This is a genomic window from Rhodovulum sp. P5 (assembly GCF_002079305.1).
GTDB lineage: Bacteria > Pseudomonadota > Alphaproteobacteria > Rhodobacterales > Rhodobacteraceae > Rhodovulum.
On record NZ_CP015039.1, the window covers coordinates 1,611,393 to 1,726,358 of the forward strand.

100 protein-coding genes, 1 tRNA gene, 3 pseudogenes and 1 riboswitch (2 of these 105 running past the window's edge) are annotated in these 114,966 nt (G+C 64.9%); of the genes and pseudogenes, 45 read left to right on the forward strand and 59 right to left on the reverse strand.

Translation table 11 applies throughout. The annotated features are described in order from the left end of the window. Positions 1-1,724, forward strand: the 3' portion of a protein-coding gene (locus RGUI_RS07925; RefSeq protein WP_172841110.1) for a bifunctional diguanylate cyclase/phosphodiesterase. It extends 1,159 nt beyond the left edge of the window; the window shows 1,724 of its 2,883 coding nt (coding positions 1,160-2,883); the start codon falls outside the window, past its left edge; its stop codon occupies positions 1,722-1,724. Between the two features lie 16 nt (positions 1,725-1,740). Here RGUI_RS07925 and RGUI_RS07930 read toward each other — a convergent pair whose 3' ends face one another. From RGUI_RS07930 to proS, 4 genes are all read right to left on the reverse strand, one after another. Continuing rightward, on the reverse strand, positions 1,741-2,418 hold the full coding sequence (locus RGUI_RS07930) for an ABC transporter ATP-binding protein (protein ID WP_081532557.1): 678 nt from the start codon (positions 2,416-2,418) through the stop codon (positions 1,741-1,743). Continuing rightward, positions 2,411-3,697, reverse strand: coding sequence for a lipoprotein-releasing ABC transporter permease subunit (locus RGUI_RS07935; RefSeq protein ID WP_081532558.1), 1,287 nt, complete (start codon positions 3,695-3,697; stop codon positions 2,411-2,413). Before RGUI_RS07935 ends, RGUI_RS07930 begins: the two co-directional genes overlap by 8 nt. A 147-nt stretch (positions 3,698-3,844) precedes the next feature. Then, positions 3,845-5,191, reverse strand: coding sequence for a cytochrome P450 (locus RGUI_RS07940; protein WP_156882904.1), 1,347 nt, complete (start codon positions 5,189-5,191; stop codon positions 3,845-3,847). Positions 5,192-5,429: 238 nt separating this feature from the next. Then, a complete protein-coding gene (gene proS, locus RGUI_RS07945; protein ID WP_081532560.1) occupies positions 5,430-6,821 on the reverse strand; it encodes a proline--tRNA ligase in 1,392 nt (463 codons plus the stop codon). Between the two features lie 132 nt (positions 6,822-6,953). Between proS and RGUI_RS07950 the strand changes: the two genes are divergently transcribed. The 4 genes from RGUI_RS07950 to RGUI_RS07965 are packed head-to-tail and all read left to right on the forward strand — an operon-like array spanning position 6,954 to position 12,561. Beyond that, complete coding sequence (locus tag RGUI_RS07950; protein WP_081532561.1) at positions 6,954-8,060, forward strand: AI-2E family transporter; 1,107 nt, start codon at positions 6,954-6,956, stop codon at positions 8,058-8,060. Position 8,061: 1 nt separating this feature from the next. Beyond that, on the forward strand, positions 8,062-8,748 hold the full coding sequence (locus RGUI_RS07955) for a DnaA ATPase domain-containing protein (protein WP_081532562.1): 687 nt from the start codon (positions 8,062-8,064) through the stop codon (positions 8,746-8,748). Between the two features lie 42 nt (positions 8,749-8,790). Further along, on the forward strand, positions 8,791-10,959 hold the full coding sequence (locus RGUI_RS07960; protein ID WP_081532563.1) for an RNA degradosome polyphosphate kinase: 2,169 nt from the start codon (positions 8,791-8,793) through the stop codon (positions 10,957-10,959). A 54-nt stretch (positions 10,960-11,013) separates the two neighbouring features. Then, positions 11,014-12,561 carry a Ppx/GppA family phosphatase gene (locus tag RGUI_RS07965; protein ID WP_081532564.1) on the forward strand — a complete coding sequence of 516 codons (1,548 nt, stop codon included), beginning with the start codon at positions 11,014-11,016 and terminating at the stop codon, positions 12,559-12,561. Positions 12,562-12,582: 21 nt separating this feature from the next. On the opposite strand, the gene RGUI_RS07970 is transcribed toward RGUI_RS07965, so the two are convergent. The 5 genes from RGUI_RS07970 to RGUI_RS07990 form a co-directional block, all read right to left on the reverse strand. Further along, complete coding sequence (locus tag RGUI_RS07970) at positions 12,583-14,106, reverse strand: glycosyltransferase family 39 protein (protein WP_081532565.1); 1,524 nt, start codon at positions 14,104-14,106, stop codon at positions 12,583-12,585. A gap of 100 nt (positions 14,107-14,206) precedes the next feature. Beyond that, positions 14,207-14,545, reverse strand: a complete 339-nt coding sequence (locus tag RGUI_RS07975) for a hypothetical protein (protein WP_081532566.1) — start codon at positions 14,543-14,545, stop codon at positions 14,207-14,209. Positions 14,546-14,582: 37 nt separating this feature from the next. Beyond that, the gene (locus tag RGUI_RS07980) at positions 14,583-15,614 is read right to left on the reverse strand and encodes an endonuclease/exonuclease/phosphatase family protein (RefSeq protein ID WP_081532567.1); all 1,032 of its coding nucleotides are present in this window, start codon (positions 15,612-15,614) and stop codon (positions 14,583-14,585) included. Beyond that, positions 15,611-16,294, reverse strand: a complete 684-nt coding sequence (locus tag RGUI_RS07985) for a molecular chaperone DjiA (RefSeq protein WP_081532568.1) — start codon at positions 16,292-16,294, stop codon at positions 15,611-15,613. Before RGUI_RS07985 ends, RGUI_RS07980 begins: the two co-directional genes overlap by 4 nt. Before the next feature lie 9 nt (positions 16,295-16,303). Continuing rightward, positions 16,304-16,825, reverse strand: coding sequence for a GNAT family N-acetyltransferase (locus RGUI_RS07990; RefSeq protein ID WP_081536015.1), 522 nt, complete (start codon positions 16,823-16,825; stop codon positions 16,304-16,306). Positions 16,826-17,001: 176 nt separating this feature from the next. Here RGUI_RS07990 and nhaA point away from each other — a divergent pair, with 176 nt between their 5' ends. Continuing rightward, a complete protein-coding gene (gene nhaA, locus RGUI_RS07995) occupies positions 17,002-18,189 on the forward strand; it encodes a Na+/H+ antiporter NhaA (protein WP_081532569.1) in 1,188 nt (395 codons plus the stop codon). A 49-nt stretch (positions 18,190-18,238) separates the two neighbouring features. Here the strand turns inward: nhaA and scpA are convergent, their stop codons facing one another. Further along, a complete protein-coding gene (gene scpA / locus RGUI_RS08000; protein ID WP_081532570.1) occupies positions 18,239-20,371 on the reverse strand; it encodes a methylmalonyl-CoA mutase in 2,133 nt (710 codons plus the stop codon). 95 nt (positions 20,372-20,466) lie between these two features. On the opposite strand from scpA, the gene RGUI_RS08005 reads away from it, so the two are divergent. Next, positions 20,467-20,928, forward strand: coding sequence for a DUF4174 domain-containing protein (locus tag RGUI_RS08005; protein WP_081532571.1), 462 nt, complete (start codon positions 20,467-20,469; stop codon positions 20,926-20,928). A 143-nt stretch (positions 20,929-21,071) separates the two neighbouring features. Here the strand turns inward: RGUI_RS08005 and RGUI_RS08010 are convergent, their stop codons facing one another. The 8 genes from RGUI_RS08010 to RGUI_RS08045 all read right to left on the reverse strand — a co-directional run bounded on the left by RGUI_RS08010 (position 21,072) and on the right by RGUI_RS08045 (position 28,189). After that, positions 21,072-21,707, reverse strand: coding sequence for a hypothetical protein (locus RGUI_RS08010; RefSeq protein ID WP_081532572.1), 636 nt, complete (start codon positions 21,705-21,707; stop codon positions 21,072-21,074). Further along, entirely contained in the window at positions 21,704-22,618 is a 915-nt protein-coding gene (locus tag RGUI_RS08015) for a restriction endonuclease (RefSeq protein ID WP_253799014.1), read from the reverse strand. The genes RGUI_RS08010 and RGUI_RS08015 overlap by 4 nt, the downstream gene beginning before the upstream one ends. Further along, positions 22,615-24,615, reverse strand: coding sequence for an acetyl/propionyl/methylcrotonyl-CoA carboxylase subunit alpha (locus tag RGUI_RS08020; protein ID WP_081532573.1), 2,001 nt, complete (start codon positions 24,613-24,615; stop codon positions 22,615-22,617). The genes RGUI_RS08015 and RGUI_RS08020 overlap by 4 nt, the downstream gene beginning before the upstream one ends. Before the next feature lie 487 nt (positions 24,616-25,102). Further along, complete coding sequence (locus tag RGUI_RS08025; RefSeq protein WP_081532574.1) at positions 25,103-25,462, reverse strand: hypothetical protein; 360 nt, start codon at positions 25,460-25,462, stop codon at positions 25,103-25,105. Positions 25,463-25,505: 43 nt separating this feature from the next. After that, positions 25,506-25,910: a DUF6497 family protein gene (locus tag RGUI_RS08030; protein ID WP_253799017.1), complete on the reverse strand. Its 405-nt coding sequence runs from the start codon at positions 25,908-25,910 to the stop codon at positions 25,506-25,508. Beyond that, complete coding sequence (locus RGUI_RS08035) at positions 25,907-26,305, reverse strand: RidA family protein (protein WP_081532575.1); 399 nt, start codon at positions 26,303-26,305, stop codon at positions 25,907-25,909. The genes RGUI_RS08030 and RGUI_RS08035 overlap by 4 nt, the downstream gene beginning before the upstream one ends. Then, positions 26,302-26,652, reverse strand: coding sequence for a hypothetical protein (locus tag RGUI_RS08040; protein ID WP_081532576.1), 351 nt, complete (start codon positions 26,650-26,652; stop codon positions 26,302-26,304). Before RGUI_RS08040 ends, RGUI_RS08035 begins: the two co-directional genes overlap by 4 nt. A 4-nt stretch (positions 26,653-26,656) precedes the next feature. Further along, positions 26,657-28,189, reverse strand: coding sequence for an acyl-CoA carboxylase subunit beta (locus RGUI_RS08045; RefSeq protein ID WP_081532577.1), 1,533 nt, complete (start codon positions 28,187-28,189; stop codon positions 26,657-26,659). A gap of 191 nt (positions 28,190-28,380) precedes the next feature. On the opposite strand from RGUI_RS08045, the gene RGUI_RS08050 reads away from it, so the two are divergent. Then, on the forward strand, positions 28,381-29,637 hold the full coding sequence (locus tag RGUI_RS08050) for a multidrug effflux MFS transporter (RefSeq protein WP_081532578.1): 1,257 nt from the start codon (positions 28,381-28,383) through the stop codon (positions 29,635-29,637). Between the two features lie 70 nt (positions 29,638-29,707). Beyond that, on the forward strand, positions 29,708-31,099 hold the full coding sequence (locus RGUI_RS08055) for a short-chain fatty acyl-CoA regulator family protein (protein ID WP_371587321.1): 1,392 nt from the start codon (positions 29,708-29,710) through the stop codon (positions 31,097-31,099). Between the two features lie 24 nt (positions 31,100-31,123). Here the strand turns inward: RGUI_RS08055 and RGUI_RS08060 are convergent, their stop codons facing one another. The 3 genes from RGUI_RS08060 to RGUI_RS08070 all read right to left on the reverse strand — a co-directional run bounded on the left by RGUI_RS08060 (position 31,124) and on the right by RGUI_RS08070 (position 33,180). Beyond that, positions 31,124-31,372 carry a YdcH family protein gene (locus tag RGUI_RS08060; protein ID WP_081536018.1) on the reverse strand — a complete coding sequence of 83 codons (249 nt, stop codon included), beginning with the start codon at positions 31,370-31,372 and terminating at the stop codon, positions 31,124-31,126. Positions 31,373-31,459: 87 nt separating this feature from the next. Then, positions 31,460-32,362 carry a DMT family transporter gene (locus tag RGUI_RS08065; RefSeq protein ID WP_081532579.1) on the reverse strand — a complete coding sequence of 301 codons (903 nt, stop codon included), beginning with the start codon at positions 32,360-32,362 and terminating at the stop codon, positions 31,460-31,462. Between the two features lie 77 nt (positions 32,363-32,439). Next, positions 32,440-33,180 (reverse strand): YebC/PmpR family DNA-binding transcriptional regulator, encoded by a 741-nt coding sequence (locus RGUI_RS08070; RefSeq protein WP_081532580.1) that lies wholly within the window; start codon positions 33,178-33,180, stop codon positions 32,440-32,442. A 205-nt stretch (positions 33,181-33,385) separates the two neighbouring features. Between RGUI_RS08070 and RGUI_RS08075 the strand changes: the two genes are divergently transcribed. Continuing rightward, positions 33,386-34,738: a diguanylate cyclase domain-containing protein gene (locus RGUI_RS08075; RefSeq protein ID WP_081532581.1), complete on the forward strand. Its 1,353-nt coding sequence runs from the start codon at positions 33,386-33,388 to the stop codon at positions 34,736-34,738. On the opposite strand, the gene RGUI_RS08080 is transcribed toward RGUI_RS08075, so the two are convergent. After that, complete coding sequence (locus RGUI_RS08080) at positions 34,735-35,943, reverse strand: alanine--glyoxylate aminotransferase family protein (RefSeq protein ID WP_081532582.1); 1,209 nt, start codon at positions 35,941-35,943, stop codon at positions 34,735-34,737. The genes RGUI_RS08075 and RGUI_RS08080 overlap by 4 nt on opposite strands. 123 nt (positions 35,944-36,066) lie before the next feature. On the opposite strand from RGUI_RS08080, the gene RGUI_RS08085 reads away from it, so the two are divergent. From RGUI_RS08085 to RGUI_RS08095, 3 genes are read left to right on the forward strand one after another with little or no spacing between them, the layout of a single operon-like run. Further along, the gene (locus RGUI_RS08085) at positions 36,067-36,753 is read left to right on the forward strand and encodes a tyrosine-protein phosphatase (protein ID WP_081532583.1); all 687 of its coding nucleotides are present in this window, start codon (positions 36,067-36,069) and stop codon (positions 36,751-36,753) included. A gap of 26 nt (positions 36,754-36,779) precedes the next feature. Beyond that, the gene (locus RGUI_RS08090) at positions 36,780-37,538 is read left to right on the forward strand and encodes a folate-binding protein YgfZ (RefSeq protein ID WP_081532584.1); all 759 of its coding nucleotides are present in this window, start codon (positions 36,780-36,782) and stop codon (positions 37,536-37,538) included. Then, positions 37,531-38,331: a fructosamine kinase family protein gene (locus tag RGUI_RS08095; protein WP_081532585.1), complete on the forward strand. Its 801-nt coding sequence runs from the start codon at positions 37,531-37,533 to the stop codon at positions 38,329-38,331. Before RGUI_RS08090 ends, RGUI_RS08095 begins: the two co-directional genes overlap by 8 nt. 18 nt (positions 38,332-38,349) lie before the next feature. Here the strand turns inward: RGUI_RS08095 and efp are convergent, their stop codons facing one another. After that, a complete protein-coding gene (gene efp / locus RGUI_RS08100) occupies positions 38,350-38,913 on the reverse strand; it encodes an elongation factor P (RefSeq protein ID WP_081532586.1) in 564 nt (187 codons plus the stop codon). Between the two features lie 214 nt (positions 38,914-39,127). Here efp and RGUI_RS08105 point away from each other — a divergent pair, with 214 nt between their 5' ends. After that, positions 39,128-39,448: a DUF6280 family protein gene (locus tag RGUI_RS08105; RefSeq protein ID WP_081532587.1), complete on the forward strand. Its 321-nt coding sequence runs from the start codon at positions 39,128-39,130 to the stop codon at positions 39,446-39,448. 85 nt (positions 39,449-39,533) lie between these two features. Here the strand turns inward: RGUI_RS08105 and RGUI_RS08110 are convergent, their stop codons facing one another. The 3 genes from RGUI_RS08110 to RGUI_RS08120 form a co-directional block, all read right to left on the reverse strand. Continuing rightward, entirely contained in the window at positions 39,534-40,169 is a 636-nt protein-coding gene (locus tag RGUI_RS08110) for a hypothetical protein (protein WP_156882905.1), read from the reverse strand. 70 nt (positions 40,170-40,239) lie between these two features. Beyond that, the gene (locus tag RGUI_RS08115; RefSeq protein ID WP_081532589.1) at positions 40,240-41,652 is read right to left on the reverse strand and encodes a TolC family outer membrane protein; all 1,413 of its coding nucleotides are present in this window, start codon (positions 41,650-41,652) and stop codon (positions 40,240-40,242) included. Between the two features lie 65 nt (positions 41,653-41,717). After that, complete coding sequence (locus RGUI_RS08120; protein ID WP_081532590.1) at positions 41,718-42,371, reverse strand: protein-L-isoaspartate O-methyltransferase; 654 nt, start codon at positions 42,369-42,371, stop codon at positions 41,718-41,720. Between the two features lie 300 nt (positions 42,372-42,671). Between RGUI_RS08120 and RGUI_RS08125 the strand changes: the two genes are divergently transcribed. After that, positions 42,672-43,733 carry a glycosyltransferase gene (locus tag RGUI_RS08125; protein ID WP_172841111.1) on the forward strand — a complete coding sequence of 354 codons (1,062 nt, stop codon included), beginning with the start codon at positions 42,672-42,674 and terminating at the stop codon, positions 43,731-43,733. Here RGUI_RS08125 and RGUI_RS08130 read toward each other — a convergent pair. From RGUI_RS08130 to RGUI_RS08140, 3 genes are all read right to left on the reverse strand, one after another. Beyond that, on the reverse strand, positions 43,730-44,767 hold the full coding sequence (locus RGUI_RS08130) for an AI-2E family transporter (RefSeq protein WP_081536019.1): 1,038 nt from the start codon (positions 44,765-44,767) through the stop codon (positions 43,730-43,732). The genes RGUI_RS08125 and RGUI_RS08130 overlap by 4 nt on opposite strands. Before the next feature lie 58 nt (positions 44,768-44,825). Continuing rightward, positions 44,826-47,693, reverse strand: coding sequence for an EAL domain-containing protein (locus tag RGUI_RS08135; RefSeq protein WP_216640114.1), 2,868 nt, complete (start codon positions 47,691-47,693; stop codon positions 44,826-44,828). Between the two features lie 223 nt (positions 47,694-47,916). Then, positions 47,917-49,308, reverse strand: a complete 1,392-nt coding sequence (locus RGUI_RS08140) for an MORN repeat-containing protein (protein WP_081532593.1) — start codon at positions 49,306-49,308, stop codon at positions 47,917-47,919. 186 nt (positions 49,309-49,494) lie between these two features. On the opposite strand from RGUI_RS08140, the gene RGUI_RS08145 reads away from it, so the two are divergent. After that, entirely contained in the window at positions 49,495-51,153 is a 1,659-nt protein-coding gene (locus tag RGUI_RS08145) for an NAD+ synthase (RefSeq protein WP_081532594.1), read from the forward strand. 303 nt (positions 51,154-51,456) lie between these two features. On the opposite strand, the gene RGUI_RS21860 is transcribed toward RGUI_RS08145, so the two are convergent. After that, positions 51,457-51,699: a cytochrome c family protein gene (locus tag RGUI_RS21860; protein ID WP_216640115.1), complete on the reverse strand. Its 243-nt coding sequence runs from the start codon at positions 51,697-51,699 to the stop codon at positions 51,457-51,459. Positions 51,700-51,771: 72 nt separating this feature from the next. Between RGUI_RS21860 and RGUI_RS21865 the strand changes: the two genes are divergently transcribed. Beyond that, positions 51,772-53,205 carry a hypothetical protein gene (locus RGUI_RS21865; protein ID WP_216640116.1) on the forward strand — a complete coding sequence of 478 codons (1,434 nt, stop codon included), beginning with the start codon at positions 51,772-51,774 and terminating at the stop codon, positions 53,203-53,205. 243 nt (positions 53,206-53,448) lie between these two features. Here the strand turns inward: RGUI_RS21865 and RGUI_RS08155 are convergent, their stop codons facing one another. Together RGUI_RS08155 and RGUI_RS08160 are read right to left on the reverse strand one after the other, a co-directional pair. After that, positions 53,449-56,079 carry an AMP-binding protein gene (locus RGUI_RS08155; protein ID WP_156882907.1) on the reverse strand — a complete coding sequence of 877 codons (2,631 nt, stop codon included), beginning with the start codon at positions 56,077-56,079 and terminating at the stop codon, positions 53,449-53,451. 345 nt (positions 56,080-56,424) lie between these two features. Next, positions 56,425-57,099, reverse strand: a complete 675-nt coding sequence (locus RGUI_RS08160; protein WP_081532596.1) for a VPLPA-CTERM sorting domain-containing protein — start codon at positions 57,097-57,099, stop codon at positions 56,425-56,427. Between the two features lie 236 nt (positions 57,100-57,335). Here RGUI_RS08160 and prpE point away from each other — a divergent pair. The 3 genes and pseudogenes from prpE (at position 57,336) to RGUI_RS08175 (ending at position 62,378) form a co-directional block, all read left to right on the forward strand. Then, a pseudogene (gene prpE / locus RGUI_RS08165) lies at positions 57,336-59,230 on the forward strand (propionate-CoA ligase PrpE). A gap of 194 nt (positions 59,231-59,424) precedes the next feature. Continuing rightward, positions 59,425-60,954 carry an ATP-binding protein gene (locus RGUI_RS08170; protein ID WP_172841112.1) on the forward strand — a complete coding sequence of 510 codons (1,530 nt, stop codon included), beginning with the start codon at positions 59,425-59,427 and terminating at the stop codon, positions 60,952-60,954. Next, positions 60,951-62,378, forward strand: coding sequence for a sigma-54 dependent transcriptional regulator (locus RGUI_RS08175; RefSeq protein ID WP_081532598.1), 1,428 nt, complete (start codon positions 60,951-60,953; stop codon positions 62,376-62,378). Before RGUI_RS08170 ends, RGUI_RS08175 begins: the two co-directional genes overlap by 4 nt. Positions 62,379-62,410: 32 nt before the next feature. Here RGUI_RS08175 and RGUI_RS08180 read toward each other — a convergent pair whose 3' ends face one another. Next, positions 62,411-64,600 carry a primosomal protein N' gene (locus RGUI_RS08180; protein ID WP_081532599.1) on the reverse strand — a complete coding sequence of 730 codons (2,190 nt, stop codon included), beginning with the start codon at positions 64,598-64,600 and terminating at the stop codon, positions 62,411-62,413. A gap of 90 nt (positions 64,601-64,690) precedes the next feature. Between RGUI_RS08180 and fsa the strand changes: the two genes are divergently transcribed. From fsa to RGUI_RS08195, 3 genes are read left to right on the forward strand one after another with little or no spacing between them, the layout of a single operon-like run. Further along, on the forward strand, positions 64,691-65,344 hold the full coding sequence (gene fsa, locus RGUI_RS08185) for a fructose-6-phosphate aldolase (RefSeq protein ID WP_081532600.1): 654 nt from the start codon (positions 64,691-64,693) through the stop codon (positions 65,342-65,344). A 43-nt stretch (positions 65,345-65,387) separates the two neighbouring features. Further along, positions 65,388-66,083 carry a DUF484 family protein gene (locus RGUI_RS08190; protein WP_081532601.1) on the forward strand — a complete coding sequence of 232 codons (696 nt, stop codon included), beginning with the start codon at positions 65,388-65,390 and terminating at the stop codon, positions 66,081-66,083. Next, complete coding sequence (locus tag RGUI_RS08195) at positions 66,080-67,003, forward strand: tyrosine recombinase XerC (RefSeq protein ID WP_081532602.1); 924 nt, start codon at positions 66,080-66,082, stop codon at positions 67,001-67,003. Before RGUI_RS08190 ends, RGUI_RS08195 begins: the two co-directional genes overlap by 4 nt. A 4-nt stretch (positions 67,004-67,007) precedes the next feature. Here RGUI_RS08195 and RGUI_RS08200 read toward each other — a convergent pair whose 3' ends face one another. Further along, positions 67,008-67,271: a DUF3253 domain-containing protein gene (locus RGUI_RS08200; protein WP_371587329.1), complete on the reverse strand. Its 264-nt coding sequence runs from the start codon at positions 67,269-67,271 to the stop codon at positions 67,008-67,010. Between the two features lie 133 nt (positions 67,272-67,404). On the opposite strand from RGUI_RS08200, the gene RGUI_RS08205 reads away from it, so the two are divergent. Beyond that, positions 67,405-67,836 carry a hypothetical protein gene (locus RGUI_RS08205; RefSeq protein WP_156882908.1) on the forward strand — a complete coding sequence of 144 codons (432 nt, stop codon included), beginning with the start codon at positions 67,405-67,407 and terminating at the stop codon, positions 67,834-67,836. Between the two features lie 79 nt (positions 67,837-67,915). On the opposite strand, the gene RGUI_RS08210 is transcribed toward RGUI_RS08205, so the two are convergent. The 4 genes from RGUI_RS08210 to RGUI_RS08225 all read right to left on the reverse strand — a co-directional run bounded on the left by RGUI_RS08210 (position 67,916) and on the right by RGUI_RS08225 (position 74,878). Continuing rightward, on the reverse strand, positions 67,916-68,518 hold the full coding sequence (locus RGUI_RS08210; RefSeq protein WP_081532604.1) for a VPLPA-CTERM sorting domain-containing protein: 603 nt from the start codon (positions 68,516-68,518) through the stop codon (positions 67,916-67,918). A 53-nt stretch (positions 68,519-68,571) separates the two neighbouring features. Beyond that, positions 68,572-71,478: an isoleucine--tRNA ligase gene (gene ileS, locus RGUI_RS08215; RefSeq protein ID WP_081532605.1), complete on the reverse strand. Its 2,907-nt coding sequence runs from the start codon at positions 71,476-71,478 to the stop codon at positions 68,572-68,574. A 179-nt stretch (positions 71,479-71,657) separates the two neighbouring features. After that, positions 71,658-73,451 (reverse strand): TIGR01620 family protein, encoded by a 1,794-nt coding sequence (locus RGUI_RS22485; protein ID WP_371587332.1) that lies wholly within the window; start codon positions 73,449-73,451, stop codon positions 71,658-71,660. After that, positions 73,448-74,878 (reverse strand): YcjX family protein, encoded by a 1,431-nt coding sequence (locus RGUI_RS08225; RefSeq protein ID WP_172841215.1) that lies wholly within the window; start codon positions 74,876-74,878, stop codon positions 73,448-73,450. The genes RGUI_RS22485 and RGUI_RS08225 overlap by 4 nt, the downstream gene beginning before the upstream one ends. 108 nt (positions 74,879-74,986) lie before the next feature. Between RGUI_RS08225 and truA the strand changes: the two genes are divergently transcribed. After that, entirely contained in the window at positions 74,987-75,778 is a 792-nt protein-coding gene (truA, locus tag RGUI_RS08230) for a tRNA pseudouridine(38-40) synthase TruA (protein WP_081532607.1), read from the forward strand. A gap of 198 nt (positions 75,779-75,976) precedes the next feature. Here the strand turns inward: truA and RGUI_RS08235 are convergent, their stop codons facing one another. Then, positions 75,977-77,608: an alpha-D-glucose phosphate-specific phosphoglucomutase gene (locus RGUI_RS08235; RefSeq protein WP_081532608.1), complete on the reverse strand. Its 1,632-nt coding sequence runs from the start codon at positions 77,606-77,608 to the stop codon at positions 75,977-75,979. Positions 77,609-77,778: 170 nt separating this feature from the next. Between RGUI_RS08235 and RGUI_RS08240 the strand changes: the two genes are divergently transcribed. From RGUI_RS08240 to RGUI_RS08260, 5 genes are all read left to right on the forward strand, one after another. Beyond that, positions 77,779-78,237, forward strand: coding sequence for a (2Fe-2S)-binding protein (locus RGUI_RS08240; RefSeq protein WP_081536022.1), 459 nt, complete (start codon positions 77,779-77,781; stop codon positions 78,235-78,237). Positions 78,238-78,241: 4 nt separating this feature from the next. Beyond that, positions 78,242-80,482, forward strand: a complete 2,241-nt coding sequence (locus RGUI_RS08245; protein WP_081532609.1) for a xanthine dehydrogenase family protein molybdopterin-binding subunit — start codon at positions 78,242-78,244, stop codon at positions 80,480-80,482. A 325-nt stretch (positions 80,483-80,807) separates the two neighbouring features. Next, positions 80,808-81,074, forward strand: a complete 267-nt coding sequence (locus RGUI_RS21155) for a cytochrome c (RefSeq protein WP_156882909.1) — start codon at positions 80,808-80,810, stop codon at positions 81,072-81,074. A gap of 103 nt (positions 81,075-81,177) precedes the next feature. After that, the gene (locus tag RGUI_RS08255; RefSeq protein ID WP_081532611.1) at positions 81,178-81,633 is read left to right on the forward strand and encodes a metallophosphoesterase; all 456 of its coding nucleotides are present in this window, start codon (positions 81,178-81,180) and stop codon (positions 81,631-81,633) included. Continuing rightward, positions 81,630-82,130: a hypothetical protein gene (locus RGUI_RS08260; protein ID WP_081532612.1), complete on the forward strand. Its 501-nt coding sequence runs from the start codon at positions 81,630-81,632 to the stop codon at positions 82,128-82,130. The genes RGUI_RS08255 and RGUI_RS08260 overlap by 4 nt, the downstream gene beginning before the upstream one ends. A gap of 42 nt (positions 82,131-82,172) precedes the next feature. On the opposite strand, the gene RGUI_RS08265 is transcribed toward RGUI_RS08260, so the two are convergent. Then, positions 82,173-82,742 (reverse strand): gamma-glutamylcyclotransferase family protein, encoded by a 570-nt coding sequence (locus tag RGUI_RS08265; protein ID WP_081536023.1) that lies wholly within the window; start codon positions 82,740-82,742, stop codon positions 82,173-82,175. A gap of 75 nt (positions 82,743-82,817) precedes the next feature. Further along, positions 82,818-82,905, forward strand: a riboswitch (glycine riboswitch). A gap of 149 nt (positions 82,906-83,054) precedes the next feature. Here RGUI_RS08265 and gcvT point away from each other — a divergent pair. The 5 genes from gcvT to draG all read left to right on the forward strand — a co-directional run bounded on the left by gcvT (position 83,055) and on the right by draG (position 89,224). Beyond that, a complete protein-coding gene (gcvT, locus tag RGUI_RS08270) occupies positions 83,055-84,185 on the forward strand; it encodes a glycine cleavage system aminomethyltransferase GcvT (RefSeq protein ID WP_081532613.1) in 1,131 nt (376 codons plus the stop codon). A gap of 11 nt (positions 84,186-84,196) precedes the next feature. Next, entirely contained in the window at positions 84,197-84,556 is a 360-nt protein-coding gene (gene gcvH / locus RGUI_RS08275) for a glycine cleavage system protein GcvH (RefSeq protein WP_081532614.1), read from the forward strand. 12 nt (positions 84,557-84,568) lie between these two features. After that, a complete protein-coding gene (gene gcvP, locus RGUI_RS08280) occupies positions 84,569-87,418 on the forward strand; it encodes an aminomethyl-transferring glycine dehydrogenase (protein ID WP_081532615.1) in 2,850 nt (949 codons plus the stop codon). Between the two features lie 72 nt (positions 87,419-87,490). Next, entirely contained in the window at positions 87,491-88,318 is an 828-nt protein-coding gene (locus RGUI_RS08285) for an NAD(+)--dinitrogen-reductase ADP-D-ribosyltransferase (RefSeq protein ID WP_253799023.1), read from the forward strand. 12 nt (positions 88,319-88,330) lie between these two features. Beyond that, a complete protein-coding gene (draG, locus tag RGUI_RS08290; RefSeq protein WP_081532617.1) occupies positions 88,331-89,224 on the forward strand; it encodes an ADP-ribosyl-[dinitrogen reductase] hydrolase in 894 nt (297 codons plus the stop codon). Positions 89,225-89,265: 41 nt separating this feature from the next. Here the strand turns inward: draG and RGUI_RS22095 are convergent, their stop codons facing one another. The 5 genes from RGUI_RS22095 to RGUI_RS08315 all read right to left on the reverse strand — a co-directional run bounded on the left by RGUI_RS22095 (position 89,266) and on the right by RGUI_RS08315 (position 94,340). Further along, a complete protein-coding gene (locus tag RGUI_RS22095) occupies positions 89,266-90,489 on the reverse strand; it encodes a cyclin-dependent kinase inhibitor 3 family protein (RefSeq protein ID WP_081532618.1) in 1,224 nt (407 codons plus the stop codon). A 76-nt stretch (positions 90,490-90,565) separates the two neighbouring features. Continuing rightward, on the reverse strand, positions 90,566-91,378 hold the full coding sequence (locus tag RGUI_RS08300) for a GH25 family lysozyme (RefSeq protein WP_081532619.1): 813 nt from the start codon (positions 91,376-91,378) through the stop codon (positions 90,566-90,568). A 109-nt stretch (positions 91,379-91,487) separates the two neighbouring features. Then, a complete protein-coding gene (locus RGUI_RS08305) occupies positions 91,488-92,720 on the reverse strand; it encodes a lytic murein transglycosylase (protein ID WP_081532620.1) in 1,233 nt (410 codons plus the stop codon). Between the two features lie 105 nt (positions 92,721-92,825). Continuing rightward, a complete protein-coding gene (locus RGUI_RS08310; protein WP_081532621.1) occupies positions 92,826-94,070 on the reverse strand; it encodes a DUF2254 domain-containing protein in 1,245 nt (414 codons plus the stop codon). 60 nt (positions 94,071-94,130) lie between these two features. After that, entirely contained in the window at positions 94,131-94,340 is a 210-nt protein-coding gene (locus RGUI_RS08315) for a hypothetical protein (RefSeq protein WP_081532622.1), read from the reverse strand. A gap of 80 nt (positions 94,341-94,420) precedes the next feature. Here RGUI_RS08315 and trxC point away from each other — a divergent pair, with 80 nt between their 5' ends. The 5 genes from trxC to RGUI_RS08340 all read left to right on the forward strand — a co-directional run bounded on the left by trxC (position 94,421) and on the right by RGUI_RS08340 (position 98,931). After that, positions 94,421-94,867: a thioredoxin TrxC gene (trxC, locus tag RGUI_RS08320; RefSeq protein ID WP_081532623.1), complete on the forward strand. Its 447-nt coding sequence runs from the start codon at positions 94,421-94,423 to the stop codon at positions 94,865-94,867. A gap of 35 nt (positions 94,868-94,902) precedes the next feature. Next, positions 94,903-94,978, forward strand: a tRNA-Ala gene (locus RGUI_RS08325). Between the two features lie 94 nt (positions 94,979-95,072). Next, on the forward strand, positions 95,073-96,827 hold the full coding sequence (locus RGUI_RS08330) for a DUF6538 domain-containing protein (protein ID WP_371587419.1): 1,755 nt from the start codon (positions 95,073-95,075) through the stop codon (positions 96,825-96,827). Between the two features lie 540 nt (positions 96,828-97,367). After that, a complete protein-coding gene (locus tag RGUI_RS08335; RefSeq protein WP_156882911.1) occupies positions 97,368-97,982 on the forward strand; it encodes a hypothetical protein in 615 nt (204 codons plus the stop codon). Next, positions 97,975-98,931 (forward strand): hypothetical protein, encoded by a 957-nt coding sequence (locus RGUI_RS08340; RefSeq protein WP_081532626.1) that lies wholly within the window; start codon positions 97,975-97,977, stop codon positions 98,929-98,931. The genes RGUI_RS08335 and RGUI_RS08340 overlap by 8 nt, the downstream gene beginning before the upstream one ends. 199 nt (positions 98,932-99,130) lie before the next feature. On the opposite strand, the pseudogene RGUI_RS08345 reads toward RGUI_RS08340, so the two are convergent. Further along, positions 99,131-99,451: pseudogene (locus tag RGUI_RS08345) on the reverse strand (helix-turn-helix domain-containing protein); the annotation flags it as partial. A gap of 124 nt (positions 99,452-99,575) precedes the next feature. Here RGUI_RS08345 and RGUI_RS08350 point away from each other — a divergent pair. Beyond that, complete coding sequence (locus RGUI_RS08350) at positions 99,576-101,222, forward strand: IS1634 family transposase (RefSeq protein WP_081532493.1); 1,647 nt, start codon at positions 99,576-99,578, stop codon at positions 101,220-101,222. Positions 101,223-101,305: 83 nt separating this feature from the next. On the opposite strand, the pseudogene RGUI_RS08355 reads toward RGUI_RS08350, so the two are convergent. From RGUI_RS08355 to RGUI_RS08360, 3 genes and pseudogenes are all read right to left on the reverse strand, one after another. Further along, a pseudogene (locus tag RGUI_RS08355) lies at positions 101,306-101,461 on the reverse strand (recombinase family protein); the annotation flags it as partial. Between the two features lie 1,244 nt (positions 101,462-102,705). Then, entirely contained in the window at positions 102,706-102,930 is a 225-nt protein-coding gene (locus RGUI_RS21160; RefSeq protein ID WP_156882912.1) for a hypothetical protein, read from the reverse strand. A gap of 547 nt (positions 102,931-103,477) precedes the next feature. Beyond that, complete coding sequence (locus tag RGUI_RS08360; RefSeq protein WP_081532628.1) at positions 103,478-104,791, reverse strand: VCBS repeat-containing protein; 1,314 nt, start codon at positions 104,789-104,791, stop codon at positions 103,478-103,480. Between the two features lie 300 nt (positions 104,792-105,091). Between RGUI_RS08360 and RGUI_RS08365 the strand changes: the two genes are divergently transcribed. After that, positions 105,092-105,490 carry a DUF2177 family protein gene (locus RGUI_RS08365; RefSeq protein WP_081532629.1) on the forward strand — a complete coding sequence of 133 codons (399 nt, stop codon included), beginning with the start codon at positions 105,092-105,094 and terminating at the stop codon, positions 105,488-105,490. A 215-nt stretch (positions 105,491-105,705) separates the two neighbouring features. On the opposite strand, the gene RGUI_RS08370 is transcribed toward RGUI_RS08365, so the two are convergent. Continuing rightward, entirely contained in the window at positions 105,706-105,912 is a 207-nt protein-coding gene (locus tag RGUI_RS08370; protein WP_081532630.1) for a cold-shock protein, read from the reverse strand. A 210-nt stretch (positions 105,913-106,122) separates the two neighbouring features. Between RGUI_RS08370 and RGUI_RS08375 the strand changes: the two genes are divergently transcribed. Continuing rightward, the gene (locus RGUI_RS08375; RefSeq protein WP_081536024.1) at positions 106,123-106,449 is read left to right on the forward strand and encodes an ArsC/Spx/MgsR family protein; all 327 of its coding nucleotides are present in this window, start codon (positions 106,123-106,125) and stop codon (positions 106,447-106,449) included. Between the two features lie 9 nt (positions 106,450-106,458). Here the strand turns inward: RGUI_RS08375 and RGUI_RS08380 are convergent, their stop codons facing one another. The 6 genes from RGUI_RS08380 to RGUI_RS08405 form a co-directional block, all read right to left on the reverse strand. After that, the gene (locus RGUI_RS08380) at positions 106,459-106,611 is read right to left on the reverse strand and encodes a Trm112 family protein (RefSeq protein ID WP_156883073.1); all 153 of its coding nucleotides are present in this window, start codon (positions 106,609-106,611) and stop codon (positions 106,459-106,461) included. 26 nt (positions 106,612-106,637) lie between these two features. Further along, positions 106,638-107,282 carry an LON peptidase substrate-binding domain-containing protein gene (locus RGUI_RS08385; RefSeq protein WP_081532632.1) on the reverse strand — a complete coding sequence of 215 codons (645 nt, stop codon included), beginning with the start codon at positions 107,280-107,282 and terminating at the stop codon, positions 106,638-106,640. A gap of 27 nt (positions 107,283-107,309) precedes the next feature. Beyond that, on the reverse strand, positions 107,310-108,218 hold the full coding sequence (gene trxA / locus RGUI_RS08390) for a thioredoxin (RefSeq protein ID WP_081532633.1): 909 nt from the start codon (positions 108,216-108,218) through the stop codon (positions 107,310-107,312). 69 nt (positions 108,219-108,287) lie between these two features. Further along, positions 108,288-109,076 (reverse strand): exodeoxyribonuclease III, encoded by a 789-nt coding sequence (locus RGUI_RS08395; RefSeq protein ID WP_081532634.1) that lies wholly within the window; start codon positions 109,074-109,076, stop codon positions 108,288-108,290. 150 nt (positions 109,077-109,226) lie between these two features. Beyond that, positions 109,227-109,988, reverse strand: a complete 762-nt coding sequence (locus RGUI_RS08400) for a VPLPA-CTERM sorting domain-containing protein (RefSeq protein WP_081532635.1) — start codon at positions 109,986-109,988, stop codon at positions 109,227-109,229. 220 nt (positions 109,989-110,208) lie between these two features. Further along, the gene (locus RGUI_RS08405) at positions 110,209-110,895 is read right to left on the reverse strand and encodes a response regulator transcription factor (RefSeq protein ID WP_081532636.1); all 687 of its coding nucleotides are present in this window, start codon (positions 110,893-110,895) and stop codon (positions 110,209-110,211) included. A gap of 157 nt (positions 110,896-111,052) precedes the next feature. Between RGUI_RS08405 and ribA the strand changes: the two genes are divergently transcribed. Next, complete coding sequence (ribA, locus tag RGUI_RS08410; protein ID WP_081532637.1) at positions 111,053-112,132, forward strand: GTP cyclohydrolase II; 1,080 nt, start codon at positions 111,053-111,055, stop codon at positions 112,130-112,132. Positions 112,133-112,136: 4 nt separating this feature from the next. Here ribA and RGUI_RS08415 read toward each other — a convergent pair whose 3' ends face one another. Beyond that, a complete protein-coding gene (locus RGUI_RS08415) occupies positions 112,137-112,319 on the reverse strand; it encodes a hypothetical protein (protein WP_081532638.1) in 183 nt (60 codons plus the stop codon). A 137-nt stretch (positions 112,320-112,456) separates the two neighbouring features. Between RGUI_RS08415 and RGUI_RS08420 the strand changes: the two genes are divergently transcribed. Then, positions 112,457-112,951, forward strand: a complete 495-nt coding sequence (locus tag RGUI_RS08420) for a L,D-transpeptidase (protein ID WP_081536025.1) — start codon at positions 112,457-112,459, stop codon at positions 112,949-112,951. A gap of 42 nt (positions 112,952-112,993) precedes the next feature. On the opposite strand, the gene RGUI_RS08425 is transcribed toward RGUI_RS08420, so the two are convergent. Further along, positions 112,994-113,782, reverse strand: coding sequence for a xanthine dehydrogenase family protein subunit M (locus tag RGUI_RS08425; protein WP_081532639.1), 789 nt, complete (start codon positions 113,780-113,782; stop codon positions 112,994-112,996). A gap of 12 nt (positions 113,783-113,794) precedes the next feature. Continuing rightward, on the reverse strand, positions 113,795-114,966 hold the 3' end of the coding sequence (locus RGUI_RS08430) for a xanthine dehydrogenase family protein molybdopterin-binding subunit (protein WP_081532640.1). 1,195 nt of this gene lie beyond the right edge of the window; the window shows 1,172 of its 2,367 coding nt (coding positions 1,196-2,367); its start codon lies off the right edge, out of view; its stop codon occupies positions 113,795-113,797.

Consider the following 114,966-nt stretch of genomic DNA (forward strand, 5'->3'; position numbering starts at 1 on the left):
ATGCCTTTGAACAGGTGTCGGAGGATTTGGCGCGGGAAGGCCGGAACGCCGAAACCATCTTCAACTCCGCAGCGGAAGGGATCCTGCTGACGGATGAGCACGGCACGATCCTGCGCGCCAACCCGGCAGCCCTCCGGATCTTCGAAACCGAAGAGGCCGCGATCCTCGGCAAGAACGTGACCGCGCTGATGCCCGAACGCTTCCGGTCCAACCATGGCCGCCACTTCGCCTCCCTTCCAGACCGGCAGGGCACACTGCGCCTTGGTGGCGAGCGCGGGGTGTTCGGCCTGAGGGCCAATGGCGAGGAGTTCCCGCTGGAAGCCTCGATCAACCAGGTCAAGATGGAAGACCGGACAACGATCATCGCCGTTGTGCGCGATGTCTCTGAACGGCGGGCGCGGGAAGAGCAACTGGCCCAGCAGGCGCGGGAACTCGAATGGCGGGCGACCCATGACCAATTGAGCGGCCTTCTGAACCGACGCGGCATCGACGAGGCGATCCGCACATACGCCGATGACGTGCAGGACGTCACGCTGATCCAGATCGACCTCGACCGGTTCAAGCATGTCAACGACACGCTGGGCCATGAGGCCGGCGACGCCGTCATCACCGCCGTCGGAGACCGCCTGCGGGAAATCGCCCGACCCGGCGACAACATTGCCCGCATGGGGGGGGACGAATTCCTTCTCATTCGCAACGGCAAGGACGAGGAGGCCACCAAGACCTTTGCCGAAGCGGCCATTCCGGTGCTGTCGGCCACGGTCGAGTTCAACGGCCGTCCGTGCCGCTTTGGCGTCAGCATGGGCGCGGCCGGCGGCACCGTGGATCACCTGCGCACGGGCGAGTTGTTCAAGCGCGCCGATCATGCGCTTTACCGTGCCAAGGGCGAGGGGCGCGGCCGGTTCCGCTATTTCTCCCCCGAGATGGAGCGCCGCCTGAAAGACCGGGCCAATCTTGCCGCCGAACTGGAAGACGCGATCGAGGCCGATGAACTCGGCATCGCCTACATGCCCAAAGTGTCGGCCGTGGACGGTACGATCATCGGGCTGGAGGCGCTGGTGCGCTGGAACCACCCCGAACGCGGAACGCTCTCTCCCGCGACCTTCCTGCCCATCGCCGACGAGCTGAAACTGACAGAGGTTCTGGACGCGCAGGTTCTGAAACACGTCATGCGCGACCGGGAGAAATGGCTGCGAGAGGGGTATGAGGTGCCCACCGTGTCGGTCAACGTATCCGCACGGCGCCTGCTGGAACCCAATCTGGTCAAGATCGTCGAAGACATGGGCATCCCGCGGGGCACGATCAATTTCGAATTGCTGGAATCCATCTTCCTGGACGACACGTCCGAAATGATCGCCTGGAACATCGACGGGCTGCGCGACATGGGGATCGGGATCGAGATCGACGATTTCGGCTCCGGCCATGCGTCGATCCTCGGCGTGATGAAGATCCGGCCCGACTGGGTGAAGATCGATCAGGCCATCGTGCGCCAACTCCCCCTGTCGGAAACGGGCGAGAGCTTCGTCAAGGCGATCATCGACATGGCCACGCCCTTCGACATCTCGGTGGTCGCCGAAGGGGTGGAATCGGCCCACCAGGCCTCCCTGCTCAAACGTCTGGGATGTACCGCGCTACAAGGCTATCACATCGGCCGGGCCGAGAACGCAGCCCGGACAACGCGGATTCTGAACCGCGCGGGACAGCGGGCCGCGAAACCCGCCTAAGCCTGACATCGCAGGGTCAGACAAGCCGCCCCTCGGACAGATGCAGAACCCTGTCCATCCGGTTGGCAAGCTCGATATTGTGGGTTGCGATCAGCGCGGACAGCCCCGTTTCCCGCACCAGACCCATCAGCGTGCCAAAGACCGTTTCCGCCGTCGCCGGGTCAAGGTTTCCGGTCGGCTCATCCGCCAGAAGCAGCCTTGGCCCATTGGCCAGCGCCCGGCAGAACGCCACCCGCTGCTGTTCCCCGCCCGACAGCGCCGCAGGCCGATGGCCGGCGCGCGGTGCCACCCCGACACGGTCCAGCAATTCCAACGCACGCGCATTGGCGGCCCCCCGCGATGTTCCCGCGGCCAGTTGCGGCAGCACGATGTTTTCGGCGGCGGTGAACTCCGGCAACAGGTGGTGGAACTGGTAGACGAAGCCGATATCGGCGCGCCGGGTCGCCGTGCGCCGGCCGTCGGGTTCGCGCGTCATGTCCTGCCCGGCGATCCGAACCGCCCCGGCATCGGGCGTGTCCAGAAGCCCGGCAATATGCAACAGGGTCGACTTGCCCGCGCCGGAAGGGGCAACCAGCGCCACGACCTCGCCCGCGGCCACGCTGAGCGATGCGCCAGTCAGCACGCGCACCTCGCCCGCCTGCCCCTTGTTATAGGCCTTCTCGATCCCGTCGAGCGCCAGCACCGGATCACTCATAGCGCAGCGCCTCCACCGGGTTCATGCGGGCGGCACGGCGGGCAGGAAAGATCGTCACGACGAAAGACAGCCCCAGCGACAGCGCGACCGCGGAAAAGACGTCGCCGGCCTGAAGCTTGGCCGGCAGTTCATAGATGCCGCGGATCGACGGATCCCATACCCCGCCGCCCGCGACGTAATTCACGAAGGAAAAGATCGGGTCGATGTAGATGGCGAACAAACACCCGAAAATCACGCCCGCAACCGTCCCGATCAGGCCGACCGACGCCCCGCAGATAAAGAACACCCGCAGGACGGAACCTTCGCTCAACCCCATCGTGCGCAGGATGCCGATATCGCGCCCCTTGTTCTTCACCAGCATGATCAGGCCAGAGACGATGTTCATCGTGGCGATCAGCACGAGGATCGAGAGGATGATGAACATCACGTTGTCCTCGATCGTCAGCGCCCGCAGAAACGCGCCCGAGGCATCGCGCCACGTCCAGACCAGCGCGTTGTCGTCCGATGCCGCCAGCAGGGCGGGGATCACCTCCTCCACCCGCTCGGGGTCCTTGACCATCACCTCCATCTCGTCGGCGACGCCTTCGCGGTTGAAATAGGCCTGCGCCTCGGCGAACGGCATGTAGATGCGGGTGCGGTCGATGTCATAGCGGCCCGCGCTGAAGATATAGACGACCTCATACGCCTTGACCCGCGGGCTGGTGCCGAAGGGCGTCTTGACCCCATCGGGCGAGATCAGCTTGATCCTGTCGCCCACGCCCACCAGCAATTCGCGCGCCACGCCCGATCCGATGGCTATGCCGTCGTCGAACCGGGCGATGTCGCCGCGCGCTTCCTCCGAATGTCCGATCCGGGGGATGGCGGCGAGGTCCGCCGCCGCGATGCCGTAGACCTCGACCCCCGCATTGCCGTTGTTTGACGCCGCCATCACCTGCCCCCGGACCAACGGCGCAGCACGGGTCACGCCCGGCACAGCCCGCAGCCGGTCGGCCATGTCGGCGTAATCCTCGATCACCCGGGTCGCGACACCCTCATCGGTGACGTAGGTCGAGGCATAGACCGTCACATGGGCATTCGCGCCAAGGATCGTGTCGACGAATTCGGCCCGGAAGCCTGCGCGCACAGCCAGCGTCGCGATCAGCGCAAAGACCGCCAGTGCAATGCCGATCAGGCTGATCCATGTCATCACGCTGACGCCGCCCTCGGCCCGGCGCGCGCGAAGATAGCGCCAGGCAATCATCCATTCGAACGGGGCAAAGGGTGGGGGGCTGTGGGCCAAGGGGACTGTCCTGTAATCGGTCGGCGCGGCGGACAGTGGGGGCCGCGGCGGACAAGGTCAAGCGGGCACGGGCAGACCTGCTTCGGCGCTTTCCCCGTGGCCCGCCACTTACGACAGCTGGCCCCGGGTCGGGATCCGGGGGACGTCTCAGGACGGCCTTTTGCTTATGCGGAGCTTCATCCCCGTGCCCGGCCGCAGGGTGAACCACATCTGCGGCTGCGGAGAAAAACCGGGCGGCAGGGCAAAGGAGAGCCGCGTCAGAAGCGTCGCGAGGATCAGCGTCGCCTCGGTCACGGCCATCGTGGCGCCGATACAGATGCGCGGCCCCCCGCCGAATGGCAGGAAGGCGGATTTCTCGCGCGGCGTCAGCCGGTCGGGCCCGAACCGGCCCGGGTCGAAGGCGTTGGGCGCGGTCCAAAGCCCCTCGTGACGGTGCATCGCATAGACCGGCAGAACCACATTGGCGCCTTTGGGGACGAAATGCGGCCCGATTTCCCCATCGCGGGCCGCGGTTCGCGTCAGAAAACCGGCGGGCGGGTAAAGGCGCAGCGCCTCTTCCACGACCTGACGAATGTATCCCAACCGCGGCAAGTCATCATGGCGTGCCACCCCGCCCGAGATCGCGGCGTCGGCCTCGCCCCGGGCTTGGGCCTGAACCTCTGGATCGAAAGCCAGAAGATAGAGCGCCCAGGTCAGCGACAGGGCGGTCGGCTCATGCCCCGCGAACAGGAACCCAAGCAGGTTGTTCCGAATCTCAAGGTCATCAAGACCGCAATCGGAATCGCGCGGCCCGATCATCAGGTCCAGCACGTCCGGCGGATCGGACGGGCCGCGCGATCTTCTGTCAGCGATCAATCGGTCGGCCAGCCGGTCCATCCGTGCGCGGCTCTGGTCAAAGACCTCGGCGGGGCGTGGAACCCGGTTGGGAATCTTGAAGAGGTCGAAAACCGACACCCGCGTAATCGCCCCGACCAGCCGGTCGACGGACTGTGTCAGCGCCCGCCGGTCGATCACATCGCGACCCGACAGCATGACCTCGCAGATCACATCGGTCGTGGCCTCAACCATATGCGGCAGTACATCGACGACCTCCCCCGAACGGGTGGCCAGCCGTTCGGCCGCATCGCGCGCCGCCGCCCCGGTCGCCGGGCCCATGGCGGCCAGTGCCTGCGGTGTGAAGGCCGGGGCCAGCGCCTTGCGCTGCCGCCGCCAGTCCGCGCCCGATGTCACGGCAAGGTTGCTGCCCCGTCGCGGCTGCATCAGGCGCAAGAGCATCGCCGATTTCGGATAAGCCTCATGTTCGGTCAGCACATGCTGGACCGCCGCCGGCTCTGTCACGTAAAGCCACGGGCTGGGTCCATCGTGAAACACGAAGGGGGCGCTATACGCCTCTGCCGGGATCAGTTCGAGGACATTGCGCCGCGCCGTCCGATAGGCGGCCAGCGGGCCGAGCGGCCCGTTGGCGGGGCGCACCCCCACCGGCACCCTGGTCATCGCCCCTGAATCCAGCGCCACCGCAGCCCCCCACTGTCCTGCACCGCCATGGATCACACAGCGGAGACCGGCGCGGACCGAACGCCCCGGCGCCGTGCAGGGCAGTTTCGCCGGGGCGCGGTCTGTTCGTCAATATCGGCGATGGATGCGGCAAGGGCGCACAGCCGGAATGTCCGCCAGATCGCGCGGCCAAGCCGCAGAGTGGCCCCGGATCAGTGTCCGGGGCGCAGAAGGGCGATCAAAGCCAGGTGTGGAAGCTCGACTTCGCCATCGGTTCCCAATGGGCGGCGGTGTGGTGGGGGGCGTAGATCTCGGCCACTTTCGCCACCGCGGCCTCGGGGCTCATTTCCTCGCTCTCGCCGGTGCGGCGCGAGGTCAACTCAACAACCCCGTTCTTCAGACCCCGCGGCCCGACGGTCATCCGCCACGGCAGGCCGATCAGGTCCATCGTCGCGAACTTGGCGCCCGCGCGTTCCTCCCGGTCGTCGTAAAGCGGCTCCAGCCCCTTTTCGACCAACGCCTTGTAAAGGCCCGCACAGGCGGCATCGGCAGCGTCGTCGCCCTGTTTCAGATTCACGATCCCGCAATGGAAGGGGGTCACGCCCTCGGGCCAGATGATGCCGTTGTCGTCATGGCTGGCCTCGATGATCGCGCCCACCAGACGCGACACGCCGATGCCGTGGCTGCCCATGTGGACCGGCACACGCTCCCCCTTGTCGTTGGTGACCACGGCGCCCATGGGTTCGGAATACTTGGTCCCGAAATAGAAGATCTGGCCGACCTCGATCCCGCGGGACGTCTTGCGCCGCGCCTCGGGCACCTGATTGAACACCGCCTCGTCATGGGTTTCATCGGTGCGGGCATAGGGCGTCGTCCATTCCTCGACGATCTGCGCGCATTCCTCGCGGTTGCCGAAATCGACTTGTCGATCACCGAAGGTCAGGTCGAGGATCGCGCTGTCATAGAACACCTCGGACTCCCCGGTATCGGCCAGCACGAGGAATTCATGGGTGTCGTCCCCGCCGATCGGGCCGCTGTCGGCGCGCATCGGGATCGCCTTCAGACCCATCCGTTCGTAGGTTCGCAGATAGCTGACCATGTGCCGGTTATAGGCATGGATCGCGCTGTCATAGTCGATGTCGAAGTTATAGCCGTCTTTCATGTAGAATTCGCGCCCCCGCATCACGCCGAAGCGCGGGCGGATCTCGTCGCGGAACTTCCACTGGATATGGTAGAGCGTCAGCGGCAGGTCCTTGTAGCTGCCCACATGGGCGCGGAAGATGTCGGTGATCAGTTCTTCGTTCGTGGGACCGTAAAGCATATCCCGCCCGTGCCGGTCGGTGATGCGCAGCATCTCTTCGCCGTAATCGTCATAGCGGCCGGATTCGCGCCATAGGTCCGCCGATTGCAGGGTCGGCATCAGCATCGGGATGTGGCCGGCGCGGATCTGCTCCTCATGCACGATGGCTTCGATCTTCTTGAGCACCTTGAAGCCCATCGGCAGCCAGGAATAGATCCCCGCGGCGGCCTGCTTGATCATGCCCGCACGCAGCATCAGGCGGTGGCTGGCGATCTGGGCTTCGGACGGCGTTTCCTTCAGAACCGGCAGAAAATAGCGGGACAGGCGCATTTTCGGATCTCTTGCCTCGTGATTTGACGTCCCCGCTGTCCTATGTCATCGCGGACAGCCGCACAAGCGCCGCCCTTGCGCCAAACGCGCCGCCGCGCGATGAGTTGTGCGACAGGCAAGACGAGGAACCCCATGGCCCTGCCGGTCAGGCAACAGATTACGTATTGGGGCATCGCGGCGGCGGTGCTGTTTGCGCTGCTTTGGTTTCTGGGCGATGTCATCACGCCCTTCCTTGTCGGCATGGCGGTGGCCTATTTTCTTGATCCCGTGGCCGACCGGTTGGAGCGCGCGGGGTTCAGCCGGGTCTGGGCGACGGTCACGATCACGCTGGGCTCGACCCTGTTCTTCACGATTGCCGCGCTGCTGATCCTGCCGGAACTGATCCGGCAGGCGGTGTCGCTTGTGAATGTCGCGCCAGAGATCGCGCGCGATTTCCAGGCTTTCCTCAGCCAGAAGTTCCCGGCGCTGGACCAGGACGGGTCGACCGTTCGGCAGACGCTGGTCGAAATCGGCGAGGCGATCAAGTCGAAGGGCGGCGAGCTTCTGAATGGGGCCATCGCGTCCCTTGCCAGTCTTGTGAACATCGCCTTCCTGATCTTCCTCGTGCCGGTTCTGATCTTCTACCTGCTGATGGACTGGGACCGTATGGTGGCCGAGGTCGACGCCCTGCTGCCGCTGGACCATGCGCCCCAGATCAGAGAGCTTGCACGCGAGATCGATACCTCCCTTGCCGGGTTCATCCGCGGGCAGGTCACGGTCTGCCTGATCCAGGGGACGTTCTACGCCGTGGCGCTGACCGCCATCGGGTTGAACTTCGGCCTGATCGTCGGCTTTGCCTCGGGGCTGTTATCCTTCATCCCGTTCGTGGGATCCGTCGTCGGCTTCGTTCTGGCGGTCGGGCTGGCCGTGTTTCAGTTCTGGGGGGAGTGGTGGATGATCGCGGCCGCCGGCGGCATCTTCGTCTTCGGCCAGATCGTGGAGGGCAACATCCTGACGCCAAAGCTTGTCGGGGGCTCGGTGGGCCTGCACCCGGTCTGGCTGATCTTCGCGCTGTCGGCCCTTGGGGCGGTGTTCGGCTTCGTCGGGCTATTGGCGGCCGTTCCGATTGCCGCGGTTCTGGGCGTGCTGATCCGGTTCGGCATATCGCAGTACAAGGACAGCCTCCTTTACAAGGGCCATACCGGCCTTCGGGCCGAAGAGGACGCCCGCGCCCAACAGGATGGCGAGGACAACGCCTGACATGGCGCGCCAGTTGATCTTCGACCTGCCGGTGCGCCCCGCCCGGGGAAGGGAGGACTTCTTCGTCGCCCCGGCCAATGAACGGGCCGTGGCGCAGATCGATGCGTGGCGCGACTGGCCGTCGGGCAAGCTCTTGCTGATCGGGGCCGTCGGGGCGGGCAAGACCCATCTTTCCCATGTCTGGGCCGAAATGACCGGGGCCCCGCTGGTTCAGGCCGGCGATCCGGCCCTGTCCGATCCGCCCGCCCTGCTGGACAAAGGCGGAACGATCGTCGAGAATGTCGACCGCATCGCCGGGGACCGGGAGGCGGAAACCGCGCTTTTTCATGTGCACAACCTGGCCGGGGCGCAAAGGGTGCCGCTCCTATTGACCGCGCGCACACCGCCGCGCGACTGGCCCCCGATCCTGCCCGATCTGGCCAGCCGCCTGACGGCCACGGCGACGGCCCGGCTGGACCCGCCCGACGATGCCCTTCTTGCCGCAATTCTGGTCAAGCTTTTCAATGACCGGCAGCTTGCCGTGACCCCCCATCTGATCCGGTACCTTGTGCCGCGCATGGAACGGTCTTTCGCAGCCGCCGCGCGGATCGTGACCGCCATCGACCGGGAGGCGCTGTCGACCGGGCGCAAACCGGGCGTGAAGCTGGCCGGTGAAGTGCTGGACAAGGTCGGCCCTCCCACCCGATAAGGGGGAGCCGCTCCAGAATCCCAGAACCAGACACGGACAGTGATGATCCAGGCCGATTTCCTGAACGCCCCCTACCCCGATCCCGTCGAGTTGCCAGAGCCGCAGAAGCTTGGGCCCAAGCGGTTCTACAACCGCGAACTGAGCTGGCTGGGCTTCAACTGGCGCGTGCTGGAAGAGGCATCGAACCCGCGCGTGCCCCTTCTGGAACGGGTGAGGTTCGTCTCGATCTCGGCCACGAACCTCGACGAATTCTACACGGTGCGCGTGGCGGGCCTGAGGGAACTTGCGAAAAAGGGTAACACGACGCCCGCGGCCGACGGGCTGACCCCGGCCGAACAGCTTGTCCTGATCGACCGCGATGCCCGGAAACTGCTGCAAGCGCAGCAGACGGCGTGGAACAAGCTCAAGCGCGAGATGGAGGAGCAGGGCATCCATATCCTCACCCGCTCCAAGCTGACGAAATCCGACAAGGAGCATTTGCAGGACCACTTCCTGCACAAGGTCTTTCCGGTGCTGTCCCCGCTGGCCATCGACCCGGCGCATCCGTTCCCCTTCATCCCGAACACCGGTTTCTGCCTTGCGCTACAGCTAGAGCGGGTCCGCGACAGCCAGCCCTTGCAGGCGCTCTTGCCGATCCCCCACCAGATCGACCGGTTCGTGCGCCTGCCCGGGCGCGACGGGCAGGCCCGCTTCCTGCCGCTGGAAGAATTGCTGCTGATCCATCTGGGCTGGCTGTTCCCCGGGTATCGGTCCACCGGCAGTTGCACCTTCCGCGTGCTTCGCGACAGCGACCTGGAACTCGAGGAAGAGGCCGAAGACCTCGTGCGCGAGTTCGAGGTCGCCCTGAAGCGCCGCCGCCGGGGCGAGGTCGTCCGCATGAAGATGTCTGCCGGCGCGCCCGAGGAACTGCGCCGCGTCATCATGGAAGAGCTGCACATCACCGAGGAAGAGGTGATCGAGGTGCGCGGCGTCATCGGTGTGGCCGACCTGTCCGAACTGGTGCTGGACGAACGCCCCGATCTGCTGTGGCCCGCCTTTACCCCACGGGTGCCGGAACGCGTGCAGGACCATGACGGTGACATGTTCGCGGCGATCCGGCACAAGGACATGCTGCTGCACCACCCGTATGAAACCTTCGACATGGTCGTTCGGTTTCTGGAACAGGCCGCGCGCGACCCCGACGTGGTGGCGATCAAGCAGACGCTCTACCGGACCTCGAAGAACTCCCCCATCGTGGATTCGCTCTGCGAAGCGGCCGAGGACGGCAAATCGGTGACGGCGCTGGTGGAACTGAAGGCCCGCTTCGACGAGGCCGCCAATATCCGGCAGTCGCGGCGTCTGGAACGCTCGGGCGCGCATGTGGTCTATGGCTTCATCAACTACAAGACCCACGCCAAGATCAGCACCGTCGTCCGGCGCGAGGGCGACCAGTTGGTGACCTATACCCATTACGGGACGGGCAACTACCACCCGATCACCGCGCGCATCTATACCGACCTGTCGTTTTTCACCTGCGATGCCGCCCTTGGCCGCGACGCGACCAAGGTGTTCAACTATATCGGCGGCTATGCGGAACCGGAGGGTCTGGAAAACCTCGCGATCTCGCCCCTGACGCTGAAATCGACCCTGATCGAGCGGCTGCAGCAGGAGGCAGAGCATGCCAGGGCCGGCCGCCCGGCGCAGGTCTGGGGCAAGATGAACTCCCTGATCGAATCCGACATCATCGACGCGCTTTACGCGGCCTCGGCGGCGGGCGTGAAGATCGACCTTGTGGTGCGCGGCATCTGCGGTGTCCGGCCCGGGATCAAGGGCCTGTCGGAAAACATCCGGGTCAAGTCGATCATCGGGCGGTTTCTGGAACATTCGCGCATCGTGTGCTTCGGCAATGGCCACGGGCTGCCCTCGCCGCAGGCACGGGTCTATATCTCGTCCGCCGACTGGATGGGCCGCAACCTCAACCGCCGCGTCGAAACGCTGGTCGAATGCACCAACCCCACGGTCAAGGCACAGATCGTCGACCAGATCATGGCAGCCAACCTCGCGGACGAGGCGCAAAGCTGGGTGATGCAGCCCGACGGCCATTTCATCCGGGCCCCTGCCCGCGAGGACGCGTTCAACTGTCACAGGTTCTTCATGGAAAACCCGTCGCTTTCGGGCCGCGGGTCCGCGGGTGCGGCAGATGTTCCGCATCTGGGCAAAGAGGACGATTGACGCGACCGACAGGCCTTTGGCAAGGTCGGCGCGCGAACATGGATGAGCAGGCAGATGGACGGCAGGTCGGACGACCAATCCGAAAGCTGGGATCCCTTCGGCAGACCGCTTTTCGGAGGTCCCGAGGCACGCGCCCTGGCCCGGGTCGGCGTGGTGGATATCGGGTCGAACTCCGTCCGGCTGGTGGTGTTCGACGGCGCGGCGCGCAGCCCGGCGTATTTCTTCAATGAAAAGGTGATGTGCGGCCTTGGCGCGGGTCTGGGCGAAACCGGGCACCTGTCGCCAGAGGGCCGCAAGCGCGCGCTTGGCGCATTGAAGCGCTTCGCCCTGCTGGGGGAGGCGATGGGCGCAGCCCCGCTGACGGTAGTGGCCACCGCCGCGATGCGCGATTCCAGCGACGGCGCCGAATTCCGTGCCCAGATCGAACGGGAGACGGGTCTGAAACCCTGGGTCATCGACGGAACGGAGGAGGCGCGCCTGTCGGCACAGGGCGTTCTTCTGGGCTGGCCGGGGGCGGAGGGCGTGGTCTGCGATATCGGCGGGTCGTCCATGGAACTGGCGGAATTGCGCGGCGGCATGGTCGGCCGGCGCGGGACGTCTCCCCTCGGCCCGCTGAAGCTGCGCGATGTCGAGGGCGGCAAGAAAGAGCTGGAGCGCTATATCGCCGAAGAGGTCGAGAAGCTGGTCGAATTGATGCCCCCCGCCCCGGCGCGGCTGTATCTGGTGGGGGGATCGTGGCGGGCCATTGCAAGGCTGGACATGGAGCGGCGCGGCTATCCGCTGACCGTTCTGCACGAATACCGGCTGGATCGCGCCTCGCTGGAAGAGACCATCGACTGGATCGCCGACAACGACCCTGACGCCCTGCGCGCGCGGACCGGCACCTCGTCCGACCGGATGGCGCTGGTTCCGCTGGCCGCACAGGTGCTGCGCAAGCTTGTGGCGCAACTCGCACCGCTTGAGATCGCAGTGTCCAGCTACGGTATTCGCGAAGGCCTGCTGTACGAGCAGATGCCGGGAGAGCTGCGCGCCCGCGACCCGCTGATCGAAGCCTGCCGCTTTGCCGAGGCCAGTGCCGCCCGCCTGCCGGGCTTCGGCAAGCAGCTCTACAACTTCGTCCTGCCGTTGTTCGGTGAGGCCGGGCCGGAAAAACGCCGTCTGATCCGTGCGGCCTGCCACCTGCACGACATCGCGTGGCGCGCCCATCCCGACTATCGCCACGAGGTCTGCTTTGACAGCGCGACGCGGGCCAATCTTGGCGGGCTGGAACACTGGGAACGGGTGTTTCTGGGCGTCTCGCTGCTGCACCGCTACAAGAACAACCGCTCCGGAAGCCGGTTCGAGCCGCTGTTCAAGTTGCTGACGTCCGAGCAACTGTCCGAGGCGGAAGTGCTTGGCAAGGCGATGCGCTTCGGGTCGATGTTTTCCACCGACGAACCGGATCGACTGGCCGAATTGCGGCTTTACACAAGCAAGAACCTGCTGGAACTGATCGTCTCGGCCCCCGCCGAACCGCTTTTCGGCGAGGTTGCGCAGGCTCGGCTTGCCTCGCTGGCCAAGTCGCTTGGGGTGGAAACCGAGGTGCAGATCCGCGCGGAGTGAGTGCTGCCGCCCGGATGGGCGTCAGTTCACGGCCTCCGCCGTCCAGACAACATAGTCCGCGAGCATCCGCTCCCGTTTCACGCCCTCCAGACGCGGCAAGATTTCGTCCAGTTCCTCAGCGGTGCAAACGCCACGCACCGGCCCGTCGAGCCGCCCCATCTCGTGATACCTGTCAAACTGGGTCGGCGTATTGAGACCGACAAACACCCGCCCGCCCGAGGCGAGGATGGACACCGCACCCGGCAGGAACCGGCTGTCCCGGTTCCAGTTGCAGGTGATCAGCCGTTCCTCCGGTCTCAGGCTTTGCCCGACCTCTGCCAGCACCTGCAACTGCGTCTGCAGCTTGTCGCTTTGGTACACTCCCAGTGTCTCGGGCGATTTGAAAGGGCTGCCGCTGACGGCTGACACGACGAGGACCAGCAACAAGGGCGCCCAGGGCCGCCGGAAGAAAGACAGGGAGACTGCGGCCAGTGCCACCGGCAACAGCGGCAGGAAGATCAGCGTATAGCGGGAATAGACGCTGCCGCCCGCCAGCAGCATGGCGACGACGTAGATCGCAAAGAGCGCCGGAAGCACGCGCAACTCCGGACGTTTCAGCCGCCACGGCAACCAGAGAAGCGCCGCGATCCCGGCCCAGCGCAGTACCGGTTCACCCACGATGACGAGTTGTTCGAACTGCTCCCACCCGCGCGGCTGTTTCAGCGGTGCAACTGGCGCGAACCGTTCGATCATCTGCCCGCCATAGAGGTCCTCGATCACTTCATAGCCGTACAGCACCGTCTGGAATGCCGGCCAGGCGAAGGTCAGCACCAGTGCAAGACGAAGCGCATAGCGGAAATGGACGTTTGTCTTGATGTCGGCATAACGGAAGCCCGACCCGACCTTTGCCAGCAAGAAAAGGAACAACCCGACCAGGACCAACGGCACGGGCGCCTTCTGCCACGCCCCCAGACCGACGGCCAGCGCACAGGCATACCACCAGCCCGGACGGCGCAGGGCGACAAGCGCCGCGGCCAGCGCAAGCACGGCAAACAGCGCGGCCCCACTGTCGAGCATTGCCGAGGCGGCATAAGCCCAGAACTGCGTGGAGCTTGCCAGAAGAAGCATCGCCGCGGGCACGGCCCACAGGTTCCACGGCATCACCAGGGCCGCCAGCAGCCCCGTCGCCACAAGCGTTGCCAGGGCAAAGACCATCGAGGGCAGCCGCACGGCCAAGGTCTGATCGACACCGGCCTGCATCAGCCCCGCACTCATCCAGTATTGCAGGGGCGGTTTGCGGAAGCTCGGCTCGTTCTTGTAATAAACCGTCAGCCAGTCGTCCTGCCGGGCAAAGCCCATCGTGCGGTCTAGGGTCGTAAACTCGTCATACTGGCTGATCCCGCCGGTCGGCAGCATCGGGATGTAGACAGCCGCGAATATCGCCAGCAGCGCGGCGGCCAGCAGCAAAGGGGCCCATGCCTGCCGGGCCGTGGGCAATGCCTGCCCGGCCGGACCCGGCTCACGCTCCAACACAAGGCGTGCAAGTTTCCGAAAACGGTCTGTCATGATGCGCCCATCCCGGCGGCCTGTGGTCACCCGGCCCTGTTAGGATGGATTGCAGGGGATTGCCACAGGCTCTGCCCGCTGTCCGCAGGCGCGCATGGCGTCAGATGTCGACTTCGCCGCCGTCGCCCGGCGGCGGCACCGGCGGGGTCTTGCGGCGGATGATGATGTCGCCGTTCGGCAGTTTCTCGGGCATCTCATAGGCGTCGATGTCGTCGATCAGCCGCATCAGTTCGCGCATCGCCGGTTCCATCGCCTCGGCAAGGTCGCGCATGGCCGGTTCCATCTTGTCGCCAAGGCCCTTGAAGAACAGGCGCATCCCTTCGCCCAGCAGGTCGATCCCTTCGGACATGCCATTGTCGGGCGTCGATCTGTCCTCCTGCGCGAAGACGGGGGACAACGGCAGCGCCAAGGCGAGCGTGAGGGCGGCAATCTTTTTCATGCGCCGCAATATAGGGCTGGCACACCCCCGTGTTAAGTCAAAGCGAGATATCGAGTGTAACCGGGAAGTGGTCCGACGCGGTCAACAGCGCCTGACGCAGCTCCGGCACGCCATAGATCGCCGGGTCGTCGAACGGATGCCAGATGCGCCATTCGGGCGAGCGGTCGCGCAGGTCGGAGGAGATCATCACATAGTCCAGCAAGGCCGACAGATACCGGTCTTCCTTGGCGATGAAAAAGCGCGCCGTGGTCGGCTTGGCCGCAAGCGGGGCCTGCAGGGCCTGCCGTGCATGGGGGTCGAACAGGCGTTCTTCAGGCGGGCCATCGATCCCCAGAACGATTTCCACGCCGGAGCTGCCAAACAGCTTTTCGTATTCATCAAGCCCGGGGCCATCGTTGAAATCCCCCAGAACCACCAGCGGCGCGCCCTCGGCCAGATGCGTCTCTACCCGCTGGCGCAGCCAGACGCATTGGGCAAGTTGCTTGCGACGGTTGGCGATGGATATCCGGATCACCTCATCCGGGGTCCTGGCGCCATGGGGCGCCTTCGACTTGGCGTGCACACCGATCATCCGAAAGGCGGCTCCGCTGGCCGTTTCGACCGCCAGTTCCAGGGGCGGCTTGGAAAAACGGATCAGTTCGGGGGCGGTGTCGACATCGACGTCGATCCGGAACACCCCGTCGAAACGCGGCGCATCGGGCGCCCCCTTCTTGCCTGTCGGATCGCCCCTGGGATCGTGGCGCACCGACAGGCGATCGGGATCGTAGAGAAAGGCGATCTCCTGCTGGGTATCGTTCACGAAGCCCACGATGGCCCGGCGGGCGCGCAGGCCCATGACGCGGGCAAAGGTCTCTAACGCCGGCACGGTGGCACGGCGGCCGTTGTGATCCGGGGCTTCGATCACCATTACCCCGTCGGCATCAAGCGCGGTGAAGACGATGCCCAGCGCCTCGATCTGCTCGTGCCGGCGCACGTTCTGTCGGCCCGACCAACCGTTATCATCCAGAAGCATACCGGCATCGTCAAAGAGGTTGTCGAACCACTCGACGTTATAGGTTGCCAGTCTCACCGCCCACGCTCTGCCGATATCGCCTCCCATGCGGCGTTGACGGCGATCAGACGCTTTTCGGCCAGTTTCACAGCCTCTTCCGGGACGCCGCGGGCCTGCATCCGGTCGGGATGGCTTTCGCGCACCTCCGCCCGCCACGCGGCGCGGATCGTGTCCAGGTCGTCGCTCGGATCGACGCCCAGAACCGTGTAGGGGTCGGGATGCGCATCGGGCACGAACCGCGCCCGCAAGGTGCGAAACTGCCGCCCGGTCAGGCCGAAGATTTCGGCCACGCGGGACAGAAAGGCGTCTTCCGCCGGGTGATAGGCCCCATCGGCCAGCGCGATGAAGAACAGCCCCTCCATCAGGTCGCAGATCGCGCCATCGGTTTCCTTGAACATGCGGCGGATGCGGTGGGCGTATTCCTCGAAACCGGCGACGTCCTGCCGGGCAAGGTCGAAAACGCGGGCGGCGTTGGCCTCTTCTGCGGGCGGGATGGTGAACACCTCGCGGAAGGCCGCAACCTCATCGCGCGTCACGCGCCCGTCGGCCTTGGCCATCTTTGCGCCCAGCGCAATCACGGCGATGGTAAAGGCGACGGTCCGTTCTGGCGGGGTGCGCAAATGGTCGAAGACCGTTGCCAGGCTTTCCCCCTTGGCAAGCGCAGAGATGGCATCGGCGATGCGGGACCACAGCGACATGGTGCCAGCTTACTCCCGCGTCGCGGGAAAGTCAGGCGCGGCGTCAAGCCGCTTTTGCATCAGCACCAGATCCAGCCATTGCCCCGCCTTGAACCCGACTTCCGGCAGGCGGGCGAGCTGCGCGTAACCGCGGGCGGCGTGAAAGGCCACGCCGTCCGGATTTGCGCCACTGACCCCGGCAATCATCGAATGCACGCCGCGCGCAGCGGCATGGGTTTCAAGTGCGGCCATCAGCGCATGGCCAAGCCCCCGCCCCCGCGCCGCCGGGGAAAGCAGGACCGTATGTTCCATCGTGCGGGCATAGCCGATGCCGGACCGGAACTGGCCGTAGGTGGCAAACCCCAGAACGCCCTCGCCCCCATCGGCGACCAGAAACCCCTGATCCGCCGCCGCGCGCCCCGCGATGATCCCGGCCACCTCCTCCGCCGTCTTTGTGGTGGCGTTGAAAGTCACCAGCGTGTCGCGGATATAGCCGTTCCAGATCGCCGCGATGCGGTCGGCCTCTGCTGGCGTTGCGTTTCGGATCGTCATGCACAGCCCCCGGGCCGGGCGGGCCGCGGCCCGGGCGTTTGCAGGGAACACAGGTCGTTTGCCATGTCGCGCACTCTTTCAAACCTCGTCGGCTGTGTCCGGGCACGCCAAAGATTGACATTTCCCGGCCAGGAACCATCTGCACCCCAAACATCCAGAAACAGCAAGACGGTTCAATGCTCCAGCGCGCAATCGACAGGTTTTTCAACCACGACGCCTCCGGCGGAATACTCCTGATGCTTTCGGCGGTGGCGGCGCTGGCAGTAGCAAACTCCTCGCTTCAGCCGGCCTATGACGGGTTTCTCAATGCGATCCTGACGGTCAAGCTGAATGGCGAAGGGTTGGAAAAGCCCCTGATCCTGTGGATCAATGACGGGCTGATGGCGGTCTTCTTCTTCCTGATCGGCCTGGAGCTGAAGCGGGAGATGCTGGAAGGCAAGCTGAAGAAGCCCGCCGATGTCATCCTTCCGGGCATGGCGGCGGTGGGCGGGATGGCCCTGCCCGCGATCGTCTATGCAACGCTGAACTGGGGCAATGCCGAGACGATCGGCGGATGGGCGATCCCGGCGGCCACCGATATCGCCTTTGCGCTTGGCGTGCTGGCGCTGCTGGGCGACCGGGTGCCTTCGGCGTTGAAGGTTTTCCTGCTGACCCTGGCGATCCTTGACGACCTTGGCGCCATCGTGATCATCGCCCTGTTCTATACCGCCGATCTGAAGGTGGACTATCTGCTGCTGGCGCTGCTGCCGCTGGCCGGGCTGATCGCGCTGAACCTCAAGGGCGCCCACAGGGTCGGTCCGTCGATCCTGCTGGGCATCGTGATGTGGTTCTTCGTTCTGAAATCGGGCGTTCATGCGACCCTTGCGGGGGTTATCACCGCCTTCTGCATCCCGCTGACGGACAAGTGGGGCAAGTCCCCCTTGCACGCGCTGGAACATTCACTGTCGCCCTATGTGCTCTATTTCATCGTGCCGGTCTTTGCCTTTGCGAATGCAGGTGTCGTGCTGGCGGGTCTGTCCCTGACAGACCTGCTGTCGCCCCTGCCGCTGGGCGTTGCGCTTGGTCTGATCCTCGGCAAGCAGATCGGCGTGTTCGGCGTGACGTTCCTGCTGGTCAAATCCGGACTTGCCCGCCTGCCCGAGGGGGTGAACTGGATGCACATCTACGGGCTGGCCTGCCTTGCAGGGATCGGCTTCACGATGTCGCTGTTCATCGGCTCGCTCAGCTTCGCGGACCAGTCGCTTATGAACAATGTCCGGCTGGGCGTTCTGGCGGGCTCGGCGATCTCGGCCGTCCTCGGCTATCTGGCGCTTCGGTTCCTCGCCGCGCCTGCACCCAAATCGCAAGCCGCGGTGGCCGAGTAACGCGATGGGCCTGCGGTCCGGGACGTGTATGCCCCGGACCGCGGCTTGATCAGGACCGCGCCTCGCGGATCAGGCGAAGAACGTCCTTGGCGGCAGACGGGATGTTGGTGCCCGGCCCAAAGATCGCCTTGACCCCGGCATTGTGCAGGAACTCGTAATCCTGATGCGGGATCACGCCGCCGCAGATCACGATGATGTCGTCCGCGCCCTGCGCCTTCAGCGCTTCGATCAGTTTGGGCGCCAGCGTCTTGTGACCGGCCGCCAGAGACGAGATGCCCACGACATGCACGTCGTTGTCGACGGCGTCCTGCGCGGCCTCTTCCGGCGTCTGGAATAGCGTACCCACATCGACGTCAAACCCGATATCGGCAAAGGCGGTGGCGATCACCTTGGCGCCGCGGTCGTGCCCGTCCTGCCCCATCTTGACGACAAGCATCCGCGGACGACGGCCTTCTTCCTCGGCGAAGGCATCGACGGATTTCTGGATCGCCTCGAAGTCGTTGTCGCCCTCATAGGCCGCACCGTAGACGCCCGAAAGCGTGCGCACATCGGCACTGTGCCGCCCGAATGCCTTTTCCATTGCCATGCTGATCTCCCCTACCGTGGCGCGGGCCCGCGCGGCCTCGACCGCGAGGCGCAAGAGGTTTCCTTCGCCGCTGCGTGCGGCGCCTTCCAGATCGGCCAGCGCCTGGTCGCAAGCGGACTGATCGCGGGCGGCCCGTATCTTCTCGATCCGCGCGATCTGCGACTGGCGCACCTTGACGTTGTCGATGTCGAGGATGTCGATCTCGTCCTCTTTCTCCAGCCGGAACTTGTTGACGCCGACGATGACCTCTTCGCCGCGGTCGACGCGGGCCTGCCATTTGGCGGCGGCCTCCTCGATCCGAAGCTTGGGCATGCCGCTGGCGACCGCCTTGGTCATCCCGCCCATTTCGTCGACTTCCTGAATGATCTTCCACGCCGCATCGGCCAGATCGGCGGTCAGCTTTTCGACATAATAGGAACCGGCAAGCGGGTCGACGACCTTGGTCACCTTGGTCTCGTTCTGCAGGATCAGCTGAGTGTTCCGCGCGATCCGGGCCGAGAATTCGGTAGGCAGCGCGATCGCCTCGTCAAAGGCGTTGGTGTGGAGCGACTGGGTGCCACCCAGAACCGCGCTCATCGCCTCGTACGCTGTGCGGACGATGTTGTTATAGGGGTCCTGCTCCTGCAGCGACACGCCAGAGGTCTGGCAGTGGGTCCGCAGCATCAGCGATTTCGGGTTCTTGGGATTGAACTCGCTCATGATGCGGTGCCACAGGAAACGGGCGGCGCGCAGCTTGGCGATTTCCATGAAGAAGTTCGTGCCGATGGCAAAGAAGAACGACAGCCGCCCGGCAAAGGCATCGACGTCCAGCCCGCGGGCCAGCGCCGCCTTCACATATTCCTTGCCGTCGGCCAGCGTGAAGGCCAGCTCCTGCACGAGGTTCGCGCCGGCCTCTTGCATGTGGTAGCCCGAGATCGAGATCGAGTTGAACTTGGGCATGTCGGACGAGGTGTATTCGATGATGTCCGAGATGATCCGCATCGACGGTTCGGGCGGATAGATATATGTGTTGCGCACCATGAACTCTTTCAGGATGTCGTTCTGGATGGTGCCCGACAGCAGCTGCCGGTCGACGCCCTGCTCCTCCCCCGCGACGATGAAATTGGCCATGATCGGGATCACCGCACCGTTCATGGTCATCGACACCGAGACCTTGTCCAGCGGGATGCCGTCAAAGAGGATCTTCATGTCCTCGACGCTGTCGATGGCCACACCGGCCTTGCCAACATCGCCCACGACGCGGGGGTGGTCGCTGTCATAGCCCCGGTGCGTGGCCAGGTCGAAGGCGACCGAGACCCCCTGTTGCCCCGCGGCCAGCGCCTTGCGGTAGAAGGCATTCGATTCCTCGGCCGTGGAAAAGCCCGCATATTGCCGGATCGTCCAGGGCCGGCCGGCATACATCGTCGCCTTGGGGCCGCGCGTATAGGGCGCAGAACCCGGGACGGAGCCCATGTGATCCAGCCCCTCGGTGTCATCCTCGGTGTAAAGCGGCTTGACCGCGATGCCTTCCGGCGTCTCCCAGGTCAAATCGTCCAGACTGCGCCCGCGCAGCTCTTTCGCGGCCATTTCGGCCCAGGCTTCGGTCTTGTCCGTCATCGGATCGTCCCTTCTCTCTTGAGACCCGCACAGAGTGCGGGTTCAGCCTTCGCTTTCCGCCCGCCGCGCTTATATGATGGCCGACAGGAGGGTTCATGAAAAATCGTTTCGCGGTTCTTTTGTTCGCGGGCCTCGTGCCCCTTGCCGGCGCAGCCTGGTCCGTCGAGGACCCCGCGCCCCTTGTCATGTGGCAGGCGGATCATTCGGTCGTCCTTCAGGCGAAGGATGTGGAGCTTGCCGACTTCCACTGGATCGCCCGGCCCGTCGTCGTCTTTGCCGACAGCCCGGCCGACCCGCGGTTCCGCCAGCAGATGGAATTCCTGATGGCGCGCATGGAGGAGTTGTCCGAGCGCGACGTGGTGGTGATCGCCGACACCGAACCCACGGCGCAAAGCGCGCTGCGCACCAAGTTGCGCCCGCGCGGCTTCATGCTGGTGCTGATCGGCAAGGATGGCGGCGTCAAGCTGCGCAAGCCCTTCCCGTGGGATGTGCGCGAAATCAGCCGATCCATCGACAAGATGCCAATGCGGCAACAGGAAATCCGCGACCGGCGCTAGGGTTTCAAGATGTCCCATCAGGCCCGCCCCCAAGCCGCCGCGAACCGCGCCGCACCGGGCAGGCGCTTGCGACAATGGCGCGAAACGCCTATATTCAAGCCACAGGCAATGGAGTGATGCGATGGCAAGTCCACGAAATACCCCTATTCCGGTGACCGGCCGGACGGGTCCGCGTCCGGGCTACTGATCCGTTTCGTTCCCAGCGCGCGGGCGATCCGCGCCTCTTCTGCAAGGGCGGCCGTTGGGCCGCCTTTTGCGTAGGCGGCGATCATTTTCAGCGCGTAGTCGCCATCGTTGAACGCCTGGATCTTCAGGTCGATATAGTCCGAATACATCGCGATGCGGCGTTCCGGTTCCAGCGTCTTGAACCGCTCCCCCCGCATGTCGTCGATCATCGCCTCGATCGCGAAAAGCTGGCTATAGTAGGACACGATGGGATCGATCGTCACCCGCGGCAGGATATGGATATCGGCCACCAGCGCCCGAAACACGGTGTCGTTCCGCTCCCGCGGGATCAGCGGCACATAGGTCTTGTCGAGTTGCATCCGCGTCACAAGATCATCGCGATAGGCCATCAGCGCCGCCACGCTGTCGAGGTTCGTCAGATAGGACGCGATCTCGGCATACAGCGCGCGATGCACGTCCCGCAAACGCTCCGCCCGAAGGGCGGCCGCCTCGCGCCGGTTCTGCCAGCCATTGACGATCCAGCCGATGGCCACGAAGGCCCCGGCCACAATCGCCTGCCAGATCCGGGCATCAAGGGCGGCCGTCTGGATCACTCGAAAAAACCCTCGTCAATCTCATGGACCTGAAACACCTGCTTGACCTGACACCCGACTTCGTAGGCGATCATCAGTTCCGCCAGCCGTGGCCCGTCAATAAGAACGATCCGGGCTCCCAACTTTTCCGCCGTGGCCTTTGCTGCCAGGGAAAAATGCGCAGTTGTTACAAAGATTCCTCGGGCGACATCCTTCATACCAAGGGCGCCGAAGAAATCACGGATCTCGCCCGACCCGACACTCGTCCCTTCCGCGTATCGCTTGGCTTGGACATAGACCTGATCGACCCCGAGCGGATCCTTGTCGATCACGCCGTCAACCCCATCGTCCCCGGCACCGCCCAAGACTGCCGATCTGCCCTTAGGCCCCCCATAGCCCATTGCCATAAGGAGACGCACGACGGTCTCCTCGAAGAACTTGGGTGAGCCTTCTCGCAACCTCGCGAGCAGTTCGGATGCCAAGCCGGAACGAATTTCCTCTTCGGCCTCAGCCATAATCTCATCAGGCGTGGCTTGCGTCACGCTTTCCGCGGACGAGGCCTCTACTGGGTCTTCTCCTGCACGGCTCGCTTTCTTCCGCGTCTTGAACTCAAGAAATGACGGGTAGCGTTCAAGATACTTGATCGTTATCCGCTCAGGTGCTTCGGCAAGTGCGCGGCGGCCTTCCTCAGTCGTCTCGAAAAATCCGCGGCGCGTCGCACGCACAAGACCTGCCTGCTTGAGGTACCCCCGCGCCCAGTGAACCCGGTTGGCCATACGGGTCTGCCGACCACTGGAGAGCAGTTCGGAACGCTCTGCCTCAGTCAAGCCGAACTGGTCGCACATGTCTTCGATGACGTCCGAGACACGCCGTTCTCCAGTCTCGGCCGACTGGAGAACGGGTCGCATCAAGGTTTGGAAATCCGGGATCACTCGAACTCCATGATCACTTCATCCACGGCAAGGCTGTCGCCGGGGCCGGCGTTGATCTTGGCAACGGTGCCCTTGCGCTCGGCCCGCAGGATATTTTCCATCTTCATCGCCTCGACAGTGCACAGCGCCTGGCCTTCCTGCACCTCCTGCCCCTCTTCGACGTCGATCTTCACGATCAGGCCCGGCATCGGACACAGAAGCAGCTTGGAGGTATCGGGCGGCAGTTTCTCGGGCATCAGCGCGGCCAGTTCGGCCTGCCGGGGCGTGTAGACCGCAACCTTGAAATCGGCCCCGCGATGGCGGATGCGGAACCCGTGGGGCGCCTTGCCGACCTTCAGAACCAGCGGCTCGCCGTCGATCTTGAGATGCGCCAGCGGTTGGCCCGGGGTCCAGTTCGACGTGACGCGGTGGTGATCGCCTTCGTCGAAATGCACGGTGGAGCCTTCATGGTCCGCGTCGATCCTGACGTCGAAGCGCGTACCGTCCGCCACCAGCACCCAGTCGCTGCCGACCGTGCGCTCGTGGTTGTCCATCCGGTCGGAAATCCGCGTGCGCCGGATCTCGGCCACGCGGAACATCGCGGCCGCCGCCGCGGCCACCTTGCGCAGCTCTTCCGATTGCAGTTTCACGCCGTCGAAGCCTTCGGGATATTCCTCGGCGATGAAGGCGGTGGTCATGTCGCCGGCGCAGAACTTGGGATGTTCCATCACCGCGGCAAGGAAGGGCAGGTTGTGGCCGATCCCTTCGACCTCGAACGCATCCAGCGCGGTGCGCATTTCTTCAATCGCCTGATCGCGGGTCGGGCCCCACGTGCACAGCTTGGCGATCATCGGGTCGTAATACATGCTGATCTCGCCGCCCTCGAAGACGCCGGTGTCGTTCCGGACGACAGCGGTTTCGTGGGCGGATTCCGCGGGCGGGCGATAGCGGGTCAGCCGCCCGATAGAGGGCAGGAAGTTGCGATAGGGATCCTCGGCATACAGCCGGCTTTCCATCGCCCAGCCATGCAGTTTGACGTCGGCCTGCGTGATCTTGAGTTTTTCGCCTGCCGCAACCTTGATCATCTGCTCGACCAGATCGATGCCGGTGATCAGTTCGGTAACGGGATGTTCCACCTGCAGGCGAGTGTTCATTTCGAGGAAGTAGAAGTTCTTCTCTCCATCGACGATGAACTCCACGGTGCCCGCGCTGGCATAGCCCACGGCCTTGGCCAATGCGACGGCCTGTTCGCCCATCGCCTTGCGGGTTGCGGCGTCAAGGAAGGGCGACGGCGCCTCCTCGATGACTTTCTGGTTCCGCCGCTGGATCGAACATTCGCGTTCGCCCAGATAGATGCAATTGCCATGCTTGTCGGCCAGCACCTGGATCTCGATATGGCGGGGTTGGGTGACGAATTTCTCGATGAAGATCCGGTCATCGCCGAAGGAGTTCGCCGCCTCGTTCTTGGACGACTGGAAACCCTCGCGCGCCTCTTCATCCGTCCAGGCGATGCGCATGCCCTTGCCGCCGCCGCCGGCGCTGGCCTTGATCATCACGGGATAACCGATCTCGCGGCTGATCTTCACCGCCTCGTCGGCATCCTCGATCAGGCCCATGTAACCGGGAACGGTAGAAACCCCGGCCTCCTGCGCGATCTTCTTGGAGGTGATCTTGTCGCCCATGGATTCGATCGCACCGGCCGGGGGGCCGATGAAGACGACGCCGGCCTTGTCCAGCGCCTCGGCAAACAGCTTGTTCTCGGACAGGAAGCCATAGCCTGGATGCACGGCCTCGGCGCCGCTTTCCTCGATCGCCTTCATGATCTTGTCGATCACGATGTAGGACTGGTTCGCGGGCGGCGGGCCGATATGGATCGCCTCGTCCGCCATCTCTACATGCAGGGCGTTGCGGTCGGCGTCCGAATAGACGGCAACCGTCTTGATACCCATCTTGCGGGCGGTCTTGATGACCCGGCAGGCGATCTCGCCCCGGTTCGCGATCAGGATCTTTTCGAACATGTCTGTCCCTTCCAGCGTTCGGCCGCGCCGTTTCCGGCCCGACCCTTACAAGATAAGGGAGCGCCGGGGCCGGATGCCCCGTCGGTCCCGATAGGAGTGATGGTGGAGAGGTGCGGCCGCCGCGCCCGCGTCATCGACGCCGTGCATGCCCGTGCGGACGGCCACGCAGCCCCCGCCCCATGCATGGGCCGAGGCTCGATGAAACGCGGGCCCGACAACGGGGCCCCGGTGTGAGATGAAAGCCCGCGGGCATGGCGGCCCGACCGGCCACCCACGCCCGAACGCCCAAATCGAGGCCTGACCCGTATGGGGCCAGACCTCGGGGTTGGGGAAGGGTAACGGTAGAAATAATCAACGAGACCGAGGGGAAAACGATCCCGCTGACATTTATTATTGTTCACGATTTCGAGACGAAAAGAAACCCCACAACCATCGGGCGAACGATAAATCGGGAAATTTCTTTTTAATTTGCCTAAATTTCGCGCAATCACAGGTCGTCCTCCCCTTCGAACAGTTCGGGGAAGGACGATCTTGCCGCAGCGAAGTCGATTCGCAACAGCGCCTCATAGCTTTCCGGATCGAACGGATCCTCGGCGGCAACGACCTCGCGTCCGAAGAACCATGACAGACGGCCGGCATCGAGATTTCCGCGTTCGAAAGGCTCCTCGCCGAAATACGCGATGAGCGCGGCAAGAAACCCTGCATCGGCCCGACAGTCCGCCGACCGGCGATCCCGGTAACGTTCCCGCGCCACAAGCGGCGTCGCCCCCGCCTTGTTCGCGCGCCGAATGGTGAACTGGAAATCGGTTCCTGGCAGGCGACTGGGAAAACCGCGATGTTTCAGCATGTCGCCGCCTCCCGTCCGATGCGCCTTTGGTCGTGTCCCATGTTCAAAACCCCGCCAACACGCAGCGATCGCCCTCGGGGCGGTAGGCTTCGAAGAATTGCGTGGCCTCGGGCATCACGGTGCCAAACGGTACCGGGCGGTCCATCAGCGTGATGACGATCTGGCCCGCCTGCGGCCCCATCTCGGGCAGACGCGGCAGGGCGTAGGTCTCGCACAGATATTCCATGTCCGCCTGTGCCGTCACGAAGGGCATGGCGTCCCCATCCCGTGCGATTTGCGGCGCAAGAAACCGGAAGCGGAGCGTCAGGCCCGCGGCCCCCGGTTCGCCCGAAACCGTATCGTGAAACGTGATCGGCTGGCCCGAGGGCACGTCGATCAGGTCTTGCGCCACAGCGCCTGCCGCCACCAACGCCGCCGAGATTGCAAACGGTGTCCCGACCCAGATCATCGCTCGGGCCTCCGGGCGAGGCAGTCGATCTCCACCAGCGCACCCACGGCCAGCGCCGTGACCCCGACGGTGGTGCGCGCCGGCAGACGGTCCGTGGGGAAATGGGCGGCATAAGTGTCGTTGAAGGTGGAGTAGTCGCGTTCGAATTCCGTCAGGTAGCAACGGCATTGCACGATGTGCGACAGATCGAGGCCCACGCCCTTCAACACGATTTCAAGGTTGCGCATCACCGCGCGGGTCTGCGCCACGATGCCCTCGGGCAGGGGCGCATCCGGGGCCGCGGGGTCGGTCGGCATCTGGCCGGTCAGGACGACCCAGCCATCGATCTCCACCGCATGGGAAAACGGGGCGACGGGGCGCGGGCCGTCCGCGATCATGTGGAACACCGGGGTCATGCGCCGTCTCTCCGCCGGGCATGGGCCAGCCACCGGGCGCGATGGCCCGCATCGGACAAAAGCGCGTTCAACTGCGCCTCGGCCTCCGCCTTCGGAAAGGGCCTGGCCGCGCGCCCGCCTGCGGTGACGCGCAGGTTCGCGCCGTCCTCTTCCACCCGCACCACGGGCGAAAAACCGCGAAGGGTTTGCAACAGCCGCCACATATCCTGCCGAATCTGGTGGGCAAGGCGCAGCTTGCGCGCGGGCGGAAAGACCGCCTGCACGCAAAGATCGAACCGGACGGGCATCTGCCGCGCAAGCGTCAGCGCGCCGTCCTCGGCCACGATATGCCACCCGCGCCGCGCCATCGCCTTACAACGGGATGTTGTCGTGCTTCTTCCACGGCCGCGCCATCTTCTTGTTGCGCAGCGCGGCGAAGGCACGGGCCACCCGGCGACGGGTCGAACGCGGCTGGATCACCTCGTCGATGAAGCCACGTTCGGCCGCGACGAAGGGGTTGGCGAAACGATCCTCGTAATCCTTGGTGCGCCGCGCGATCTTGTCGGTATCCCCCAGTTCGGAGCGATAGAGGATCTCGGTCGCGCCCTTGGCACCCATCACCGCGATCTCGGCGGTGGGCCAGGCATAGTTGAAATCGCCGCGCAGATGCTTGGACGACATCACGTCATAAGCCCCGCCATAGGCCTTGCGGGTGATGACCGTGACCTTCGGCACCGTTGCCTCGCCATAGGCGAACAGAAGCTTCGCACCGTGCTTGATGACGCCGCCATATTCCTGGCCGGTGCCGGGCAGGAAGCCGGGCACGTCGACCAGCGTCAGGATCGGGATCTCGAACGCATCGCAGAACCGCACGAAGCGCCCGGCCTTGCGCGAACTGTCAATATCCAGACAGCCCGCCAGCACCATCGGCTGGTTCGCGACCACACCCACCGTCCGACCTTCCAGCCGGATGAAGCCGGTGATGATGTTCTTCGCGAAATCGCCCTGAATCTCGTAGAAGTCGCCCTCGTCGGCGATCTTCGTGATCAGTTCCTTCATGTCGTAGGGCGTGTTGGGGTTGTCCGGGATCAGCGTGTCGAGGCTTTCATCGATCCGCTCGGGGTCGTCGAAGAAGGGCCGGACCGGCGATTTCGAGCGGTTGTTGAGCGGCAGGAAATCGACCAGCCGGCGCACCTCGTAAAGTGCCTCGACGTCGTTCTCGAACGCACCATCGGCGACGGAGCTTTTCTTGGTGTGGGTGGAGGCCCCGCCAAGTTCCTCGGCCGTGACGACCTCATTCGTGACGGTCTTCACCACGTCGGGGCCGGTGACGAACATGTAGGACGAATCACGCACCATGAAGATGAAGTCGGTCATCGCGGGGCTGTAGACCGCACCACCTGCGCACGGCCCCATGATCACGCTGATCTGCGGGATCACGCCGGAGGCCTCGATATTCCGCATGAAGACCTCGCCATAGCCGGCAAGGCTGTCCACGCCTTCCTGAATCCGGGCCCCGCCCGAGTCGTTCAGCCCGATCACCGGCGCGCCGTTCTGTACGGCCATATCCATGATCTTGCAGATCTTCTGGGCATGGGTGGCAGACACCGACCCGCCCAGAACGGTGAAGTCCTGGCTGAAGACATAGACCTGACGGCCGTTGATGGTGCCCCATCCGGTCACGACGCCGTCACCATAGGGGCGGTTTTCCTCCATCCCAAAATCGGTGCAACGATGGGCAACGAACATGTCGAACTCTTCAAAGCTGCCCTCGTCCAGCAGCAGCTCGACCCGCTCGCGCGCGGTCAGCTTGCCCTTCTTGTGCTGGCTGTCGATCCGCTTTTCACCCCCGCCCATGCGGGCGATGTCACGGCGGCGTTCGAGTTCGTTGAGGATGTCTTTCATCGGCGCAGGTCCCCTCCGCAAAATTTGCGGCAACCTAGCGGTCGCGCCCCGGCGGAAAAAGAGCAAAACGGCTAATTTGCAAATTATTGGCAGGCGCCGAACTGCGAATTGCAATTATGCAAATCCCGCCTCGGGCATCCTGCACGTCGACGGGAATGGACAAGACGCCCGTTCGCCCCTAGGTCGGTATCATGCCCGACACGCCCAAGGTGCGCTTTCTCGACCGCACCACGCCACCCCATATCGCGACGCTTGTCCTGCTTGCGGGGCTGTCTGCGCTGTCGATGAACATCTTCCTGCCGTCCCTGCCCAACATGACGGCACATTTCGACACCGAATACCGGCTGATGCAACTGTCGGTGGCGCTCTATCTTGCGGTGAACGCGGTGCTGCAACTGGTGATCGGTCCGATCTCCGACCGCTACGGGCGGCGCCCTGTTCTGCTTGTCTCGATCTTCCTTTTCCTGCTGACAACGGTGGGCTGCATCTTCGCCCCGACGGCCCAGGTCTTCCTTGCCTTCCGCATGGCGCAGGCGGTGATCGTCACGGGCATGGTGCTGAGCCGCGCGGTGGTGCGCGACATGGTGCCCGATGCACAGGCGGCCTCCATGATCGGTTACGTCACCATGGGCATGGCGCTGGTGCCGATGATCGGGCCGGCGATCGGCGGGGTTCTGGACCAGGCCTTTGGATGGCAGGCGAGTTTCGCGATGCTGCTCCTTGCCGGTATGGGCGTTCTTTATATCGTCTGGGCCGATCTTGGCGAAACGGCGAAACCTCAACCGATCAGCCTGCTGGCGCAGTTCCGTCTGTACCCGGAGCTTTTCAGCTCCCGCAGGTTCTGGGGCTATGCACTGGCGGCCAGCTTTGCCTCGGGCGCGTTCTTCGCCTATCTCGGCGGCGCGCCCTTCGTGGGCTCAGAGGTCCTTGGCCTGCCGCCGGCTGCCCTTGGGCTATACTTCGGGCTGGTCGCGCTTGGCTACATGGCCGGCAATTTCATCTCCGGCCGGTTCTCTGTGCGCGTCGGAATCAACGGGATGCTGTTTCGCGGCGCCGTGACGGCGGGGTTGGGGCCGGCCTTGTCCATGCTGCTCTTCGGGCTGGGCATCTTCCACCCGCTGTCGTTCTTTGGGCCGATGATGCTGGTGGGGCTTGGCAACGGAATGGTCTTGCCCAATGCCACCGCAGGCATGTTGTCGGTGCGCCCGCATCTGGCCGGCACCGCCAGCGGTCTGGGCGGCGCCATCATGATCGGCGGCGGCGCGGGGCTGTCGGCATTGGCCGGTGCTCTGCTGGTCCCCGGAACCGGGGCATGGCCGCTTTTGGCGATCATGGTCACGACCTCTGTCATGGCTGTATTTGCCACGGTCTATGTCGAACGGATCGACCGGCGCGAAGGTCCGCTATCGGGCCGCCTCCCCCCGAAAGCACGGCCGCCCCGGGCCTGACGACAGCTTGCGGGCGTGCTTTGCAAAGGCTAGAACGCAAGATGGCTAAACTGCAAACCGGACGGGCACGATGGCGACACCCAAACTCTATGCCGGGGTCAAGCTGCGCGAGACGCGGATGCGGCTGGGCCTGACGCAAAAGGACTTCGCGGCCAAGCTGGGGATCTCCCTGCCCTATCTGAACCAGATGGAAAACAACCATCGGCCGGTGTCCTCGGCGGTGTTGCTGGCGCTGGCCTCCGAATTCGGGTTCGACGTGACGGAGTTGTCGACGGGCGATGCCGAACGTCTTGTGTCGGATATGCGGGAGGCCCTGGCCGACCCGGTCTTCGGCGACCTCGCCCCACCCGTGGCCGACCTGCGCCTTGCCGCGTCGAACGCCCCGGCGCTGGCCCGCGCCTTTCTGGAACTGCACCGGGCCTATCGCCAAAGCCACGAGCGGCTCGCCTCGCTGGACGAGGCGCTGGGGCGGGAGGATGCCAGCCTCAGCCCCTCGCCATGGGAGGAGGTGCGGGACTTCTTCCACTATTGCGACAACTATATCGATGCCGTGGATCGGGCGGCAGAGTGGTTCATGCGCCAGGCGGGGGCCGAGGCCGATGCCGAACAAGCCGCCGCCGCGGCGCTGGCGGCATCCGGTATCACCCTGCGCCGGGCGGATATCGCGGGCCTGCGGCATTTCGACGGGGAATCCCGGACCCTGACGCTCTCCTCCCGCCTGCAGGGGCCGACGCGGCGGTTTCAGCTTCTGCATCAACTGGCACTCATCACCCAGTCGAAGCTGCTGGAGGCCACGCTCGACCTTGCCCGGTTCCAAAGCCCCGAGGCCCGCGCCATCGCCCGCATCGGAATGGCCAACTATTTTGCCGGTGCCGCGCTTTTGCCCTATGGCCGGTTTCTGGAGGCCGCGCAGGAAACCCGCCACGATCTGGAACTGTTGGCCGACCGGTTCGGGGCGTCCATCGAACAGGTGGCCCATCGGCTGTCCACCCTGCAACGGCCCGGCGCCAAGGGCGTGCCGTTCTTCTTCGTCCGGGTCGATCAGGCGGGCACGATCACCAAGCGGCACTCGGCCACGCGCCTGCAATTCGCACGCTTCGGGGGGGCCTGCCCGCTCTGGTGCGTACATCGCGCATTCGAAACACCGGGGCGGTTCCTGCGGCAACTGGCCGAGACGCCGGACGGGGTGCGTTATTTCTGCCTCGCCTGCGATGTGTCGAAACGCGGCGGCGCCTGGGGGGCACCGGTGCGCCGCTTTGCCATCGGGCTGGGCTGCGAGTTGCGCCATGCCGGGCAACTTGTCTACACCGACGATCTTGACCTAGCAAACTCCGCGGCGTTCGAACCGATCGGGATTTCCTGCCGCATTTGCGAACGCCGAAACTGCCCGCAACGCGCCGTCCCCCCCATTGGAACGGCGGCTGAGCGTCGATGCGAACCGCCGGGGCGTTCTGCCCTATGAAGTCGCGGAATAGCGCCAGCGCTGTCAGGCGTCTTCCTGATGGTTCAGGATATGCGCGATCTCGTCCTTCAGATGCATCCGCTGCTTGCGCATCTCTGTCAGGTGCAGGTCGTCCGTCGGCTCGATATCGGTTTCCGCCCGGTGCACGGCGCCGTTGATCTCGTGATACTCGTCGAAAAGCTTTGCGAAATGCGCGTCTTTCTCTTTCAACGTGTGGATCAGATCGACCTTGTCGGGGAAATCCTCGGCCAGTTCATGGGGTGTGTTGGACATCCCGTCCTCCTCGATGCGTTTTTCGGGTTTGACCACGTTAGGAGTCGCCCGCAAGCGCCGTCCTTGACCCCGATCAAACCGGGTCGTTCATCCGGCGATCTCTTCGCCCCGCCGTTTCAACACCGCCTCCCGCCATGTGATGAAGACCACGGCGCCCACGATCATCGCCCCGCCCAAGAGCACCCAGCCATCGACCCCTTCGCCGAACAGCAGCCAGCCGGCCAGCGTCGACCAGACCAGTTGCAGGAAGGTCACCGGCTGCGTGACCATCAAGGGGGCCGCCCGGAAGGCGCGGGTCATCGTGTAGTGACCCGCCGTCGCGAAGAAAGCCACAAGGAAAAGCCAGAACACCTGCACCGGCGTCGGTGTCACCCAGACCGCAAGGGCGAGGGGCGCCAGCAACAGCGTGACCGTCACCGACAGCATCGCCACCACCACCGCGGCGCTGTCCCGCTCGCTCAGCTTCTTCGCGGTGAGGTAGGACGCGCCGAAGAACAGGGCCGTGAAGAGCATGGCTATATGCCCGTCGGAGATTTCCCGAAAGCCGGGTCGCAGGATCACCAGAACACCGGCAAAGGCCAGCGCGATGGCAAGGATACGGCGGGCGGCCAAGCGTTCCCCGAATACAAGCGCCGCCCCGATGGTGACGTAAACCGGGTTGAGGTAGTTCATCGCCGTCACCTCGGCGATGGGAATGCGGGTCATGGCGTAAAACCAGCAGATCACGCCAAACGCATGCGCAAGCCCACGGCCCGAATAGAGCATGAGCGCCCGGCCGTTCAGCCCCGCACGCATCAGCGGCCCCAGAAACGGGATCAGAAAGACAAGCCCCAAGAGATAGCGCAGGAACGCCGCTTGCGGTGCGGGAACACCGTCTCCGACAAGCTTCACAAGAGAGATGACAGCGACGAAATTGGCCCCCGTCGCCAGCATCCAAAGGATGCCGGCAATCGGCCTGTCTTGCGTTGGAATGTCCCGCCCTTCCGCCATTGGCGGACTTCACCCCAAGACCGTTCGGAAGACAAGCGGTGGCGTGGCGTCACGCGCCGGCAAGCACCCCTCGTCGCCTAGAGCTGCGCCAGAACCTCGTCACTGGCTTCGAAATTGGTCGTCACGCGCTGCACGTCGTCGTCGTCTTCCAGCGCATCGACCAGTTTCATCAGCTTCTGCATGCCGTCCAGATCCAGTTCCGTCGTTGTCGTGGGTTTCCAGATCAGCTTGGTCGACTCGCTTTCACCAAGCTCTGCCTCAAGCGCCGTGGCGACCTCGTTCAGGTCGGTATCGGCGCAGATGATGCTGTGCCCGTCTTCAGAGCTTTCCACGTCTTCTGCGCCCGCCTCGATCGCGGCCATCATCACGGTGTCGGCGTCGCCAACCGTGGCCGGATAGGTGATTTCACCCTTGCGCTCGAACATGAAGGCGACCGATCCGGTCTCGCCCAGGTTGCCGCCGTTCTTGGTGAAGGTGGAGCGCACGTTCGACGCGGTACGGTTGCGGTTGTCGGTCATCGCCTCGACGATCACCGCCACGCCGCTGGGGCCATAGCCCTCGTACCGGATTTCCTCGTAATCCTCGCTGTCGCCGCCGGTGGCCTTCTTGATCGCCCGGTCGATCACGTCCTTGGGGACGGAGTTCGACTTGGCTTCCTTCACCGCCAGCCGCAGACGCGGATTCTTTTCAGGATCGGGGTCGCCCATCTTGGCCGCAACGGTGATTTCCTTGCTGAGCTTGGAAAACAGCTTTGACCGCGCCGCATCCTGCCGGCCCTTGCGGTGCTGGATGTTCGCCCATTTTGAATGGCCTGCCATGGAACCCTCTCCGACATCTGACTGCGACGGCGCTGTCTATATGTCAGCCGCGCGGGCGCGCGCAAGCCCGTGCGGGTCGCACGGGTCAAGCCGATGCAACGGGCCGTTGCGCGTGAAACGGAGCCAAAGGCCAGTTTTAACCATGCGATCCTAGCCTTTTCGCCGTCCGACCGGCAGCGGTCGTTTCGTTCGGAGAACCCCCAAGATGTCTGCCATTGCCGCCAGACCGGCGCGCCTCTCGCTCACCTCGACGCCGAATCTGGTCTTCGGCCTGCTGATCTTTGCGCTGGTCGCGGCCGGGATCGTCCACAGTTTCGTTATCGCGCCCAGAACCGGCGCGCCATCGCTCCACCCGCTTGCCGCCTTTGGCTTTGCCGTTCTGGCCGCGCATTTCATGTTGCGCGAACGCGTGCATGGCTGGGCCTCGATCTGGACGGTCCTGCACGCACTGGTGCTGGCCTACTCGGTCCTCGACCTGCTAGAGACGTTTGTACCCGGATGGCCCGCCCTGATCCGCCACCCCATTCTTCTGGATGCCAAGGCAGACATCGGGGTGCAGGGGTCTTTCTCTATCGAAACCGCGCTTGGGTTGAGCTTCCTTCACCTCGCCTTTCTCGTCAAACCGCTGGGGCGGACCGCTGCGGTCATCGCCTTTCTGGCCGCGGCCAGCGTTGCCATCCTCGCGCTGCTGAAGGCGGCGTTTCACATCACGCTTTGGGGGCAGAATTTCTCGATCTTTTCGCTGGGCTGCATTCTGACCGCCACGATGGCGCTGGCCTATCGCCTGCGCGACACCATACCGCTTCAGCCGTTCTTCACGAGTGGCCGGCAGGCGCTGGTGCTGCGCGCCCTGGTGATCCTGGCGCTCACCATCCCGTGGCTGGGCGGCTACCTGTTCTTCAGGGTCAGCAATCTGGATTTCTACACCCATGCCATCGCGGAGAACGTATTCCGCATGATGGGCTGGGTGATGGTCCTGATGGTGATGGCCGTCGGCTATTTCATGGAAAAGTCGCGCAAGCACCTTCGGCGGGCCTCTGAACTCGACCATCTGCGCGATCCCCGCACCGGCGCCCTGAACCGCGCCGGGCTGTTCGCGGCGACAGACGACATGACCGCGGCGCGCGGCGTGGTCCTGTTCGATCTCGACGAATTTCAGCGGCACAGCGAGTTGCTTGGCCGCCGAGACGCGAAGCGGGTGCTGAAAGAGGTGGTCGATGCGGTAACCGACGTGCTGGAACCGGGGGAAGCACTGGCGCGCTGGGGCGCCGACGAATTCCTTGTTGCGGTGGAAGCCCCGGAAGAGACCGCGCTGAGTGCGGCTGCCGAAAGGGTGCGGGCCGCGGTCGACGGGATCCCGCCGCGCGTCGTCTCCCGGCGCACGATCCCGGTCTCGGCCACCTTTGGGATCAGCATGGCCGGCCCCGGTCGCGACGGGATCGAAAAGGCCATCGGCCATGCCTATCTGGCGATCTTCGAGACACGCGAAGCGCAAAAACAGGCCAGTCGCCCGCCTGACGCCATGTTCTCGCTGCCCGCCGCCGAAAGCCGCGGCTAACGCCCGGAGGCCCCGGCCACAACCCGCGCCGCGGCCTCCAACGCACCGGCCCCATGCGGAATGTCGAGGGCGGCAAGCCCGGCCTCGATCGTGCCAAGGGCCCCCAGCACCATATGCGCGTTGACATGGCCCATATGGGCGATGCGGAAGAACCCGTGCCAGGCGGGGTCGTCCGGCTCTGCCATGCCCAGACCGATGCCAAGGGTCACGCCCGCGACGTCGCTTAACCACTCGCGCAGCGCCGTGCCCTGTGGCGCGCCCACCCGGACCGACGTCACCGCATGGCTGCGGCAGGCCGGATCGGCAACGTTCAGGTCCATCGGCCCGTCCTGCCCCCAGGCTTCGATGGCGGCCCAGACTGCACGGGCAAGGGTTTCGTGGCGCGCCCAGGCGGCCTCGATCCCCTCTTCATGGACCAGCATGTCAAGCGCGGTGCGCAGCCCGAACAGGTGATGGGTGGGCGCCGTGCCCCAGAAATACTGGTAGAACTGGTCGGGATCGGCCCGCATCCGCCAGTCCCAGTATTGGGTGACCAGATCGGCGCGGGCCCGTGCCTCTTCCGCCCGCGGGCCGAAATAGACAAAGCCCATGCCCGGCGGCACCATCAACCCCTTCTGACAAGCCGAGACCATCACATCGACGCCCCAGTCGTCCATCTCGAACCGGTCGCAGGCAAGCGAGGCAATGCAATCCACCATCAAGAGTGCGGGATGCCCGGCATCGTCCAGCGCCGCGCGCACGCCTGCCACATCGTTCCGGACGCTGGTCGCCGTATCGACATGGACAAGCGTCACCGCCTTGATCTGGTGCGCCTTGTCGTCGGCCAGCCGCTCGGCCACGCGGGCAAGATCGACCGGGGAGCGCTTGCCGAAGTCCATCACCTCGACATCGACGCCCATCGCCGCGGCTGTCTCGGCCCAACCATGCCCGAACCGTCCCGTGGCCAGCGACAGGATCCTGTCGCCCCGCGACAGGCAGTTGGCGACCGAGGCCTCCCAAGCGCCGTGACCGTTGGCGATATACATGGCCACCTTGTGCTTGGTCCGCGCCACCGCCCGCAGATCGGGCAGCAGGCTTTCCAGCAGCCCCACCATCGCGCCGCCGTGGATTTCGGGCGCCGGCTGGTGCATCGCCTGAAGCACACGGTCGGGGATCACCGACGGGCCGGGAATGGCAAGATACGGACGGCCATGACTAAGCGGCATCTGGAAACCTCCTGCAAACCACCAGCCTGTGTTAGGTCTGCCCCCGGGGGCCGTCAATCGCTTGTCAGACCGCGGGTTTCGGGCTATCCCGCCGCCCTGCATGCTGTGGGCCAAGGGGGCGCAATGTTCAGCCAGCTCAAATCCCGCTTCGACCAGTTCGAAAAGAAGATGCGCCGCAGCTATGGCAGCGATATTTCGACACCGGCGGCCCGGCGCGCGGCCTTCTGGCATTTCCAGTTGATGGATCATGCCTTCCTTCGGACGTTCTGGACCAATCTTGACGAGATCGCGCCGGGGGTCTGGCGCTCCAACCAGCCCGACCCGAAGCGGCTGGAACGCTATCGCGACATGGGGATCAAAACGGTGATTTCTCTGCGCGCCGACAACGGCGCCAGCCCCATCCTGTTCGAACAGGAGGCCTGCCGCGACCTTGGCCTGACCCTGATCACCGCCCCGCTTCAGGCCCGCAAGCTTGTGCCGGCCGACGACCTGCTGGCCGTACTCGACCTGTTCGAGACGGTAGAACGACCCTTCGTCATGCATTGCAAGTCGGGATCGGACCGGGCGGGCCTCGCCTCGGCGCTTTATCTTTTGCATGTCGAGGGAAAACCGCTGGCGGAGGCGAGAAAGATGCTGTCGTGGCGCTACATCCACTTGCGGAATTCGCCCACGGGGATTCTGGATCATATTCTGGATGCGTATGAGGCCGATACCGCGGTGCAGCCCATGCCGATCAAAGACTGGATCGCGACGAGATACGACAAAGACGCGCTGGAGGCCGAATTTCGCCAGTTGCGCGCCAAGAACTGATAACCGGAACGGGAAAGAGGGGCAGCATGCAAGCAGAGGCAGCAACGGACCGGACGGTCTTTCGGATCACCGGGGCGGACCGGGTGCATTTCCTGCAAGGGCTGGTCACCAATGACGTCTCCAAGCTCGACGGGGGTCTGATCTACGCCGCGCTGCTGAGCCCGCAGGGCAAGTACCTGTTCGATTTCTTCCTTGCCGGGCACGACGACTGCATCCTGCTGGATGTGAAGACGGATCTTGCCGACGCGCTTCTCAAACGTCTGACGATGTACAAGCTGCGGGCCGATGTCGCGATTGAGCCCAGCGGCCTGTCCGTGCAGCGCGGGCTTGGCCCGGCGCCCACGGACGCGTGGCCCGATCCGCGCGACCCGGCGCTTGGCTGGCGCGCCTACACCGACAGCTCTGTATCGGCGGACACCACGGATTGGGAAGCGCTTCGCGTGGCCCATTGCATCCCCGAGACCGGCATCGAACTGATCCCGGACGCGACCTTCATCCTGGAGGCCGGCTTCGAACGGCTGAACGGCGTCGATTTCCGCAAGGGCTGCTATGTCGGGCAAGAGGTAACGGCCCGGATGAAGCACAAGACCGAGTTGAAGAAGGGCCTTGTCACCGTCGCCATCGACGGCGCCGCCCCCGTAGGCAGCGAAATCATGGCCGACGGCAAATTCGCAGGCACGCTTTACACGCAAGCGAACGGGCAGGCACTGGCCCTGTTGCGTTTCGATCGTGCCGCCGGGCCGATGACAGCCGGGGATGCGACCGTCACCTGGGATAATGGCTGACCGCGCCACGATCGAATCCCTGCTCGGCGCCACGGTCCGGCAGATATCTCCGTTGCATGGTGGCGACCTGTCCGAAGTCACCCTTGTCATGCTGGACGATGGCACACGCGTCGTTGCAAAGACCGGCCCTTTGGTCGCCGCGGAGGCACGCATGCTGCGGGCCATCGACCGTGCGGGGGCCCCGGCGCCCAAGGTTCTGGCGGTCTCCGGCACGCTGCTGATCCTGGAATACTTGGCGGAGGCTGCCGCATCGCCATCGGGATGGGCGGCACTGGGGCACGCCTTGGCCACCCTTCACGCGGACGAGGGGCAAAGCTATGGCTGGGGGGAGGACTACGCCTTCGGCCAAGCGACCCTGCCCAACACATATTCTGACGACTGGTGCCAGTTCTGGGGTGCGCGCCGCCTGTTGGCATGGCCGGACAAGATACCAAGCGACATTGCACACCGGGTAGAACGGCTCGTGGCCCGGTTGCCTGATTTGCTGCCACCGCACCCGCGCCCGGCGCTGCTGCATGGCGATCTTTGGGCGGGCAATGTCCTGTTCACCGGCACGGGGGCGGCCTTTATCGACCCGGCCTGCTATTACGGACATGGCGAGGTCGATCTGGCGATGCTGACGCTTTTCGGCAGCCCCGGCCCAAGCTTCATGGACACCTATGGCCCGCCTGAAAGCGGCTGGCAGGACCGGCGGGCCATCTATCAGCTTTGGCCCGCGCTGGTGCATCTGCGCCTGTTCGGCGGCGGGTATCGCAGCATGGTCGACCGCTGCCTGACCGCGGTCGGGGCATGATCTCCGCGACGCGCCAAGTCAGGCGCGTTCGGCGTATTCCATCGTTTCGGTGTTCACCACGATGTCTTCGCCGGTTCCCACGAAGGGGGGCACCATGACGCGAACGCCGTTGTCAAGAAGCGCCGGCTTGAAGCTGTTGGCCGCGGTCTGCCCCTTCACCACCGGTTCGGTCTCTTCGATCTTGCAGACGACCTTTTGCGGCAGCGTGGCGTTCAGCGCCTCGCTTTCATAATACTCGATCACCACCTGCATCCCGTCCTGCAGGAACGGGCGACGGTCCCCCAGAAGATCGGCGGGAAGCTCGATCTGCTCGTAGGTTTCGGTGTCCATGAAGACCAGCATCCCGTCGGTTTCGTACAGGAACTGCTGGTCCTTCTGCTCCAGCCGGACGCGTTCCACCTTGTCGGCGCTGCGGAAGCGTTCGTTGAGCTTCGACCCGTTGCGCAGATTGCGCAATTCCACCTGGGCGAAGGCACCGCCCTTGCCCGGCTTGACGTGATCGACCTTCACGACGGACCACAGGCCGTCATTGTGTTCAAGCACGTTCCCGGGGCGGATCTCGTTTCCGTTGATCTTGGGCATGGCTGCGACCCTTAACGAGTGGTTGATCGTGATTTTCGCGCACCTATATATTGGCAGTGCTGGGCTGACAAGACGACTAGATCCGGTGGCCACACTCGGGAGGTATGCATTTCCTGCATGGAAGCCATTCCAAATGGGAAATACCGAATCGCAATAAAACCGTCATATTCACCGGCATGCCCGAAATGCAAGAGCAAGAATAAAGGACGACGAGATGGCCGATTTCGTTGATGGAACAGCTTTCAACCACGAACAGGGGCATCGTGCCCGAAAACTGTTCGCTGCCGTCGTGCTTGCCGCGTTGGATGATGCCATTGCTGACGACAAGAAATATGGCAACGGTCCGGAGCAGATCGCCCGCTGGGCGCGCTCACGCGACGGGCGCGAGGTTCTCTCCTGCGCCGGGATCGACCCGAACGAGCGCGTGGTCAGCGGCCTGATGGAATTCGTGGCCCGTGGCGTGCGGACATCGGTGGCCCTGTCGCGCGAAGAAAGCGAACGGCGCCAGTTGCAGGAACGCGCCGAAGCGGCCTGATCCGTTCTACCCTATCGAACAAAGCGCGCCGAACGGGCGCGCTTTTTCGTTGCGCCATGCGCCCGTCACACAGGAAACGTTGGTGTCAGTCGGTCTCGCCGTTCTTGACGGCCAGCGCGCGCCGGATCTCGGTCCGGATCAGCTTCCGCAGATTGCGGGTGATGCGCGCGCCGAGGTCCCCCTGAAGCTCCTCCCGAACGATCCGGGTGATGAGGCTGCGCAACTCGTCTTCCGAAATCTCGTCGGGCCCTTCGGTGCCACGATGCGCATGACCGTTGGGCGCGCCCTTCCCCTCCGGTGCGGGCTGCACCGTCGCGGCCCTGCCCGCGGCCGGGGCGGCTTCGGCAGACAGCTTGCCCAGGGCGGCGGCCACCCGCGGGGTGACTTCGGCCTCCCATGAGGCATCCGCCCGGGCGATCACGGCCTCCAGTTCGGCAATCCGTTGTTCAAGGGCATCGCCCTCCGCACCCGCAGGTCGGGCGGTCTTTGGCACCGCCCCGGCCGGCCGGCCGTTCTGGGCCGGACGATCCGCACCCACAGGCGTACCGTTTTCGGGGGCAGCAGCGTTCCCGTGACCGCGGCTTTCGGGGGACGCAGGCGGAACCCGCAGGGCGGGGGTCAGGATCAGACGCTGACGCCGCGCAGGCGCACCCTCACCAACGATCCTTCGGATCGAGGTCAGAACCTGCTCCACATCCTGAGACGGCGACGAGTCAGCCATTCGACATGCCGATCTTACCTGCATCCACAAGTGTAGCGGCAGATTGCCGCTTGCTCAATATCCGCGACGGTCAGTTGCGACCGATCTTCTCAAGCACGCGGTCAAGCTTGCGGCCCTGAATGCTTTTGGCCGGGGCGTTGCTGACGGCGTTGTAGTAGTCCAGCGGATCATAGGTCGGAATGCCAAGGCCCAGATGCTTGACCGTCATCAGCCCGGCCGCGGCCAGCACCGAATAGACGGCCTTGTACTGCGAAGTCTGCGCCTCGATCCGGGCGATCCGGGCGTCCAGCAATTCCTGCTCGGCATCCAGAACATCCAGCGTCGTGCGCGCGCCAAGACGCGCCTCTTCCTCGGTCCCCTCAAAGGCCAGCTGCGCCGCCTCGACCTGCCGGGCCGTCGCCTCGATCTGCGCGCGGGCAACGGCAAGGCTGGCCCAGGCATTGCCGGCCTCCTGATCGATCAGCCGCACGTTTTGCAGCAGTCCGGCGCGGGCCTGCTGAACCCCGGCACGGGCCTGACGTTCCGCCGCATAAAGCCCCCCGCCAGCATAGAGGCGTTGATTGAGCGTGATCCCCAAGCTGGCATCTTGCGAGTCGCGACGGATCAGGCCGCTTGACGATTCAGAGGCCGACACCGACGCGGACCCCGTGATCGTCGGCCCGTAATTCGCCTTGGCACGGGCGAGGTTGAGCTCCGACGCCGTGACATTGTGCTGCGCCTGAAGAATGTCGGGATGGCTGCGGACCGCCAGATCGCGCAACGCGTCGCTGGTTTTCGGGATTTGCGGCAGGCGGGGCAGACCGCTCAACGCACCCGGATACCGCCCGACGGCCAGTTTGAACGCCTCCCGCGCCGTGGCAAGGCTGCCCTGCGCAGCCACGAGGTTGGAGCGACCTGCCGCCAGACGGGATTCCGCCAGCGACACATCGGTGCGCGTGACCTCGCCCACCTCGAACCGGTCGCGCGTCGCGCGCAAGGCGGTGGTCAGCACCCGCACGTTGTTCTCGGCCACGCGAACGCTTTCAAGGCTGGCGAAGACGTCCATATAGGCCTGAACGGTGTTCAGGAGGATATCCTGCTCAACGCCCATCAGACCGGCCCGGGTGGCAAGAACCACTTCCTTGGCGGCATCGATGGCAAGGCGCGTGCGCCCGTGATCGTAAAGCGTCAACTGCGCGGTCAGTTCGGCCGTCGCAGTGCGCGAATAGGTGTCGATGCTGCTGGTGGTTTCCGGGTTTACGTTTGTCTGGCCATAGCCCGCATTGATCGTGAAGTCGATCACCGGCCGCAACCCGGCAAGAGCCTGCGCCACGTCTTCGTCGGCAGAGCGCAACACGGCCCGGTTCTGCTCCAGCAGATGCGAGTTCTTGTAGGCGTCGATCAACGCGTCGCTCAGCGTCTCCGCAGAGGCCAGCATCGGCCCCATGGTCAAAGCCGCGGCAGCAAGGGCCGCGCGGCTCAGTCTTCCAACAATCCTGCTCATCGTTTCTTCTCGCCTCTTGCTGGCCGCGACCTGCCTGCGCGGCATTCGTCCTTATTGCGAACGTTCTAGAATTCGAAGGCCCGCTCCCGCGCAAAGCCCGGCAGCACCGGCGCGCTTGCATTGAACAGGAACCGCCATGTCACAGCCCCACCGACCTTGTAGCCGATCCGCACGATGCCAAGGCTGTCTTCCATGAAAAGCGCGACGATCCGGCCGTCTTCTTTCAGTTGGTCCAGAATGGCGTCGGGGATTTGCTCTACCGCGCCCTCGACCACGATCGCGTCATAGGGGCCATGCTTGGGCGCGCCCTCGGTCAGCGCCGCCTGCTCCACCGCGACATTGTCGACACCGTGTTCGGCAAGGATCGACTCGGCCTCGGCCGCCATGGCGGCATCTTCCTCGACCGCCACGACCGCATCGGCCATCCGCGCGATCACCGCAGCGGAGTAGCCAAGCCCGCTGCCGAGATCGAGCACCAGATCGCCGGGCCGGGGGTCCAGCGCCTCTAGCATCTTGGCGAAGGTCCGAGCCTCTAGCACCGTGCGCCCCGGGCCAAGCGGAAGGTTTTCCCCGACATAGGCGGCCTCGCGCAGGGCGGCCGGCACATAGGCCTCCCGCGGTACGGCCATAAGCGCCTCGATAATCGGCAAACGGGTCACGTCGGACGGACGGACCTGCGTATCCACCATAGCCTCGCGGCGCGCTACGTAATCGGGCATTCCGCCTCACCCTCCCACAGTTAATTCACTAATTTTGTGATGCCACAGAAGACCACAACCGGCAATGGCAAGAGGGGTGGATGCCCCTGAACTATGGCAGCTATGGTACAAGTGCCGCGCATTGCGGCCAGAGGGTCGGCAGCTAGACAGCCTCGATCCGGCGCCGACGGGATGCCCGAGAACCGGGGCGGCCATGCCCAGGCCAAGCCAAGGGCGCACTTCCACCACATTTTCGTGCCATCACAACCGCGGGGCGTACGCGACCCAACCCCAGTACGAACAACGCCCCGGACCGGCCCGATGACATACACCTATCGACAGTTCGAAAGTGACGGTCTGGCCTCCAGCCTGTCGCGGCCCTCATCCGGTTTGGCGCCTGCGAGTTCCCTAAAACTGGTCGTGCAGATTTCGTGCCACAACGACCAAAGCTCGCTTCCGGTCATTCTCGACAGCATCCCGCAGCAGATCGACGGGGTCGGCAAGGTCGAGATCCAGTTGATCGATGACAGTTCCACCGATGCGACCGTCGACATCGCCCTGTGCTACGGCGTCGAACACATTGTGCGGCACAAGGCGCACTCGGGTCTGTCCCACAGTTTCCAGACGGGCCTCGACAACGCGTTGGCCGCCGGGGCCGACATCATCGTGACCATCGACGGCGGCAACCGGTGCGGGGGACGTGGCGTTCCCGAACTCGTGCGCCCGATCGTCGAGGGCCGCGCCGATATCGTGATGGGCCACCGGGACGGCGGCGACGCCTCCGGCTGCACGACCACAGACGGGGCGCTTTCACCGAACGATTCCGGCCCGCTGCGCCGCTTCCCCTGGGTCAGACGGCGTGACGCTGCGGCAGGCCCCCGGGCGTATTCCCGCGACGCCGCGCTGGCCATGACGGTCATGCCGCGCACCAGCGACGCCGATACGCTGATACATGCGCGCCAGCATGGGTTAAGCGTCATCTCGGCCCCCTTGCAGACCATTTCAGCCCCGCGCCGTCGGCAACTGCTGCCGCTGCGCCCGTTTCGCGTTCTCGGTGCCGTCACCTCGCTGAAGGGCGCGCTGTACCATCGGCCGGCGGCCGCCTTGCTGGCCGCGGGACTCGTCTTGCTGATCCTCGGCGCCGCCGCATGTGTCGCGCCATTGCTTGTTTCGTCCTACAGCAGCAATCCTGTCGCCTTCGCGGTTCTGGGCGGCGCACTGGTACTGGCCGGATATCTGACGCTGGTGGCGGCCTATCTTGGGACTGCGCTGGCTGCGAACCGGCGGCTGACGGAAACGCTCCTGATCCGGTTGCGGCAGATGGAAACGGCACCGCGCCCGGCTGGACGCGCACACCAGAACCGGACCAAATCCGAAGCCTAAACCTTGCCGCTGGCCGACAGCATGATCGCGGCGGGCCGCGTGGCCGGGATTTCCGCCAGAACGATGACAAGGCTCGATGTCAGCGGCACCGCAAGGATTGCCCCCGGCACACCCCACAGCGTCCCCCAGAACGCCAGTGCAAGAAGCACGACCAGCGGGCTGAGGTTGAAGGCCCGTCCCATCAGCCGCGGTTCAAGATACGCGCCCACATAGACCTGCACCGTGGTCAGGGCGACAAGCGTCAGTGCCGCGGTCCAGAGCGTGCCGAACTGCGCCAGCGACAGCAGCACCGGAAACAGCACGCCGATCAGCGAACCGAAATAGGGGATGTAATTCAGCACGGCGATCAGGATCGCCCAGAACAGGGCGAACTCGATCCCGATGGCCCTGAGCAGAAGGTAGGACAGGACGCCAAGGATCACGTTGATCGTCGTCTTCACCAGAAGATAGTCGCCGATGCGTTCGTTGATCCGCTCCAACAAGCCCAGCGCATGTTCGGTGCGCCCGGTACTGCCCAGCGCCAGGTGGAACTTGGAGGCGAACTGCATCCGCTCTGCAAACAGGAACGAGGCGTAGAGCACGATGAAGAAAAGCGTTCCGCCGAAACCGCGCACCGAATTGAGCAAAAAGGAAATCCACCGGCGGGTATCGATCCGGCCGATGGTGGAATCCCGGATCGTCGCCCAGTTGGGTTCGTCCCTCAGCCCCATCAGTTCCGCGATGCGGACGACAAGGGCATCGATATTCGTCTCATACCGTGGCAGGGCCGCGGCGACGCGCGCGAAATTCGCCGTCAGCAGAAGGCCCAGCAACAGGATCGCGACCGTGAACCCCAACAGCACAACCATCCGCAGCATCCATTGCGGCGCCAGCCGCAGGACCGGAAGCCCCGACAGCGCATGCACCCCGGCCGACAGGATGTACACCGCGATCACCGCCGCCAGCACGGGCAGAAGCACCGGCTTGCCGATCCACAACAGCCATCCGATCATGATGGCAAGGGCCGTCCCGTGGGTGAGTGTCGTCAGGCGCATGCCGGTTGTCTGGCAGATCGGCCGCGCAAATGCGACGATTCCATCGGCGATCGCAACGTCAGGCGCGGCGGACGGACAGGCGCGGCGCAAAATCCAGAAGCTGTGCCTCACTCAGCGGCATCGCGAAATGATACCCCTGCAGCACCTGGCATCCCAGGGCGGCAAGAATGGCGACATGGTCCCGGGTTTCGACGCCTTCGGCGATGATGCCGATGCCAAGGGTTTCGGCGATTTCAACGATGGCGTTGACAAGATGGCGCGACCGCTCGTCATGAACCACGGGCAGGGCGATGCGTCGGTCGATCTTCAGGGCCGTTGGGGCAATTTCCATCAGGCCCACGATCGAGGCGTGACCAGACCCGAAATCGTCGATCTCGATATCGATCCCGGCACTCCGGATCATCTCCAGATGGGCCTTGAAGGCGTCGCTTTCCTCTTCCACCAGGATCGATTCAAGCAACTCGAACGTGACGCGCGTATCGCCCTTCGCGATCTCCTTGGCGGCGCGCACCACGTCGGGGTCGTGCATCCGCCCGGAACTGACGTTGAAGCTGATCTTGGGCACGATCACCCCCCGGTCGCGCCATCGCGCAAGGGCCCCGCGCGACTTTTCCATCACGATCCGGTCGATCTCGGGCACGATGCGCATCTGTTCGGCGACATGCATGAAACTGTCGGGTGTCTGTATCCCCCGCTCGGGATGATCCCAGCGCAACAGCGCCTCCACCCCGAACAGCGCGCCGTCGTCGGCCCGGATCTGGGGTTGGAAGAAGGGGACGAATTCGTCATTTTCCAACGCGTCCTGAAGTTCCGCGGCAAGCCGGCGGTCGTGCAGGATATCCCGGTGCAATTCCGCGGTGAACAACTCCACCCGGTTGCGGCCACCATCCTTGGCACGGTAGAGCGCGGCATCGGCGAACAGCTGCAATTCGCCGCCCACCTCGGTCATGTCCTCGGCATGGGCGATGCCGAAACTGGCCCCGAACCGGCAGGGGCGCCCCTTGTACAGCAACGGTTCCGCCAGCCGGTCCTTGATACGCTTCACCGTCTCCTGCGCATCGGACACCGAATGGCCCGCCCCGAGGATGATCGAGAACTCGTCGCCGCCGATCCGCGCGGCGAAGTCCACGCGCCGGATGCAGCGCCGAAGGACCTCTCCCACCCGGATCAGCACCTGATCGCCCGCCTCGTGCCCCAGCGTGTCATTGACACTCTTGAAATGGTCAAGGTCGATCCTGATCAGAACGCAGTCGCCCGGCATGGTGCCGTCTGCGGCATCCTGCATCCGCTGCGCGATCATCTGGTCGTAATACCGCCGGTTCGGCAGGCCGGTCAGACCGTCATGCAGCGCCTGATGTTCATTGCGGATGCGCATGTCTTCGGCCAGCCGGTGGGCCCGCGCCAGCGAGGTCTCACGTTCCACATCCTTTGTCACATCGGTCAGCGCACCGGTGAAGACGACCGTGCCATCCTCCTTGCGCCGCGGGATCGCCGAACCGGAGATCCAGTGAATCTTGCGCGCACGCCCGACGATGCGAAAGCGGCAGGTCCAGGGCTTCAGCGTGTGGGCGGAGTCCTTGATGCTTGCCATGAAGCTTGGAAAGTCCTGCGGCAGAACCTTTGAAAACGCCGCCGGGCGCGGCACGGTCGCGGCCGGTCCGGAATTGCCGACCAGTTCCTCGAACCGGGCGCTGGTATATCGCAGCTCGCCATGACCGTCGGGCAAAAGCCAGTATTCGAAGATGCCTGCCGGCGCATTGTCGGCAATGGACGTCAGCCGTTCATGCGCGGCCTGCAGGGCCTGCGTCGCCTCGGCGACCTGCGCTTCCGTCTGCACCCGGTCGGTGATGTCCTGAAGATAGCCGAACCAGACCGTCGCCCCATCCGGTTTCCGGAAGGGCAGAGCCGATACCGACAGCCAACGCGCCCCGATGTCGGGATGGTCGAGCCGGAACCGGCAATTCAGGGGCGCAAGCGTCTGTTTGGAGACGCGTATCCCGGCCTCAACCCGTTCGCGATCCTCCGGATGGACGTGGGAGAGTATCGTGCCCGCGTCATCGGCCATACCGGAAGGGTCGAGACCAAGAAGTTCGGGCATCTTCGCGCTGGAATAGGGCAGCGAGACCGAGCCGCTGACGCTTTCCTGACGTTCGAACAATGCGCCGGGCAGATTGTCGGCAAGGGTATTCAGCCGTTCGCTGACAGCCCTGCGCGCGGAAATGTCGATCAGGCTGCCGCAGATGACATTGGTTCCGGGCGACCCGGGCAGGAATGCCCGCTGGACGCAGTTCTGAAACCACCGCCACGTCCCGTCCTTGCAGCGCATGCGGTAGTCGTCACGGCGCACGCCGACGCTTTCGGCGATCAGGCCGTCGATCGCGGCTTCGGCGACGTGCCGGTCGTCGGGGTGTATCCGGGACAGGAACCACGGCAGATCCAGATCGATCTTTTCCGGCTGATAGCCCAGCATGCGGAACAGGGTATCGGTCGCCTTGATCCGCTGCGTGCCGGTGTCGAGATACCACTGCCCGAACCCGGCGGTTTCGGCCGCCATCTGAAGCAGTTCGTATTGCTGCAGCTTCAGGCAGGTGCCCGTCCGTATATCGGGGATCGGGGGCAAACGCGGCACACACACCGCGCGCGGTTCGCCGAAGACCAGAACGGCCGCGATCCTGCCTTCCTCTTCAACCGGGCTGAAATCGAGATCGAAGGCCGGTTGCGCCGCCGGACCGCGTAGCCGGATATCGGGCAGGGCGAGCGCCTGTCCGGAGGCCACCCGATCACAGCAGGTGGCGATGCGGGCAGCGTCCTCTGGATGGAAAAGGGCCGGGGCGGACTTGCCCTCAAGGGCCTCCCCCTCACGGGCGAAAATCCGCCGCGCGGCGTCATTGGCGCACAGCACCGTGCCATTAAGGCCCAACAACATGGCCGGTCGGGCAGACTGCCCGAGAAACTGGTGAAAACGGTTTGTGGAACGGTCCATTCAGGTCAAACCCCAGCCGGCGGATTCGTGACGTCGCCGGGACCCTTGGTGGCACCAATGCCCTAACACTTGCCTGATAATTCGGCTTTGCCTTGCATTCTAAGGGTTTTGGGCGGCCCCGTCCGCAGGCTGGACGCCTGCGCAATAGGACACAAGCAGTCGGTCGTCAGTCCGCCCGAACCTCGGCCGGGGTGGCCGTGTCTTCCACCGGCTCGCCGTTGCGCCACATGCCCTCGCGCACCGCACCAGAGGCATATTGCATCCTGCCCTGACCGTCGATGACACCCTTCGCGAACATACCTTCGTACCGGTCGCCGTTGGAATAGGTCGCAACGCCCGGCCCGTCGAACTTGCCGTCCTTCCAGCCACCGGTATAGGTGAAGCCGTCGGGCATGGTGATGGTCCCCTGCCCCTCACGCTCCCCGTTGACGAAGTGGCCCGAATAGACCGACCCGTCGGGATAGGTCGCGGTCCCCTCCCCGTCGCGCAGCCCGTTCTTCCACTCGCCGGTGTAAAGATAGCCGCTTTCGTGGGTCATCGTGCCAAGGCCGTCATAGGTGGCGTTCTTGAACGCGCCCTCATAGACAAGGCCGTTGAGGAACGTGGCCTTGCCCTCCCCTTCGATCACGCCGGCGGCCCAGTTGCCCTCATAGGTGGACCCGTCGGCATAGGTGACCTTGCCCTTGCCCTCTGGCAGGTCGTCGCGGAATTCGCCGACATAGACCGCGCCATCGGGGTAGGTCAGACGCCCTTCGCCCTCGATCCGGCCAGCGACCCAGTCGCCTTCATAACGATAGCCGTCGATCCCCAGAAAGACCCCTTTGCCGTGCCGCTTGTCGTTGCGATAATCGCCCTCGTAGACATCGCCGTTGGCATAGGTGACCTTGCCGGTCCCGTGCCGTTCGCCATTGACGAATGTCCCTTCATAGGTGTCGCCATTGGGCTGGGTCAGGATGCCGAGACCGTTCATCTCGCCATCTTCCCACGTCCCGGCATAGGTCAGACCCTCGGGCGTGGTCAGCGTCCCCTGTCCTGAACGCTTGTTATCCTTCATCTCGCCTTCATAGACCCGGCCGCCGGGATAGGTGATCTTGCCCTTGCCGTCCTTGGCGCCGTCCACCCATGTTCCTTCGTAGACGTACCCGTTGGGGCTGGTCACCACGCCGACGCCGTGATGCATGGCGTTGCGAAATTCGCCCTCGTACCGCATGCCGTTGGCATAGACCGCCACACCCTCACCGGTGATCTTGCCGTCCTGCCAGGCGCCCTCATACGTACCACCATCGGCGAATGTGATCTTGCCGCGACCGTCGGGCTTTCCGTTCGTGAACTCGCCCTCGTAGACCGACCCGTTGACCAGCCGGGCCACGCCCGTGCCCTCGATCCGGCCCTCGACCCACTGCCCGGAATACTCATATCCGTTGGGCAGGCGATAGGTGCCCTGCCCGTGCTGCTGACCGTCCTTGAAGGTGCCCTCGTAAATCGCGCCGTCGTCATACTGGCGGGTGACGATCTCGCCATTGTCCTGCGCGGATGCCGTACCCGCCGCAATCAGCATGGCACAAGATAATACGATCCCTGCTCTGAGCACCTGAGCCCCCGTCGGCCGACCTGAATGCGGTTCTTGTGAAGACGTGCCAAACCCTAGTTGACGCCTGCGGGGCTTACAACGCTTTTCACAGGTCCCGGCTTTCACTTGCCTGTCAGTCTGCTAAGACGCGGCAGAATTCAGACGGGGGCACCGATGGCCGAAAGGTTTCGCCTGACACTGGCCCAGCTCAACCCCACCACGGGGGCGCTGGACGACAACGCCGACACGGCGCGCAAGGCGTGGGAGGAGGCGCGCCGCGCGGGCGCCGACATGATCGCCTTCCCCGAGATGTTCCTGACCGGCTATCAGGTGCAGGACCTCGTGATGAAACCGGCTTTCACCGCCGACGCGATGGCCCATGTCGAACGCCTTGCCCGCGATTGCGCGCAAGGGCCCGCCCTTGGCATCGGGGCGCCCTATGCCGCGCACGGGCATCTTTATAACGCCTACTACATCTGTCAGGGCGGGCAGGTCACCGCCCGGGTGTTCAAGCACCACCTGCCCAATGACGGCGTCTTCGATGAAAAGCGCGTCTATGACAGCGGGGCGATCAACGGGCCCTACGCGGTCGGCCCGATCCGGATCGGCACCCCGATCTGCGAAGACGCATGGTTCGACGACGTGACCGAGGCGCTGGCCGAGACCGGGGCCGAAATCCTTCTGGTTCCCAACGGCTCCCCCTATCACCGGGGCAAGTTCGAACAACGCCTGTCGCTGATGGTGGCCCGCGTTGTCGAAACCGGGCTGCCGCTGGTGTATCTCAACCTCACCGGCGGGCAGGACGATCAGGTGTTCGACGGCGGCTCTTTCGTGCTGAACACCGGGGGCAAGCTGGCGCTGCAGATGCCGGTGTTCGACGAAGGGCTTGCCCATGTTGATTTCGTCCGCACGGCCGAGGGCTGGCAGGCGGAGGACGGCACGAAAGACACCCTGCCCGACGCTTGGGAGCAAGACTACCGCGTCATGGTCACCGCCCTGCAGGACTATCTGCGGAAAAGCGGGTTTTCGAAGGTACTGCTGGGCCTGTCCGGCGGGATCGACTCCGCGCTTGTGGCAACCATTGCCGCCGACGCCATCGGGCCTGAGAATGTACGCTGCGTGATGCTGCCGTCGGAATACACCTCGGCCCATTCGCTGGAGGATGCCGCCGCCGTCGCCCGCGCACTTGGCTGTCAACTGGACGAGGTGCCGATCGACGGCCCCCGCGCGGCAGTCACCCAGGCACTGGCCCCCCTCTTCGAAGGCCACGCCGCGGATATCACCGAGGAGAACATCCAGTCGCGGCTGCGCGGGCTGATCCTGATGGCGCTGTCCAACAAGTTCGGGGAAATGCTGCTGACCACCGGCAACAAGTCGGAGGTCGCAGTGGGCTATGCCACGATCTATGGCGACATGGCCGGGGGCTACAACCCGATCAAGGACCTTTACAAGACGCGCGTGTTCCAGACCTGCCGCTGGCGCAACGACACCCATCGCGACTGGATGATGGGTCCGGCGGGCGTGGTGATCCCGCCCCGAGTGATCGACAAGCCGCCCAGCGCGGAATTGCGCGCCGATCAGAAGGACGAGGACAGCCTGCCCCCCTATGACGTGCTGGACGCGATCCTTGAAGGACTGATCGACGACGAGAAATCGGTGGCCGACCTGGTGGCCGCCGGGTTCGACCGCGACACCGTCAAGCGTGTCGAGCACCTGATCTATATCAGCGAATACAAGCGCTTTCAGTCCGCGCCCGGCGCAAGGCTGACGAAACGCGCCTTCTGGCTCGACCGGCGTTATCCCATCGTCAACCGCTGGCGCGATCCGTCCTAGCAGGCTGCTGAAAAACCAGAAACCCCAGCTTCGCAAGAGAAAACCGTTCCTTGTCAGCAACGATGCCGCAAGGCAAGCAGTGCCGCGCCCGACCCTGGGTGGGCGCGGCCCGGGCTGATCGCCCGGACCAGCTTCGGGACGATGGTCCGAAAGGTTGCGACCGTCGGCGCATGTCATGTGCTTTTTCAGCAGCCTGCCAGGCTTTCGCGGGCAACGGCCTGCACAAGAAAAAACCGCCCCGGAGATTGTCCGGGGCGGGGAATGCGTCAGGCATGGGGCGCGCTGACCGCGCGCCCGTCAGCCTCAGTTCTCTTCCGAGATCGTGTGGAGGAAGGCGGCGATGTCGCGCACTTCTTCCGGATCGCGGGCGTTGTAGGTCATGTTGCCGCGCGCCTTGGGATCGTCGAGGAATTTGCGCAGGAACTCGGTCGGGTTCTGGGCGTATTCGACGACGTTCTCTTCCGTCCAGACAAGGCCCTTCTCGCCGGCTTCCTTCATCGACTTGGAGTAGCGGAAACCTTCGATCCGACCGGCAACGGCGCCCATCGTGCCGTACTGGTTCGGGCCAACGCGGGCCGCCTTGCCGGCCAGCGTTTCACCAGCAGGGCTGACGACGACGTGGCAGGTGGCACACTGGTTGTAGGCCTTTTCACCGGCAGCCGGATCGCCGGTGAACGCGGCGGCTACGACAGCGGCTTCTTCAGCCGGGGCTTCTTCCGCAGCAGCTTCTTCAGCCGGGGCTTCTTCCGCAGCGGCTTCTTCAGCCGGGGCTTCCTCGGCAACGGCTTCCTCAGCCGGGGCTTCTTCAGCAACGGCTTCCTCAGCCGGAGCTTCCTCGGCAGCAGCTTCTTCAGCCGGGGCTTCCTCGGCAGCGGCTTCCTCAGCCGGGGCTTCTTCAGCGGCGGCTTCCTCAGCCGGGGCTTCTTCAGCGGCAGCTTCCTCAGCCGGGGCTTCTTCCGCAGCAGCTTCTTCAGCCGGGGCTTCTTCGGCAACAGCTTCTTCAGCCGGGGCTTCTTCGGCAACAGCTTCTTCAGCCGGGGCTTCTTCAGCGGCAGCTTCCTCAGCCGGGGCTTCCTCGGCGGCAGCTTCTTCAGCCGGGGCTTCTTCCGCAGCGGCTTCCTCAGCCGGGGCTTCTTCCGCAGCAGCTTCTTCGGCCGGGGCTTCTTCGGCAACGGCTTCTTCAGCCGGGGCTTCTTCAGCGGCAGCTTCCTCAGCCGGGGCTTCTTCGGCAACGGCTTCTTCAGCGGCGGCGGCGATTTCGCCGAACGCTTCTTCGGCGGTCGGCGCTTCGGCTTCTTCTTCGCCGGCCAGAGCGGCGGACTTGCCGGCCAGTTCGGCGGCCTTTTCAGCCAGCGCGGTGTATTCGGCGGCAAGGGCAGCGGCCTGCTCGGCCAGCGTCAGCGCGTTGGAAACGTCTTCCGGCGTGTCGACCGCGGGTGCCTCGACAGCTTCTTCGACCGGGGCTTCTTCCGCAGCGGCTTCCTCAGCCGGGGCTTCTTCAGCAGCGGCTTCTTCGGCCGGGGCTTCCTCGGCTACAGCTTCTTCAGCCGGGGCTTCTTCAGCAGCAGCTTCCTCGGCCGGGGCCTCTTCGGCGGCGGCTTCCTCGGCCGGAGCTTCTTCCGCAGCAGCTTCCTCAGCCGGGGCTTCCTCGGCGGGGGCTTCCTCGGCAACGACTTCCTCGGCCGGGGCTTCTTCGGCCGCGGCTTCTTCGGTCACCGCTTCCTCGGTGGTTGCCGCCTCGGCGACTTCCTCGGCGGGCGCCTCGATTGCCGGGGCCGGCGCGGGCTCCTCTTTGCCGCTATAGGCAACGGCGTACAACGCAATCCCGATTGCCGGCGCGGCGACGATGAGTCGAACCAGGTTGGTGGAATTATTCTCGGCCATCTTTCATCCTTTTCGTTCCGCTGCCACCGGACGGGACCACCCCCTCCGCGGCAGGACGTCCTCCTGCGGGTTCCCGCGGGAGCCCCTGAATGCCTCCCGCATCTGGCGGCACGGCACACCCGTTCGTGCGGGCAGACCTGTGCCGCTGACCACCACCGCGGACAATAACGTGCCTGTGATCCCTGACCAGCCCCCGATCGGCTGCCTGCGACGCTGATACGCGGGCCAGAGCCTTGCCACCCCGCCGGAAATCGATCTGCGGCGCGGTTTCGGCAAGCTCTTGCCAAACAAAGCCGCCCTAGCGCCCACCAGCAAGGCGAATCGCCGCTCCGAATCAGCCCTCGCCCAGGCCGGTGAGCGCGGATCGGTGGCTGCATTTCGGCGTACAATCCGGGCGCAGGACCACCCCGATCACACAAGCGGCTCCTTCCGCTCCAGGTCCAGCCCGTACGCCGCCGCAAGGGACAGAAGCTCCCGCTCGATCCGGGCGGCGATATGCTGCGCCCGGTCATCCGCCGACCCGGCCCCCTTGATCAGGTCGTCAGCGGCCAGAGGCGGACCGAAGATCACCCGCACCCGCCGCGGACGCGCCAGACGGGCATCCCTTGGCATCGCGGCAAAGGTGCCGTCGATCACCACGGGGATGACGGGCGCTCGGGATTGCAGGACCACATGCCCGACGCCCACCTGAAAGGGCAGCAGCTTGCCATCGGGTGTCAGCCACCCCTCGGGATACCAGACCTGCGCCATCCCGTGGTTCAGCGACGCGACCCCCAGACCGATGGCGGCCATCGGATCGGCCTCATCGACCGGCAACATGCCAGCGGGGCGCGCAATGGCACGCCGCAACCATGTATCGAAGGTGCGCGCGCGCGACCCGCTCCACCGCAGGCGCCGCCGCAGGCGCGGGAGACAGGCCGCGGCCACGGCCAGCGAGTCAAGAATACTGGAATGGTTGGGACACAGGATCACCGGGCAGTCGCGCACCGCACCAAGGTTTTCGCGCCCCTCGACCCGAAGCCGGAAATAGGTGCGCATCAGGACAGCATCGGAGCGATAGAGAAGCGCCCCGAGGATCCGTTCGCGCAAACTGTGCGGGGCCAGCCATTTTGCGGCATCCATGGCAAGCCCGGCGTCGGATGCCTGTTCGCGGGCACCGGCCCCGTGTCGCTCGCTCACCAGCCGCATCAGATCGCGCAATGTCATGATGCCGGCGATATCCGAGCCCGACAGGCGCACACCGGTTGCGTTTTCGATGGCGAGGGCAAGGTTCATCCAGCCGAACGAGTCGAGCCCCAGATCGTAGCCGACAAAGCCGTCCAGCGTGTAGGGACGGCCCGGGTATTCCTGTTCAAGAACACGCCAGACCGCATCCCGCGGCGGCTGGGCGATCCAGGCCGCGTCCTGTTCGCTCAATTCCGATGAGGTCGAGGACGTCCCGCGCGCGCGCAACCGGTCATAAAGATCGGGCAACAGGAACCGCCGCAATTTCATCAGGCGCGTGCGCTCCATCGGTTCGTTCGACAGAACGAAGGCGCTGATCCGCCATGTGCTGGGCAGATCGCGCGCAATCGTGGCCACCGCGATGGAAACCGCATGCGCGGGGTTGGCGACCTGAATGCGCGCGATCTCGAACATGTCGGGCACGATGACCGCGACAAGGGTCCCCTCCCGCTCCAACACGCCGATCTCGGCGATCACAGGGCTGGCGAGATAGCGGTCCTCTATATCCTCGGGGTTGAGGTTGTCGCCGCCGGACAGCACGATCACCTCTTTCGCCCGGCCGGTCACATACAGAAACCCGTCCTTGTCCAGCCAGCCCAGATCGCCGGAGCGGAAGAATCCGTCGCGCGTAAAGGCCGTGGCGTTGGCGGTCGGATCGTCCAGATAGCCGGAGAAGACCACCGGCCCCTTGAGCAGGATCTCCCCGATGCCGTCTTCGTTCGGCCGGTCGATGCGGATCTCACATCCCGGGATCGCCTGCCCGTTGGAGCCTGCACGCCTCCGCCTCAAGGGTGCGGCGACCGAGGCGGCGGTTTCCGCCATGCCATAGCCCCCCCGCGCATCCCAGCCGAGGGCGGTCAATTCATCCTCCACCCTGCGGGAAAGATGGGCCCCGCCGGACACCATGATCCGAAGCCCCGGCGCGATGCGGCGGCGGAAGGGCACCATGAGAACGCGGCCGGCCAAACCGCCGGTAACCGGCGCAAGGCGCAAGGACAGCCACAGCAGGCTCTCGAACCCCAAAGCCAGCGCCGCGCCCTCCGCCCGAAGGCGGGTCCGGATACCGGCCAGCATCGCCTCGAAAAGCCGCGGCACGCCGATCAGGATGCTCGGCCGCGTCAGGTGCATGGCCTCGGCGACATGGCGACCGGTGGGGCCTTGCGGCAAGATCAGAACGGCCCCGACCGTTAGCGCGCTGAGCGCTGCCGTGATCCACGGAAACACGTGATGCAAGGGCAGAGGCAGCAAAACCCGAGAGGTCGGACGCACAAAACCGCTGTCGCTGATCGCGCGCACATTCCATCCGACATTGCCAAGGTTGAGATGGAACTTCTTGGGCGCGCCCGTCGTTCCGGAAGTATGGAACAGGGCAATCGGCACGTCCGGCGCAAGATCGATCTCGGGCATGGGGCGGGTGGAGGGTTGCAGCGCCTCCAGCGCCAGAACCCCGACACCGGGCGGCACCTTGGCCGCGCCCTCGCGCGCCAGGAATATCGCGCGCGCACCGGATCCTTCGACCTGTGCCATGGCCTCCTGCTCCGGCAAGGCGGCGTCGATCGGCGCAAGGACAACGCCCAGAAGGTGGCAGGCCAGACCCGCAGCGATCCATTGGGGCGAGTTCGGCGCCCAGATCGCCACCGGATCACCCGCGCCGATCCCCAACCTGTCCAGCAGCGCCGCGACACCGCGGATCAGCCCGACCAGATCGTCGCCTGTGACGGTGGAAACCACCCCATCCCTGACGGTCAGGACAACAGGCCTGTCGCCGGCGGCGGTCGCCTTGGCCAAGACTTCGAGCGGCGACCAAACCAAACCCATCTCGTCTTCAGATTCCAACCGCCCGGCGCCTTTTTAATGAACCTTAAGGAATAGATAGGGGCAATAACAACCCGCGGTAGTGAAGCAAACCAGACTTGCGAAGTTCGAACCGATCAGTACCATTCGTCGGGCCGTTTCGGCTGGGCTCCGCAGCTTTACAGACGCGAAATATCCCACCCCCACAACAGGGCCGCCCAGTGAATGTGCACGCGCATGGTGCAGCGCGATCATTGATCGCAGGTTCAGATCCGTTCCGGCAGCCCGTGACGCTGGCCCACGTCGCATCAGCCCACAAAAAACGGCGGCCCGAAGGCCGCCGCGGAAAACCCAGCGCCGATTGCCTGATCAGGTGCGCGGACGACGCAGAAGGCCGAACGCTGCGATGCCACCGGCCAGAAGCGGCAGCCCGGCGGGCAGCGGAACCGCCGGTGTTGCGTCTGTCGTCACGACCAGATTGTCGATGGCCCAGAATTCATCCGCACCGCCCTGCCAGCCGGCGCCATCGGCAAAGAAATCAAGCGTCAGCGAAGAGCCGGAATGCGCGAAGCTGAGCGAAACGGTGTAGACGCTCTCGCGATAGCCGCCACCATAGTATTCACCCAAGCTTTCGTCGGTGGCCGTCGACGGGACGTCGGGCAAGCCGCCGGTGTTGTCGGCGGAAATCTGGAACTGCTCGACGCCGTCGGCCTCCATGTTGAAGTAGTCGGGCGAGTAGCCGCCATCCGGTCCATCCCACGAATTGATCGCCGCAAAGCCAAAGCTGACAGAGACCGTGCCATGCGCCGCTAGCCCCGACAGCGACAGGATCGCATCGGTGCTGCTGACCAGCATGTCCCCGTCAAAGCCGTTGATGCCGGACAGCCCCAGAACGGCAGTCGTCGACCCCGCCCCTGAAAAGCCCGCCGGCAAACCGCTATCGAAGTCGAAGCTGAAGGTTTCCGCCGCCGCGGATGTTGCAAAGACCGCAGCGATGGCAAGAACCGATGCGCCAACATTCTGTCTGATGTCAAAGGTGTTCATAGTCTCTCCCCCACATAAACCACGGCCAAAAGGTACCGCGGACACCGGCGTGCGGCAACATCGTTCGTCCGCCTGCCCGCTAAAGGCATGTCATTTTCGCATGAATCGGCCTGTACCCCACGATTCCAGCCGGACATTAGCGCTAACAGTGACATACCGTCCGGGTTTCGATCTTGCGAAATCCATGCGCGCTGCGTAACAGAATTTCCCAACGCAGTGCAGAGGGACCGAAGACCATGAGCTACGCCGAGGTATATGACGCCTGGAAATCCGACCCGGACGGGTTCTGGATGAAAGCCGCAGAAGCCATCGACTGGGACAAGAAGCCCTCCAAGGCGCTGTTCGACGAGAACGCCCCCGAATACGAATGGTTCGCGGACGGGATGGTGAACACCTGCTGGAACGCCGTCGACCGCCATGTCGAAAACGGCCGGGGCGACCAGACCGCGATCATCTATGACAGCCCGATCACCGGCACACGGAAATCCATTTCCTATGTCATGCTGCGCAACCGCGTGGCGCAACTTGCCGGCGCCCTGCGCGCCAAGGGCGTGGAGAAGGGCGACCGGGTCATCATCTACATGCCGATGATCCCCGAGGCGCTGGAGGCGATGCTGGCCTGCGCCCGCCTTGGCGCGATCCACTCGGTGGTGTTCGGCGGGTTTGCCGCGCACGAACTGGCCGTCCGGGTCGATGACGCCAAGCCCAAATGCATCATCGCCGCCTCCTGCGGGATCGAGCCGGGCCGCATCGTCCACTACAAGCCGCTTCTCGACGGCGCGCTGGCACAATCCGAGCATCAGCCCGATTTCTGCGTGATCCTTCAGCGCGAGCAGGAGGTGGCCCATCTGGAAGAAGGCCGCGACGTGAACTGGCACGGCTTCCAGTACGGTGTGGAACCCGCCGACTGCGTGCCGGTCGAGGGCAACCACCCGGCCTATATCCTGTATACGTCCGGCACGACCGGCCAACCCAAGGGCGTGGTGCGCCCACCGGCGGCCACCTGGTCGCGCTGAACTGGACGATGAAGAACATCTATAACGTCGATCCGGGCGACGTGTTCTGGGCGGCCTCTGACGTGGGCTGGGTCGTCGGCCACAGCTATATCTGCTATGCGCCGCTGATCGCCGGCAACACCACCATCGTGTTCGAGGGCAAGCCGGTGGGCACGCCCGATGCGGGCACATTCTGGCGCGTGATCTCGGAACACAAGGTGAAGAGTTTCTTCACCGCGCCCACCGCCTTCCGTGCGATCAAGCGCGAGGATCCCAATGGCGAGTTCCTCAACAAATACGACCTGACGGGGCTGAAGGCGCTGTACCTTGCCGGTGAACGCGCAGACCCCGACACGATCAAATGGGCGCAGCGCATGCTGGGCGTGCCGGTGATCGACCACTGGTGGCAGACCGAAACCGGCTGGGCCATCGCCGCCAACCCGCTGGGGATCGAAAAGCTGCCGGTCAAGATCGGCTCGCCCTCTGTCGCGATGCCGGGATACGACATCCACATTCTCGACGAAGGCGGACACGAAGTCGAGGCCGGAACGCTTGGCGCCATCGCGATCAAGTTGCCGCTGCCGCCGGGCACCCTGCCGACCCTGTGGAACGCACCGGAGCGGTTCCAGAAGTCTTACCTGAACCACTTCCCCGGCTACTATGAAACCGGCGATGCGGGCTACAAGGACGAAGACGGCTATGTCTATATCATGGCCCGCACCGACGACGTCATCAACGTGGCCGGGCACCGCCTGTCCACCGGCGCGATGGAGGAAGTGCTGGCCAGCCACCCCGACGTCGCCGAATGTGCCGTGATCGGTATTTCGGACGATCTGAAGGGCCAGTTGCCGATGGGCTTTCTGTGCCTGAACACCGGGACGGACCGGCCCCATGGCGAGATCGTGAAGGAATGCGTCGCCTTGGTGCGCGACCAGATCGGCCCGGTCGCCGCGTTCAAACTGGCCTGCGTCGTGGATCGCCTGCCGAAGACGCGTTCGGGCAAGATCCTGCGCGGCACCATGGTCAAGATCGCCGACGGGGAAGAGTTCAAGATGCCCGCCACCATCGACGACCCCGCCATCCTTGACGAGATTGCCGGCGCGCTGAAGAGCCTGGGCTTCCCCAAAGCGGCCTGACACAGGCACCGCCCCTGACATTTGAATGCGGCGCGAGTCATCGCGCCGCATTTTTTTCTCGGAATTGCGCCCATGCTGACTTTTTGACAGGTTTGAGTTGTGCGCGAACACGCGTAGAAGTGTGTCTACGCAACTCTTGCGGGTACAAATGGACTGTCCGACACGTAAGGACGACGGTTAGCGAGGCAAGGCACGTGCCTTTCCCAGACGACGCGACAGGCTCTGCTTCCCACAAATCGCGGCGCAAGCGCGCGGCGATGCTGGGCCATGACATGCGCGCGGCGATCTCCGACATCCTGGGCGGTCTGGCGCTATCGGACCTGTCGTCCCTCGACCCCGATTCCCGGCGGCAGCTGCAGCGGGTGGAAAGCGCGGCCGAACAACTGGCCCGCCTGACCGACGAAACGCTGGCGCTTGTGACCGGAGAGACCGAGAAGCGCGGCGCGCCCGCCCATCACTCCCGGCTCGGCCCGTTCCTGTCGCGCATATCGGCGCGGTGGCAGGCCCATGCAGAGGAACGGGGCCTCGGCTTCCGGCTGGAACTGGGGGAGGATCTGCCGGGCACGATCGGAACAGACGCGGCGGCGCTTGAGCGAATCCTGTCGAACCTGATCAGCAACGCGGTGAAATACAGCGGCGCGGGCACGGTCACCCTGCGGGTTCACATGGGCCCGAAAGAGGCACTTTGCCTGCATGTGATCGACACCGGCCCCGGCTTCTCGGACGCGGCGATTTCCCAGCTCTTTGAATTCGCAGGGCGGCCCGCCGACAACAGCATCCCCGGTACAGGGCTGGGGCTGCATATCGTGCGGGAGTTGTCACAGCGGATTCGCGGGCAGTTGCAGGTTGAAAACGTGCGGGGCGGAGGGGCCAAGGTCTCTCTCGTACTGCCGCGAACGGCCTGGGCTCCGGGCGTGGAAGCCCCCGGCCGGTTCGACGACCTGCCCGATCTGTCCGGTTGCCCGGTGCTGCTGGCCGAGGACAACGAAACCAACCAGCTTCTGATTCGGCAGATGCTGGAGACGCTGGGCGCGGACTGCACGCTGGTATCGGACGGGCAGGCCGCGGCAGAAGCGCTTGAGACAGGCCAATACGGGCTTGCGCTGATCGACATCGAAATGCCGCGCCTGTCGGGCATCGATGTGATCCGACGCCTGCGCACCGGGCAAGGGCCCTGCAACTCGATCCCCGTGCTGGCGGTCACCGCCTTCGTGCTGTCGGCGAACCGTGACCAGATCTATGCCGCCGGTGCGGACGGGATCCTTGCGAAACCGATCATGAGCCTTGAGGCCTTCGGCGAAGCGATCAGCCGTGTTCTGAGCAAGCGGGTCTGCCGTGGCTGCGGCCCCCGCGTGCGGGAGGATGCCCCGTTCGACCGGGTTCACCTTGACCGGTTGCTGGCGCTTGCGGGGCCAGATCGCGGGCTGGAACTTCTGACCCGGATGCGGGAAGATTTCCACACGGTTCGCAAGGGGCTGGAAGAGGGATGCACCAAGGGCGATACGGCCATGATCCGCGCCCGGACCCATGTTCTGATTTCCCTTGCCGGTGCCATCGGGAATGAATCGCTCCTGGCCCGGGCCGAACAACTGAACGGGGCGGCACGCCGGCAGATGCCGGTGGACTATATCAGCCTCTGCCCACCGGTCATGCGCCAGATCGGCGTCCTGTGCGACGCGCTGAGCGCCGAGGCCGCCAGCCGTTATGGCGAGCTTGCCTCATGACGACCCCGCTCCTGCTGATCGAGGATACGCCGTCGCTTCAGATGGTCTACGAGTCGGTTCTGCGGGGGGCAGGACATGAGGTTGTCTCTACCGGCACCGCGGAAGAGGGACTGGCCGCTTTCCACGAGCTTGACCCCGAGGTTGTGCTGCTGGACCTGATGCTGCCGGACCGTCCCGGTCAGGTCCTGCTACAGGAAATGCTGGAAGAACGGCCCGACACGCGGATCATCGTGATTACCGCCAACGGCTCGATCAACCGCGCGGTCGAGGCGATGCGGGCCGGGGCCTACGAATTCCTGCTCAAGCCGTTCAACGAACAACGTTTCCTGCACGCGGTGGAAACCGCGTTGGCAGAGGGGACGACGTCGCCGGCAACGACCCCGGAACCGCAGGGCACCGTCGCCCGTGCGATCGGCCACGGCGATTTCGTCGGCAGTTCCACACAGATGAGCGAGGTCTACGACCGCATCACCTCCGTTGCGCGCTCCATGGCCACGGTGTTCATCACCGGGGAAAGCGGCACGGGGAAGGAGCTTTGCGCGCAGGCCGTCCACGATGCCTCGACCCGCGCGGAAGGGCCGTTCGTTCCCCTCAACTGCGCCGCGATCCCGCGGGATCTGCTGGAATCGGAAGTCTTCGGCCATCTGAAGGGGTCGTTCACGGGCGCCCTGTCCGACAAGCCCGGCGCCGCCGCTGTCGCCGATGGCGGGACGCTGTTTCTGGATGAGGTCTGCGAGATGGACCTTGGCCTGCAGACCAAATTGCTGCGCTTCCTGCAGACCTCCAGCATCCAGCCCATCGGCGCCTCCCACCCGCGCAAGGTGAACGTGCGCATCGTCTGCGCGACCAATCGTGACCCGCTGGAGGAAGTCCGCGCCAACCGGTTTCGGCAGGACCTCTACTACCGCCTTCATGTGGTCCCGATTCACCTGCCCCCGCTGCGCGAACGCGGCGGCGACGTGATCGAGATCACGAATGCGGCGCTTGAACGCCTGTCCGCCGAGGAAGGCCGGTCTTTCATCGGGCTCACCCCCGAGGTGGAGGAATTGTTCCGCCGGTTGCCCTGGCCCGGCAATGTGCGCCAGCTTCTGAACGTGTTGCGTCAGGCCGTGGTGCTGAACGAAGGCCCACAGGTAACGCTGGACATGTTGCCCCCGGCCCTGCGCGAAGAAACCTCGGTCGCGCGCCCCGAAGCCCCTGTCATCCCGCCGCCTGAGACGCTTCCCCCCGTCAGGGAAGACGCGGCCGAGGCACTCTTCGTCGACGATCTTCTGGGGCGGTCGCTTGCCGAGATCGAGCAGATCGTGATCGAGAAGACCATCGACAGCGTCGGTGGATCGCTGCCCCGGGCAGCCAAGATCCTCAACGTCTCTCCCTCGACGCTTTATCGCAAGCGGGAGGCCTGGGGCCGCAAGGATATCTGAGGCTTGCGTCAGGCGGTGGTGGAAGAACGCCGTCAGAAGAAACTTTGCGGGTCGATATCCACCGTCAGCCGAAGGTTCGAGGGCAGTTTGACCGGGGCCAGCCACGCCCGGATCGCTGCCTGCAGCGGCGTCCCCTTGCCCGCCTTGATCAACAGGCGCACCCGATGGCGGCCGCGAATGCGGGCGATGGGCGCCGGGGCGGGCCCGAAAACCTGTGCCCCGATACTGCGCAAGGGGCCGTCATTCCGGGCCAGACGGTTGCCCAGATCGAAAGCGGCCTTTGCCTCTGGCGCTGAGATGATGATGCCGGCCATCCGGCCATAGGGCGGCACACCGGCGGCGCGGCGCTCGGCCGCCTCGGCCCGCCAGAATCCTTCCTCGTCACCGGTCAGAATGGCGCGGATCACCGGGTGCTCGGGCTGGTAGGTCTGCATGAGCGCCAGCCCCTTTTCCTCGCCCCGACCTGCGCGGCCCGCAACCTGCCGCATCAACTGGAACGTCCGTTCCGCCGCCCGCAGGTCGGACCCTTGCAGGCCCAGATCGGCATCGATCACGCCGACCAGCGTCAGCAGCGGGAAGTTGTGTCCCTTGGCCACCAGTTGGGTACCGATGACGATGTCGGCCGCGCCGCCTGCGATGGCCTCGATCTGCGCCTTCAACTCCCGAGCCGACGCGAAAAGATCCGAGGACAAAACCGCGATCCGGGCCTCCGGAAACAGCTCCGCCGCCTCTTCGGCCAGCCGTTCCACCCCGGGCCCCACGGGCGCCAGTTTGCCCTCCACCTTGCAGGAGGGGCAGGCCTCGGGGATGGGTTTGCTTTCCCCGCATTGATGGCAGACCAGCCGTTTCTGGAACCGGTGCTCGACCATCCGCGCATCGCAATGGTCGCAACCGATCATCTGCCCGCAGGCCCGGCAGACGGTGACGGGCGCATAGCCCCGGCGGTTGAGAAACAACAGCGACTGCCGCCCGGCGCCCAGCCTGTCAGCCACCGCCGCGCGCAGGCTGGGTGAGATCCAGCGCCCCGCGGGCACATCCTCTGCCCGCATGTCGATGGTGTCCATTCGCGGCAATTCGGCCGCCCCGAAGCGTGCGGAGAGATCAAGGCGCGCATATTTCCCCGCCTCGGCATTGGCCCAGCTTTCAAGGCTTGGCGTGGCCGAGGCCAACACCACCTGCGCGGAGCATAAAGAGGCCCGCAAGACGGCCATGTCACGCGCGTTGTAAAGCACCCCGTCTTCCTGCTTGTAGGAACTGTCATGTTCCTCATCCACCACGATCAGCCCCAGATCGCGGAACGGCAGGAACAGGGCGGACCGCGCGCCCACCACCAGTTGCGCCGCCCCCTGCCCGACCATGCGCCACAAGCGGCGGCGTTCGGCCATGGTCACACCGGAATGCCATTCGGCCGGGCGGGCGCCGAAACGCCCCTCGACGCGCGACAGGAACTCCGCCGTCAGGGCGATTTCGGGCAACAGCACCAGCGCCTGCCGTCCTTTGGACAGACAGGCCGCGACCGCCTCCAGATAGACCTCGGTCTTGCCCGACCCGGTGACGCCTTTCAGCAGCGTGGTGCCGTAGTCGCCCGCCGTCACCGCGGCACGCAGACGGTCGGCCGCGGCGGCCTGATCTGGCGACAGGGCCTTACCCGGTCGTGCGGGGTCCAGCCGGGGATAGGGCCGGTCGCGCGGCATGTCCTCTTCCAGCACGGCGCCCGAGGGCAAGAGCCCCTTGATCACCGAGGTCGACACCCCCGCCTGTGCAGACACCTCGCCCAGCGTGAAGGCCAATCCACCGTAGCTTTCCAGCACGTCCAGAACGCGGGCGCGGGCGGGCGTCATCCGGTCCGGCGCCCCCGTCCCCCGGCGATAGATCTTCTGCATCGACGGGGGATCGCCCAGCCCTGGCGCGCGCGTGGCCAGCCGCAGCATCGCCGGCAGCGGCGTCAGGGTATAGTCCGCCGCGCGGGTCAGGAACTGGCGCATCTCCTCCCGCATCGGGGCGGCATCCAGCACCCGCGCCACCGCCCGCAGTTTCGCTGCGTCAAAGTCGCCCTCCCCCGGCCCCCAGACCACGCCGACCACGCGCCGCGGGCCCAACGGCACCTCGACGAAATCGCCGATGCCGCAGCCGCCCGCGGGCGCGAGATAGTCAAGCGGCTTGCCCAGGGGTTGCGTTGTCAGCACGCCCACCCGGTCGCCTTCGGCAAACGGCCCGCTCACCCCGTCGCCCCCGCAAACCGGGCTTTCGCCGCAGCGCAGCTTCGGCTATCACCGGCGCGACATGTCGCAGCCAAGCAAAGGACCCGTGCAATGAAGTTCTTCGTCGATACCGCCGATGTGGAGGCCATCCGTGAACTGGCAGAGCTGGGCATGGCCGACGGGGTCACCACCAACCCCTCGCTGATCCTGAAATCGGGGCGCGACATCCTTGAGGTGACCAGGGAAATCTGCGGCATCGTGGATGGCCCCGTCTCGGCCGAGGTCGTGGCGACAAAGGCCCCGGCGATGATCGATGAGGGCCGGAAGCTGGCCGAGATCGCACCGAACATCGCGATCAAGGTGCCCTTGACCTGGGACGGGCTGAAGGCCTGCAAGGTGCTGTCGGGCGAAGGCCGCATGGTCAATGTCACGCTGTGTTTCTCCGCCGCGCAGGCGCTTCTGGCCGCCAAGGCCGGGGCAAGCTTCATCTCGCCCTTCATCGGGCGGCTCGACGACATCAACCTCGACGGGATGGACCTTATCGCCGACATCCGCACGATCTATGACAATTACGGGTTCGAGACCGAGATACTGGCCGCCTCGATCCGCTCGGTCAACCATATCACCGAGGCCGCGAAGATCGGCGCCGATGTCGCCACCGCCCCGCCCGCAGTGCTGAAAAAGATGGCCGAACACCCGCTGACCGACAAGGGTCTTGCCACATTCATGGCCGATTGGGAAAAAACGGGGCAGAAAATCCTGTAGGTCTGGTGTAAGCTCGTGAAAACGGCCGAAAAACGAGGCAGACATGAGCAGCACCCCCGCAATCGCGGATGATCTTCGCGCGAAGATCATCGCGGAACCCACCGTCATTCTGGATGACCCCGACCTGATGCGCGCCCTGGTCGCAGCCAATGAGCGCAAGATGGGCGGCAACATCGTCGACATGCGCGGCATCGCGATGGAACGGCTGGAAACCCGGCTGGACCGGCTGGAGGAAACCCACCGGTCCGTCATCGCCGCGGCCTATGAAAACATCGCCGGCACCGGCCAGATCCAGCGCGCGGTGCTGCGGCTTCTGGAACCTGTGGATCTTCCATCGTTCCTGACCTGCCTTGCCGACGAGGTCGCGCCGATCCTGCGGGTGGAGGCACTGCGCATCGTGCTTGAGGCCGGAGAGGATGCGGCGAACGCCCGCGCGCTTGGCCCGGTGCTGGAGCTTGCCCCGGCGGGCTTTTGCGATGCCTATATCGGCCCCGAACGCCCCGGCCGCACGGTGATCCTGCGGGAAACGACGCCCGGGCCCGGTACACTGTACGACACCGCCGCGCGCGCCGTCCGGTCAGAGGCGCTGATCCGGATGTCGGTGGGCCGCGATGGCACGGCGGGCCTTCTCGCGCTCGGCTCTGCCGATCCGATGCAGTTCGCGCCCAATCAGGGCACCGATCTGCTGACCTTCTTCGGCGGTGTGGTCGAACGCGTGCTGCACCGTTTCGTGGCGTGAGCCTGGCGCTCAGCCCCGCGGCCCGCGATGCGCTGGAACAATGGCTGGCCGAGGAACGGGCGCTAAACGCCGCGTCGGAAAACACGATCAAGGCCTACGCCGCGGACGTGACCGGCTTTCTGGCCTTCCTGGCCGAATATGACGGGGCCGCGGCAGGCCCAACCCGGCTGGCGGGTATAGAGTTGCGCGACCTGCGCGCATGGATGGCGCATGAGCGCGGTCGGGGGCTGAGCGCCCGGTCGCTGGCGCGCGCCCTGTCGGCGGTGAAGGGATTTTTCCGCTGGCTCGGCCGGCGGGAGGGGTTCGAACCCACCGCCGTCCTGTCCGCCCGCGCGCCAAAATTCCAGCGCAAGCTGCCCCGCCCCCTGCCGGAGGATGCGGCGCGCGCCGTCCTGACCGATGTGGGCGAAGGCGCGCGCGAGGCCTGGGTGGCCACCCGCGACACCGCGGTGGTCACGCTGCTTTATGGCTGCGGGCTACGGATTTCCGAGGCGCTTGGCCTGACGGGCCGCGATGCCCCCCTGCCCGAGACCCTGCGCATTCGCGGCAAGGGCGGAAAGGAGCGGATCGTGCCCGTTCTGCCCGCAGCGCGGGCCGCGGTCGACGCCTATGTCCGGGCCTGTCCCCATGATCTTGGCCCCGACGGACCGCTGTTTCGCGGCGTCCGCGGCGGGGCACTGAACGGGCGGCAGGTCGCCCGCGCGATGGAGTTGACCCGCGCCCGGCTGGGCCTGCCGGCCTCGGCCACGCCCCATGCGCTGCGCCACAGTTTCGCAACGCATCTGCTGAGTGCAGGTGGCGACCTGCGCGCGATTCAGGAACTCTTGGGCCACGCCTCGCTGTCGACGACACAGGCCTATACGAGTGTCGACACCGCCCGGTTGATGGAGGTCTACGCCGCCGCCCATCCCAAGGCGTGAGAGGTCACGGCCCAAGGCCAAGCCGGATCGGTCCCCTGGCCGCCAAGGGATCCACAGGGGTCCCGCGCTGGTAGGCCCGAAGCCTGCCCTCCGCCTTTAGTTTCGCCGCCACCTGGCGGAGTCGCGGCAACAGGGGGCGCCAGTCGGGCGACAGCGCACGGGCGACCTCTGATGGGCAGACGGTCGCGGACGGACCGCGGCGGTGGGCAAGCGCCATCATCTCGCCCCGGATCACGTCATCGCTGGGCTGTCGGGCCTCCGTTTCCACTCAATCGTCTTCAAACGCCACGTCGTGGCCATATTCACATCCGGTTTGCATGTTTCGCTGAACCTCGCGATTTGCAGGATCGTGCCGGTCCTGCAAGCTGATCAGTCCAGAAGGAACCCCTATGAATATCTCGATGAGCACGCAAACCACCGCGAGCCCCCTCGGCACCGCCCGGTCGGCCCCGCCGCCACCCCCTCCGCCGCCGCCAGAAAAGGCCAATGGCGCCGAGGAAACCGAAGACAGGCTCCTTTCCCTATTCGAAACCGAAGAGACCGAAGAAAGCGAAGAGACAGAGAGTTCTCTTGAACTCGGCACCACGGAAAGCGACTCCAGCAGTTCCGAAGGCGTGCTGCTGAGCCTGTTCGAAGCCGTCCCCGACAGCACGGAAACCGACGACGAAACGCCACCGCCGCCCCCTCCGCCGCCGTCGCAGGCGGAATCCATCGTGCAGGGGATGATGGCCGATGCCAGCGGACAGGTCGGCAGCACGACGCAGCAGGCCTCCGACTATGCCGAAGCGCTCTACACCGCGATGCAGCAGGCCCTGACGGAAAACGCAGCCTGATCGACGACGGGCCGGGATGACCGGCCCGTTTCGCCATTCACCATCGCCGCTGCGCCGCAGTCTCGCCCTCAGACGAGGGTTAGCGGCGGCGCAGCGCGCCCAACGCCCCGAAACCGCCCAACAGCAGCAACGCGGCAGAGGGCAGCGGCACCGCCGGCGCGGCAGTCGCCCAGCCGATATTGTCGATCGCAAGCAGATCGCCCGCCTGCGGTGTGACCACCAAGCGGGCAATGTCGCCCTCGGCGCGCATCACCCCGGTATAGGTCGAGAACACACCGCCCGTCGGCCCTTTGTCGGGATAGACCGTCTCAATCAGCGTTCCGCTTCGATCATAGGCCATCACGCGCGTGTTCGCGTAGTTCGGGTCGAACAGCCCCAGACCGACCGCCGCCATGTCGACGGCGAAATCCAGATAGAACGTCACCACGCCGAACCCGTAGGACTTACCTTCGTAAATTCCGGCATACTGGGTGTATCCGCGTGTGCCAACCGTCTGGTTTGGCGAGGACGACACGGTCAGCGGCCCGAAGGTCAGCGGGCCGGTGGTTCCGTCGGCCACATCCTCGAACGTGACAACGGGTGCTGTTGGCGTGAAGTCACCAAGGGCGGTGACAGGCGTGGCACCTGCTTGCGCGCCAAACCACGCCGTGGCGATAGCCGCCATGAAGATATGTTTGGACAAAGTAACCCCCTTCGAAATCAAAGTAATGCCGAAGGAGGTTAACAGAGTCGGGCCTATTTTCCCAGCGCGTCGTTGCACCGTCCGCAGGTTGCCGGATGGGCATGGCGGCCGACATCGGGCAGGATCTTCCAGCAGCGCTGGCATTTCTCGCCCTCGGCCCGTTCGAAGACCACGCCGACGCCGTCGATTTCCGGAAGGCGGAAGGCCTCTTGCGGGCGGGGGTCGGTGGTCAACTGGATGTCGGAGGTGATGCAGATATCCTCGAAGTCGACCGATTTCAGAGCTTTCAGCACGTCCTCGTCCCGTAAATGAACAACCGGCGCGGCCTCCAAACTCGCCCCGATCACCTTGTCCCGGCGCTGGATCTCCAGCGCGGCGGTCACCACGCGGCGCACCTGACGGACATCGGCCCATTTCGCCGCCAGCGCATCATCGCGCCATGCCGCCGGGGTTTCGGGAATGTCGGTCAGATGGACAGAGCTTGCCTCGCCTGGGAAGCGTTCCAGCCAGACCTCCTCCATCGTGAAGACGAGGATCGGCGCCAGCCATGTCGTCAGCCGGTGGAACAGGATATCCAGCACCGTGCGCGCGGACCGGCGGCGCAGGCTGTCATCCGCGTCGCAGTAAAGCGCGTCCTTGCGGATGTCGAAGTAGAACGACGACAGGTCCACGGTGCAGAAGTTGAAGAGCGCCTGGAACACACCTTGGAAGTCGTAGTCGTTGAACCCCGTGCGCACGGTTTCGTCCAGTTCGGCCAGCCGATGCAGGACCCAGCGTTCCAGTTCTGGCATGTCCGCGGGGTCGACCTTTTCGGCGTCGGAGAACCCGGTCAGGTTGCCCAGCATGAACCGCATCGTGTTGCGCAACCGGCGATAGCTGTCGGCCACCCCTTTCAGGATCTCCGGGCCAATGCGCAGGTCTGCGGTATAGTCCGACTGCGCCACCCAAAGCCGCAGGATATCGGCGCCGTATTGTTTCGTCACATCCTCGGGCGCCACGGTATTGCCAAGCGATTTGGACATCTTGTTGCCCTTCTCGTCCAGCGTGAAACCATGGGTCAGCACGCCGCGATAGGGGGCCCGGCCGATGGTGCCGCAGGCCTGCAGCATCGAGGAATGGAACCAGCCGCGGTGCTGGTCGGTGCCCTCCAGATACAGATCGGCAATGCCGTCCTCTGACCCGTCCGGGCGGTCGCGCAGCACGAAGGCGTGGGTGGAACCGGAATCGAACCACACATCCAGCACGTCGAAGATCTGCTCATACGCGTCAGCGTTGTGATCGTTGCCGAGGAAGCGCTCCTTGGCGCCGGGGTTGTACCAGGCATCCGCCCCCTCTTCCTCGAAAGCCGCGGCGATGCGGGCATTGACGGCGGGATCGCGCAACAGAAAGTCCGCGTCGTCAGGCTTCGCGCCCTTCTTGACGAAGCAGGTCAGCGGCACGCCCCAGGCGCGTTGACGGGACAGAACCCAGTCCGGCCGCGCCTCGATCATCGAGTAAAGGCGGTTGCGCCCGGTCTGCGGCGTCCATTTCACCAACTGGTCGATGCTGGTCAGGGCCCGTTGGCGGATCGTCGCGCCGTAGGTGTCCATGCCATCGTCCAGTTCCTTGTCGATGGCGGCGAACCATTGCGGCGTGTTGCGATAGATCAGCGGTGCCTTGGACCGCCAGCTATGGGGATAGCTGTGTTTCAGCCGCCCGCGGGCGATCAGCGCGCCCACCTCGATCAGCTTGTCGATGACGCGGCGGTTGGCGTCGCCTTCCTTGCCGTTCGGCTTGGTGATGACCGCCCCGCCGAAAAGCGGCAGGTCAGGGCGGTAGGAGCCGTCCTCCAGCACGTTATAGGTCATCGGCAGACCGAATTTCAGACCGATCTGGTAGTCGTCATCGCCGTGGCTGGGCGCGGTATGCACGAACCCGGTACCCGCGTCGTCGGTGACATGGTCGCCCGGCAGCATCGGCACGTCGAAGTCCCATTCGCCTTCACCGCCCTCGGCGCCACGGAACGGGTGCGCACAGGTCAGCGCGGCCAGTTCGTCGGCCGACACATCGCCCAGACGGCGATACATGCTGTCCTCCAACCGCGCACTGCCCAGCACATCGGCCGCCAAGGCGTCGGCCAGGATATAGCGATCGCCGATCCGCGCCCAGCATTCCTCTGGCCGGCCGGTGACCTCATAGAGGCCATAGGCGATGTCGGGCCCGAAGCAGACCGCGCGGTTCTGCGGGATGGTCCAGGGGGTGGTGGTCCAGATCACCACCTTGGCACCCTCAAGCTGTTTGCTCGCCCCCTCCACGATGGGAAACTTCACCCAGATCGTGTGGCTTTGATGGTCGTGATATTCGACCTCGGCCTCGGCCAGCGCGGTCTTTTCCACCGGCGACCACATCACGGGTTTCGACCCCTGATAGAGCGTGCCGTTCATCAGGAACTTCATGAATTCCTCGGCGATCACCGCCTCGGCATGGTAGTCCATCGTGAGATACGGATCGGCCCAGTTGCCGGTGATGCCCAGCCGCTTGAACTCACTGCGCTGGATGTCGATCCAGCCCTCGGCAAACCGGCGGCATTCCTGCCGGAAATCGACGACATCGACCTTGTCCTTGTCCAGCCCCTTGGCGCGGTACTGTTCCTCGATCTTCCACTCGATCGGCAGGCCGTGACAGTCCCAGCCGGGGACATAGCGCGCATCCTTGCCCATCATCTGCTGGCTGCGCACGATGAAGTCCTTCAGGATCTTGTTCAGCGCGTGCCCGATATGCAGGTGCCCGTTCGCATAGGGCGGGCCGTCATGCAGGGTGAAGGGCGCCCGGCCCTCTTTTTCGCGCAGGCGGTCATAGACGCCGATCTCTTCCCACCGCGCCAGCCAGGCGGGTTCGCGCTTGGGCAGGCCCGCGCGCATCGGGAAATCGGTTTCGGGCAGGTTCAGCGTGTCTTTGTAGTCGGGCATGTCGGCGCACATGGGACGGGGTCCTTGGGCAAACGGAATTGGACGATGTCTTGAAAGCGGCGGCGCGAAGGGTCAAGCGCCTTTTCCCGGCGGCTCAGGCTTGGAGCGCCGGGCCGGTAATTCGGGCGATGAAGGCACGAAGATACGGCATGGTCGGGCTTATAGGGCGCGCAGCCGGCTTGGTAAAGGCGTCAGTCCTCGGCCTTGCGGAAGACGCCCGCAAGCGCACGTTTCAGCACCGCGCTGACCGAGGGGCGCTTGAGCTCGCGGAAGGGCAGCGGGCGACAGACCTCCATCGCGGCGATACCGACGCGGGTTGTCAGCGCGCCGTTGACCACGCCCTCACCAAAGCGGCGGGAAACACGGGCCACCACGCCGCCCCCGGCGATCGAGCCGATCATGTCGTCACCCACGGCCACCACGCCGGTGGCGACCAGATGGGTCAGCACGGATCGGGCAAGACGGATGCTGCCCAGCACCCCGCCGCGCCCGCCATAGATTTCCGCGATCCGGCGGATCATCCGCAGGTTCGCGGTCAGCGCGACCAGAAGGTCGGCCAGCGTGATCGGGACCAGCGCGGTGATGGTGGCAACGGAGCGGGCCGCGCTCTCGATCTCGCGGGTGGCGGCGGTGTCCAGCGGGGTCAGCAATTCGCGTTCGGTCAGGGCCAGCAGGGCATCGGCGTCCAGCACCTCATCCCGACGGTCGGTCAGGTTCTGCCGACCCCAACGGGTATCGTCGCGCTTGCCGTAGAAAGCCAGCAGGTGATCCAGCACCGTGCGCGCCTTGGCCAGATCGTGGGAGGCGATGGCCGCGTCCGCCTCCTTGTGCAGCGTATCCAGCCGGCGCAGGCGCCCGAACGCGGCCAGTTCTTTCAAAACGACCAGAAGAAGCGCCGCCCCGACCATCGCCACAAGCGCCAGCGCGACCGTGCCGATGATCGAACTTCGGTCCAGCAGCGAGGTCACGAAATCCCAGATCGCGACGGACAGGATGAACCCCAAAAGCGCGCTGAGGGACGACCAGAAGAACTTCGCAAGCCGCGACGGGCGGCGGGCGGCAAGGGCCATCACGGTCTGCATCGCGCGCCCCTCGGGCCGGGGGATTTCCCCGGTTTCAAGGTCGGGCACAGGCGGGGCCGTGGCCGGGGTCAGGGGTTTTTCAGGCGCCGCTTCGGTGTCGAACAGCACCGGCGCGCGGGCCGTCCGGCGCACGGGATCTGCCTGCGGCGGCGATGACATCGCCGGGCCACGCGCCATCCGCTCCCGTTCCTCTTTCTCGCGATTCATCCGCTCTCGCTCTGCATTCTCACGCTCTGCGCGCTCCCGCTCAGCCGTTTCGCGCGCCAAGCGTTCCTGTTCGGCCTTCTCACGCGCCACCCGTTCCCGGTCGGCTCTCTCGCGTTCCAACCGCGCGCGCTCGGCCTTCTCACGCGCCGCACGCTCCTGTTCCGCACGCTCACGTTCCAGACGCTCTCGTTCGGCCTTCTCGCGCGCCAGACTTTCCTGTTCGGCGCGCTCGCGTTCCACCCGTTCGCGCTCCGCCCTTTCGCGCGCCAACCGATCCTGCTCGGCTTTCTCACGGGCCGCGCGCTCCTGTTCCGCACGCTCGCGCTCCAGACGCGCCCGTTCGGCCTTCTCGCGCGCCAAGCGGTCCTGTTCGTCCTTCTCACGGGCCGCCCGTTCCCGCTCGGCCCTCTCTCGCGCGAGGCGTTCCTGTTCAGCTCTCTCGCGCTCTACCCGCTCGCGTTCGGCTTGCTCTCGCGCCAAACGCTCCTGTTCGGCGCGCTCCCGTTCCGCCCGGTCCCGATCGGCTTTTTCACGCGCCGCGCGGTCCCGTTCGGCCTGAACGCGTTCCGCCTCGTCCCGTTCCGCCTGCTCGCGCTCTGACGGTGTCCTCTCTTCCGCCGCCGGGCCTGCCTCGGCCGGCTGATCCCCGGTCTCGTCCTCTCCCCCAAGGTCGAACAGAACCGGACGGCGGATCATGTCAGGCGATCCCCGATCAGGAAGTCGGCGGCCTTGTCCAGCCGGATATGCGGCGGCCCATCGCCGGGCTTCAGCGTCAGCCGGGCCGGGGCGAAGTTCATGATGTTGTAATCGGCCTCCAGCCAGTGGTCTGCGCCCCCCCGCGCCGGTTCCAGCAAGACCGCCGGATCCTCGGGAAGTTCCCCGGGATAGAGCGCCGCCTGCCGCCCGGTCGACAACAGCCGCCCGCGCACGCAATGCAGCGTCTCTCCCTGATGCTGGCGCTCTTCCTCCACCGTGGCGCGGAGCGAGGCGATAGCCATCGCCGCGGTCTCTGCCCCGGCGAAATCCGCCCGGCGGCGCGCATCGCGCATCAACGCCTGCATGATCGCGGTCAGCCGCGCGTGCTGGGTGTGGTGCAGGTGATCGGCCTTGGTCGCGGCGAACAGGATCCGCTCCACCCGCTTGCCGACCAGAAGCGAAGACAGCCAGGCATTGCGACCCGGCCGAAACGCCCCAAGGATTTCCGTCATCGCCCGGCGCAGATCCTCCACCGCCCGCGGCCCGGCATGGATCGCGCCCAGCGCATCCACCAGAACCACCTGCCGGTCGATCTTGGAGAAATGATCGCGGAAGAACGGTTTGACCACCTCGGATTTATAGGCCTCATACCGCCGCTCCATCTCCCGGTACAGGCTGCTACGCGGCGGCACCCGATCGGGCTTGGGCAGGGGCGCAAAGGTCAGGACGGGCGATCCCGCCAGATCGCCGGGCAAAAGGAACCGCCCCGGCGAGCAATCGGAGAACCCGGCCTCCCGCGCGCCGTTCAGATATTCGGTGAACGACCCTGCCAGCGCCTGTGCCACGGGTTCGGACAGCTCCGCCGTGATGTCGGTTTCCGACAGCACCGCGCGGAATCCTTCCGACCCGCTGCGCTCCTCCATCCGGGCAAAGGCATCGGCGGCCCATTCGTCATAACTCTTGTCCAGCAGGGCAAGGTCCAGCAGCCATTCGCCGGGATAGTCGACGATGTCCACATGCAGGGTCCGCGGCCCCGTCACCGCGCCAAGGATGCCACCCAGACCGCCCTGCCGCACCTTCAGCGACAACCGCAACTCCGACACCGACCGGGTCGACTCCGGCCAATGCGGATCGGTGCCCGTCAGCGCGGACAGGTGCGTTTCATAGTCGAAGCGCGGGATCGTGTTATCGGGCTGCGGCTTCAGATAGGCCGCGGCGATGGCACCGTAGGCCGCGCCCCGCAATTGCGGCATCCGCCCCCGGTCAAGGATATTCGCGACCAGCGAAGTGATGAACACCGTCTTGCCCGCGCGGGACAGGCCGGTCACGCCCAGCCGGATCACGGGTTCGAAAAATGCCTCGGACACAGAGGCCGAAATCCCCTCGACCCCGCGTGTCATGCTGTCGGCTATGTCGCCTATGCGCAATTGCATACCTCTCGCAGACTCAGGGGCCAGTTAAGCACGCGTTGAGGGTTCTGCCAGCCCCTGCCATGCAGATTGCCAAGGAAGGATTGTCGCGGTAACGGGGGCGCCATGCCCAGATATGCACTGAAGATCGAATATGACGGCGGGCCGTTTTCCGGCTGGCAACGGCAGGCCGACCAGCCCTCCGTGCAGGGCGCGGTAGAGGCGGCACTGACCCGGCTGGAACCCGACGTGCCCTCCATCGCGGCGGCGGGGCGCACCGATGCGGGCGTCCATGCGCTGGGGCAAGTCGCCCATTGCGATCTGGCGAAGGACTGGGATCCGTTCCGCCTGTCGGAGGCGTTGAACTATCATCTCAAACCCGCCCCCGTGGCCGTGGTCGCCTGCGACCGGGTTGGCGATGACTTTCACGCGCGGTTTTCAGCGCTCGAACGGCGCTATCTCTTTCGCCTTGTCAGCCGCCGTGCGCCCCTGACGCATGACCGCGGCAAGGTCTGGCGGGTACCGCATGAGCTGGCCCTTCCCCCGATGCAAGAGGCCGCGCGCCACCTGCTGGGCAAGCATGACTTCACAACCTTCCGCGCCTCGATCTGCCAGGCGGCGTCGCCGGTGAAGACGCTGGATGCCCTCGACATCGAGGAGGTCGACTATCCTTCCGGGCGTGAGTTCCGCTTCCATGTCCGCGCCCGCAGCTTCCTGCACAACCAGGTGCGCAGTTTCGTCGGCACGCTGGAACGGGTCGGCGCAGGCGCGTGGGCGCCCCAGGATGTGAAAACCGCGCTGGACGCCTGCGACCGCGCCGCCTGCGGGCCGGTCTGCCCGCCCGATGGCCTTTATCTGGCCGGGGTCGGCTACGAAACCGCCCCCTTCGCGGCCGCCCAAGACGGCACCTTGGCATAGCCATCCGCAAACCGCGTGCGCCACGTCACTTCAACGACGATGTCCACCCAGCCAAACAGGCCCCCCGTACGCCGACGACCTGCCGCGTCCTTCTTCTTGGTTCCAATACCCCCGCCGGAGGCCCGCGGCCCTCAGGCCGCGCCCGGCCCAACGCCGGACAAGCGGGCAAGGCCCGCGCCGGCCCGGGGGCGGGAGGGTTCAGGTCTTCACATCGGGCGCATCGCGCCCGGTCCGGTTCCGGATCCCGGCGATCTCGTCTGCCGCGGCGATGATATCGGCCAGAACCTCCTCGACCGGGGCTTCCAGCCGCGCGGGGTCGTCGACGAAGTCTTCCAGGTAAACCCGCAGCGTGGCGCCCACCGTCCCGGTCCCCGACAGGCGGAACACCACCCGCGCGCCGCCCTGAAAATGCACGCGCAGGCCCTGCCCCGCGCTGTGAGACCCGTCAACAGGATCGTCATAGGCGAACTCGTCGGCGCTTTCGACGGTACGGCCCGCGATCACCTGCCCCGGCAGGCCGGGCAGGCGGCCGCGCAGATCGTCCAGCATCGCCTCGGCCATCGCCTTGTCGAGGGCTTCGTAGTCGTGGCGGGTGTAGTAGTTCCGCCCGAAGGTCTGCCAATGATCGCTCAGCGTCCCGGCGACGGACTTGCCCGACCGTGCAAGGATGTTCAGCCAGAGCAGCACCGCCCACAGCCCGTCTTTCTCGCGCACATGGTCCGACCCCGTCCCGGCGCTTTCCTCGCCACAAAGGGTCGCGCGCCCCGCATCCAGCAAATTGCCGAAGAACTTCCAGCCCGTCGGCGTCTCATAGCAATCGATGCCCTTGGCTTCCGCCACCCGGTCCACCGCGCGGGAGGTTGGCATCGACCGCGCCACGCCCTTCAGCCCGTCCGCATAGCCCGGCGCCAGATGCGCATTGGCGGCCAGCACGGCCAGGCTGTCGGACGGCGTGACCACGATACCCCGGCCAAGGATCATGTTGCGGTCGCCATCGCCATCGGAGGCCGCGGCGAAATCGGGCGCGTCGGGCCCCATCACCAGATCGACCAGCGGTTTCGCCCAGATCGGGTTCGGGTCGGGGTGGCCGCCGCCGAAATCGGGGCTGGGCACCGCGTTGACCACGCTGCCCGCGGGCGCGCCCAAGATATCTTCCAGAATGGCCTTGGCATAGGGACCGGTCACCGCATGCATGGCGTCGAACCGCAGGGTGAAACCGCCCGCGATCAGCGCGCGGATCGCGTCGAAGTCGAACAACGCCTCCATCAGCGCGGCATAGTCGGCGACCGGGTCCACGACCTCGACCACCATGTCGCCCAGCGTCGTCTCGCCCAAGGTGGACAGATCGACATCCTGCGCTTCGAGAATGTCGTAAGAGGTGATGGTCGTCGTCGCCTCGAAAATGCGGTTGGTGACCTCTTCGGGTGCCGGGCCGCCATTGGGGGTGTTGAACTTGACCCCGAAATCCTCGTCCGGGCCGCCGGGATTGTGGCTGGCCGACATGATCACGCCGCCATCGGTCTTGCGCTTGCGGATCAGGTTGGAGGCCGCCGGCGTCGACAGAAGCGCATTCTGCCCCACGATGACCCGCGCCGCGCCGCCCGCCGCGGCCATTCGCAGGATCACCTGTGCCGCGCGGTCGTTGAAATATCGTCCGTCGCCGCCAAGGACCAGCGTCTTGCCCGCGACACCGCCGATGGCTGTCCAGATCGCCTGCACGAAGTTTTCAAGGTAGTGCGGCCCCATGAAGACCGGTGTCTTCTTACGCAGGCCGGATGTGCCGGGTTTCTGCCCCTCGATGGGCCGGGTCTCGACGGTGATCTTCTGCATCGCGCAGGCTCCCCACTGACGTGTCGCGCGCAGCATAGCGGGGCGACGCGATGCCACAACCCGAATACCGGCGTGGGGACGCATTGCCACGCGCCGTACACTTGCAGCGACGGAATCGCCGGCGCCTCCACGTAAAAGGGTCAGCCGCGCGATGCTGGGAGGACAGGATGATCAAGCTGACGGTAAACGGCACCGAACACGAGGTCGACATCGCCCCGGCGACGCCGCTGTTGTGGGTGCTGCGCGATGTTCTTGGCCTGACGGGGGCGAAATACGGCTGCGGCATCGGGCAATGCGGCGCCTGCACCGTGCATGTCGACGGTGTGGCCGAGAGATCCTGCCAGATCCCCGTGGGCGATCTGTGGGGGGCGGTCACCACGATCGAGGGCTTGGGCACCCCCGACGCCCCGCACCCGGTACAGGCGGCCTGGATCGAACATCAGGTGGCGCAATGCGGCTATTGCCAGTCGGGGCAGATCATGACCGCCGCGGCCCTTCTGGCTGAAGTGCCAGAGCCGGACGAGGCAGCCATCGCCGACGCGCTTTGGAACAATCTGTGCCGCTGCGGCACCTATCCGCGGATCAAGACCGCGGTCCGCAGCGCCGCGCAAAAGCTGAAGGAGGGCTAGGCCCATGTCCCGCATCGGCAAGATCGCCCGCCGCACCTTCCTGATCGGCAGTGCCACCGTCACGGGCGGGTTCGCTGTCGGCTATTACGCCTACCGGAAACCGCCGAAGAACCCGCTGCCGACCGACCCCGCGGGCGATGCGGTGGCGCTGACCCCTTATGTCCTGATCGACGGCAGCGGGGTCACCCTGATCACGCCGCGCGCCGAGATGGGACAGGGCGCGATGACGGTGCAGGCCGCGCTGCTGGCCGAGGAGATGGACATCGCCTGGGCGGATATCCGCACCGATCCCGGCCCGCCCGCGGCGGCCTATTACAATGCCTATGTGGTGGCCAACGGGGCAGCCGCCGCAACCGATGAGGTCTGGCAAGCCGATCTGAAACGGACCTTCGGCACCGGCATCAGCAAGGTCATGGGCCTTCAGATCACCGGCGGGTCCTCGACCGTGCCCGACAGCTATGATCGGCTGCGGCGGGCCGGGGCCACGGCGCGGGCGATGCTGGTCGCCGCGGCGGCCAAGCGGCTGGGGGTCGACACAGACAAGCTGCGCACGGAAGACGGGGCCGTGCTGGCGCCGGATGGCACGCGCCTGCCCTATCCCGACCTTGCGGCAGAGGCCGCCGGGATCACGCCCCCCCGCGCGGTGGCGCTGAAGGACCAGGCAGACTGGCGCTATCTGGGCCGACGGATCGACCGGCTCGACATCGTGGCGAAGTCCACCGGCACGGCGCAGTACGGGCTGGACCAGACGGCGCCGGGCATGGTCTTTGCCTCCGTCCGCACCAATCCGCACCGCGGGGGCGGCATGACCGGGTTCGACGCCAGCGCGGCAGAGGGCACGCCGGGTGTTCTGAAGGTCGTTCCCATCACCGACGGGGCCGGCGTGATCGCCACCAACACCTGGGCCGCCATCGAGGGCGCGAAGGCCATCGCGTTCGATTGGGGGGCTGCGCCTGCCCCGGCGGACAGCGCGGGGCTGTGGGACGCCATCGCCGCCTCCTTCGCCGAGGAGACGCGGGACCACCGGCTGAAGGATGACGGCGATGTGGAGGCGGCCCTTGCCGCCGGAATCGATGTCGCGGCCGAATACCGCGTTCCTTTCCTCGCCCACGCGCCGCTTGAGCCGATGACCGCGTTCGCGTGGTTGAAGGATGGGCATCTGGACATCCGCGCCGGTACGCAGATCCCGCGCTTTTCGCTGAAGAAGGCCGCAAGGATCAGCGGCCTGCCCGAGGATGCCATCACGCTGACCGTACTGACCATGGGCGGCAGTTTCGGACGGCGGCTGGAGGATGACTTCATCGCACAAGTCGTGGAACTGGCCATGGCGATGGAGGGCACACCGGTCAAGCTGATCTGGGCGCGAGAGGAAGACATGACCCACGACTTCCCCCGCCCCGCCGCCATCGCCCGCGGGCGCGGTCGGGTCGCGGATGGACAGGTGCAGGCGTTCGACCTGTCCATCGCCGCACCCTCGGTCCGCGCGTCGCAGATGGGGCGGCTGGGGCTGTCGACCGGCGGCGCGGACAGCACCATCACCGAAGGGGCGTGGGACCAGCCCTTTGCCATCCCGCACTATCGTGTCACGGGCTATCGCACGCCGCCTGTCGTTCCAGTCAGTTCGTGGCGCTCGGTCGGCGCCTCGGGCAACGCGTTTCTCCACGAATGCATGCTGGACGAACTGATCCATGCCGCGGGCGCCGACCCGCTGGCGGAACGGCTGCGGCTGTGTACCCATCCGCTGTCCGCGCGGGTGCTGGAAACCGTGGGCGAGATGTCCGGTTGGGGAACACCGCTGGAACCAGGACGCGGCCGCGGGCTGGCCTATTGCCTGTCCTTCGGCGTGCCCTGCGCAGAGGTGGTGGAGGTCACGGCAACCGACCGGGGCATCCGCATCGACCGGGTCTTCGCCGTGGCAGAGGTCGGCCGCGTCCTCGACCCCGTCAATATCGAGAACCAGATGCAGGGCGGCGTGATCTGGGGGCTGAGCCATGCCATTCATGCGGAACTGACCTATGCAGATGGCCGCCCCGATCAGGAGAACTTCGACACCTACCCCGCACTGCGCATCACCGAATGCCCCGATATCACCGTGCGGGCGCTGGAAAACGGCGACCAGATCCGCGGGATCGGAGAACCGACCGTGCCCCCGGCCGCCCCGGCACTGGCCAACGCGATCTTTGCCGCGACCGGGCGGCGGATCAGGGCATTGCCGCTGAACAAGGCCGTCGATTTCGTGGGATGACGGGCGGCCCCGCCGCCCCCGCACGAAACGGCAGGATAGTGCAGGGCCATTCGGCGGTTCGCCATCTAGCAAGGTGCTGAAAAACCAGAAATCCCACTGTGGCAATCGAAAACCGTTCCTCGTGAGAAACGATGGTGAAGGCAAGTAGAGCCGCGCCCGGACCAGCGTCGGGACGATGTTCCGAAAGGTCTCGACCGTAGGCGCATGTCAAATGCCTTTTCATCAGCCTGCCGGGCGCCCCTTTTCACAATTCCTTCACCTGTCGTCCACGCGCGCGTCGCATCGACCGTTGACCAAGGGACGTCTGTCCTTGGAACCCCGATCGATGACCCGCGCCCTGGCTCTCTTGCTGCTCCTTCTGACCCTCACCCCACCTGCCGTCGCCGCAGACGACGCCGGCGCCACGCTGTACCGGCGGAATTGCTCGGCCTGTCATGGCCGGCCCGCGGACAACCCCAACGCGCCCGACGTGGCCTGGGCGACCCTTGCCGACATCCGCGCCGCCCGCCGGGAGATCGAGGAAATGCGCAAACTGCGCCTGTCGCACGAAGATGAAGCCGCAATCGCGGACTATTTCGCCAGCCTGCGCTGAGCCCGCGATGCGGATCGCCCATCACCGAAACTTCACGCAGACATCATGCACGCTTCACAGGGATCGGTGACGTCTCGGCATCGATCAACCGACGGAGCCTCCAATGCTTAAACGACTTCTTGCCGCCACTGCGATCTGCGCCGCGGGCACTGCCGCGATGTCCGAGCAGTTCAACTTCGTCCTTCTGGGCGACGTGCCCTACGGCAAGCCCGAAACGGTCTTCCCGCCCTTCGAGGCGCTGATCGACCAGATCAACGCGACCAACCCCGATCTCGTCGTGCATATCGGCGACACCAAGTCCGGCTCGACCCTGTGCGACAACGCCATGCTGGATGCGCAACTGGGCTATCTCAACAGCTTCACCGCGCCCACGCTCTACAGCCCCGGCGACAATGAATGGACCGATTGCCACCGCCCCAAGGCCGGCGGTTTCGACCCGCTGGAGCGTTTGGACTACATCCGCACGACCTATTACACCGAGCCGGGCAAGAGCTTCGGGCCGTCAAGGCGGATATCGAAAGCCAGGCTGACAAGGGCTATCCCGAAAACACCCGCATGATGCACAAGGGCGTCATGTTCGTGACGACCCATGTGATCGGGTCCAACAACAACCTTGAAGCGCGCGACATCAAGGCGGTGGAAGAGTTCTTTGCCCGCAACGCCGCCGATATCGACTGGCTGAAGGAAAGCTTTGCCGCCGCCGGCGATGCCGAGGCGCTGGTTCTGGCGATCCATGCCGACATGTTCGAGTTCGACTTCGCCCTGCCGTGGGATTCCGAAGGATACTTGCGCCATTCCGGCTTCAAGGCCTTCGCCGAGACGCTGATGGCCGAGGCCAACGCCTTTGGCAAGCCGGTGCTGCTGATGTTCGGCGACAGCCACAAGTTCCGCATGTTCCGGCCCTTCCCGTCGAAATCCCCCCATGTGATGGCCATTGAAACCTTCGGATCGGCCGACATGCATGCCGTCGAGGTGATGGTCGATACCGACGCGTCCTATCCGTTTGGCGCGCGCCCCTTGATCAACGCCGTTCAGCCGATCGAGTGGAAAGAGTAACCCGCGAACCGTCCGGGGCGCCCCTGATCGGGCGCCCCGCCCTTACTCCCGTTCGATCAGGTTCGCGTCGCGCCGGCGCAGCGCGTCATCGACAAAGGCACGCTCGTCCCCGCGCAGCACCTGATGGCGGCTGTAGATCGGGTGGGCCCGGTCGTTCAGGATCGGCGCGTCCCAACCATCGGTCGTGTCGAAAAACCGGCGCGCGCCCTCGGGCCCGAACTCCCGCAGATAGCCCTGCACCACCACGTCGATATAGCTCAGCAGGATCGGGTGGCGGATATCCGGTGCTTCGGCATGGGACGCCGGGATCGCATAGATCTGGATGTCGACCGGATGCCCGACAGTATGCTCGACCGCATGGCTGACCTCGTGCCGGTCATAGGCGTGTTCGCGTTCGTCCAGCGCCGCCCAGTCATGGCCCGGCACCGCGGCGATCAGCCCCTCGATCACCTCGCCTTCGGCGGGCACGGCCGACAGGAACGCCCGCTGGCGCAGCTTCGTGTGCATCCATGCCCGGCGCCATCCGGTGATCCGCGCCCGGGAAGCATGGGGGAAGCTGTGGGTGGCCCGGTTCACCAGCGAACCGTAGCCGAAAAAGAACGGGTCATGCATGGCATCAGACAATGCGTGCTGCACCTGCGAATGCAAGCCCTTGCCCGAAAGCGACGCATGATCTAGCTTCCGCGGCACCCGTCCCGGGAGAATCCGGCCCCCGCCGGTGCCGAAGGAGCAACCGCCCCGGTAAACTCTCAGGCCTCAGGACCGCGGACGGAACTGGAACTCTGGAGAGAGGCGCATGCGGGCGTCCGCCGAAGGGATAGCGATCTCAGGCAGAAGGACAGAGGGGGCATCGGAGTGGGCGGCCGTGTGTGCGCCCGTAATCGGTGCCGGCGGCGTGACGATCCGGCAAGTGGAAGGAACGACATGTCGGATTTGAACCGCACCGCGCTTTACGATCTGCATCTGGAACTGGGCGCAAAGATGGTGCCCTTCGCCGGCTACGAGATGCCGGTGCAGTACTCATTGGGCGTGATGAAGGAGCATCTGCATTGCCGCGCCGCGGCGGGCCTCTTCGATGTCAGCCACATGGGGCAGGTGATCCTGCGGCCGCTGTCGGGCGATGTGGCCGATGCCGCCGCCGCGCTGGAACGGCTGGTGCCCGTCGATGTGCTTGGGCTGCAAGAGGAGCGCCAGCGCTATGCGCTGTTCACCAATGACGAGGGCGGCATTCTGGACGACCTGATGGTCGCGAACCGCGGGGATCACCTGTTCCTCGTCGTCAATGCCGCCTGCAAGGGCGACGACATCGCCCATCTGCGCGCCCATCTGGCCGACGCCTGCATGGTCAAGGAAATCACCGACCGGTGTCTTCTGGCCCTGCAAGGTCCGGGGGCCGAGGCCGCCCTTGCAACCATCGCCCCCGGGGTGGACGCGATGCGCTTCATGGACGTGGCGACGTTCGAGGGGGCTTTCGGTCCGCTTTGGGTGTCGCGCTCCGGCTATACCGGCGAGGACGGGTTCGAAATCTCGGTGGCTGCCGATCAGGGGCCGGCCCTCGCGCGCGCCCTGCTCGACGACGAAACCGTGCAGCCCATCGGCCTTGGCGCGCGGGACAGCCTGCGGCTGGAGGCCGGGCTTTGCCTTTACGGCAACGATATCGACACCCAGATCACGCCGGTCGAGGCGGACCTGACGTGGGCGATCCAGAAGGTGCGCCGCACGGGCGGGGCGCGGGCGGGCGGATTTCCGGGGGCGGAGCGTATCCTTGCAGAACTGGAAAACGGCGCGGCGCGGCGCCGGGTCGGGCTGTTGCCACAGACCAAGGCGCCGATGCGCGCGGGCACCCCGCTTTTCGCGGATGAAAACGGCGGGGCGCCCATCGGCGCCGTCACCTCCGGCGCCTTCGGCCCGTCGGTCGAGGCGCCGGTCTCGATGGGCTATGTGCCTGTTGACCTGAGCGCCCCCGGCACGACGATATACGGGGAGGTCCGCGGCAAGCGCCTGCCCGCAAAGATCACCGCCCTGCCATTCCGGCCGGCCACCTACAAACGTTGAGGGATATCGAGATGAAATTCACCGAAGAACATGAATGGCTGCGGGCCGAGGGCGACCTTGTCGTCGTCGGCATCACCGAACACGCCGCCGAGCAACTGGGCGATATCGTCTTCGTGGAACTGCCCGAACCGGGCACGACCGTGTCCAAGGACGACGAGATCGTGGTGATCGAAAGCGTCAAAGCGGCCTCTGACATCCTCGCCCCCGTCGATGGCGAGATCGTGGAGGTCAACGAGACCCTGCCCGACAACCCCGGCCGCGTGAACGAGGACCCGCTGGGCGAGGCGTGGTTCTTCAAGATGAAGATCGAGGACATGTCCGTTCTCGACGATCTCATGGACGAGCCCGCCTACAAGAGCTTCATCGGGTAACCGGATATTTGCATGACCTACACACCCAGCACCTACCTGCCCTACGACTTTGCCAACCGCCGCCATATCGGCCCCTCGCCCGAGGAAATGGTCGAGATGCTGGAGGTGCTGGGGCTGACCACCCTTGAAGGGTTGATCGACGAAACCGTGCCGCAAAGCATCCGTCAGGCCGAGCCGCTGGATTACGGCAAGCCGAAGTCGGAGCGCGAGATGCTGTGGTACATGCGGCAGATCGCCAAGAAGAACAAAGCCTTCACCACGATGATCGGGCAAGGGTTCTATGGCACGGTCACGCCGCCGGCGATCCAGCGCAACATCCTGGAAAACCCGGCCTGGTACACCGCCTATACCCCCTATCAGCCCGAGATCAGCCAGGGTCGGCTGGAGGCGCTTTTGAACTATCAGACCATGGTCAGCGACCTGACCGGGCTGGAAATCGCGAACGCCTCGCTTCTGGATGAACCCACCGCCTGTGCCGAGGCGATGACCATGGCCCAGCGCGTGGCCAAGTCGAAGGCCAAGGCCGTGTTCGTGGACCGAGATTGCCACCCGCAGAACATCGCGCTGGTCCGCACCCGGGCGGAACCCTTGGGGATCGAGGTGATCGTGGGCGACCCGTTCTCCGATCTGGAGCCGGAAAAGGTTTTCGCCGCGATCTTCCAGTATCCCGGCACCTATGGCCATATCCGCGACTTCACCGACCCGATCGCGCGGCTGCACGAAACCGACGCGCTGGGGATCGTCGTGGCCGACCCGATGGCGCTGGTCGTGCTGAAGGAACCGGGCGCGATGGGCGCCGATATCGCCGTGGGCTCGACCCAGCGGTTCGGGGTGCCGATGGGTTATGGCGGGCCGCATGCGGCCTATATGGCCTGCCGTGGCGCCTATAAGCGGGCGATGCCGGGCCGGATCGTGGGCGTGTCCATCGACAGCCACGGGCACAAGGCGTTCCGGCTGGCGCTGCAGACGCGGGAACAGCATATCCGGCGGGAAAAGGCGACCTCGAACGTCTGTACCGCGCAGGCGCTGTTGGCGGTGATGGCCAGTTTCTACGCGGTGTTCCACGGCCCCAAGGGGCTAAAGGCCATCGCCCAGCGCATCCACCGCAAGACCGTGCGCACCGCCCGCGGTCTGGAAGAGGCGGGCTTCACCGTCGACCCGGCAGAGTTCTTTGACACCTTCACCGTCGAGGTCGGCCCGATGCAGGGCGTGATCTACAAGGCCGCGCTGGCCGAGCGGATCAACATCCGCAAGGTGGGCGAGACCAAGCTGGGGATTTCGCTGGACGAAACCACCCGCCCCGCCAGCATCGAGGCGCTGTGGCGCGCCTTCGGCATCGACAAGAAAGACACCGGTGGCGACCGCCAGTACCGCTTCCCCGCGGGGATGGTGCGCACGACCGACTACCTGACCCACCCGGTCTTTCACATGAACCGGGCCGAGACCGAGATGATGCGCTATATGCGCCGGCTGGCCGACCGCGACCTTGCGCTGGATCGCGCGATGATCCCGCTGGGCTCTTGCACGATGAAGCTGAACGCCGCGGTGGAAATGGCCCCGATCACATGGCCGGAATTTTCCAACATCCACCCGCTGGCCCCCGCCGACCAGGTGCAGGGCTATGCGCAGATGCTGGCCGATCTGTCGGCCAAGCTGTGCCTGATCACCGGCTATGACGCGATGTCGATGCAGCCCAATTCCGGCGCACAGGGGGAATATGCGGGTCTGCTGACGATCCGCGCCTATCACAAGGCCCGGGGCGAGGACGACCGGGATATCTGCCTGATCCCGACCTCGGCCCATGGCACCAACCCCGCCTCCGCCCATATGGCCGGGCTGAAGGTCGTCGCGGTCAAGGCCGCCGCCAATGGCGATATCGATCTGGAGGATTTCAGGGCCAAGGCCGAGGCCGCGGGCGACAAGCTGGCCGCCTGCATGATCACCTATCCCTCCACCCACGGGGTGTTCGAGGAAACCGTGCGCGAGGTGTGCGAGATCACCCATGCCCATGGCGGGCAGGTCTATCTGGACGGGGCGAACCTGAACGCGCTGGTGGGGCTGGTCAAACCGGGCGAGATCGGTGCCGATGTCAGCCACCTGAACCTGCACAAGACGTTCTGCATTCCCCATGGCGGCGGTGGCCCCGGCATGGGACCCATCGGGGTCAAGGCGCATCTGGCCCCCTACCTGCCCGCCGATCCGTTCAGCGGCAAGGGCGGCGCGGTCAGCGGGGCGCCCTACGGCTCGGCCTCCATCCTGCCGATCAGCTTTGCCTATGTCCTGCTGATGGGCGGCGCGGGGCTGACGCAGGCGACCAAGGTGGCGATCCTGAACGCCAATTACATCGCCAAGCGGCTGGAAGGCGCCTATAGCGTGCTTTTCAAGGGCAAGGGCGGCCGGGTGGCCCATGAATGCATCATCGACACCCGCGATTTCGTGGAAACCGCCGGCATCACCGTCGACGACATCGCCAAGCGCCTGATCGACTGCGGCTTCCACGCCCCGACGATGAGCTGGCCGGTGGCAGGCACCCTGATGATCGAGCCGACCGAATCCGAGACCAAGGCAGAGCTTGACCGGTTCATCACCGCGATGCTGGCGATCCGGGAGGAGATCCGGGACATCGAGGAAGGCCGGATCGAGAAAGCCAACAACCCGCTGAAGCGCGCGCCCCACACGGTCGAGGATCTGGTGACCGACTGGGAACGCCCCTACAGCCGCGAACAGGGTTGCTTCCCGCCGGGCGCGTTCCGGGTGGACAAGTACTGGCCGCCGGTGGGGCGGGTGGACAACGCCTATGGCGACCGTCACCTCGTCTGCACCTGCCCGCCGGTGGAGGATCTGGCCGAAGCCGCGGAATAGTCCCGTGAGCGAAAGGGCCCCATCGCGTTGCGCCGATCTGGGCCCTTTCCTCCCGGCCCGGGACACCGCAAGATGGCCGCGATGAAAGATGCGGGACACAGCAGCGGGCACAGTATCCGCCATGCCACGAACCTTGTGGGGCGCTCGGCCGACTGGCTGGGCAGCACGGGGTTCAACGAAACGTCCGACCCTCTCCACATCTGGGGCGTGACCGAGATGAACCGCAGCCTCTTCGCCATGCTGGAAGGGGCCGACGACCTGACCGAGGCGGGGGAGGCGTTCCGCGCCTACATGACGGGCATGTTCGCACCGGATCCCGAACAACAGGCAAACACCGGTAGCAAGCACTACCGCGCATCGTTCCTGCGGCTGATCCAGGGCTGGGGGTTTGACAGCAACGGGCCGGAAGGCGCCGTTCTGAAAGGGTGGGTCGAAAGCCGGTTTGGCGTCTGCCCCTCCTACCACAAGGACATCATCGACGGCCCCGCGGGCCCGGCCTGGACAGGCTATGTCGAGGAAAAGATGTCCAGCCGCTTCCACAACAACGCGATCTGGGTGCAACTGGATTTGTTGTTCGAATTCTGCCAATGGGCGATCCGGCGTTTCGCCTTTCCCGGCCAGACCCATCTGACCCTTTATCGCGGGGTCAACGATGTCGACCGGCACCGGATCGTGGAACGGACCGGCCGGCGCGCGGCGGTGATCCGGCTGAACAATCTGGTTTCCTTTTCGGCCGACCGCGACGTTGCGGGCTGTTTCGGCGACCGGATCCTGACGACGCGGGTGCCGCTGGCCAAGATCGTGTTCTTCAACGGCCTGCTGCCCACGAAACTGCTGCACGGAGAGCGGGAGTTCCTTGCCATCGGGGGCGATTACAGGGTCACTATGGACTATGTCTGAGGAGAGCGCCCCGTGACCCTGCCCAGCGTGCAGAACCGCGCACTTGCCGCCTATCTGGGCTTTGCAGTGGGCGATGCGCTTGGCGCCACGGTGGAGTTCCTGACCAAGGGAGAGATCGCGGCAGAATTCGGCGTGCACCGCGACATCGTGGGCGGCGGCTGGCTGAACCTCGACCGTGGGCAGGTGACCGACGACACCCAGATGTCGCTGGCGCTGGGGCGGTCGATCCTGCGCATGGGCGGACTTGACGCCCATGATGTCTGCGAGGAATTCGCCGCGTGGCTGGACACCAAGCCCGCCGATGTCGGCAACACCTGCCGCAGGGGCATCCGGCGGTTCGTCCGGGAAGGCACGGTCGAAGGCCGCTTTGCCGAGGGCGATGCGGGGAACGGCGCGGCCATGCGGGTTCTGCCGGTGGCCCTTGCGACCTATGGCCAGCCGGACCGGGCAGAGGCGTGGACCCTGTCCCAAGCCCGCACCACCCATCACCACCCGCTGTCCGACGACGCCTGTATCGCGCTGGTGCGCATGGTCCACGGGCTGTTGCAGGGGCTGGGCCCCGAGGTGGTGCAGGACGAATGCGCGGGGCTTACACAGAAGCACAAGGTCTTCGGGTTCGCGCGCTATCCGGGCCAGTGTTCGGCCTTCATCGTCGACACGATGCAGACGGTTCAGCACTTCTATCTTGGCACCCGGGGGTTCGAGGATTGCGTCGTAGAGACCGTCAATCAGGGCGGCGATGCCGATACGACCGGGGCGCTTGCGGGCATGCTGGCGGGCGCGACCTACGGGATGGAGGCGATCCCCACCCGCTGGCTGGACGCGCTAGACAGCGACGTCTATCGCGAGGTCCGGGCACAGGTGCCGCGGCTGCTGGCCGTGCCGCAGGCCGCCGAGGCGAGTTGACCACCCGGGTTTTCTGACCCCCGGTTTTCTGACCGCGGCGGTTACCCTGAACGCCGGGCCATGTCGGCCTTGCGCGCAATCATCTTGGCGGCCAGTTTCGCGCTTCCGCCAAGGGTCTGGACAACCCGGCGCACTTCTCCATCCGGCAAGCGCGTCACAACGGCAACGGCGTCCGCAACCTGCTCGACGCTCATGTCACCGAAAAGCCGCACCGCATGCGGGTTGTCGGGATCCGTGCGCAGGCGGTCGAGTTCGCCGACGCTCTCTCCGAACGCCTTGCCCTTGGGGTCGCCGCTGGCGCGGAACGCCAGCGCCCCGCCGGTGTCGAGCGTCATCACCACGCCCCCCGCGACACCCTGATTGTCACCGTCGAACCCCACCGCATCCCAGTTGGCCGTCCAGGCATGCACCCCCAGCCAGCGCTGCGCCTGCCGCCGCTCGTCTTCTGAAAACCGTGCAATGCAGCGCTTTTCCAGAGTGACGAATTCAGTGGCGACCAGACAGGGATCAACCGTCGCCACATAACGCAGCGTGGGTGCCCCGGCGAGGTGATAGAGCCTCGCGGCGATCCGTTCGTTGCGGGCATGGGCGGGGCTTTCCAGCTCCTTCACGTAGTACTGCCGGCCCGCCCCATCGCGATAGACGCCGCCGGGATTGCTGCCCATGCCGGGGCCGGCCTTTTCCAGCGCGGCCATGTCGAGGGGCACATCATCGGTCACCGGCCCGGTGCGGCGGACAAGCGCCAGTTGCGCGGGGGTTTCGATGGCGCCGGGGCGCGCGGCGCGCACGTCGCGGATCGCCTGCGCAGGCTCCACCCCCAGTTCGGCCAGAAGGCGCGCAGCGATCATGCCCGCCCGGCCCAGCCCGCCCCGGCAGTGAACGACCACGTTGCCACCGCCCCGCAAAAGATCGCGGAGTTCCCGGCCCGTGCTTTGCCACGCCGCCTCGAACGCGTCGGTCGGAACGGAATAATCCCGGATCGGCAGATGCCGCCACGCCATCCCGAGCTTTTCGACCTCGGCGCCGAGGTTTGGCACCTTGAGCAAGTCAAGTTCGTCCTCTTCGACCAGTGTCAGCACAAGATGCGCGCCCCAGTCGGCAATGGCCTCCAGATCGGTCGCCAGATCGCGCGCCCACGCCCCGGTGCTGGCCAGCGCATCGTGCTTTCCGGGGCAGAAGGTGATGCCGATCCGCCCATGATCGGGGCTGGCCCGAACCTCTGCGATCTGAAGCGGGTGGGACTGGCTGGTTCGGGCGTTGGTCATGGGCAGGTCTCTACGGAATGTCCTGTCACCACGCCCGATCGGGCCGCGAGGGTCAAGGGCGTGCCAGCAGGCGGTCTCACGGGGTGGCCTGCGCCATCGCCCCTGCCTGTCCCCAGACCTGCCAGTCCGCCGCCGACCCGCGGAAGACGTTGATGTCGACCGGCCCGTCCACACCCGTGACCTTGCCGGTGCCGGTATATTGCCAGAAGGTCCAGCGCGCGCCCGGATAGGTCTCTCGCGGGTGGCCCGCGACGGAACGCAGCCAGAACTCCGTCCCCGGCAGCCGCTCGATCCCGGTGTCGCGGGCGAAATCCACCGTGGTGTAAAGGATCGGCCGCCGCCCGTAATGCTGTTCGAGGATATCGAGGAACCGCTTGGCCTCGGCCCGGACGGTCGCACCATCCGGCCGCTTCCGGCATGTGGGCGAATGCGGGTTCCATTCCATGTCCAGAACATGGGGCAGGCTGGTCGCGCTGCGAGGCACATTGCGGATGAACCAGCGCGCCTGCTTGTCGGCCGGGGCGCAGAAATAGAAATAGTGATAGGCCCCGCGCGGCACGCCGGCACGCCCGGCCCCGTCCCAGTGCGCCCGGAACATCGGGTCGAGCTCCTCTACCCCCTCGGTCGCCTTGATGAACGCGAAAGACACGCCAGAGGCACGGGCCCTGCGCCAGTCGATATCCCGCTGCCAGCGGGACACATCGATGCCGTGCACCGGATAGGCCCAAGGCACCTGACCTTGCCAGTCGAACGGGTCGTGATCGGAGAACCGTGGCTGCGGCGTTGTCACGGCGCGCTGCACGCTTTCGGTCGCCTCGGGCGCGGGCGGCGGCGCCCCGCAGGACAACAGGGTCAGGGCGGACAGGGCAAGCACGGTCGGTCGCAGCATCGGTCTCTCGCGTTTCCGGACCGCTGAGGGCCACGGGACCATTCCGCCTGAAGGACCGCCACAAGGCAACCGATTTTACCCGGATGATCGGGAAAGACCGGTCAGCCGCCTATCTCAACCGTCGCAACAACGCGAGAGACGGCTCCCCATCGACTGGCAAACCGGCGCGGGCCTGATAGGCGCGGATCGCGGTTTCAGTATTCGGCCCGATCACCCCATCCGTGCCCTGCGTGTCGAACCCAAGCGCCGTCAGCCGCCGCTGCAAATCCTTCCGGTCATCGATTGTCAAGCCCTTTGCATCGGGCGGAAAGCCCGCTTTCAACGGCGGCTTGCCGGCGATCCGGTCGGCAAGATGGCCGACGCCGATCCCGTAATTCTCGGCGTTGTTGTAGCGCAGGATGACACTGAAATTGCGGAACGCGGCAAAGGCCGGTCCTTGCCGCCCCTGCGGTATCAGGATCGCCGCCGATCCGTGGTCGGGCAAGGGCCGTCCGCTGGTGTCGGTGACGCCAAGCGCGCGCCATGACGCAACGGCACGGGCATTGCCCCGCCCTGCAAGCGCGGTGTTGAACCCCGCGGGCAGGCGCACCTCCATCCCCCAGGGGCGCCCCTTCTGCCAGCCGGAACGTTGCAGATAGGCCGCCGTGGAGGCCAACGCGTCGGTGGGATCGTCCGACCAGATATCCCGCCGGCCATCGCCGGTGAAATCCACGGCATAAGCCTCAAACGAGGTCGGGATGAACTGGGTGTGGCCCATCGCGCCGGCCCAGCTTCCGGTCATGCGCTCGGGCGTGATGTCGCCCCGTTGCAGGATCTTCAGCGCCGCGAACAGCTGCTTTTCGTAGAACGGACCACGCCGCCCGTCGAAGGCCAGCGTCGACAGGGCAGAGATCACGGGAATATCGCCCCGGCGTTCCCCGTACCGGCTTTCCAGCCCCCAGATCGCCGCCACGACTTCCTTGTCCACGCCATAGCGCGCCTCGATCGCGGCAAGGGTCCTGCCGTGACGACTGAGCGCGTCCCGGCCCTTGGCGATCCGTTCATCCGACGCGGCGATGGCAAGGTAGTCTTCAAGGCTGCGCGTAAACTCGGTCTGGTTACGGTCCTTTTCGACGACGTCCGGCAGGAACCCCACGCCCCGAAAGGCCCGGTCGACCGTTGGCTGTGCAATGCCGCGCGCCAGCGCCCGCGACCGGAAGGCGGCAACCCAGGCATCGAAAGCCGGATTGGGCACGGCCCTGACCGCCGCGCGGGAGACCGTGGGCACCCCCTGCCCCCCGCCGCAGGCCGAAAGCGCCGTGGTCGCAAGCCCCAGCAGAACCGTTCGTCTGTTCGGTGTCATCGGCCACTCCCGTATTCGCACGCAAGATATCAGTAGCCGGGGCACACCCCCAAGGAAACCATGTCCTGGGCAGCGCAGGCGGCGCACCGCCCGCGACGACCGATATCACGGCCTGCCCCGCCCCGCCGCCAAGGCGCGCAGCGCCGCCTTGTCCTCATCCAGCATCAGCGCGTTTTCGGCATGGGCAAGGGCCCGGGGAACCATCCGTTCGGCGGCGTGGACAAGCACAGGATCGCCGCTGGCGCGAAGGGTGTTCAGCGCCTGCATCAGACGCCGCGCGACCTCGATCAAACCGGCACCGTCCCGCGCGATGGCATCGAACGCATCCTGCACCAGCGCGTCGGACCGCAAGGCCGGTGCCCAGAGCCTTGGATAGCGCACTTCGTCATTCGCCGGGTTGCACTCGGCCAGCAGCCGTTCCAACCGGCCGATCACGTCAATGGCGGTGCCCGGGTCGTTCAACCCCGGCGACAGCGCGCGCGAGGCGATCTCGGACAACACCAGCAGCGCGAAACGGGCATCCTGGTCGAAACTGCGAACCGATGTGATCCCGAAGGCGGCGCCGATCCCGTCTGCAACCTTGGCATCGGGCGGGAACACATAGGCCAGCGGCGCGCCCGACACCACGAAATCGCCCGGCATGACGATCACGAAGATCTCGGCCTCTGCGCTCTCGGCCGCGGACGACAGGCCCGCCATGTCCACGAACTGCACATATCCGCCCCGCGTCGCCGCGATCGCCCGCGTCCCGTCGGGAATGGCCTCTGGGCCGGGCAAGGGGCGCGCGCCAAGGCTGGGCGCTGCAGCTTGGCGTGCCAGCGCCTTGCGCGCCCGCGCCTCGACCTGCGCGATGGTCTCATCCATGCTGCCCAGACGCGACAGGTGGTCGATCCAGCGCAGGATAGCGAGGATCACAAGGACCACCACCAGCACCGTGAAGCCGAAGACCACGACCGGCGCCGCCCCCCGGTTCAGCCCCGCACGGAACAGGATTATCGAGACCAGCGCAAAGATGAACGCCCCCAGAAAGGTGGCCAGCACCGTTTGGGTCGTCGTGTCCTCCAGCAACAACCGGTGAGAGCGCGGGGTGACCTGCGAGGAGGCCTCCCGATGGGCCGACACCATCACGCTGAGCGAGAAGGTCGTCACCGCCAGCATCGACGACGCCAGCACGTTGAGAATGGGCATCACCGCATCTTCCCCGATACGGTCGGACAAGCCCGACGGAATGATCGGGTCGAACAGCGTGGCCAGCAGCGCGGCAAGGATCGCAAGAAGCGCGATCAGGCTTGCCCGCACCCACAACCGGCGGGTCAGGCGCAAGAGTTGCCAGAGGCGTTTGGACAGCATCGGGAGACCTTCAGGCTGATTGCGCCCGACCCTAGCACGGGCCCCGGGCCATGCCCATGCTCAGCCTTTTCTTGCGGGATGCAGGTCGCTGGCCGAAAAGGCCACGCCACGGGCCGCAAGCCAATCGGTGAAATGCGCCGTCTTGGCCTCAAGCGAACAGGTACCGGTCAGGCACAGGGGATCGGCCGCATAGGCCTCTCGCAACGCGATCTGCCGCTGTGGTGCAAGATGGGCCCAGGGTGTCAGATCGTCGGTCTTGCTTTCGGACACGGTGCAACCCTGTGGACTTGCATTACGCCATGGCTTCCATAATATATTCGTGCAAATGAATGTAAATAGGGGGACGCGCCATGAGCGCCGGTCTCAAACTCATCTGCCACGACTGCGACACCGCCAATCGGGTCCCGGCCGACAAGCTGGGCTCTGGCCCCAAATGCGGCACCTGCGGTGCGAAGCTGACCGATGGCAAGGTGCATGACATCGCCTTCAAGACGATGGAAAAGAGCGTCAAGTCGGACGACCTGCCCCTGATCGTGGACTTCTGGGCGGCGTGGTGTGGCCCCTGCCGGATGATGGCGCCGCAATTCGCACAGGCCGCCAAGACCCTTGCCCCCCATGTCCGCTTTGCCAAGGTCGATACCCAGTCCAATCCGGACGCCACGGTGCGCTACAACATCCGGGGCATTCCCCTTCTGATCCTGTTCGACAAGGGCCGTGAAGTCGCCCGGCTGACCGGCGCGCGCCCCGCGGTCGATATCGAGGCGTTTGTCCGCACGCACGTCGCCCAGACCGCTTGACAACACCTGCCCGATGGGTCAAACGACCTCGCACCGGGGCCGTAGCTCAGTTGGGAGAGCGCGTCGTTCGCAATGACGAGGTCAGGGGTTCGATTCCCCTCGGCTCCACCATTCCTTCCTAAAGCCTTGAATTTCAAGTAAAGTGCTGACAGGAAAGGGTTTTCCGAAGCCACTGTTGCGGTAAGGTGTTACAGTGAGCAAGATCGTGAAAGCCTCAGGTCACACCCGACTCTACCGCCGCGGCGCTGTCTATTACCACCGCGCAACCGTCCCGAATGACATCCGGGATACCTACGGAAAGCGCGAAGAAACCTTCAGCCTGCACACGAGGGACCACCCGGAAGCCCTCAGGCGGGTCAGGGTGGCCGCTGTCGATGTGGACCGGAGGTTTGACGCCCACCGGCGACAGGTGGCGGCGGAGCGCCGGAAAGCGGTTTCAGAGCTTGCGCCCGAGCAAATCAAGCGGATCAAGGCGGAATACTTCCGGTTTCGTCTGGAGGAGGACGAGGACGTCAGGCTCAGCGGGTTCGAGGAGACCGGAACCGCCTGCCCGGTTCCCGAGGAACAGCACGACCCAAGGCCCAGTTTCGACGAATACGAGGAACTGGGGCACGACATCGACGCGGTGAACCGCGCAAACTATGCCCGGGGGAAGCGAGACGCATTCTTCCGGGGGGAGGCCGAAGAAGTCCTGACCTGGGGCGGGATCGACATCCGGCTTGCCGAGGACTCGCCGTCCTGGTCCCCTCTCGTCAGGGCGTTGCAGGAGGCGGCGATACAGGCGGCTGAGGCCATCCAGCGCCGCAACAAGGGGGACGTGGTCGAGACACCCGAAGCCGCCCCAAGGGAGCCCCTGAGCGCCCCCAAGGGCAAACCGCTGTCGGCCCTGTTCGAGGACCGCAAGGCCGAAGCCGACCGCGCGAACCAGTGGACCGCGAAGCTCTCGGATGACTACGAAAGCTGGATCGGGCTCTTTCTGGAAACCGCCGGAGACCGCCCCATCCTCGACTACACAAAGCAGGACGCCCGGGACTTCAAGACCCTGCTGGTCGGGCTGCCAAGCAACCGGCAGAAGCACCCGGAAACACGGGGGCGCCCGGCGAAAGAGCAAGTCGAGGTGGCGAAGCGGATGGGCCTGCCCCTTCTCAGCGTGACAACGGTCAACAAGGCGCTGAGCCGCTTGCAGGCCACTTGGAAATGGGCCGACAAGCAGATGGACGAAGACGTGTCCGACATCTTCGGCCCGATGAAGCTGAACGTCCAGATCGCGCCCCGGGATCAACGCGACCCGCTCAGCCCAGCGCAGCTACAAAAGGTCTTTCACGGCCCCCTGTTCACGGGCTGCGAGTCGGAACGGCGGCGCTCCCGGTCTGGGAAGACGAACATGAGCCATACGCATTGGTACTGGCTCCCCATGCTGGGCCTCTATTCCGGCGCCCGCCTGAATGAGCTTTGCCAACTCCGCGTGGACGATGTCTGCGAGGATGGCGGCGTCCGGTATCTGTCTATCTCGGAGGACGGGGAACACCAGCGCGTCAAGAACCACAAGACACGGGACGTGCCGCTGCACCCCAGCATCCTCGAACTTGGCTTCTGGGACTACCTTGCCGCACGGCGGGCAGCCAAGGACCTCATGCTTTTCCCGGCGCTGGAGCGAGACAGCAAGGGGTACTACTCAAGCCAGCCGTCCAAGGATTTCGCCCGCTACCTGAAGCAGGTGGAGGCCAAGACGGACAAGACCTCGTTCCATTCCCTACGGCACAACTTCAAGGATGCCTGCCTGAACAGCGGCGTTCCGTCAGAGATTGCCGATATTCTACAGGGGCACGCACCGGGCGGCATGGCGGGCCGCTACGGGAACCGAAAGGTTCACCTTGGGACACTGGCGGAGCACATCGCGAAGGTTGCCTATCCCGAGGTGGACTTGAGCAAGATCAAGCGGTTCCACGGGCTGCCCTGAGTGCTTTCATCGACGGCGGGTCTTCCCCAATAACAGGCACAGGCGTCCCCTTGGCAATCGTCCGGCGACCCCGGTTGTCGGCGCGGGGCTCTGACGCGGCGCAATGCACGGAAAATGCGGTTCGCAAAGGCCCGGGCGCACAGGGTCGTGCTCGAAAGTCCTGAAGGTGGGCCTGATGGGCAAAGCGGCGAGGGCTGGCACCGGGCCCATCTTACCATACCGCACAGGCTCAGAATTTCGCGACCGCAGTGAGAGGGTGATGACAAAGCCGGCCCGTTCCGGCAATTGACCACCGCCTCGCTCCGCCGCGGCGCGGCCCGTCATTCCAGCCATCCGCTGCGCCTACGAAATCACGCAGCCGGCGCACTGCACATCGCGGGGTATCGCGAATACCTGACACAAACCATCAGATCACTTGGTCCAGCCCATAGCAGACGTGAAGTCTGGGGAAAAGGTAACAAATTTCATGGGGTTAGCACTGCGTCAACGGGTGTGAAGATAACCTTGGACATCAGCTCATGATCATGGATAGGCTGTTCCTTGGAGGAAAGTACGAGCTTTTATATGCCCATACCTGATTTTGCAGCCCACGGAGCGTTGCCGCCGTTCATTTCTGGTCACCCAACTATTCCGAACGCACGTTCGCCTTTTTCGGCAACAATGCATGAGGTTGTTGATCGCTTCTGCACCTCGCCAGAACGCGCAAAACTAATGAAAGGCCTTAATGAATACCGGAAGCACTTGCATTCAGGTGGCTTTGTTTCAGGCTATCAATGGATAGACGGCAGCTTCGTAGAAAATGTCGAGATCCTTAGGAAGAAGAGCCCAAGCGACATTGACGTGGTGACGCTCTTTAACAGGCCTGCAGGGTATCAATCCCAACCAGAAAATTGGGCGCACGATTACAAGAAATTTATTCACGGCGCTTTCTTCGACACTGTGACAATGAAGCCTACATATTACTGCGATACCTACGCCGTTGACCTTGATGCCGGATCACGTTCGTTGGTCAGAAACACAACATACTGGTTCGGGCTCTTCAGTGACATGCGCGGCTCAAATTCAAAGAAAGGCATCCTTGAAATTCCCTTGGTGATGGACCCTATGGAGTTCGCAGCTATCGACCGGGCGATAGGGGTGAGGTTCAATGTCTGACCTCCTAAGAATTGCTGATCTAGAAAATCAGAAGGCTGAGTTGGAAGCGCTTATGAACGAGGCCGAGACAGATGGAGACGTGGTTGGTCGGTTAAACTTCTCGACTCGTTTGGAAGTGGTCACCACAGAGATAAGTGCTCTTAGGGAACGCGACCCTCAGGTCGCAGAGGTGTCAATCCTCTTCGATGGCGCCCCCGTGGACGGATCACGCACTATCGACGCTAGATTCGCCGCGCAAGCACTCGCCTATTTTCAAGGCATCGTAACTCGCCTTTTCGCATCGAACTTGCGAGGCGAACTTGCGCAACGAGGTAAAATTAAGGGGGCGGAACTCGCGGCCCTCAACATTCGCGGCGTCGCCACCGGCTCCTTCGGCTTCGTTCTTGAAGAAAAGAATGCATGCCAGACAAGCGCCGTGAAAACGCCCATCAGGGAATCTCTTGAGCAGGCCACCGCGCTATTTGAGGAGTTTACACAAGAAAATGAGGATGAGTTCCTCATCGATGTTGATGACATTAACCCAAGGGTCTTTGCCGCTCTTGCAAAGTTTTTCCGCCATCTTGATAAGAACGACGCAGCACTAAAAGCCAATCTTCCAGATCGACAATACAGCTTCGACCGGGCGGACATTGAGAGAGCTTTTAGGAGGATATCTGAAACGAACGTCAAGATCGAACCCGTCATTTGGACCGGTACGCTCGTAGGGCTATCGCCAATCAAGAGAACCTTCGACTTTAAACGCGATGGTGCCGAAGAGATAATTTCCGGTAAATTCAGCCATCAGGTAAGCCAAGACTACCTGGAAAGGATCGAGAAGAAAGAGGGTATAACACTCGGCGATCGCTTTCGCGCCAAAATTGAGGTTGGCACAATCAGAAAGCCTGATGGAACTATAACGGTCAGCTACACGGTTACGGATTTAGAGCAGGCACCGCCTCAGGGTTCCTAAACTTTCAATCCGTTCCGCGCCGTCCTGCGGTCCTAACCTTGCAAACTCCGCTATCTGCGCATTCCCGCCGCTTGGGCATAGCACAGCGAATCTCTGATGAAAGATCGAGGCGACGGCCGCCCGTGAGCGATGCGAATGGCAGCTCTTTCATATCTTGGCGAGCCCCTTCGCCCGCGCAGAGAAGGCCCGGAGTCCACCCCTACCTTACGACCCCCTGAGGGTTGCCCCCCATGATCCGATAGACACTGGCCCGCCCGATCCCCAGCCGCCGGGCAATCTCGGTCGCGCCGACCCCTTCGGCCCTCAGCTTTCGCACCTCGTCGGCCTTGGCCTGTGCGGTGGGTTTGCGGCCCTTGTATTTCCCCGCGGCCTTCGCCTTGGCGATGCCCTCCCGCTGCCGCTCAAGCATGATCTCCCGTTCGAACTCAGCGACGCCCCCAAGGACCGTCAACATCAACTTGCCGGTGGGGGTGGCCGAACTTCGACAAAATCCGGGGGAATCTGCGTGAGCGCGTTCAGCGCAGGTATGGGATTTCAATAGCTTAAGGCGCGCGAGGTGGGCAGTTCGGCCGAAGTCGTGTAGTTACACGTTATGATGTTTAAGACCCTATGAATGCGCCCAAACGTGCGATATCCTGCATGCCATGTTCACGCGCATCACCGAGAGCGGCGGGCGTCGCTATCTGCAGATTGTCGAGTCCTTCCGTAACGAGGCGGGCAAGCCCCGGCTGCGCGTCGTGGCCAATCTGGGGCGCGTGGACGGGATGAAGGATGGCCAGCTCGATGCGCTGATCCGGGGGCTCAGTCGCGCCGCGGGTCGGGTCGAGCCCGAGAAGGCCGAGATCACCTACGAGGCGGCGCGCAGCTATGGCGACGTCTTTGCCCTGCACGAGTTGTGGAAGGACCTTGGTTTCGATCATGCCCTCGGCCGTGCGCTGCGTTCCGGCAAGCGGAAAGTCGACGTGGAGGCGCTGGTCCGCGCCATGGTGTTCAATCGGTTGTGCGACCCCACAAGCAAGCTGGGCTGCCTGCGCTGGCTGGAAACGGTCGCCATGCCCGCGATGCCGGACACCGTCACGCATCAACATCTGCTCCGCGCCATGGATGCGCTGATGGACCATGCCGAGCGGGTCGAGATGGAACTGGCCAGACAAATCCGTCCGCTGGTCGATCGGGACCTGGCCGTGGTCTTCTACGACCTGACCACGGTGCGCATCCATGGCGACGGAGAGGTTGACGACGACCTCCGCGCCTATGGCATGAACAAGGAAACCGGTGGCATCGCCCGGCAATTCGTGCTCGGCGTCGTGCAAACCGCCGACGGCCTGCCGCTCATGCACACGGTCCACCCCGGCAATGTCGGGGAGACGAAAACCCTGCAGGGCATGCTGCAGACGGTGTTGCAGCGGTTTCCCGTGCAGCGTGTCATCCTGGTCGCCGACCGTGGCCTGCTCAGCCTTGAAAACATCGACGAACTGACCGCCCTGGCCGATCAGGACGACCGCAAGCTGGAGTTCATCCTCGCCGTCCCCGCCCGTCGCTATGCCGATCTGGTCGAGACCTTTCGGGGCCTTGCCTTCGACGAAGGCGGCCTGGCGGAAAGCAATTTTGCCGGCCATCGCCTGATCGTCGCCCATGATCCCGTTCGAGCCGCCGACCAATCCGAACGACGTCGCGCCCGCATCGCCGAACTTGAAGCCCAGGCCGAAAAGATGGTCGCCAAGCTCGATGCGCAAGACGACGGCCAGACGGCGCGGGGCCGCCGCGCCTCCGACCGCGGCGCCTATAGCCGCTTCACGCGCGCCGTGGCCGAGGCCGAACTGACCCGGTTCCTCAAGGCAGACCTGCAGGCCGACCGGTTCAGCTACAGCATCGACGAAGACGCCGTCGCCCGAGCCGAACTCTTCGACGGCAAGCTCGCCCTGCTGACCAATGCCCCCGACCTGACGCCGACCGCAACCGTGACCCGCTACAAGTCGCTGGCCGATATCGAACGCGGCTTCCGCGTCCTGAAATCCGATATCGAGATCGCCCCCGTCCACCATCGGCTGCCCGACCGCATCCGCGCCCACGCGCTGATCTGCTTTCTCGCCCTCGTCCTCTACCGCGTCATGCGCATGCGGCTGAAGGCAAAAGGACATGACGCCAGCCCACGAACCGCCCTCGACATGCTCGCGCGCATCCACCGCCACGAAGCCCGGATCGCCGACCGAAAGCTCGACGGCCTCACCACCCCGACCCCCGAACAACTGGACCTCTTCGACACCCTGAACCTGCCAAAACCCGCCTGATCACCCTCGCGTAGTTACATTTTGGCCAATCTCGCCATAACGATATCAATCACTTACGCGTTTTACTGGTGAACTTGAGAGGACAGGGCCTCAGCGAGCTTCTCACGGGCTGTCACGTCCACCGAGGACACCTGCTCCACGAACACCCGGTCGCACCCGGCGGCCTCAAGGTCCCTTTGCTGCCCCTCAAGGCCCGCCCTCTGGTCCAGCGTCGAAGTCCGGGCATATCCCACCAACATCGTCTCACCTCCATCAAGACTGTCTCACAAGGTTTAAGACGTTATAGGCCGCAGCGTCTCAGAAATGAAAGACCATGTTTATGGGACATTCTGCGCCGGGCGGTGAGACGACTCACTAGACCTTGCCCTGTGGGACACTCTGGGGGGCATCCGGCAGACCCGCCTTTGCCCCGGAGTGTTCACAGGATCGGGGATGGGGAAGGTGGCGAGCGCTGAGCCGTCGCTACGGGGGGGGCCATGGGGGAAAACTGGGGGGACGCCCATGCGCATTAAGATGATAGATTTTCTGTGGAAATATCCGATGGGGTGGGGGCGGCCGCAGGATCGCAATTGCTGCCTGCCCTGTGACAGTAGAGACGGAGGCCCAGCAGACCATTCATCCCCAAGATACCCTCGGGGACCACTCGGGATGCAAACGAGGGAATGTCCTGTTTGGGGTTGGGGAGGTGCTGCCCTGACAGATCAGCGTTGCCAACCAAGGGGACTCTCTGGGGAACCCCAAGAACACTTAAGCACCTATAAAAAAACAATAATAACCCTCAGGTTACTCTCAGAGACCTCTTTAAGAATCTATAGAAATCTCAAACGGCCCAACCAGCCGTAGGGGATGCAAATTCTAAGTCATTGATAAAGATCCAGTTTCTCAAGATGCAGGGTGCGGCAAGCCGAATACCCAAACGCCCCCGCGACGCCCGACCTGCGCCGAAGTCTCCTTGAGCATATTTCCACCGCTTGCGGTGCTGTACACGCCCCCTATCCAAGCCTTTGAAACCGAAGCGCCTGGCTACGTCTTCCGCGACGTCTTGGGGGCGCTCGATACTGTGGAAACTCCGCCCCTTGGCAGGCCCGCACGCCCGTGGATTTGCGCCCCACAGGCCAACTCGGGATATCTCGGGCCTCACGATACCAGAGAGTTCCCGGGGGCACTCTTTCGGCCAAATCCCCATCCATCCTTACACGAAGGGCCACGGTATATGATCGGCTCCGGTTGGCTTGCAGAGTCCGCTTCCGGCCCTTGATCGGTCAGGAGAGTTTTCTCGGTGAAAGCGTGGATCGCCACACCGCCATCCTTGGACGCCGCTGGGTGTCTCCCACCGGGTACCGATATGCGTTGCCTTGTTGTTGGTCCGGACATCCGCAGACCTGTGGATTTGGGGCGCAGGATGGCCTTGCGGCCTCGGGGTAGGCGGAGGGTGCCCGGGGGAACTTGGGGGCACCCAAAGGGCCAAATCTCGGACCGGAGTTTACCGTTCGCGATAGGGCCGGAAGCGCATGTGAGCACCGGAGCTTGACTCTTCGGCGGTCAAACCCGCCCATTTGGAAAGCGGGGCAGGACTGAAACAGGGTGTCGAGCCGCGAACGAAGGCGACGAGTGTATCGGGCGCATGTCCGTCTTCCAGAAGGTCACGCGAGATCGCACAGGGGCCTTTGCGGGCGGGCCGGTTGAGGTCGATGGTAATGGAGGTCATGGGGAAAAGTGATGTTGGGAAGCTGGATGGGCTGGGCAGCTTGTTGGGGGCTGTCCTGAGAAAGCCGCAGCACGCAGAAAAAAACTGCAAGCGCGGGAAGTCGCTTCAACGAGAAGAGTCTTGATGAATGAAGCGAGCGAGAAGGCGTTTTTCGCCTCTGTAGGGGATACCAATTCAACGGGCACCAATGCTGGGCTGCAAACAATGCCCGTCACACCACACAAAGTGTTACAGCGGGCTGACACAAGCAGCAAAACCAGATACCCCTAAGCCACTGAAAATAAATACCGAAACCCACCGCCTGCCGCTTCCCCTCGGCTCCACCATTCCTACCGATATGTTCGATTGTGACGCCAGCACGGGCCCGACTGTTTGCGCAGGCGATACCCCCTGAGTCATGGCCGAACAAGTCGGCGTTCCCCCGCGTTTTCGGCGGCCTCCAAGGCAAGGCAAAAAACGCGCATCGGCCCCCTGATCGTTCCGATGGGACAGGGGGCCGAGCGTTAAGGTAAGGCAATACGCTCTCGGCGCGCGACGGATACAGGGATTAGACGATATCCCAGTCCAGTCCAACGTCGTCGATGGTGTGATAGGTCGCGTTGCCGTCGTTCATTTCCCAATAGCTGACACGGCCGGTGTCCTTGCGCCAGATGACATCGTCGGTGCCATCGCCGTTCACGTCGGCCACATCCTCGACCGACCAGTCTGTCCCGGACCAGTCGATGGCGTGATAGGTGTCCTGCCCGTCATGCATCTCGAAATAGCCGACATGGCCAGTGTCCTTGCGCCACAGGATATCATCGGTGCCGTCGCCATTCAGGTCGCCCACACCCTCGACCGACCAATCCGTCCCCGCCCAGCCAATCGCGTGGTAGGTGTGGCTGCCATTGTCCATCTCGAAATAGCCGACATGGCCGGCCGACTTGCGCCACAGGATGTCATCCGTCCCGTCACCGTTCAGATCGCCGATGCCCACGACCGTCCAGTCGGTACCGGCCCAGCCGATGGCCTGGTAGGTGTGGCTGCCATTGTCCATTTCGAAATAGCCGACATGGCCGGCCGACTTGCGCCACAGGATATCGTCGGTGCCGTCGCCGTTCAGATCGCCCGTGCCTGCGACGGACCAGTCGGTGCCGGCCCAGCCGATGGCGTGGTAAGTCTTGTTACCATCGGTCATCTCCCAATAGCCGACATGGCCGGTGTCCTTGCGCCACAGGATGTCGTCGGTTCCGTCGCCGGTGAAATCCTGCAATGTGTCGCCATCGGGGGTTTGCGGCTGGGAGTCGGGATCGGGCGACCCGTCGTAGATGTCGACGATTTCCAGCCCCCGGTACTGCTCGGTCGTGTAATAGTCGGAATTGTAGTACTGCCCGCCAGACAACGGCGTGCGCACCTGCAAGGCGGCCAGAACCTGGGTGACGGTGCTGAAATCCGCATCGAACCCCAGAAGGAACTGATAGGTCATGTCCCCGTCCAGCTCTCCGGCGGGGAAGGTTCGGGTCATTTGTTGGAACAGCAGGACGTTGTTCGACAGGCCTTCCTCGGGCGAAGTGCTCGATATCCCGTATTGACCGGCCAGGCCCGAAACCGTCTGCGTGCCGAAACCGGATTTCGGGTTTTCGACGGTGATCGTCGCGGTTCCGGAAAGCGTGACGGCCGTGTCGACCTCGGGCATCGTGAAGTCGGCCGCGAAGGGCGACCCCGACATCTGCATCACGATGGTATAGGATGTGCTGCTGAGAAGCGGGCCAATCGGGTCGGCCACCACCTCCCAATCGAGTTCGCCGGTGATCGTCACCCGGTCATTACGTTCATCAAGCGTGACGGTCACCGGATCGGTGTCGTTTATCGAGAGCGCCATGAAATCCCTCATCCAATGCTATCGGCGCAGCAAATGTGGCGCGCCGGGGTCGTTCATAAGTCCTAATATATTCCTAGAAGCCTCAATATCGGACAGCTGTCAATGACGGCGGGAAATCCGGCCACGATCACGACACAAAACCGCCCATTCTCCTGCTTCACACCCACTCTTGCGGAACAGGTCGCGAAGCCGGGCGCCAAGATTGCCGATCCATCGGCCATGTGGCGCGGCGCCAAAGACACCGCATAGACGACACCCGCGCCCGCGCTACCCTTACCGGCAAGCTGGAAGGGAGCCCCGATGAAACCGATTATCCTGTACCTGTCGACGGCAACCATCTTTCTGGTCGTCGACGCGATCATGCTGAAGACGGTCATGCGGCCGCTGTTCGAACGCTACATCGCCGACTGGCTGCTGGAGGAGCCGCGGCTTGGCGCGGCGGCGGCCTTCTACCTCGCCTACGTGGCGGGGTTGATCTACCTTGTGTCATGGCCTGCCCTGCAAGCCGGTGACGGCGGGCGGGCCCTGCTGCAGGGGGCGATCCTCGGCGCGGTTGCCTATGGCACTTACGAGTTCACGAACTACGCCACCTTGCGAAACTGGTCGCCCGTCCAGGTCGCCATCGACACCAGTTGGGGCGCTGTCCTGACCGGATTGTCCGCATGGGCCGGGGTTGCGATCACCCGGGTCCTGACCTGATCCGTGAACGGCGAACAGGCGGAACGGGCATACATCCCGGTGGACCAAGGTTTAGGAAATGGAACAAACCGACTTGAACGCGGTCAGGTGAGTGGGCACCGACCGCGTTTCCTTGCGGTGCCGGCAGGCGGGGCGGGTCGTCCGCGGATCGGACGGCGCGCGGCGCGGGCAAGGGAGAGCGGCAGCAGTCCGTGGCGCCACCGCTCGCCAGAAAATCAGATCGTCTTCAGATCGCCGGCGGATTTGCGGCCATCGCGGCCTTCGATCATCTCGTAGGATACTTTCTGATTGTCGGCGAGTCCGGTCATGCCTGCACGTTCGACGGCAGAGATATGAACGAACACGTCCTTTCCGCCGTCATCGGGGGCGATGAAGCCGTAGCCCTTGGTGGTGTTGAACCATTTCACGGTGCCGGTGGGCATCCCTTGTCTCCTTCCAAGCTCCGCGCCCGCGGAATTGCAGCGCGGTCTGTCACAGCCAGGTCTTCCAGTTCTTCCGGCTGCCCAAAGAAGGAGCGGTCGTCCAGGTCGTCTGCCGTCACGGCTCAATAAATCAGCCCGAATCGCCTGAAAAGCAAGCGGTGGCTGGTCGCCCCACCCATTTGGGGTATGGTTGGCGAAACCGGAGGCATCATGATCCTTTACGGCCTGAAAACCTGTGACACCTGCCGCAAGGCCCGCGCTGCGCTTGAGAAGGCGGGCCACGAGGTGCGGTTTCACGATGTCCGCGACATGCCGCTTGGGGCCGAGGATCTCACGCGGTTGCTCGACGCGTTCGGTGACGCGCTGATCAATCGGCGTTCCACCACATGGCGGCAACTGGATGAAGGGGAGCGGGCACGCCCACCGCTCGACCTGCTGGGCGATCACCCGACGCTGATGAAACGGCCGGCGATAGATACCGGAGAGACGCTGTATCTCGGCTGGGGCAAGGAGATTCAGGCCGCGCTGATCGGCTAGGCGCGACCGTCACTCGACCTTCCGGGCCTCATCGACCAGCATGATCGGAATCCCACCCCGGATCGGGAAGGCCAGCCCCGCCGCCTTTGACACCAGCTCGTGCCGCTCCGCATCATACCGCAACACGGCGTTGGTGACGGGGCAGACCAGCGATTCCAGCATCTTGCGGTCGGCGGGGGGCAGGTCGGTCACTGCATCTTTTCCTCGTCGGTGCCGCTGCGCAGCGCAAACTCGATCAGCGTGACCAGCGTTTCGCGCCGTGTCGGAAGCGAGGGCGCCTCGAGCAGCGCCTGCTTGTCCTCCGGCGGGAAGGGGCACAGCATCGACAGAGAGTTGATCAGCAACTCATCCTCGGCCTCTTGCAGGCTCTCCCAGTCGGTCGACAAGCCGCGGCTGGCGAAGAACCGGCTGAGCAGCGGCATGAACGTCTCTCGGTCGAAGGCACCGTCATCTTCCCCGGCGCCCAGATCGGGGGCGAACCCGTCCCATGACACATCGGCCTTGAGGTAAGGCGTGAACCCCGCCTGCTCTTTCAGGATGCGGAACCGGGAAATGCCGTTCAGCGTGATCATGTACCGCCCGTCCTCGGTCTCCGAAAAGGCGGTCACGCGGCCAGCACAGCCGATGCTGTGCAGCTTGCGTTCCTCGCTGCCCGGCACCTCTCGCGGCTGGACCATCCCGATCAGCCGGTGCGGGGTTTTCAGCGTGTCGTCGAGCATCGCCAGATAGCGCGGCTCGAATATGTGCAAAGGCAACCGGGCGCGCGGCAAAAGCAGCGCGCCGGGAAGCGGAAAGATCGGGATGGTCTCTGGCAGGTCGGCCGCATTGAACATGCCGAACAAGCTAGGCCGCGGCATCCGTCAGGCAAATATCAGGGAGGAGAGTTTTCTGCGGCCTTTCAGCACGATCGGGTCCTGCGGTTTGAGCGCATCGAAGATGGTGAAAAGCTGGGCCTTCGCCGCGCCGTCGTTCCATTCGCTGTCGCGCCGGAACAGCTCCAGAAGCTGGTCCACTGCCTCCTCGATCTCGCCATTGGCATGAAGCGCCTTGGCAAGGTCGAAACGGGCCTGATGGTTATCGGCATCATGGTCCACGGCGGCCCGCAACTCGGCTACGGGGCCTGCCTCGGCCGCCTGCCGGGCAAGGTCGACCTGTGCGCGAGCGGCCTCGATCTCGGGCGCGTTGGCGATTTCGGCCGGCACGGCGGCCAGCAGACCTTCGGCCTGCTCGACCTCTTTCAGCGCCAGATGCGACCGGATCAGCCCGCCATAGGCGGCGGCGTTCTCCGGCTCTTGCGCCAGAATGGCGGCGAAGGTCTGCGCGGCATCCACGGCCGCCCCTTCGCCCAGCATCGCCTCGGCCTCGGTCACCGCTTCGGCAAGACCGCCGTCGCCGCCTGCCCCGACCACCCGGTCGATGAACGCCTTGATCTCGGAGGCCGGCAGCGCCCCCTGGAACCCGTCGACCGGCTGGCCCTGGTGAAAGGCATAGACCGTCGGGATCGACTGGATGCGCAACTGCGCCGCGATCTGCTGGTTTTCGTCCACGTTCACCTTGACCATGCGCACCTTGCCGCCGGCCTCGGTCACCCCTTGTTCAAGCGCCGGCCCCAACGCCTTGCACGGCCCGCACCACGGGGCCCAGAAATCGACGATCACCGGCACCTCGTTGGAGGCGTCGATCACGTCCTCCATGAAGGTCATCTCGCTGATCTCCTTGATCAGGTCGCCCTTGGGCGCGTCCGCGCCATTTCCGCCAAGTCCCAACATCCAGTCGTCTCCGCCTTTCAGGGATTTTCGCCATATATGAGCTTCACCGGGCAAAACCCAAGGGCGAACTCACAAATCGAATGTCGCAAGAACCGGAACGTGGTCCGAGGGCTGCTCCCACCCCCGCGCGTCGCGCAGGATGCGGCTGGAATGCGCCGCCCCGGAAATGTCACCGGTGGCCCAGACGTGATCCAGCCGCCGTCCCCGGTCCGACGCCGCCCAGTCGCGCGCCCGGTACGACCACCAGGAATAAAGCTTGCCCTCGGGGATGTCCTTGCGCGTGACATCCACCCAGCCGCCCGCCTCCTGCGCGGCGATCAGCCCCTCGACCTCGACCGGGGTGTGGCTGATGATCTTCAGCATCTGCTTGTGGGACCAGACGTCATCCTCCAGCGGCGCGATGTTCAGATCGCCCACGAGGATCGCCCTTTCGGGCCGGTTTCCGTGGAACCAGTCGCGCATATCGGCCACGTAGTCGAGTTTCTGTCCGAATTTCTCGTTCTTCTCCCGGTCGGGCACATCGCCGCCGGCAGGCACATAGAAATTGTGCACCACCACGCCGTTTTCCAGCCGTGCCGCCACATGGCGCGCATGGCCCAGCCCCGCGAAATCCAGATCGCCCGCGTCTTCCAGCGGCAGCCGCGACAGGATCGCGACGCCGTTATAACCTTTTTGCCCGCGCGCCACGATATGGCCATAGCCAAGCGCCTCGAACGGCTCCACCGGGATCTTGTCGACGGGACATTTGCATTCCTGAAGGCACAGGATGTCGGGGGCCTCTTCCCGAAGGACGCGTTCGACAAGCCCCTTGCGCAGTCGGACGGAGTTGATGTTCCAGGTGGCAAGGGTAAATGGCATGGGCTGTCCTGTCGGCAGTTTCCGGGGCTCGCGCAGCCTAGGCGGGCGCGGTCAGGCCTGCAACCACCCGCGGGCGGTTTGTACACGCCCAAATGCGAACGCCCGCCCGCCAGACGGCGGACGGACGTTCAGCATCTTGCAGAATGTGGATCAGCCGGCCTTGCGGGCGAACCGGCGCGCGGCCCCAAGGCCCCCCAGCGCCGTCCCCATCAGCACCAGCGATGCCGGAAGCGGAACATCCCCGCCCACCGTCACATGCACGGCAAACACATCGGCCACACCGACCTGCCCACCGGTGTTGTTCCAGTTCGTATCCGTGGTCAGGGTCGAATACAGGAAGCCACGGTTCGTCAGACCGATGTCATCGGTCCGGGTCGTTTCCCAGCTGCAGGCATCGGCGCCATCGCCGTCAAGAACGACCATATGGCCGACATCGGAACCACAGCCGCCATAGTTGCGGTTGATGTACCAGTGACGGTCATTGCTGGTGTGACCCGCGATCGAGAAGTAGTTGTGAACATCCGTCGTCAGGTCGTCGGGCCAGCTGGAGCCGCTGACATTGGCGACCGCGAAGAAGTCGGTCATCGTGGTGCCGGCCGCGTCGAATTCCACATAGGCCACTTCGGAGCCTTGCGAATACATCGACACCCGCACAGACTCCACCTCTGCCCAGTCGATCGACCCATTGCGGTAGTCGATACCGTTGTTGACCAGATCGGTCGCACCGGCGACACCCTCGTTCCAGCCGGTCCCGTCGGTCCAGCCGCTATAGGCATCCAGACGCCCGGCCGACGAGGCATCCGGCGTCAGGTCGCTGAGTTTCATCGCAAGGATAGAAGCGGCATTTGCCTGCGACGCCAAAAGCAGCGCCGCGGCGCTGGCCGCCGCGAGAAGAGCTTTGGTACCCATCATGAGTCCCCCTCAAGTACACATTACAAGGGGACGATGCGCGCATTGCCGCGGCAAGTCAAATTCTTGCCGCAAGAATGCCTGAATTGCCTCGGGCCGCGGCAGGCTTTGGAAACAGTCGGAACCCGGGCGCCGTTTTGTCGTCATGCTGACGCCTGATGCCCTTGGCTGCGGGCGTGGCGGCACATGAACCGCCCGCCCGGTCTGCCATCTTCCGCAGAGGTCACGCGACCAGGCGATAGCCCCCCGACTCGGTCACCAGAAGCCGCGCGTTGGACGGATCGGGCTCGATCTTCTGGCGCAGGCGGTAGATGTGGGTTTCCAGCGTATGGGTGGTCACCCCGGCATTGTAGCCCCAGACCTCGTGCAACAGCACATCGCGCGCCACCACGCCTTCCGACGCCCGGTAGAGATATTTCAGGATGTTGGTTTCCTTCTCCGTCAGGCGGATCTTGCGGTCTTCCTCGGTGATCAGCATCTTCATCGACGGCTTGAACGTGTACGGCCCAAGCTGGAAGACCGCATCCTCCGACTGCTCGTGCTGGCGCAGTTGCGCGCGAATGCGGGCCAGCAGCACCGGAAACTTGAACGGCTTGGTCACATAGTCGTTCGCCCCGGCATCCAGACCCAGGATCGTGTCGGCATCGCTGTCATGGCCCGTCAGCATTATGATGGGGCATTTGACATTCTGCTTGCGCATCAACCGGCACAGTTCCCGCCCGTCCGTGTCGGGCAAGCCCACATCGAGGATCACCAGATCATAGAGCGCCTCCTTGGCCTTCTCCATCGCCTCGGCGCCGTTGCCGGCCTCGAACACGTCGAAATCCTCAGTCATGACAAGCTGCTCGCTCAGCGCCTCGCGCAAGTCGTCTTCATCATCGACCAGCAGGATCTTTTTCAGATTGCTCATCGGGGTGTCTCCTCTGTCTGACCTGCGCATCAGATGACGCCCCCTGCAGGGGCCACAAGATTTGCAACAGGTTTTTCACGCAAGCGTGTGGCCTACGGCGGAATTGTTTCATATCTGTCGGACTTGGCCGCGCACCGCCCACAGGAAAGGACCGCCCATGCCCCTTGGCCCCGACGGCACAGAACGCATCGCCCGCGCCCGCGGCGATCTGCGCATGGGCGTGCCTGTCATGGTCGGCGCCCTTGTCGTCGTCGCCGCCGAAACGCTGACGCCCGACCGGATGGCGGCGCTGCGCGCCTTGGGCGGCGAACCGGTGCTGGCGATCACGGCCCGCCGGGCGACAACGCTGAAGGCACGGCCCTATGACGGCGACATCGCGCGCCTGCGCCTGCCGCCAGAGGCAACGCCAGACTGGGTCCGCGGCGTGGCAGAGCCCGCCAACGACCTCGACCAGCCGCTTTTCGGCCCGTTCCACACCCTGCGCGGGGGCGAGGCCGCGGCCTATCGTGCCGCAATCGCATTGGCCAAGACGGCGCAACTTCTGCCCGCCGTGCTCGCCGTCGAGGTGACCGACCCCGCAGGCATCGCCCGGACACAGGACCTGACACGGATCACGCTTGCAGACGCGGCCCTTGCCCAAACCGATGCCGCAACCGTGGCAGAGGTCGTGTCGGCCCGCGTGCCGCTCGCGGTGTCACGGGCGGGCCGCGTCCATGTCTTCCGCCCGGCCGATGGCAGCGAGGAACACTATGCCGTCGAAATCGGCAGCCCCCCGCGCGGGGCGCCGGTTCTGGCCCGGCTCCATTCGGCCTGTTTCACCGGCGACCTGCTGGGCAGCCTGAAATGCGATTGCGGCGCGCAACTGACCGCCGCGCTGGCCCAGATGGGCGCCGAAGGCGCGGGCGTCCTGCTCTACCTCAACCAGGAGGGACGCGGCATCGGCCTTGCCAACAAGATGCGCGCCTATTCCCTGCAGGATCAGGGCTTCGACACGGTCGAGGCCAACCACCGGCTGGGGTTTGAAGATGACGAGCGTGATTTTCGCATCGGCGCGGCGATCCTGCGCGAGATGGGGTTTTCAGCCGTGCGGCTGATGACCAACAACCCCGCCAAGATCGAGATGATGCGCGCCAACGGGATCGACGTATCCGAACGCGTGCCCCTGAAGGTGGGACACACGCCGGAAAATGCCCGCTACCTTGCCACGAAGGCCGAAAAGTCCGGGCATATGCTATAGCGCCTCAGCCCTGATGCGGGGCCCGCATCTCCTTGATCGCGGCTTGGACCTTTCGCCACGTATCGGCCTGCGCCACTTCGCCCTCGTCCTCCAGCGCGACAGCCTTCTGGGCCGCTTCCGCCTCGGCCTTGTCGCCATGGGCCTCATAAAGCGCGCGGGCGTATTCCATGACCTTCGCCGTTTCCATCTCGAACCTCCTCCAGTCCTTCCGGATGCAACATTTGCGCGACTCCGCGGTCAGTTTAACACGGCCCGAAGCTCTCTTGGTTGATCCGCCTCAAGACCGCGCTGGTCCGTGGCGCGCGATTGCGGCAGTCTGCCCCCATGACGCGTGACGACCTTGTCCTGATGCCAACTCATCTGCGCTTTGCCGGGCGCCGGTTCCCCTGTTCGGTCGGCCGCTCCGGGGTGACCCGCGACAAGCATGAAGGGGACGGGGCAACGCCCAGAGGCATCCACCGGATCATCGGGATGCTTTACCGGCCTGACCGTCTGGCGCGGCCCGCCGCATGGGCCACCCCGATCCGCCCGGGGGATCTGTGGTCGGACGATCCCGCCGACGCGGCCTATAACCAGTTGGCGCACGCGCCGCATCCACACAGCCATGAACGGCTGCGGCGCCCCGATCCGCTTTACGATCTCGTGCTGATCACCGACTGGAACGCGCCGCCGGCCACACCGGGCCGGGGGTCTGCGATCTTCCTGCACCAGTGGCGCAAGCCTCACCACCCGACCGAGGGGTGTGTCGCCTTTCGCCGCGACCACCTGACCTGGATCGCGGCACGCCTCTCGCCCGGCAGCCGTCTGATCGTCGCCTGAGGGCGATAACCGCCCCCCGGAAAGGGGGCGGCCCCGTGCTTCTCACCCTGCTTTTGCCACGGCTCTTTGTGTCATGACCTTTGCGAGATGGGCGCGGTATTGGGCGGTGCCGTGGATGTCTTCGATCATGTCGCCGGCGGGTGGGGTGAGGGGGGCGAGGGCGGCGGGGGAGAAGTCGGCGGTCAGCGCGGCTTCGGCCTCGGCCCAGCGGAACACGCCCTCCTCGGAGGCGCCGGTGATCGCCACGCGCACGCCCGCAGGGCCTTTGGCCACGAAGGCGCCGGTCAGCGCGAAGCGGGAGGCGGGTTGCTCGAACTTGGCATAGGCCGCCGCCTCCGGCACGGGGAAGTGGACGGCGGTGATGATCTCGCCCTCCTCCAGCGCGGTGGTGAACATGCCCTGGAAGAAGTCGTCGGCCGCGATCTCCCGGGTATGGGTCACCACCGTCGCGCCCGAGGCCAGCACCGCCGCGGGATAGCAGGCCGACGGGTCGTTATTGGCAAGGCTGCCGCCGATGGTGCCGCGATTGCGGACCGCGGGGTCGCCGATATGGCCCGCCAGCGCGGCCAGCGCGGGGTAATGGGCCGCGGCCTCGGCGGCCACCACCGCATGGGGCGTGGCGCCGCCGATGGTCAGCGTGCCGCCGTCCATCGAGACCCCTTTCAGCTCCGCGATGCCGGTCAGGCTGACCAGTTTCGAGGGCGCCGCCAGCCGCTGTTTCAACGAGGGGATCAGCGTCTGCCCGCCCCCCAGCGCCTGCGCCTCTTCGGTGCCAAGCGCGTCGATGGCCTCGGCCAGTGTCGCGGGGCGGTCGAATTCGAATGCGTACATGGACAGTCCTCCTCAGCCCTGCATGGCGGCCCAGACGCGCGACGGCGTCAGCGGCATGTCGATATGGGTGACCGATATGTGGCCCGCGCGCTGCAGCGCATCGACCACGGCATTGACCACCGCGGGCGGGGAGCCGATGGCCCCGGCCTCGCCACAGCCCTTCACCCCCAGGGGGTTGTGGGTGCAGGGCGTGGCGCAGGAATGATCGACCGCGTAGAACGGCACGTCATCGGCCCTGGGCATCGCGTAATCCATGTAGGAGCCCGACAGAAGCTGGCCGTACTCGTCGAACACCGCGCCCTCCAGCAGCGCCTGCCCGATGCCCTGGGCGATGCCGCCATGCACCTGCCCCGAGACGATCATCGGGTTCACGATATTGCCGAAGTCGTCCGCGGCGGCAAAAGAGACCACATCGACCTTGCCGGTCTCGGGGTCGACCTCCACCTCGCAGGCATAGGCGCCGGCGGGGTAGGTGAAGTTGTTGGGGTCGTAGAAGGCGGTTTCCTCCAGCCCCGGTTCGATATCCTCCAGCGGGTAGTTGTGGGGGACATAAGCCGCCAGCGTCACGGCGCCCCAGGCGACCGACTTGTCGGTGCCCGCCACGGTGAACTGGCCGTCCTTCAACTCGATGTCCTCGGGAGAGGCCTCCATCAGATGGGCCGCGATCTTCTTCGCCTTGGCGATGATCTTCTCGGTCGCCCGCACCATCGCCGATCCGCCGACGGCGAGGCTGCGCGAGCCATAGGTGCCCATGCCCATCGGCGTGTTGGCGGTATCGCCATGGACGATCTCGACCATGTCCTCGCCGATGCCGATCATGTCGGCCACGACTTGCGCAAAGGTCGTCTCATGCCCCTGCCCGTGGCTGTGGCTGCCGGTCATCACCACCAGGCCGCCGGTGGCGTTCACCCGCACCGTGGCCGATTCATACAAACCGGCCCGCGCGCCCAACTGGCCCACCAGTTGGCTGGGCGCGATCCCGCAGGCCTCGATATAGCAGTTGATGCCAAGGCCGCGCAGGCGCCCGCGGGCCTTGCTCTCCGCCAGCCGCGCCTCGAAGCCCGAGAGGTCGATCATCTCCAGAAGCTTGTCCATCGTCGCGTTGTAATCGCCGGTGTCGTATTCCACCGCGACGGGCGTGGCATAGGGAAACTCGGTGACGAAGTTCTTCCGGCGGAGGTCCA

Bases quoted from the DNA above. Each gene is read 5' to 3' on its own strand.
- RGUI_RS07930 (WP_081532557.1), bottom strand. From the start codon at position 2,418: ATGAGTGATCCGGTGCTGGCGCTCGACGGGATCGAGAAGGCCTATAAC.
- RGUI_RS07940 (WP_156882904.1), bottom strand. From the start codon at position 5,191: ATGACCAGGGTGCCGGTGGGGGTGCGCCCCGCCAACGGGCCGCTCGGC.
- proS (WP_081532560.1), bottom strand. From the start codon at position 6,821: ATGCGCCTGTCCCGCTATTTTCTGCCGGTTCTGAAGGAAACGCCGTCC.
- RGUI_RS07950 (WP_081532561.1), top strand. From the start codon at position 6,954: ATGGCCCTGCCGGTCAGGCAACAGATTACGTATTGGGGCATCGCGGCG.
- RGUI_RS07955 (WP_081532562.1), top strand. From the start codon at position 8,062: ATGGCGCGCCAGTTGATCTTCGACCTGCCGGTGCGCCCCGCCCGGGGA.
- RGUI_RS07960 (WP_081532563.1), top strand. From the start codon at position 8,791: ATGATCCAGGCCGATTTCCTGAACGCCCCCTACCCCGATCCCGTCGAG.
- RGUI_RS07965 (WP_081532564.1), top strand. From the start codon at position 11,014: ATGGACGGCAGGTCGGACGACCAATCCGAAAGCTGGGATCCCTTCGGC.
- RGUI_RS07970 (WP_081532565.1), bottom strand. From the start codon at position 14,106: ATGACAGACCGTTTTCGGAAACTTGCACGCCTTGTGTTGGAGCGTGAG.
- RGUI_RS07975 (WP_081532566.1), bottom strand. From the start codon at position 14,545: ATGAAAAAGATTGCCGCCCTCACGCTCGCCTTGGCGCTGCCGTTGTCC.
- RGUI_RS07985 (WP_081532568.1), bottom strand. From the start codon at position 16,294: ATGTCGCTGTGGTCCCGCATCGCCGATGCCATCTCTGCGCTTGCCAAG.
- RGUI_RS07990 (WP_081536015.1), bottom strand. From the start codon at position 16,825: ATGACGATCCGAAACGCAACGCCAGCAGAGGCCGACCGCATCGCGGCG.
- nhaA (WP_081532569.1), top strand. From the start codon at position 17,002: ATGCTCCAGCGCGCAATCGACAGGTTTTTCAACCACGACGCCTCCGGC.
- scpA (WP_081532570.1), bottom strand. From the start codon at position 20,371: ATGACGGACAAGACCGAAGCCTGGGCCGAAATGGCCGCGAAAGAGCTG.
- RGUI_RS08005 (WP_081532571.1), top strand. From the start codon at position 20,467: ATGAAAAATCGTTTCGCGGTTCTTTTGTTCGCGGGCCTCGTGCCCCTT.
- RGUI_RS08020 (WP_081532573.1), bottom strand. From the start codon at position 24,615: ATGTTCGAAAAGATCCTGATCGCGAACCGGGGCGAGATCGCCTGCCGG.
- RGUI_RS08025 (WP_081532574.1), bottom strand. From the start codon at position 25,462: ATGCTGAAACATCGCGGTTTTCCCAGTCGCCTGCCAGGAACCGATTTC.
- RGUI_RS08030 (WP_253799017.1), bottom strand. From the start codon at position 25,910: ATGATCTGGGTCGGGACACCGTTTGCAATCTCGGCGGCGTTGGTGGCG.
- RGUI_RS08035 (WP_081532575.1), bottom strand. From the start codon at position 26,305: ATGACCCCGGTGTTCCACATGATCGCGGACGGCCCGCGCCCCGTCGCC.
- RGUI_RS08040 (WP_081532576.1), bottom strand. From the start codon at position 26,652: ATGGCGCGGCGCGGGTGGCATATCGTGGCCGAGGACGGCGCGCTGACG.
- RGUI_RS08045 (WP_081532577.1), bottom strand. From the start codon at position 28,189: ATGAAAGACATCCTCAACGAACTCGAACGCCGCCGTGACATCGCCCGC.
- RGUI_RS08050 (WP_081532578.1), top strand. From the start codon at position 28,381: ATGCCCGACACGCCCAAGGTGCGCTTTCTCGACCGCACCACGCCACCC.
- RGUI_RS08055 (WP_371587321.1), top strand. From the start codon at position 29,708: ATGGCGACACCCAAACTCTATGCCGGGGTCAAGCTGCGCGAGACGCGG.
- RGUI_RS08060 (WP_081536018.1), bottom strand. From the start codon at position 31,372: ATGTCCAACACACCCCATGAACTGGCCGAGGATTTCCCCGACAAGGTC.
- RGUI_RS08065 (WP_081532579.1), bottom strand. From the start codon at position 32,362: ATGGCGGAAGGGCGGGACATTCCAACGCAAGACAGGCCGATTGCCGGC.
- RGUI_RS08070 (WP_081532580.1), bottom strand. From the start codon at position 33,180: ATGGCAGGCCATTCAAAATGGGCGAACATCCAGCACCGCAAGGGCCGG.
- RGUI_RS08075 (WP_081532581.1), top strand. From the start codon at position 33,386: ATGTCTGCCATTGCCGCCAGACCGGCGCGCCTCTCGCTCACCTCGACG.
- RGUI_RS08080 (WP_081532582.1), bottom strand. From the start codon at position 35,943: ATGCCGCTTAGTCATGGCCGTCCGTATCTTGCCATTCCCGGCCCGTCG.
- RGUI_RS08085 (WP_081532583.1), top strand. From the start codon at position 36,067: ATGTTCAGCCAGCTCAAATCCCGCTTCGACCAGTTCGAAAAGAAGATG.
- RGUI_RS08090 (WP_081532584.1), top strand. From the start codon at position 36,780: ATGCAAGCAGAGGCAGCAACGGACCGGACGGTCTTTCGGATCACCGGG.
- RGUI_RS08095 (WP_081532585.1), top strand. From the start codon at position 37,531: ATGGCTGACCGCGCCACGATCGAATCCCTGCTCGGCGCCACGGTCCGG.
- efp (WP_081532586.1), bottom strand. From the start codon at position 38,913: ATGCCCAAGATCAACGGAAACGAGATCCGCCCCGGGAACGTGCTTGAA.
- RGUI_RS08105 (WP_081532587.1), top strand. From the start codon at position 39,128: ATGGCCGATTTCGTTGATGGAACAGCTTTCAACCACGAACAGGGGCAT.
- RGUI_RS08110 (WP_156882905.1), bottom strand. From the start codon at position 40,169: ATGGCTGACTCGTCGCCGTCTCAGGATGTGGAGCAGGTTCTGACCTCG.
- RGUI_RS08115 (WP_081532589.1), bottom strand. From the start codon at position 41,652: ATGAGCAGGATTGTTGGAAGACTGAGCCGCGCGGCCCTTGCTGCCGCG.
- RGUI_RS08120 (WP_081532590.1), bottom strand. From the start codon at position 42,371: ATGCCCGATTACGTAGCGCGCCGCGAGGCTATGGTGGATACGCAGGTC.
- RGUI_RS08125 (WP_172841111.1), top strand. From the start codon at position 42,672: ATGACATACACCTATCGACAGTTCGAAAGTGACGGTCTGGCCTCCAGC.
- RGUI_RS08130 (WP_081536019.1), bottom strand. From the start codon at position 44,767: ATGCGCCTGACGACACTCACCCACGGGACGGCCCTTGCCATCATGATC.
- RGUI_RS08135 (WP_216640114.1), bottom strand. From the start codon at position 47,693: ATGTTGTTGGGCCTTAATGGCACGGTGCTGTGCGCCAATGACGCCGCG.
- RGUI_RS08140 (WP_081532593.1), bottom strand. From the start codon at position 49,308: ATGCTGATTGCGGCGGGTACGGCATCCGCGCAGGACAATGGCGAGATC.
- RGUI_RS08145 (WP_081532594.1), top strand. From the start codon at position 49,495: ATGGCCGAAAGGTTTCGCCTGACACTGGCCCAGCTCAACCCCACCACG.
- RGUI_RS21860 (WP_216640115.1), bottom strand. From the start codon at position 51,699: ATGGGCGCCGTTGCCGGTCGGATCGAAGGTTTCCGCTACTCCAAGTCG.
- RGUI_RS08155 (WP_156882907.1), bottom strand. From the start codon at position 56,079: ATGGGTTTGGTTTGGTCGCCGCTCGAAGTCTTGGCCAAGGCGACCGCC.
- RGUI_RS08160 (WP_081532596.1), bottom strand. From the start codon at position 57,099: ATGAACACCTTTGACATCAGACAGAATGTTGGCGCATCGGTTCTTGCC.
- RGUI_RS08175 (WP_081532598.1), top strand. From the start codon at position 60,951: ATGACGACCCCGCTCCTGCTGATCGAGGATACGCCGTCGCTTCAGATG.
- fsa (WP_081532600.1), top strand. From the start codon at position 64,691: ATGAAGTTCTTCGTCGATACCGCCGATGTGGAGGCCATCCGTGAACTG.
- RGUI_RS08190 (WP_081532601.1), top strand. From the start codon at position 65,388: ATGAGCAGCACCCCCGCAATCGCGGATGATCTTCGCGCGAAGATCATC.
- RGUI_RS08205 (WP_156882908.1), top strand. From the start codon at position 67,405: ATGAGCACGCAAACCACCGCGAGCCCCCTCGGCACCGCCCGGTCGGCC.
- ileS (WP_081532605.1), bottom strand. From the start codon at position 71,478: ATGTGCGCCGACATGCCCGACTACAAAGACACGCTGAACCTGCCCGAA.
- RGUI_RS22485 (WP_371587332.1), bottom strand. From the start codon at position 73,451: ATGATCCGCCGTCCGGTTCTGTTCGACCTTGGGGGAGAGGACGAGACC.
- truA (WP_081532607.1), top strand. From the start codon at position 74,987: ATGCCCAGATATGCACTGAAGATCGAATATGACGGCGGGCCGTTTTCC.
- RGUI_RS08235 (WP_081532608.1), bottom strand. From the start codon at position 77,608: ATGCAGAAGATCACCGTCGAGACCCGGCCCATCGAGGGGCAGAAACCC.
- RGUI_RS08245 (WP_081532609.1), top strand. From the start codon at position 78,242: ATGTCCCGCATCGGCAAGATCGCCCGCCGCACCTTCCTGATCGGCAGT.
- RGUI_RS21155 (WP_156882909.1), top strand. From the start codon at position 80,808: ATGACCCGCGCCCTGGCTCTCTTGCTGCTCCTTCTGACCCTCACCCCA.
- RGUI_RS08255 (WP_081532611.1), top strand. From the start codon at position 81,178: ATGCTTAAACGACTTCTTGCCGCCACTGCGATCTGCGCCGCGGGCACT.
- RGUI_RS08260 (WP_081532612.1), top strand. From the start codon at position 81,630: ATGATGCACAAGGGCGTCATGTTCGTGACGACCCATGTGATCGGGTCC.
- RGUI_RS08265 (WP_081536023.1), bottom strand. From the start codon at position 82,742: ATGCATGACCCGTTCTTTTTCGGCTACGGTTCGCTGGTGAACCGGGCC.
- gcvT (WP_081532613.1), top strand. From the start codon at position 83,055: ATGTCGGATTTGAACCGCACCGCGCTTTACGATCTGCATCTGGAACTG.
- gcvH (WP_081532614.1), top strand. From the start codon at position 84,197: ATGAAATTCACCGAAGAACATGAATGGCTGCGGGCCGAGGGCGACCTT.
- gcvP (WP_081532615.1), top strand. From the start codon at position 84,569: ATGACCTACACACCCAGCACCTACCTGCCCTACGACTTTGCCAACCGC.
- RGUI_RS08285 (WP_253799023.1), top strand. From the start codon at position 87,491: ATGGCCGCGATGAAAGATGCGGGACACAGCAGCGGGCACAGTATCCGC.
- RGUI_RS22095 (WP_081532618.1), bottom strand. From the start codon at position 90,489: ATGACCAACGCCCGAACCAGCCAGTCCCACCCGCTTCAGATCGCAGAG.
- RGUI_RS08300 (WP_081532619.1), bottom strand. From the start codon at position 91,378: ATGCTGCGACCGACCGTGCTTGCCCTGTCCGCCCTGACCCTGTTGTCC.
- RGUI_RS08305 (WP_081532620.1), bottom strand. From the start codon at position 92,720: ATGACACCGAACAGACGAACGGTTCTGCTGGGGCTTGCGACCACGGCG.
- RGUI_RS08310 (WP_081532621.1), bottom strand. From the start codon at position 94,070: ATGCTGTCCAAACGCCTCTGGCAACTCTTGCGCCTGACCCGCCGGTTG.
- trxC (WP_081532623.1), top strand. From the start codon at position 94,421: ATGAGCGCCGGTCTCAAACTCATCTGCCACGACTGCGACACCGCCAAT.
- RGUI_RS08340 (WP_081532626.1), top strand. From the start codon at position 97,975: ATGTCTGACCTCCTAAGAATTGCTGATCTAGAAAATCAGAAGGCTGAG.
- RGUI_RS08350 (WP_081532493.1), top strand. From the start codon at position 99,576: ATGTTCACGCGCATCACCGAGAGCGGCGGGCGTCGCTATCTGCAGATT.
- RGUI_RS21160 (WP_156882912.1), bottom strand. From the start codon at position 102,930: ATGACCTCCATTACCATCGACCTCAACCGGCCCGCCCGCAAAGGCCCC.
- RGUI_RS08360 (WP_081532628.1), bottom strand. From the start codon at position 104,791: ATGGCGCTCTCGATAAACGACACCGATCCGGTGACCGTCACGCTTGAT.
- RGUI_RS08365 (WP_081532629.1), top strand. From the start codon at position 105,092: ATGAAACCGATTATCCTGTACCTGTCGACGGCAACCATCTTTCTGGTC.
- RGUI_RS08370 (WP_081532630.1), bottom strand. From the start codon at position 105,912: ATGCCCACCGGCACCGTGAAATGGTTCAACACCACCAAGGGCTACGGC.
- RGUI_RS08375 (WP_081536024.1), top strand. From the start codon at position 106,123: ATGATCCTTTACGGCCTGAAAACCTGTGACACCTGCCGCAAGGCCCGC.
- RGUI_RS08380 (WP_156883073.1), bottom strand. From the start codon at position 106,611: ATGCTGGAATCGCTGGTCTGCCCCGTCACCAACGCCGTGTTGCGGTAT.
- RGUI_RS08385 (WP_081532632.1), bottom strand. From the start codon at position 107,282: ATGTTCAATGCGGCCGACCTGCCAGAGACCATCCCGATCTTTCCGCTT.
- trxA (WP_081532633.1), bottom strand. From the start codon at position 108,218: ATGTTGGGACTTGGCGGAAATGGCGCGGACGCGCCCAAGGGCGACCTG.
- RGUI_RS08395 (WP_081532634.1), bottom strand. From the start codon at position 109,076: ATGCCATTTACCCTTGCCACCTGGAACATCAACTCCGTCCGACTGCGC.
- RGUI_RS08400 (WP_081532635.1), bottom strand. From the start codon at position 109,988: ATGATGGGTACCAAAGCTCTTCTCGCGGCGGCCAGCGCCGCGGCGCTG.
- RGUI_RS08405 (WP_081532636.1), bottom strand. From the start codon at position 110,895: ATGAGCAATCTGAAAAAGATCCTGCTGGTCGATGATGAAGACGACTTG.
- ribA (WP_081532637.1), top strand. From the start codon at position 111,053: ATGCCCCTTGGCCCCGACGGCACAGAACGCATCGCCCGCGCCCGCGGC.
- RGUI_RS08415 (WP_081532638.1), bottom strand. From the start codon at position 112,319: ATGGAAACGGCGAAGGTCATGGAATACGCCCGCGCGCTTTATGAGGCC.
- RGUI_RS08420 (WP_081536025.1), top strand. From the start codon at position 112,457: ATGACGCGTGACGACCTTGTCCTGATGCCAACTCATCTGCGCTTTGCC.
- RGUI_RS08425 (WP_081532639.1), bottom strand. From the start codon at position 113,782: ATGTACGCATTCGAATTCGACCGCCCCGCGACACTGGCCGAGGCCATC.